This is a genomic window from Rhodococcus yunnanensis NBRC 103083, from assembly GCF_001895005.1.
Taxonomy (GTDB): Bacteria; Actinomycetota; Actinomycetes; order Mycobacteriales; family Mycobacteriaceae; genus Rhodococcoides; species Rhodococcoides yunnanense.
This window is the reverse complement of record NZ_BCXH01000001.1, coordinates 805,445-920,787: the sequence shown is the minus strand read 5'-3', so window position 1 is coordinate 920,787 and position 115,343 is coordinate 805,445. Positions and strand designations below refer to the sequence as shown.

At 64.3% G+C, this 115,343-nt stretch carries 111 protein-coding genes and 1 riboswitch (2 of these 112 running past the window's edge); of the genes, 85 read left to right on the top strand and 26 right to left on the bottom strand.

Going from position 1 to position 115,343, the window contains the following annotated elements:
- The 24 genes from recG to trmD form a co-directional block, all read left to right on the top strand.
- Positions 1–1,597 carry the 3' portion of an ATP-dependent DNA helicase RecG gene (recG, locus tag RY1_RS04175; protein ID WP_072802172.1) on the top strand. Its footprint begins 674 nt before the window's first position, so 1,597 of the gene's 2,271 nt are visible here — the last part of the coding sequence; its start codon lies off the left edge, out of view; its stop codon occupies positions 1,595–1,597.
- A gap of 112 nt (positions 1,598–1,709) precedes the next feature.
- Positions 1,710–5,126 carry a pyruvate carboxylase gene (locus tag RY1_RS04170; RefSeq protein ID WP_072802171.1) on the top strand — a complete coding sequence of 1,139 codons (3,417 nt, stop codon included), beginning with the start codon at positions 1,710–1,712 and terminating at the stop codon, positions 5,124–5,126.
- A 14-nt stretch (positions 5,127–5,140) separates the two neighbouring features.
- On the top strand, positions 5,141–5,725 hold the full coding sequence (gene rsmD, locus RY1_RS04165) for a 16S rRNA (guanine(966)-N(2))-methyltransferase RsmD (protein WP_072802170.1): 585 nt from the start codon (positions 5,141–5,143) through the stop codon (positions 5,723–5,725).
- Positions 5,726–5,738: 13 nt separating this feature from the next.
- Entirely contained in the window at positions 5,739–6,227 is a 489-nt protein-coding gene (gene coaD / locus RY1_RS04160) for a pantetheine-phosphate adenylyltransferase (protein ID WP_072802169.1), read from the top strand.
- A gap of 196 nt (positions 6,228–6,423) precedes the next feature.
- Positions 6,424–7,194 (top strand): DivIVA domain-containing protein, encoded by a 771-nt coding sequence (locus RY1_RS04155; protein WP_072802168.1) that lies wholly within the window; start codon positions 6,424–6,426, stop codon positions 7,192–7,194.
- Positions 7,195–7,452: 258 nt separating this feature from the next.
- On the top strand, positions 7,453–7,974 hold the full coding sequence (locus RY1_RS04150) for a YceD family protein (protein WP_072802321.1): 522 nt from the start codon (positions 7,453–7,455) through the stop codon (positions 7,972–7,974).
- Positions 7,975–7,976: 2 nt separating this feature from the next.
- A complete protein-coding gene (gene rpmF, locus RY1_RS04145) occupies positions 7,977–8,159 on the top strand; it encodes a 50S ribosomal protein L32 (protein ID WP_032397784.1) in 183 nt (60 codons plus the stop codon).
- 18 nt (positions 8,160–8,177) lie between these two features.
- Complete coding sequence (rnc, locus tag RY1_RS04140) at positions 8,178–8,972, top strand: ribonuclease III (RefSeq protein WP_072802167.1); 795 nt, start codon at positions 8,178–8,180, stop codon at positions 8,970–8,972.
- The gene (gene mutM / locus RY1_RS04135) at positions 8,965–9,828 is read left to right on the top strand and encodes a bifunctional DNA-formamidopyrimidine glycosylase/DNA-(apurinic or apyrimidinic site) lyase (RefSeq protein ID WP_072802166.1); all 864 of its coding nucleotides are present in this window, start codon (positions 8,965–8,967) and stop codon (positions 9,826–9,828) included. The genes rnc and mutM overlap by 8 nt, the downstream gene beginning before the upstream one ends.
- Before the next feature lie 56 nt (positions 9,829–9,884).
- On the top strand, positions 9,885–10,313 hold the full coding sequence (locus RY1_RS04130; RefSeq protein ID WP_072802320.1) for an OsmC family protein: 429 nt from the start codon (positions 9,885–9,887) through the stop codon (positions 10,311–10,313).
- Between the two features lies 1 nt (position 10,314).
- Positions 10,315–11,247, top strand: a complete 933-nt coding sequence (locus RY1_RS04125) for an SMP-30/gluconolactonase/LRE family protein (protein WP_072802165.1) — start codon at positions 10,315–10,317, stop codon at positions 11,245–11,247.
- The gene (locus RY1_RS04120; RefSeq protein WP_072802164.1) at positions 11,247–11,531 is read left to right on the top strand and encodes an acylphosphatase; all 285 of its coding nucleotides are present in this window, start codon (positions 11,247–11,249) and stop codon (positions 11,529–11,531) included. The genes RY1_RS04125 and RY1_RS04120 overlap by 1 nt, the downstream gene beginning before the upstream one ends.
- 73 nt (positions 11,532–11,604) lie before the next feature.
- The gene (smc, locus tag RY1_RS04115; protein WP_084727149.1) at positions 11,605–15,366 is read left to right on the top strand and encodes a chromosome segregation protein SMC; all 3,762 of its coding nucleotides are present in this window, start codon (positions 11,605–11,607) and stop codon (positions 15,364–15,366) included.
- Positions 15,367–15,391: 25 nt separating this feature from the next.
- Positions 15,392–16,750 (top strand): signal recognition particle-docking protein FtsY, encoded by a 1,359-nt coding sequence (gene ftsY, locus RY1_RS04110; RefSeq protein WP_072802319.1) that lies wholly within the window; start codon positions 15,392–15,394, stop codon positions 16,748–16,750.
- Positions 16,751–17,037: 287 nt separating this feature from the next.
- On the top strand, positions 17,038–18,297 hold the full coding sequence (locus tag RY1_RS04105; protein WP_174565327.1) for an ammonium transporter: 1,260 nt from the start codon (positions 17,038–17,040) through the stop codon (positions 18,295–18,297).
- 78 nt (positions 18,298–18,375) lie between these two features.
- Positions 18,376–18,714, top strand: a complete 339-nt coding sequence (locus tag RY1_RS04100) for a P-II family nitrogen regulator (protein ID WP_019664269.1) — start codon at positions 18,376–18,378, stop codon at positions 18,712–18,714.
- Between the two features lie 169 nt (positions 18,715–18,883).
- Positions 18,884–21,337 carry a [protein-PII] uridylyltransferase gene (locus tag RY1_RS04095; RefSeq protein WP_245819472.1) on the top strand — a complete coding sequence of 818 codons (2,454 nt, stop codon included), beginning with the start codon at positions 18,884–18,886 and terminating at the stop codon, positions 21,335–21,337.
- Positions 21,338–21,513: 176 nt separating this feature from the next.
- Entirely contained in the window at positions 21,514–22,353 is an 840-nt protein-coding gene (locus RY1_RS04090) for a M23 family metallopeptidase (RefSeq protein ID WP_072802161.1), read from the top strand.
- 146 nt (positions 22,354–22,499) lie between these two features.
- Positions 22,500–24,056 carry a signal recognition particle protein gene (gene ffh, locus RY1_RS04085; RefSeq protein WP_072802318.1) on the top strand — a complete coding sequence of 519 codons (1,557 nt, stop codon included), beginning with the start codon at positions 22,500–22,502 and terminating at the stop codon, positions 24,054–24,056.
- A 9-nt stretch (positions 24,057–24,065) separates the two neighbouring features.
- Positions 24,066–25,151, top strand: coding sequence for an amidohydrolase family protein (locus RY1_RS04080; RefSeq protein WP_072802160.1), 1,086 nt, complete (start codon positions 24,066–24,068; stop codon positions 25,149–25,151).
- Between the two features lie 182 nt (positions 25,152–25,333).
- Complete coding sequence (gene rpsP / locus RY1_RS04075) at positions 25,334–25,807, top strand: 30S ribosomal protein S16 (RefSeq protein WP_072802159.1); 474 nt, start codon at positions 25,334–25,336, stop codon at positions 25,805–25,807.
- On the top strand, positions 25,804–26,046 hold the full coding sequence (locus RY1_RS04070) for an RNA-binding protein (protein WP_072802158.1): 243 nt from the start codon (positions 25,804–25,806) through the stop codon (positions 26,044–26,046). Before rpsP ends, RY1_RS04070 begins: the two co-directional genes overlap by 4 nt.
- Positions 26,047–26,057: 11 nt before the next feature.
- A complete protein-coding gene (gene rimM, locus RY1_RS04065; protein WP_072802157.1) occupies positions 26,058–26,588 on the top strand; it encodes a ribosome maturation factor RimM in 531 nt (176 codons plus the stop codon).
- 3 nt (positions 26,589–26,591) lie between these two features.
- Entirely contained in the window at positions 26,592–27,272 is a 681-nt protein-coding gene (gene trmD, locus RY1_RS04060; RefSeq protein ID WP_072802156.1) for a tRNA (guanosine(37)-N1)-methyltransferase TrmD, read from the top strand.
- Between the two features lie 44 nt (positions 27,273–27,316).
- Here trmD and RY1_RS04055 read toward each other — a convergent pair whose 3' ends face one another.
- Entirely contained in the window at positions 27,317–28,273 is a 957-nt protein-coding gene (locus RY1_RS04055; RefSeq protein ID WP_072802317.1) for a serine hydrolase, read from the bottom strand.
- 63 nt (positions 28,274–28,336) lie between these two features.
- Between RY1_RS04055 and RY1_RS04050 the strand changes: the two genes are divergently transcribed.
- From RY1_RS04050 to RY1_RS03990, 14 genes are all read left to right on the top strand, one after another.
- Positions 28,337–30,667: a Tex family protein gene (locus tag RY1_RS04050; protein WP_072802155.1), complete on the top strand. Its 2,331-nt coding sequence runs from the start codon at positions 28,337–28,339 to the stop codon at positions 30,665–30,667.
- Between the two features lie 99 nt (positions 30,668–30,766).
- Complete coding sequence (locus tag RY1_RS04045) at positions 30,767–31,618, top strand: hypothetical protein (RefSeq protein WP_072802154.1); 852 nt, start codon at positions 30,767–30,769, stop codon at positions 31,616–31,618.
- A gap of 162 nt (positions 31,619–31,780) precedes the next feature.
- Entirely contained in the window at positions 31,781–32,122 is a 342-nt protein-coding gene (gene rplS, locus RY1_RS04040) for a 50S ribosomal protein L19 (protein WP_072802153.1), read from the top strand.
- A gap of 142 nt (positions 32,123–32,264) precedes the next feature.
- Entirely contained in the window at positions 32,265–33,047 is a 783-nt protein-coding gene (lepB, locus tag RY1_RS04035; RefSeq protein ID WP_072802152.1) for a signal peptidase I, read from the top strand.
- A gap of 149 nt (positions 33,048–33,196) precedes the next feature.
- The gene (locus RY1_RS04030) at positions 33,197–33,856 is read left to right on the top strand and encodes a ribonuclease HII (protein ID WP_245819471.1); all 660 of its coding nucleotides are present in this window, start codon (positions 33,197–33,199) and stop codon (positions 33,854–33,856) included.
- A gap of 40 nt (positions 33,857–33,896) precedes the next feature.
- A complete protein-coding gene (locus RY1_RS04025) occupies positions 33,897–34,202 on the top strand; it encodes a DUF2469 domain-containing protein (protein WP_068428573.1) in 306 nt (101 codons plus the stop codon).
- A gap of 6 nt (positions 34,203–34,208) precedes the next feature.
- Positions 34,209–34,367 carry a hypothetical protein gene (locus RY1_RS30050; RefSeq protein ID WP_169914555.1) on the top strand — a complete coding sequence of 53 codons (159 nt, stop codon included), beginning with the start codon at positions 34,209–34,211 and terminating at the stop codon, positions 34,365–34,367.
- Between the two features lie 200 nt (positions 34,368–34,567).
- Positions 34,568–34,906, top strand: coding sequence for a histone-like nucleoid-structuring protein Lsr2 (locus RY1_RS04020; RefSeq protein ID WP_072802150.1), 339 nt, complete (start codon positions 34,568–34,570; stop codon positions 34,904–34,906).
- Between the two features lie 362 nt (positions 34,907–35,268).
- Positions 35,269–35,622, top strand: coding sequence for a YraN family protein (locus RY1_RS04015; RefSeq protein ID WP_072802316.1), 354 nt, complete (start codon positions 35,269–35,271; stop codon positions 35,620–35,622).
- Entirely contained in the window at positions 35,622–37,130 is a 1,509-nt protein-coding gene (locus RY1_RS04010; RefSeq protein WP_072802149.1) for a YifB family Mg chelatase-like AAA ATPase, read from the top strand. Before RY1_RS04015 ends, RY1_RS04010 begins: the two co-directional genes overlap by 1 nt.
- On the top strand, positions 37,127–38,251 hold the full coding sequence (dprA, locus tag RY1_RS04005; protein WP_072802148.1) for a DNA-processing protein DprA: 1,125 nt from the start codon (positions 37,127–37,129) through the stop codon (positions 38,249–38,251). Before RY1_RS04010 ends, dprA begins: the two co-directional genes overlap by 4 nt.
- 98 nt (positions 38,252–38,349) lie before the next feature.
- A complete protein-coding gene (locus RY1_RS04000; protein ID WP_072802147.1) occupies positions 38,350–39,132 on the top strand; it encodes a siderophore-interacting protein in 783 nt (260 codons plus the stop codon).
- Between the two features lie 66 nt (positions 39,133–39,198).
- Complete coding sequence (locus RY1_RS03995) at positions 39,199–40,125, top strand: tyrosine recombinase XerC (protein WP_072802146.1); 927 nt, start codon at positions 39,199–39,201, stop codon at positions 40,123–40,125.
- Positions 40,126–40,665: 540 nt separating this feature from the next.
- A complete protein-coding gene (locus RY1_RS03990) occupies positions 40,666–41,583 on the top strand; it encodes a MinD/ParA family ATP-binding protein (protein ID WP_139279725.1) in 918 nt (305 codons plus the stop codon).
- Positions 41,584–41,592: 9 nt separating this feature from the next.
- Here the strand turns inward: RY1_RS03990 and RY1_RS03985 are convergent, their stop codons facing one another.
- On the bottom strand, positions 41,593–42,084 hold the full coding sequence (locus tag RY1_RS03985) for a M23 family metallopeptidase (protein WP_371829438.1): 492 nt from the start codon (positions 42,082–42,084) through the stop codon (positions 41,593–41,595).
- 331 nt (positions 42,085–42,415) lie between these two features.
- On the opposite strand from RY1_RS03985, the gene rpsB reads away from it, so the two are divergent.
- The 6 genes from rpsB to RY1_RS03955 all read left to right on the top strand — a co-directional run bounded on the left by rpsB (position 42,416) and on the right by RY1_RS03955 (position 47,549).
- A complete protein-coding gene (gene rpsB, locus RY1_RS03980) occupies positions 42,416–43,327 on the top strand; it encodes a 30S ribosomal protein S2 (protein ID WP_072802144.1) in 912 nt (303 codons plus the stop codon).
- Between the two features lie 111 nt (positions 43,328–43,438).
- A complete protein-coding gene (tsf, locus tag RY1_RS03975) occupies positions 43,439–44,263 on the top strand; it encodes a translation elongation factor Ts (protein ID WP_072802143.1) in 825 nt (274 codons plus the stop codon).
- Between the two features lie 232 nt (positions 44,264–44,495).
- Positions 44,496–45,224, top strand: a complete 729-nt coding sequence (gene pyrH, locus RY1_RS03970) for a UMP kinase (protein ID WP_072802142.1) — start codon at positions 44,496–44,498, stop codon at positions 45,222–45,224.
- A 61-nt stretch (positions 45,225–45,285) separates the two neighbouring features.
- Positions 45,286–45,843 carry a ribosome recycling factor gene (frr, locus tag RY1_RS03965; protein ID WP_072802141.1) on the top strand — a complete coding sequence of 186 codons (558 nt, stop codon included), beginning with the start codon at positions 45,286–45,288 and terminating at the stop codon, positions 45,841–45,843.
- Positions 45,844–45,867: 24 nt separating this feature from the next.
- The gene (locus RY1_RS03960; RefSeq protein WP_084727147.1) at positions 45,868–46,839 is read left to right on the top strand and encodes a phosphatidate cytidylyltransferase; all 972 of its coding nucleotides are present in this window, start codon (positions 45,868–45,870) and stop codon (positions 46,837–46,839) included.
- Positions 46,836–47,549 (top strand): class I SAM-dependent methyltransferase, encoded by a 714-nt coding sequence (locus tag RY1_RS03955; protein ID WP_072802140.1) that lies wholly within the window; start codon positions 46,836–46,838, stop codon positions 47,547–47,549. Before RY1_RS03960 ends, RY1_RS03955 begins: the two co-directional genes overlap by 4 nt.
- Here the strand turns inward: RY1_RS03955 and RY1_RS03950 are convergent.
- Positions 47,546–48,385, bottom strand: coding sequence for an HpcH/HpaI aldolase/citrate lyase family protein (locus tag RY1_RS03950; RefSeq protein ID WP_072802139.1), 840 nt, complete (start codon positions 48,383–48,385; stop codon positions 47,546–47,548). The genes RY1_RS03955 and RY1_RS03950 overlap by 4 nt on opposite strands.
- 106 nt (positions 48,386–48,491) lie before the next feature.
- A complete protein-coding gene (locus RY1_RS03945) occupies positions 48,492–48,914 on the bottom strand; it encodes a LapA family protein (RefSeq protein WP_072802313.1) in 423 nt (140 codons plus the stop codon).
- A 283-nt stretch (positions 48,915–49,197) separates the two neighbouring features.
- Here RY1_RS03945 and rlmN point away from each other — a divergent pair, with 283 nt between their 5' ends.
- A complete protein-coding gene (gene rlmN, locus RY1_RS03940; protein ID WP_218019773.1) occupies positions 49,198–50,262 on the top strand; it encodes a dual-specificity RNA methyltransferase RlmN in 1,065 nt (354 codons plus the stop codon).
- A 73-nt stretch (positions 50,263–50,335) separates the two neighbouring features.
- On the opposite strand, the gene RY1_RS03935 is transcribed toward rlmN, so the two are convergent.
- Positions 50,336–50,605 (bottom strand): DUF2631 domain-containing protein, encoded by a 270-nt coding sequence (locus RY1_RS03935; protein ID WP_072802137.1) that lies wholly within the window; start codon positions 50,603–50,605, stop codon positions 50,336–50,338.
- A gap of 153 nt (positions 50,606–50,758) precedes the next feature.
- Between RY1_RS03935 and puuE the strand changes: the two genes are divergently transcribed.
- The gene (gene puuE / locus RY1_RS03930) at positions 50,759–51,709 is read left to right on the top strand and encodes an allantoinase PuuE (protein WP_245819469.1); all 951 of its coding nucleotides are present in this window, start codon (positions 50,759–50,761) and stop codon (positions 51,707–51,709) included.
- A 1-nt stretch (position 51,710) separates the two neighbouring features.
- Here puuE and RY1_RS03925 read toward each other — a convergent pair whose 3' ends face one another.
- Positions 51,711–52,241: a DUF1990 domain-containing protein gene (locus RY1_RS03925; protein ID WP_072802136.1), complete on the bottom strand. Its 531-nt coding sequence runs from the start codon at positions 52,239–52,241 to the stop codon at positions 51,711–51,713.
- A gap of 102 nt (positions 52,242–52,343) precedes the next feature.
- Between RY1_RS03925 and dxr the strand changes: the two genes are divergently transcribed.
- From dxr to RY1_RS03900, 5 genes are all read left to right on the top strand, one after another.
- Positions 52,344–53,480, top strand: coding sequence for a 1-deoxy-D-xylulose-5-phosphate reductoisomerase (gene dxr, locus RY1_RS03920; RefSeq protein ID WP_072802135.1), 1,137 nt, complete (start codon positions 52,344–52,346; stop codon positions 53,478–53,480).
- 8 nt (positions 53,481–53,488) lie between these two features.
- Positions 53,489–54,703 (top strand): M50 family metallopeptidase, encoded by a 1,215-nt coding sequence (locus RY1_RS03915; RefSeq protein ID WP_072802134.1) that lies wholly within the window; start codon positions 53,489–53,491, stop codon positions 54,701–54,703.
- Between the two features lie 62 nt (positions 54,704–54,765).
- Positions 54,766–55,905, top strand: a complete 1,140-nt coding sequence (gene ispG / locus RY1_RS03910; RefSeq protein WP_072802133.1) for a flavodoxin-dependent (E)-4-hydroxy-3-methylbut-2-enyl-diphosphate synthase — start codon at positions 54,766–54,768, stop codon at positions 55,903–55,905.
- Positions 55,906–55,980: 75 nt separating this feature from the next.
- A complete protein-coding gene (locus RY1_RS03905; protein WP_072802132.1) occupies positions 55,981–56,817 on the top strand; it encodes a GNAT family N-acetyltransferase in 837 nt (278 codons plus the stop codon).
- A 50-nt stretch (positions 56,818–56,867) separates the two neighbouring features.
- Positions 56,868–58,679 (top strand): penicillin-binding transpeptidase domain-containing protein, encoded by a 1,812-nt coding sequence (locus RY1_RS03900; RefSeq protein ID WP_072802311.1) that lies wholly within the window; start codon positions 56,868–56,870, stop codon positions 58,677–58,679.
- Between the two features lie 13 nt (positions 58,680–58,692).
- On the opposite strand, the gene RY1_RS03895 is transcribed toward RY1_RS03900, so the two are convergent.
- Positions 58,693–59,562 carry a helix-turn-helix transcriptional regulator gene (locus RY1_RS03895; protein WP_072802131.1) on the bottom strand — a complete coding sequence of 290 codons (870 nt, stop codon included), beginning with the start codon at positions 59,560–59,562 and terminating at the stop codon, positions 58,693–58,695.
- 93 nt (positions 59,563–59,655) lie between these two features.
- Here RY1_RS03895 and map point away from each other — a divergent pair, with 93 nt between their 5' ends.
- The 3 genes from map to RY1_RS03880 all read left to right on the top strand — a co-directional run bounded on the left by map (position 59,656) and on the right by RY1_RS03880 (position 62,987).
- Positions 59,656–60,531, top strand: coding sequence for a type I methionyl aminopeptidase (map, locus tag RY1_RS03890; protein WP_072802130.1), 876 nt, complete (start codon positions 59,656–59,658; stop codon positions 60,529–60,531).
- A gap of 72 nt (positions 60,532–60,603) precedes the next feature.
- A complete protein-coding gene (locus tag RY1_RS03885) occupies positions 60,604–62,283 on the top strand; it encodes a cobyric acid synthase (protein WP_245819468.1) in 1,680 nt (559 codons plus the stop codon).
- Positions 62,284–62,420: 137 nt separating this feature from the next.
- Entirely contained in the window at positions 62,421–62,987 is a 567-nt protein-coding gene (locus tag RY1_RS03880; protein WP_072802129.1) for an alpha/beta fold hydrolase, read from the top strand.
- Between the two features lie 71 nt (positions 62,988–63,058).
- On the opposite strand, the gene mtr is transcribed toward RY1_RS03880, so the two are convergent.
- Both mtr and RY1_RS03870 read right to left on the bottom strand, forming a co-directional pair.
- Positions 63,059–64,447 carry a mycothione reductase gene (gene mtr, locus RY1_RS03875; RefSeq protein WP_072802128.1) on the bottom strand — a complete coding sequence of 463 codons (1,389 nt, stop codon included), beginning with the start codon at positions 64,445–64,447 and terminating at the stop codon, positions 63,059–63,061.
- Complete coding sequence (locus RY1_RS03870) at positions 64,444–65,484, bottom strand: alpha/beta hydrolase (protein WP_169914553.1); 1,041 nt, start codon at positions 65,482–65,484, stop codon at positions 64,444–64,446. Before RY1_RS03870 ends, mtr begins: the two co-directional genes overlap by 4 nt.
- A 162-nt stretch (positions 65,485–65,646) precedes the next feature.
- Here RY1_RS03870 and mqo point away from each other — a divergent pair, with 162 nt between their 5' ends.
- From mqo to RY1_RS03815, 11 genes are all read left to right on the top strand, one after another.
- Positions 65,647–67,182 (top strand): malate dehydrogenase (quinone), encoded by a 1,536-nt coding sequence (mqo, locus tag RY1_RS03865; protein WP_072802126.1) that lies wholly within the window; start codon positions 65,647–65,649, stop codon positions 67,180–67,182.
- Positions 67,183–67,194: 12 nt separating this feature from the next.
- Positions 67,195–67,671, top strand: a complete 477-nt coding sequence (locus RY1_RS03860) for a GNAT family N-acetyltransferase (protein WP_156376377.1) — start codon at positions 67,195–67,197, stop codon at positions 67,669–67,671.
- Positions 67,672–67,690: 19 nt separating this feature from the next.
- A riboswitch (adenosylcobalamin-variant (AdoCbl-variant) riboswitch) is annotated at positions 67,691–67,793 on the top strand.
- Between the two features lie 77 nt (positions 67,794–67,870).
- A complete protein-coding gene (locus RY1_RS03855; protein ID WP_072802125.1) occupies positions 67,871–69,814 on the top strand; it encodes a magnesium chelatase subunit D family protein in 1,944 nt (647 codons plus the stop codon).
- A gap of 13 nt (positions 69,815–69,827) precedes the next feature.
- A complete protein-coding gene (gene cobO, locus RY1_RS03850; protein WP_072802124.1) occupies positions 69,828–70,448 on the top strand; it encodes a cob(I)yrinic acid a,c-diamide adenosyltransferase in 621 nt (206 codons plus the stop codon).
- A complete protein-coding gene (locus RY1_RS03845) occupies positions 70,442–71,848 on the top strand; it encodes a cobyrinic acid a,c-diamide synthase CobB (RefSeq protein ID WP_072802123.1) in 1,407 nt (468 codons plus the stop codon). Before cobO ends, RY1_RS03845 begins: the two co-directional genes overlap by 7 nt.
- The gene (locus tag RY1_RS03840) at positions 71,841–72,200 is read left to right on the top strand and encodes a cobalamin biosynthesis protein (RefSeq protein ID WP_072802122.1); all 360 of its coding nucleotides are present in this window, start codon (positions 71,841–71,843) and stop codon (positions 72,198–72,200) included. The genes RY1_RS03845 and RY1_RS03840 overlap by 8 nt, the downstream gene beginning before the upstream one ends.
- An 18-nt stretch (positions 72,201–72,218) precedes the next feature.
- Positions 72,219–73,070, top strand: a complete 852-nt coding sequence (locus RY1_RS03835) for an LLM class F420-dependent oxidoreductase (RefSeq protein WP_072802121.1) — start codon at positions 72,219–72,221, stop codon at positions 73,068–73,070.
- A 46-nt stretch (positions 73,071–73,116) separates the two neighbouring features.
- A complete protein-coding gene (locus RY1_RS03830; RefSeq protein ID WP_072802120.1) occupies positions 73,117–74,790 on the top strand; it encodes a DUF7800 domain-containing protein in 1,674 nt (557 codons plus the stop codon).
- A 10-nt stretch (positions 74,791–74,800) separates the two neighbouring features.
- Positions 74,801–76,549: an ATP-binding cassette domain-containing protein gene (locus tag RY1_RS03825; protein ID WP_072802119.1), complete on the top strand. Its 1,749-nt coding sequence runs from the start codon at positions 74,801–74,803 to the stop codon at positions 76,547–76,549.
- Positions 76,550–76,596: 47 nt separating this feature from the next.
- Positions 76,597–77,829, top strand: coding sequence for a uroporphyrinogen-III C-methyltransferase (gene cobA, locus RY1_RS03820; protein ID WP_371829437.1), 1,233 nt, complete (start codon positions 76,597–76,599; stop codon positions 77,827–77,829).
- Between the two features lie 11 nt (positions 77,830–77,840).
- Positions 77,841–79,343, top strand: coding sequence for an MFS transporter (locus tag RY1_RS03815; RefSeq protein ID WP_072802118.1), 1,503 nt, complete (start codon positions 77,841–77,843; stop codon positions 79,341–79,343).
- Positions 79,344–79,354: 11 nt separating this feature from the next.
- Here the strand turns inward: RY1_RS03815 and RY1_RS03810 are convergent, their stop codons facing one another.
- Together RY1_RS03810 and yaaA are read right to left on the bottom strand one after the other, a co-directional pair.
- Positions 79,355–80,578: a DUF2786 domain-containing protein gene (locus tag RY1_RS03810; protein WP_072802117.1), complete on the bottom strand. Its 1,224-nt coding sequence runs from the start codon at positions 80,576–80,578 to the stop codon at positions 79,355–79,357.
- A complete protein-coding gene (gene yaaA, locus RY1_RS03805) occupies positions 80,575–81,318 on the bottom strand; it encodes a peroxide stress protein YaaA (protein WP_072802116.1) in 744 nt (247 codons plus the stop codon). Before yaaA ends, RY1_RS03810 begins: the two co-directional genes overlap by 4 nt.
- 48 nt (positions 81,319–81,366) lie before the next feature.
- Between yaaA and RY1_RS03800 the strand changes: the two genes are divergently transcribed.
- Both RY1_RS03800 and RY1_RS03795 read left to right on the top strand, forming a co-directional pair.
- Positions 81,367–83,118: a proline--tRNA ligase gene (locus RY1_RS03800; RefSeq protein WP_072802115.1), complete on the top strand. Its 1,752-nt coding sequence runs from the start codon at positions 81,367–81,369 to the stop codon at positions 83,116–83,118.
- Between the two features lie 66 nt (positions 83,119–83,184).
- The gene (locus RY1_RS03795; protein ID WP_072802114.1) at positions 83,185–84,936 is read left to right on the top strand and encodes an acyl-CoA dehydrogenase family protein; all 1,752 of its coding nucleotides are present in this window, start codon (positions 83,185–83,187) and stop codon (positions 84,934–84,936) included.
- Here RY1_RS03795 and RY1_RS03790 read toward each other — a convergent pair.
- Positions 84,933–85,532, bottom strand: coding sequence for a TetR/AcrR family transcriptional regulator (locus RY1_RS03790; protein ID WP_072802113.1), 600 nt, complete (start codon positions 85,530–85,532; stop codon positions 84,933–84,935). The two genes, RY1_RS03795 and RY1_RS03790, sit on opposite strands and share 4 nt — an antisense overlap.
- Positions 85,533–85,551: 19 nt before the next feature.
- On the opposite strand from RY1_RS03790, the gene RY1_RS03785 reads away from it, so the two are divergent.
- Positions 85,552–87,156, top strand: a complete 1,605-nt coding sequence (locus RY1_RS03785; RefSeq protein WP_371829445.1) for a DHA2 family efflux MFS transporter permease subunit — start codon at positions 85,552–85,554, stop codon at positions 87,154–87,156.
- On the opposite strand, the gene RY1_RS03780 is transcribed toward RY1_RS03785, so the two are convergent.
- Positions 87,086–87,526: a ferritin-like domain-containing protein gene (locus RY1_RS03780; protein WP_072802111.1), complete on the bottom strand. Its 441-nt coding sequence runs from the start codon at positions 87,524–87,526 to the stop codon at positions 87,086–87,088. The genes RY1_RS03785 and RY1_RS03780 overlap by 71 nt on opposite strands.
- Positions 87,523–88,041 carry a hypothetical protein gene (locus RY1_RS03775; RefSeq protein ID WP_245819489.1) on the bottom strand — a complete coding sequence of 173 codons (519 nt, stop codon included), beginning with the start codon at positions 88,039–88,041 and terminating at the stop codon, positions 87,523–87,525. Before RY1_RS03775 ends, RY1_RS03780 begins: the two co-directional genes overlap by 4 nt.
- A gap of 124 nt (positions 88,042–88,165) precedes the next feature.
- Between RY1_RS03775 and rimP the strand changes: the two genes are divergently transcribed.
- The 8 genes from rimP (at position 88,166) to RY1_RS03735 (ending at position 96,489) form a co-directional block, all read left to right on the top strand.
- Complete coding sequence (gene rimP / locus RY1_RS03770; protein ID WP_072802110.1) at positions 88,166–88,741, top strand: ribosome maturation factor RimP; 576 nt, start codon at positions 88,166–88,168, stop codon at positions 88,739–88,741.
- Positions 88,738–89,748, top strand: a complete 1,011-nt coding sequence (nusA, locus tag RY1_RS03765; RefSeq protein ID WP_072802109.1) for a transcription termination factor NusA — start codon at positions 88,738–88,740, stop codon at positions 89,746–89,748. Before rimP ends, nusA begins: the two co-directional genes overlap by 4 nt.
- A 44-nt stretch (positions 89,749–89,792) precedes the next feature.
- Positions 89,793–90,173 carry a YlxR family protein gene (locus RY1_RS03760; protein ID WP_169914551.1) on the top strand — a complete coding sequence of 127 codons (381 nt, stop codon included), beginning with the start codon at positions 89,793–89,795 and terminating at the stop codon, positions 90,171–90,173.
- Positions 90,174–90,271: 98 nt separating this feature from the next.
- Positions 90,272–93,202 (top strand): translation initiation factor IF-2, encoded by a 2,931-nt coding sequence (gene infB, locus RY1_RS03755; protein ID WP_072802107.1) that lies wholly within the window; start codon positions 90,272–90,274, stop codon positions 93,200–93,202.
- A 123-nt stretch (positions 93,203–93,325) separates the two neighbouring features.
- Positions 93,326–93,616: a DUF503 domain-containing protein gene (locus RY1_RS03750; RefSeq protein ID WP_072802106.1), complete on the top strand. Its 291-nt coding sequence runs from the start codon at positions 93,326–93,328 to the stop codon at positions 93,614–93,616.
- A gap of 68 nt (positions 93,617–93,684) precedes the next feature.
- Complete coding sequence (gene rbfA, locus RY1_RS03745) at positions 93,685–94,152, top strand: 30S ribosome-binding factor RbfA (RefSeq protein WP_072802105.1); 468 nt, start codon at positions 93,685–93,687, stop codon at positions 94,150–94,152.
- Between the two features lie 5 nt (positions 94,153–94,157).
- The gene (locus RY1_RS03740) at positions 94,158–95,153 is read left to right on the top strand and encodes a DHH family phosphoesterase (RefSeq protein WP_072802104.1); all 996 of its coding nucleotides are present in this window, start codon (positions 94,158–94,160) and stop codon (positions 95,151–95,153) included.
- Complete coding sequence (locus RY1_RS03735; protein WP_072802103.1) at positions 95,140–96,489, top strand: MATE family efflux transporter; 1,350 nt, start codon at positions 95,140–95,142, stop codon at positions 96,487–96,489. The genes RY1_RS03740 and RY1_RS03735 overlap by 14 nt, the downstream gene beginning before the upstream one ends.
- Before the next feature lies 1 nt (position 96,490).
- On the opposite strand, the gene RY1_RS03730 is transcribed toward RY1_RS03735, so the two are convergent.
- Positions 96,491–97,156 (bottom strand): FadR/GntR family transcriptional regulator, encoded by a 666-nt coding sequence (locus RY1_RS03730; protein WP_072802102.1) that lies wholly within the window; start codon positions 97,154–97,156, stop codon positions 96,491–96,493.
- Between the two features lie 182 nt (positions 97,157–97,338).
- Here RY1_RS03730 and leuA point away from each other — a divergent pair, with 182 nt between their 5' ends.
- Entirely contained in the window at positions 97,339–99,069 is a 1,731-nt protein-coding gene (gene leuA, locus RY1_RS03725; RefSeq protein WP_072802101.1) for a 2-isopropylmalate synthase, read from the top strand.
- Here the strand turns inward: leuA and RY1_RS03720 are convergent.
- Genes RY1_RS03720 through RY1_RS03700 form a run of 5 tightly spaced genes read right to left on the bottom strand, consistent with a single transcriptional unit; the run spans position 99,051 to position 102,384 of the window.
- Complete coding sequence (locus RY1_RS03720) at positions 99,051–100,124, bottom strand: sulfate/molybdate ABC transporter ATP-binding protein (protein ID WP_072802100.1); 1,074 nt, start codon at positions 100,122–100,124, stop codon at positions 99,051–99,053. The genes leuA and RY1_RS03720 overlap by 19 nt on opposite strands.
- Positions 100,121–100,930: an ABC transporter permease gene (locus tag RY1_RS03715; RefSeq protein WP_072802099.1), complete on the bottom strand. Its 810-nt coding sequence runs from the start codon at positions 100,928–100,930 to the stop codon at positions 100,121–100,123. The genes RY1_RS03720 and RY1_RS03715 overlap by 4 nt, the downstream gene beginning before the upstream one ends.
- Positions 100,927–101,727 (bottom strand): molybdate ABC transporter substrate-binding protein, encoded by an 801-nt coding sequence (gene modA, locus RY1_RS03710; RefSeq protein ID WP_072802098.1) that lies wholly within the window; start codon positions 101,725–101,727, stop codon positions 100,927–100,929. The genes RY1_RS03715 and modA overlap by 4 nt, the downstream gene beginning before the upstream one ends.
- A gap of 20 nt (positions 101,728–101,747) precedes the next feature.
- Positions 101,748–102,146: a TOBE domain-containing protein gene (locus tag RY1_RS03705; RefSeq protein ID WP_072802097.1), complete on the bottom strand. Its 399-nt coding sequence runs from the start codon at positions 102,144–102,146 to the stop codon at positions 101,748–101,750.
- A 43-nt stretch (positions 102,147–102,189) separates the two neighbouring features.
- On the bottom strand, positions 102,190–102,384 hold the full coding sequence (locus RY1_RS03700) for a hypothetical protein (protein ID WP_072802096.1): 195 nt from the start codon (positions 102,382–102,384) through the stop codon (positions 102,190–102,192).
- Positions 102,385–102,503: 119 nt separating this feature from the next.
- Between RY1_RS03700 and RY1_RS03695 the strand changes: the two genes are divergently transcribed.
- From RY1_RS03695 to truB, 3 genes are read left to right on the top strand one after another with little or no spacing between them, the layout of a single operon-like run.
- Positions 102,504–103,427, top strand: a complete 924-nt coding sequence (locus RY1_RS03695) for a metallophosphoesterase family protein (protein WP_072802095.1) — start codon at positions 102,504–102,506, stop codon at positions 103,425–103,427.
- Positions 103,424–104,089, top strand: a complete 666-nt coding sequence (gene npt / locus RY1_RS03690; RefSeq protein WP_072802094.1) for a 4'-phosphopantetheinyl transferase Npt — start codon at positions 103,424–103,426, stop codon at positions 104,087–104,089. The genes RY1_RS03695 and npt overlap by 4 nt, the downstream gene beginning before the upstream one ends.
- Positions 104,090–104,115: 26 nt before the next feature.
- Entirely contained in the window at positions 104,116–105,042 is a 927-nt protein-coding gene (gene truB, locus RY1_RS03685) for a tRNA pseudouridine(55) synthase TruB (RefSeq protein WP_072802093.1), read from the top strand.
- Here truB and RY1_RS03680 read toward each other — a convergent pair.
- From RY1_RS03680 to RY1_RS03665, 4 genes are read right to left on the bottom strand one after another with little or no spacing between them, the layout of a single operon-like run.
- Entirely contained in the window at positions 105,028–105,744 is a 717-nt protein-coding gene (locus tag RY1_RS03680; protein WP_072802092.1) for a metal-dependent transcriptional regulator, read from the bottom strand. The two genes, truB and RY1_RS03680, sit on opposite strands and share 15 nt — an antisense overlap.
- Positions 105,745–105,795: 51 nt before the next feature.
- Positions 105,796–106,659, bottom strand: coding sequence for a metal ABC transporter permease (locus tag RY1_RS03675; RefSeq protein ID WP_072802091.1), 864 nt, complete (start codon positions 106,657–106,659; stop codon positions 105,796–105,798).
- A gap of 3 nt (positions 106,660–106,662) precedes the next feature.
- Complete coding sequence (locus RY1_RS03670) at positions 106,663–107,433, bottom strand: metal ABC transporter ATP-binding protein (RefSeq protein WP_072802090.1); 771 nt, start codon at positions 107,431–107,433, stop codon at positions 106,663–106,665.
- Positions 107,430–108,362, bottom strand: coding sequence for a metal ABC transporter substrate-binding protein (locus RY1_RS03665; RefSeq protein ID WP_072802089.1), 933 nt, complete (start codon positions 108,360–108,362; stop codon positions 107,430–107,432). The genes RY1_RS03670 and RY1_RS03665 overlap by 4 nt, the downstream gene beginning before the upstream one ends.
- A 103-nt stretch (positions 108,363–108,465) precedes the next feature.
- On the opposite strand from RY1_RS03665, the gene RY1_RS03660 reads away from it, so the two are divergent.
- The 4 genes from RY1_RS03660 (at position 108,466) to RY1_RS03640 (ending at position 113,780) form a co-directional block, all read left to right on the top strand.
- Positions 108,466–109,434: a bifunctional riboflavin kinase/FAD synthetase gene (locus RY1_RS03660; protein ID WP_174565311.1), complete on the top strand. Its 969-nt coding sequence runs from the start codon at positions 108,466–108,468 to the stop codon at positions 109,432–109,434.
- 87 nt (positions 109,435–109,521) lie between these two features.
- Positions 109,522–109,791 carry a 30S ribosomal protein S15 gene (rpsO, locus tag RY1_RS03655; protein ID WP_072802087.1) on the top strand — a complete coding sequence of 90 codons (270 nt, stop codon included), beginning with the start codon at positions 109,522–109,524 and terminating at the stop codon, positions 109,789–109,791.
- A gap of 376 nt (positions 109,792–110,167) precedes the next feature.
- Positions 110,168–112,432: a polyribonucleotide nucleotidyltransferase gene (locus tag RY1_RS03645; protein ID WP_072802085.1), complete on the top strand. Its 2,265-nt coding sequence runs from the start codon at positions 110,168–110,170 to the stop codon at positions 112,430–112,432.
- Between the two features lie 88 nt (positions 112,433–112,520).
- Positions 112,521–113,780: a M16 family metallopeptidase gene (locus RY1_RS03640; RefSeq protein WP_139279723.1), complete on the top strand. Its 1,260-nt coding sequence runs from the start codon at positions 112,521–112,523 to the stop codon at positions 113,778–113,780.
- On the opposite strand, the gene RY1_RS03635 is transcribed toward RY1_RS03640, so the two are convergent.
- The gene (locus tag RY1_RS03635) at positions 113,744–114,337 is read right to left on the bottom strand and encodes a TetR/AcrR family transcriptional regulator (protein WP_072802084.1); all 594 of its coding nucleotides are present in this window, start codon (positions 114,335–114,337) and stop codon (positions 113,744–113,746) included. The genes RY1_RS03640 and RY1_RS03635 overlap by 37 nt on opposite strands.
- A gap of 60 nt (positions 114,338–114,397) precedes the next feature.
- On the opposite strand from RY1_RS03635, the gene RY1_RS03630 reads away from it, so the two are divergent.
- Positions 114,398–115,069, top strand: a complete 672-nt coding sequence (locus RY1_RS03630) for a lysophospholipid acyltransferase family protein (protein WP_072802083.1) — start codon at positions 114,398–114,400, stop codon at positions 115,067–115,069.
- Positions 115,070–115,144: 75 nt separating this feature from the next.
- Here the strand turns inward: RY1_RS03630 and RY1_RS03625 are convergent, their stop codons facing one another.
- Positions 115,145–115,343, bottom strand: partial view of a polyprenol monophosphomannose synthase gene (locus RY1_RS03625; protein ID WP_072802082.1) — the 3' end only. The gene runs 542 nt beyond the window's last position; only the last 199 of its 741 coding nucleotides appear in the window; its start codon lies off the right edge, out of view; it ends in the stop codon at positions 115,145–115,147.

Sequence of the window (115,343 nt, the reverse complement as noted above, 5' to 3'; positions counted from 1 at the left end):
CACGGCACTGCGGTGGATCCATTTCCCGGACACGGCGGAGCAGAAGGAGCAGGCGCGCGATCGGCTGAAGTTCGACGAAGCTCTGGCGGTGCAGCTCGTCCTCGCAGGACGGCGGCAGGATGCGTCGCAGCGCAGCGCGCCGCCGTGCCCGCCGCGAGAGGACGGACTTGCCGCCGAATTCGAGCGCAGACTGCCGTTCACGCTGACGGCGGGACAGGTGAAGGTCGCCGGTGAGATCTCGGCAGATCTGTCGCTCGGCCATCCGATGTCGCGACTGTTGCAGGGAGAAGTCGGATCGGGAAAGACGGTGGTGGCATTGCGAGCGATGCTTCAGGTCATCGACGCAGGCCACCAGTGCGCGCTGTTGGCGCCGACCGAGGTGCTCGCAGCGCAGCACGCGCGATCGATGAAATCCATGCTCGGGTCGTTGGCAGCGGCAGGTGAGCTCGGCTCACACGAACTCGCGACCAAGGTCGCGCTGTTGACGGGTTCGATGTCGACGGCAGCGAAACGGTCGGCGCTCCTGGATGCGGTCACCGGAGATGCCGGAATCGTCATCGGTACGCACGCACTCATCCAGGATCGCGTCGAATTCATGGATCTCGGCTTGGTGGTCATCGACGAGCAGCACCGTTTCGGTGTCGAACAACGAGATGCGCTTCGATCGAAGGCGCGCGAGGGCAACAGTCCCCATCTGCTGGTGATGACGGCGACGCCAATTCCGCGCACCATCGCGATGGCATCACTCGGCGACCTCGAGACGTCGACGCTCGACGAACTGCCGCGCGGCCGCGCACCTATCCTCAGCAGCGTCGTCTCCGCCAAGGACAAACCGGCGTGGGTGAATCGCGCGTGGGCGCGCATCCGAGAAGAGGTGTCCCAGGGCAGGCAGGCTTATGTCGTGTGCTCCCGAATCGGGGGAGACGAGGACGAGAAGAAGCCGGCCCGCACCAGATCCTCGACGGACGACGGCAAGAACCTTCCCGAGACGAAGGCCGCGCTGGACATGTTCGAGCTCCTCGGCGGCGGTCCGCTCCAGGATCTACGCGTGGGATTGCTGCACGGGCGGATGAACCCCGATGACAAGGACGCGGCCATGCAGGACTTCAACGCCGGTGAAATCGACGTTCTGGTCTGCACGACGGTGGTCGAAGTCGGTGTCGATGTCCCCAATGCGACCGTCATGGTCATCGTCGACGCGGACAGGTTCGGCATCAGTCAGCTCCACCAATTGCGTGGTCGTATCGGCCGAGGTGGTCACCAAGGTCTGTGCATCATGATCAGCCAGCTCTCGTCGGGCGGCATGTCGTTCGCGCGTCTGGAAGCGGTCGCATCCACCAACGACGGATTCGAATTGGCGAAACTCGACCTGACGACCCGGCGTGAGGGCGACGTCCTCGGCGCAGCACAGTCGGGCACGATCAGCAGTCTTCGGTTGCTGTCGCTGATCGACGACGAGGACGTCATCGCCGACGCCCACGCGTGCGCCCGCACATTGTTCGACGTCGATCCCGAGCTGACACGACACCCGGGCGTCGCGTCGATGATGAAGTCGGCCTGGAGATCCGACCGTGCCGAATACCTGGAAAAGTCCTGACCTGACAGGTCTGTCGGGTCTGCACCGTTTCAGAAGCACGTTTCGGTCTTTTCGTCCCACATCTCGAGACGGAGATCGCTCCGGGGGCGGTCGACAGCGGTAGGTTTAGCGAATGTTCTCCAAAGTGTTGGTTGCCAATCGCGGTGAGATCGCCATCCGTGCCTTCCGCGCGTCGTACGAGTTGGGTGCCGCTACCGTGGCGGTCTTCCCGTTCGAGGACCGTAACTCGGTTCACCGGACGAAGGCCGACGAGGCCTACGAGATAGGTGAGAAGGGCCACCCGGTCCGGGCATACTTGTCCGTGAAGGAGATAGTGGCCGCCGCGAGGCGATCCGGTGCCGATGCCGTCTACCCGGGCTACGGCTTCCTGTCCGAGAACCCCGACTTGGCGTCGGCGTGCGCCGAAGCCGGAATCACGTTCGTCGGACCGTCGGCCGAAGTCCTGGAGCTGACCGGAAACAAGGCTCGGGCGATCGCCGCGGCCAAACGTGCTGGACTACCCGTCCTGGCTTCGTCTGCACCGTCGAGCGATGTCGACGAGCTCGTCGCGGCGTCGGAGTCGATGACGTTCCCGTTGTTCGTCAAGGCTGTTGCCGGCGGCGGGGGACGGGGAATGCGACGCGTCGCCGAGCCGGAACAACTACGTGAGTCGATCGAGGCTGCGGCGCGTGAAGCAGAGTCGGCATTCGGCGATGCGACCGTGTTCCTCGAGCAGGCCGTCATCGACCCCCGTCACATCGAGGTTCAGATCCTCGCCGACGGCGAGGGCAACGTGGTGCACCTGTTCGAGCGAGACTGCAGTCTGCAGCGTCGCCACCAGAAGGTCATCGAGATGGCGCCCGCGCCGAACCTCCCGCAGGAGATTCGCGAGAAGATGTGTGCCGACGCCGTGGCGTTCGCCAGGGAGATCGGCTACTCGTGCGCAGGTACGGTCGAGTTCTTGCTCGACGCCAGGGGCAAGCACGTGTTCATCGAGATGAACCCCCGTATTCAGGTCGAGCACACGGTCACCGAAGAGGTCACCGACGTCGACCTGGTGCAAGCCCAGCTGCGAATCGCATCGGGGGAGACCCTCGCCGATCTAGGGCTGAGCCAGGACAACATCGTGCTGCGCGGCGCGGCACTGCAGTGCCGCATCACCACCGAGGACCCGGCGAACGGATTCCGGCCGGACACCGGCCGTATCACGGCGTACCGCACTCCCGGTGGGGCCGGTGTCCGTCTGGACGGCGGCACCACTCTGGGAGCCGAGGTCGGTGCGTACTTCGATTCGATGCTGGTCAAATTGACCTGTCGTGGCCGTGACTTCGACACTGCGGTGGCGCGAGCCCGGCGTGCCGTCGCCGAATTCCGTATTCGCGGTGTGGCCACGAACATTCCGTTCCTGCAAGCGGTTCTGGTCGATCCGGATTTCACTCAGGGACGGGTGACGACGTCGTTCATCGAAGAGCGGCCGGAGCTGCTGACCTCGCGGAGCTCGGGTGACCGAGGTACGAAAATTCTGACCTATCTCGCCGACGTCACGGTGAACAAGCCGCACGGAGATCGACCGTCGCCTGTCTACCCGCAGGACAAGCTGCCTGAAGTGGACTTCTCGAAGCCGATCGTGGACGGCTCGCGTCAGCGACTGCTCGCGCTCGGACCGGAGGGGTTCGCACGCGACTTGCGCAACCAGAAGGCACTCGGCGTCACCGACACCACGTTCCGTGACGCACATCAGTCACTGCTCGCCACGCGAGTCCGTACCTCGGGTCTGCTGATGGTGGCTCCGTACGTTGCGCGCACGACACCGGAACTGCTGTCGATCGAGGCGTGGGGCGGCGCGACATACGATGTGGCGCTGCGGTTCCTGCACGAGGATCCGTGGGAGCGTCTGGCCGCACTGCGCGAAGCGGTGCCGAACATCGCCTTGCAGATGTTGCTCCGTGGCCGCAACACCGTCGGGTACACCCCGTATCCGGAGAAGGTGACGCGCAGCTTCGTCGCGGAGGCCACCGACACCGGTATCGACATCTTCCGAATCTTCGATGCACTCAACAACGTCGACCAGATGCGTCCGGCGATCGACGCGGTCCGCGAGACCGGGACCGCGATCGCCGAAGTGGCGCTGAGCTACACCGGTGATCTGTCGAACCCGAACGAGAAGCTCTACACGCTCGACTACTACTTGAAGCTCGCCGAGCAGATCGTCGACGCGGGTGCTCACGTGTTGGCGATCAAGGACATGGCGGGTCTGTTGCGTGCTCCCGCCGCGAAGACCTTGGTGACGGCTCTCCGATCGAACTTCGATCTGCCCGTGCACGTGCACACGCACGACACCCCGGGTGGGCAGCTCGCTACCTATCTCGCGGCGTGGGAAGCCGGCGCCGACGCAGTCGACGGCGCATCTGCGGCAATGGCGGGTACGACGAGTCAGCCCGCGCTGTCGGCGATCGTTGCCGCGGCAGCGCATACCGACCGTGATACCGGTCTCGATCTGCAGGCCGTGTGCGATCTGGAGCCGTACTGGGAGGCGCTGCGAAAGGTGTACGCGCCGTTCGAGTCCGGTCTGCCCGCGCCGACGGGGCGCGTATACACCCACGAGATCCCAGGTGGGCAGCTGTCCAATCTGCGTCAGCAGGCGATTGCACTCGGACTCGGCGATCGATTCGAGACCGTGGAAGCGAATTATGCTGCTGCAGACCGGATGTTGGGTCGGTTGGTGAAGGTGACCCCGTCGTCGAAAGTGGTCGGTGACCTTGCGCTTGCACTGGTCGGCGCGGGCGCATCGGCCGAGGAGTTCGCAGACAATCCGAGCAAGTTCGACATACCCGATTCGGTGATCGGTTTCCTGCGTGGCGAACTCGGCACTCCTGCCGGTGGCTGGCCGGAACCGCTTCGTACCAAGGCGTTGGAAGGGCGGTCCGAGGCCAAGCAGGAGACGCCCGTGTCGGCCGAAGACGAGAAGTCGCTCGACGGCACCTCGCTGCAACGCCGAGACACGTTGAACCGCTTGCTGTTCCCCGGTCCGACAGCTGAACTGGCCACGCACCGCGAGAAGTACGGCGACACGTCCAGATTGTCGGCGAACCAGTTCTTCTACGGGCTGCGTCAGGGCGAAGAGCATCGAGTTCGGCTCGAGAAGGGCGTCGAACTGCTGATCGGTCTCGAAGCGATCTCCGACGCCGACGAGCGAGGCATGCGGACCGTGATGTGCATCCTCAACGGACAACTGCGGCCTGTGTCGGTCCGAGACCGCTCGATCGCGAGCGAGGCGCCGACGGTCGAGAAGGCCGATCGATCGAACTCCGGGCATGTTCCCGCACCGTTCGCAGGCGTCGTCACGCTCGCAGTCGCCGAGGGCGACAAGATTGCTGCCGGTGATGTGGTCGCGACCATCGAAGCGATGAAGATGGAAGCTGCGATCACTGCACCGAAGAGTGGCACCGTCACTCGACTTGCCATCGGTAGCGTGCAGCAGGTGGAGGGCGGAGATCTCCTCGTCGTCCTCGGATCGGGATCGACGGGCGAGGACGCGAGCGCCGAATGAGTATCCTCCTGTAGATGACTCGGATCGTCGCAGGCATTGCTGGGGGAAGACGGCTGAAGGTCCCGCCTCGCGGCACGCGGCCCACATCGGAACGCGTCCGCGAGGCGCTCTTCAGTTCATTGGAATCACGGCTCGATCTCGACGGGGCCGTTGTCCTCGACCTGTTCGCGGGATCGGGAGCTCTTGGGCTCGAAGCGCTTTCACGCGGAGCATCGTCGGTCCTGCTCGTCGAATCCGATGCTCGTGCGGCATCGATCGTCCGTGAGAACGCGCAGGCGGTCGGGCTCTCCGGTGCGACGGTGCGATGCGCGCCGGTATCGGCTGTGTTGTCCACTGCAGCGGATCGGCCATACGACCTCGTGCTCGCCGACCCTCCGTACGCGGTCACCGAAGTCGCCGTGGAGAAAATGCTGCACGAGCTGCTCGCGGGAGGATGGCTCACGCCGGAAGCCGTTGTGGTGCTGGAGCGTTCGTCGAGGTCGCCGGCCACGGTATGGCCCGCAGGCCTGGTCCCGGAGAAGGTGAAGAAGTACGGCGAAACGCGCATCGAGATCGCCGGGGCGTTGCCGTCGCCACATCACGTGACCAGCGACCGGTGATAGCGTCTGCTCCATGACTGGAGCGGTGTGCCCTGGATCCTTCGACCCGGTGACCGAGGGTCACCTCGATGTCATCACCCGCGCTGCTGCGCAGTTCGACGAGATAATCGTCACGGTGATGATCAACAAGAGCAAGCGTGGCCTGTTCACCGTCGACGAGCGAATCGAACTGCTCACCGAGGCGACCGAACATCTCGGGAACGTCCGTGTGTCGTCGTGGCACGGGCTCCTGGTGGACTACGCGAAACAACAAGGCTTCACGGCCATCGTCAAAGGCCTGCGCGGCGCGAACGACTTCGACTACGAGCTTCAGATGGCTCAGATGAATCAGAAGCTGTCCGGCGTGGACACACTGTTCATTCCGGCCAATCCGACCTACAGCTTCCTTTCCAGTTCCTTGGTGAAGGAAGTGGCGACATTCGGCGGAGATGTCGAGGACATGGTCCCCGCCAATGTGCACAGCCGGCTCCTCGCGCGCATCGCCGAGCGGCACGCCGAGTAGCGCAGGCAGAGCCATGCGAGCGACACACCGAGGGCGAGTCACGCACTGACCGCGATCACCAGGCAAACTGGAAAGCGCTCGAACTCTCTTCTCACAACGCTCGGACGATGATTTCTTTCTCGCAACGCTCGGACAATGATTTTTTCTCGCAACGCTCGGACAATGATTTTCACGGATTCGACGATTGGAGTTACCGGTGTACCGCGTATTCGAGGCACTCGACGAACTCGTCGCCATTGTCGAGGAGGCGCGCGGTGTCCCGATGACAGCCGGATGCGTCGTTCCTCGTGGTGACGTACTGGAACTTCTCGACGATGTTCGCGACTCCATCCCCGGTGAACTGGACGACGCGCAGGATGTGCTCGATCACCGAGACAAGCTCGTCGGCGATGCCCGCGCCACGGCCGAGAAGACGGTCACCACGGCCAACGACGAGGCACAGGACACCGTCGAGAACGCTCGGGACTCGGCCGATCGCATCTTGTCCGACGCGAAATCGCAGGCCGATCGCATGGTTGCCGAAGCCAAGGCGCACGCCGAACAGTTGGTCGACGACGCCACCGACAACGCCGAGCGCACCATCGAGGACGGTCGTCGCGAGTACGAGGCGTTGACCACCCGATCGCGTACCGAAGCGGATCGGATGATCGAGTCGGGTCAGGCCGCCTACGACAGGAGTGTCGCCGAGGGAACCGAGGAGCAGGCTCGTCTGGTTGCGCAGACCGAGGTCGTTCAGGCGGCCCACGCGGAGTCGGCGCGAGTCATCGATGCCGCACATGCGGAATCGGACAGGATGCGCAGCGAATGCGACGTCTACGTGGATACGAAACTTGCCGAGTTCGAAGAGTTTCTCACCGGCACCATTCGCTCCGTGGGTCGCGGACGTCAGCAGTTACGGACCGGGTCCGGCGTGCCGGACTATGCGAGCGATGCACCGGGCGAGGAGTTCCGACGCACCAGGAGGTAGTCCTCGTGGACGGTCCTGCGTCGATCGAGCGAGCGCAGTTTGCTCCGATATGCGTGGATGCGTATCGTTGTGTGGTTGCCTGACGCAGGCACTCGGCCGATGGTCGATGCACTGTGTTCAGGGCGTGTAGTCCGTCAGTGTGAAGTTCGTTATCGAGTAGGAAGATTTGCTGTGCCACGCCGTCGTAGTGCCCCTCGTCCCGACGCGGATGCGGGTTTCGTACTGGATATCGACAACCTCGGTCGCCGACCGGGGTCGATGAAGCAGATCCAGCGGACGGTGGAAGCGCCTTCGCGGATCGGCCTCGACTCGATCGGAATCGAAGTGGGTGCACCCGTCGAGCTGGATCTCCGGCTCGAAGCTGTATCCGAAGGTGTTCTGGTCACAGGTACCGTTCGCGCCGACACGACCGGGGAGTGCTCGCGCTGCCTCGAGCCCGTGACCGGAGCCGTGGACGTGTACCTCACCGAGCTGTTCGCGTATCCGAACAGCGTGACCGAAGATACGACCGACGAGGACGAGATTCATCGCGTCGTCGACGATCAGATCGACCTCGATCCAGTCATAGTCGATTCGGTGGGATTGGAGCTTCCGCTCCACCCGCTGTGCCGCGAAGACTGCGAGGGATTGTGCCCCGAATGCGGCGTTCGCCTGGCGATTGCTGAATCCGGGCACAGTCATGACATACTTGATCCTCGCTGGGCTGGTCTTGCAGCCAAATTTGGCGTGGAATCAGAACCGAGCACAGAACTTGTGAACAACGAAGCCGAGGAGAAGTAGAAGTGGCTGTCCCGAAGCGCAAAATGTCGCGGTCCAACACGAGGTCGCGTCGTGCACAGTGGAAGACCACTGCGCCCACCCTCGTCACGTGCCCCAACCGTGGATGCGGCGAGAAGACCTTGCCCCACATCGCGTGCCCGTCATGCGGTACCTACAAGGGCCGCCAGGTAGTAGCAGCCGTCTGATCTCGGATCGGACACCTGGTGACAAGCAAGGGCAGTTCTGCCTACAAGAACAGCTCCGCACCCGACAGCGGCGGGGACGACCGAGAGTCGCTCCTCGCCGCTCTCGGCGTTGTACTGGACCGATCGTTGCTCACGCTGGCATTGACGCACCGCTCGTATGCGTACGAGCAGGGCGGTCTTCCGACGAACGAGCGCCTCGAATTCCTGGGCGACTCGGTGCTCGGTCTGACGATCACGGAGCGGTTGTACGCAGTGCACCCGGACAAGTCCGAAGGTGATCTCGCGAAGATTCGGGCAAGCGTCGTCAACATGCATGCACTCGCCGAAGTAGCGCGTGGCTTGGGCGAGGGTGGGCTCGGCAGGCACTTGCTGCTGGGCAAGGGCGAGGAGCAGACCGGTGGTCGCGACAAGCCGAGCATCCTCGCGGATGGCATGGAGTCCTTGCTCGGCGCGATCCACCTTCAGCACGGCATCGAGGTCGCGCGTGAGGTGGTCTCCCGCCTGTTCGCCGATCTCCTCGACCGTGCGCCCCGTCTGGGTGCAGGCCTCGACTGGAAGACGAGCCTGCAGGAATTGACCGCACTCCAGTCCCTCGGTGTACCCGCCTACGAGATCACCTCGACTGGCCCCGACCACGACAAAGAATTCACGGCCACCGTTCTGGTGGGGGGCCGTGCACTCGGTGTCGGCGTCGGGAAGAACAAGAAGGAAGCCGAACAGAAGGCCGCCAGCACGGCGTGGAATGCCTTGTCCGGCACCGAGAACGACGGCGAAGCCAGCTCCGACGGACCGTCGGACAGCGTGGATGCCTGAACTGCCGGAAGTCGAGGTAGTTCGCCTCGGGTTGGAGTCGCACGTCGTCGGTTCGGGCATCGAATCGGTCGAGGTGCTGCATCCCCGTGCAGTGCGTCGGCATTTCGCAGGTGCACACGATCTCACGGCACAACTACGTGGTCGCCGCATCTCATCGGCCGAGCGCCGGGGCAAGTACCTGTGGCTACCGCTCGAACCCCGCGACATAGCGATAGTGGTGCATCTCGGAATGAGTGGTCAGATGCTGGTGCAGCCGCCCACAGTCCCCGACGAGAAGCATCTGCGTATTCGGGCGAGACTGGACAACGGCGCCGATCTACGGTTCGTGGACCAACGAACGTTCGGCGGCTGGGCACTCGCGGCCCTGGAAGAGGTCGACGGTTCGATCGTCCCCGAGCCGGTATCCCATATCGCACGCGATCCCATCGACCCATTGTTCGACGCCGAATCCGTCGTGACCGTGTTGCGCGGCAAGCACACCGAAATCAAACGGGCGCTCCTGGATCAGACGGTTCTCTCGGGGGTAGGCAACATCTACGCGGACGAAGCGTTGTGGAGAGCCAAGATTCACGGCAACCGGATCGCCGAGACGCTCACTCGGCCCGCGCTGCGGAGGCTTCTGACCGCCGTACATGCCGTGATGGGCGAGGCCCTCGCACAAGGCGGCACATCCTTCGACGCGCTGTACGTCAACGTCAACGGTGAATCCGGGTACTTCGATCGATCGCTCGACGCCTACGGCCAGGAAGGTATGCCGTGCTCGCGGTGCGGCAGCCCGATCAGGCGCGAGAAATTCATGAACAGATCCTCCTACAGCTGTCCGAAATGCCAGCCGAGGCCGCGACATCCACGGTGATTGCAGTGGCGCATCACTGTTGTCTCTGGAATTCACTGTCTCTAGAATTCCTTCTCATGGCCGATGAGAATGCACCGACTGACCTGTGGGTGGAACGAACAGGGACCCGCCGCTACACCGGCAAGAGCTCACGGGGAGCCGAGGTGCTCATCGGCTCGGAATCGGTCGAGGGCGTCTTCACTCCTGGAGAACTACTCAAGATCGCGTTGGCAGCGTGCAGTGGAATGAGCTCGGACACCCCGTTGTCTCGCAGGCTCGGTGACAACTACGACGCGACCGTCAGAGTGTCGGGCACGGCTGATCGGGACAACGAGACGTACCCCGATCTGCACGAGGTTCTCGAACTCGATCTCAGCGAGCTCGATGCCGACGCTCAGCAACGACTGCTGACAGTCGTCGAACGGGCGATCGACAAGGTCTGCACGGTGGGCCGAACACTGAAGGCAGGCACGAAGGTCTCGCTCGATATCGTCACGGACGCGTGAGATGAAGGCCAGAGCCACGACTGTGGCGATCATCGTGGCATCTGCGGTGATGACATCTGCCGTGATGACATCTGCGGTGGCAATGGGGGCTCCCAGCGCGTCCGCGGACTCGGTGTGCTCGCCGTGGACCCTCGGCACCGTCGCATCCGGATTCGGCACGCTGGAAAATCTCGCGTTCGACGACCGAGGTTCCCTGCTGTTGTCCGAGACGTCACTGCTCGGCACCGGCAGTATTCGTAGTCTGCAGCCGGACGGTACGTCAGGGGTGGTGGTACCGGACGTCACGTCACCCGGCGGACTCGTCACCGATGGCGATCTCCTGTATTTCACCACTGGAAACGGCACCGCCGCAGGACTTTTCGACCTACATGACGGTACGGTCGACACCGTCGATGTTCTCGCGGGGGAGCGCTCGACGGTCGCGCGCGGATTGGTGATGCCGAACGGCCTCGTCGCTCTGGGCAACGGTGATCTCGTCGTCACCAGAAATCTCGGCGCCACCACCGGCATCACGAGAATCCATGCGGGCGAGCCCGACTCCGCCGAGACCGTACGTACCGACCTCGGGACGGCCAACGGCATCGCATCCGACGGAGACGCCGTCTACGTGGCGAACACCTTCGAGCCCGCACTGTCCATCGCCGTCCTCGATGCCCGCAACCTCGCAGGCGACGCGCGACGCATCCCGGTCGACGGATTCGGTCCGTTCACCGCATCCGACGACATGACCGTGGGGCCCGACGGGCAGATCTACCTGGCGCAGAATCTCGCAGGCCGCGTGTTGAGAATCGATCCGGAATCAGGATCGTCCTGCGTGATCGGTACTGGAATGCCTTTGACGACCTCCGTGGAGTTCGGCGGCCCCGGTTGGGACCGCAACTCGCTCTACGCCACGAGTTTCGACGGAACAGTCCGGCAGTTGACGCCACCGTGATGTCCGGCGTGACGGACGAGCGCCTCACCGCGTGGGTCCACGGGCAGGTGCAAGGTGTCGGCTTCAGGTGGTGGACCCGCTCCCGGGCGCTCGAACTCGGACTCGTCGGATCGGCTACCAACCACGCGGACGGGCGTGTGCTGGTGGTCGCAGAAGGTTCACGGGACCGTCTTCGACAACTGCTGAGTCTGCTTCGCGGGGGTACGACACCGGGCGTGGTCAGCCTCGTCGTCGAGAGCTGGGATCCGGCTCGCGGCGGACTGACCGGGTTCGTCGAACGCTAGCCATCCGTCGGCGTGCAACACGCGGTGTGTCCGCACACACGCTGGTGGAGGCCACCCGGTACTCTGAAACGCCATGCATCTCAAGAGTCTGACGCTGAAGGGCTTCAAGTCCTTTGCTTCGGCGACGACTCTTCGTTTCGAGCCGGGAATCACGTGTGTCGTCGGTCCCAACGGTTCGGGGAAGTCCAACGTCGTCGACGCGCTCACCTGGGTCATGGGGGAGCAGGGTGCAAAGGCGCTGCGCGGCGGCAAGATGGAAGATGTCATCTTCGCCGGCACCTCCGGCCGGGCGCCACTGGGACGCGCCGAGGTCACGCTGACCATCGACAATTCCGATGGTGCGTTGCCGATCGACTATTCCGAGGTCTCCATCACGCGGCGAATGTTCCGTGACGGTGCAGGCGAATACGAGATCAACGGAAGTTCCTGCAGGCTCATGGATGTCCAGGAGTTGCTCAGCGACTCCGGTATCGGACGCGAGATGCACGTCATCGTCGGGCAGGGCCGACTCGCCGCCATTCTGGAATCACGCCCGGAGGACCGTCGAGCGTTCATCGAGGAAGCAGCAGGTGTTCTCAAGCACCGCAAACGCAAAGAGAAGGCCGTACGCAAGCTCGATGCGATGCAGGCGAATCTGGCTCGCCTGACCGACCTCACTGCCGAACTTCGACGTCAGCTCAAGCCGCTCGGTCGGCAGGCCGAGGTTGCACGACGCGCCCAGACGGTGCAGGCCGACCTGCGCGATGCACGTCTGCGTCTCGCCGCCGACGACCTGGTCGCGCGCCGGGAGGAATTCGCCAACCAGACCCAGGACGAGGCAGCGGCGCGGGAGCAGTACGCCGCTGTCTCGGACACCCTCGAGGCAGGTAACGCCGCTCTCGGTGAGCTCGAACAATCGGTAGCACGTCTGACCCCGAGCGCCGAAGCTGCTGGCCAGACCTGGTTTCAACTCTCGGCGCTCGCCGAACGTGTCAACGCGACGATCAGGATCGCCAAGGAACGCGCACGTCATCTCGACTCTGCTCCTTCCGCCGGTCGTGGACAGGATCCCGACGAGCTGGAACAGCAGGCCGAACGCGTCGCCGAGGAAGAACTGGAACTCGTCGAGGCAGTGGAGATGGCCCGCGAAACGCTCGAGTCGGCCCGCGAACAGCTGATCGAACGTGAGGCCGCAGCGGCAGACGCGGAGCGCGCGCACATGGCCGCGGTCCGCGCTGTCGCGGATCGCCGTGAAGGGTTCGCCCGTTTGTCCGGCCAGGTCGACACGTATCGGACCAAAGCGGATTCGATCGACGCCGAGGTCGCACGACTGTCGGTGGCCATCGACGAGGCTCGCGAGCGAGGAGACGTTGCACAGTCCGAGTTCGAGAGCGTGCAGGACCAGATATCGGGCCTGGACGCCAGCGAGCTGAGCCTGGACACCCACTACGAACGTGCCGTGACGGCTCTGAGGAGCGCGGATGCTCGCGTGACGGAGTTGCAGAACGAGGACCGCGTTGCGGGCAAGAAGGTGGCCTCGTTCCAGGCTCGGATCGAAGCTCTCACGATGGGTCTCGAGCGTAAGGACGGCGCTGGATGGCTCATCGAGAACGGCCAGCGAGGTCTGTCGGGTCTGCTTGCCGAACGCATCACGGTGGAACCCGGTTTCGACGTCGCGGTAGCGGTTGCCATGGGCCCGGTCGCCGACGCGGCACATGCCGAATCGTTCGCCCGTGCACGCGATGCAGTGCTCGCTCTTCGTGATGCCGACGGCGGGCGAGCAGCAATCGTGTTCGACGACGGAAAAGCCGTTGCACAACGCCGCGTCGTCGATCTTCCGCCCAAAGCGCGGTGGGCGCTCGACGTCGTCACCTTTCCCGATTCTCTTGCCGGGCCGATGACGGCTTTGCTCGGTGACGTCGTGATCGTCGACTCGATCGATGACGGAGCAGCCCTGGTCGATTCCTCGGCCGGCATTCGTGCCGTCACGACCGCCGGGGACCTCGTCGAATCGGGTTCGGTCACGGGCGGCTCCGATCGGCGCCCGAGCACTCTCGAAGTGCAGTCGGCCATCGACCTCTCGACCATCGAATTGGCAGCCGCCGAGCGTCGGTCCGCCGAGCTCGAAGCTGCACTGTCCGGGGCTCTCGCCGAGCAGTCGGATCGGCGTGAATCCGCCGAGCAGGCGCTGGCGGCGCTCAACGAGTCGGACGCGGCGATGGCTGCGGTGTACGAACAACTCGGCAGGCTCGGACAGCTGGCCCGTTCGGCAATCGCGGAATCATCGCGGCTGTCCGACCAGCGATCGGCAGCCGAGGTCGGCAGGGAGGAGGCGCTCGCGGCGCTGGCCGACCTCGAAGAACGTTTGCGTCTGGCCGAGGACGAACAGTCCGGAACGGATGGGCATACCGAATCCGGTGAGTCGACGCTCGCTCGCGAGACCGCGGCAGCAGCGTTGACCGAGGTCCGGTCCATCGAGGTCGAGGCACGACTGAACGTGCGCTCAGCGGAGGAACGCGCTCAGTCCCTTCGCGGCCGAGCCGACTCGTTGCGCCGGGCAGCGCGTGCCGAACGCGAAGCCAGGGCCAGAGCAGAACGTGAAATCGCCTCTCGAAGACATGCTGCCGCAGTAGCGGAGGCCGTCGCGTCGGCGGGTGATCGGGTAGCCGAGCGGCTGGCCGAGGTCGTCGCCACGGCCGCAGCGCGCAGAGACGAGCTGGCGCAACAACGCTCGAACACTTCCAGCGAGCTGGACCGAGTGAAAGAACAAGTTCGCGCGTTGCAAGGCCAGCTCGCATCCATCACCGACGCCGTGCACCGAGACGAGGTGGCGAGGGCACAAGCCGCGTTGCGGATCGAGCAGCTGGAAGCAAACATCCTGGAGCAGCACGGCATCGGGCTCGAAGATCTCATCGCCGAGTACGGACCCGACATTCCGCTTCCGCCCACCGAACTGGAGATGTCGGAGTACGAGGCCGCCAAGGAGCGAGGCGAGCAGGTGGTCGCGCCTGCACCGATGCCCTTCGACCGGTCGACCCAGGAGAAGCGAGCCAAGCGCGCAGAGCGAGATCTCGCCACACTCGGCAAGGTCAATCCGCTGGCGCTCGAAGAATTCGCTGCCTTGGAAGAGCGGTACAACTTCCTCTCGACCCAGCTCGAGGATGTGAAGTCGGCTCGGAAGGACCTGCTCGACGTGGTCGCCGACGTCGACGAGAGAATCCTTCAGGTATTCACCGACGCGTGGCTCGATGTCGAGCGGGAATTCACCCAGGTGTTCGCCAAGCTGTTCCCCGGCGGTGAGGGAAAACTGATCTTGACCGACCCCGGCGACATGTTGACCACGGGCATCGAGGTCGAGGCGCGCCCACCAGGAAAGAAGGTCAAGAGACTGTCGCTGTTGTCCGGCGGTGAGAAGTCACTGACCGCGGTGGCGATGCTGGTCGCCATCTTCCGTGCGCGGCCGTCTCCGTTCTACGTCATGGACGAAGTCGAAGCAGCTCTGGACGACACGAATCTGAGGCGACTGATCGGGCTGTTCGAGCAGCTACGAGAGAAATCGCAGCTGATCGTCATCACACACCAGAAGCCGACGATGGAGGTCGCCGACGCACTGTACGGCGTCTCGATGCGCGGCGACGGCATCACCACCGTCATCTCCCAGAGGTTGAACCGGAATCGCGTCGAAACGATCGGCAGCGTGACGGCTCCGGACGATGTCCCAGACGGCGATGTCCCAGACGGCGATGTTCCAGACGGCGATGTTCCAGTCGACGCGGTTTCAGCTGATGATGTTCCGGCTGATGATGTTCCAGCGGCGGATGCTCCCGCCGAGGGCAGTTCGGCTTCCGTGCCCTGACACCTAGCGTGACAGGATGGTGCCCGTGAGTACCCAAGCGTGGATCATCATTGCGGCCGTTCTGGCCCTCCTCATCGTCGGACTCGTCACCGGGCTCGTCGTGTCTCGCCGTCGTCGAGTGTCTCTCAAGCCCTCCGAGGCCCGCGCGACCGAGGAAATCGAGAAGGACCGATCAGGCGGCTACAAGGCCGGCGGCGGATTCTCGTTCAGCCAAGGCAGTGCGACGATCGAGCCGGAGCTCGCCCCGAAGCCGACTCCCGAGCCCGCGCCGACTCCTGAGCCTGCGCCGACTCCTGAGCCGGCGGCAACGCCTGAGCCTGCGCCGACTGCTGAGCCCGCGGTAACCCCTGAGCCCGCGGTAACGCCTGAGCCTGCGGGAACCCCTGAGCCCGAGCCGACTCCCGAACCCGAGCCCGCGCCGACTCCTGAGCCGCAGCCCGCAGTACCGGCTCTGGACGACATCGCGCCCACCGACGGGCGTCTCGACCGCCTTCGCGGTCGGCTGTCACGCTCTCAGTCCGCAGTCGGCAAGAGTCTTCTCGGGTTGCTCGGCGGTGGAGACCTCGACGAGGACTCATGGGAAGAGGTCGAGGACACGCTGCTGATCGCCGATATCGGATCGTCGACGACGGCAGAGATCATGACGACTCTGCGCCAACAGATGGCGACGCGAAGCATCAGGACCGAGGCCGACGCGCGCGCACTGCTGCGCGAAGTACTCGTCGCACAGTTGCATCCCGAACTGGACCGATCGATCAGGGCGCTGCCGCACGACGGCACGCCTGCGGTTCTGCTCGTCGTCGGTGTCAACGGCACCGGAAAGACCACGACGACCGGCAAACTCGCTCGTGTGTTGGTAGCCGACGGGCGACGCGTACTGCTCGGCGCCGCTGATACTTTCCGCGCCGCCGCCGCCGACCAACTGCAGACGTGGGCCGAGCGCGTCGGCGCAGACGTTGTTCGGGGCAAGGAAGGAGCGGATCCGGCCGCCGTGGCGTTCGATGCGGTGACGAAGGGAATCGAGCAGGGCGTCGATGTGGTCGTCGTGGACACGGCTGGGCGCCTGCACACCAAATCGGGATTGATGGACGAACTCGGGAAGGTCAAGCGCGTCATCGAGAAGCGGGCACGCGTCGACGACGTTCTGCTCGTCCTCGATGCAACCGTCGGCCAGAACGGCTTGATACAGGCACGAGTGTTCGCCGAAGTCGTCGATATCTCGGGTGTCGTGCTGACCAAGTTGGACGGCACGGCCAAGGGCGGAATCGTGTTCCAGGTTCAACGCGAGCTCGGTGTGCCGGTCAAACTTGTCGGGCTCGGGGAGGGTGCCGACGATCTCGCGCCGTTCGAACCGGGCGCATTCGTCGACGCTCTGCTCGGCTGAGAAGGAGAATTCGGTCACACCGGGCGCCTCGAACCAGGCCCATTTCGGGTGTGTTTTTCCTGTCTTGTTGCCCGGTTCGACCGACGGTTGAAATGTAAAACGCCTGGACGAAATCTTTTTGCAACAGATTCGGTCCATGCGTTCACATGAGCGCAACACCCGAGTGTCATGGATGAAACTTTTCGAACCCACTCTTTGTCCAGACCGCGCACCATCCGGTGCGCAGGAGAAGGAGGGTGTACGTGAGTCCCGAGGATTTGTTGGCCAACTCCGGCAATGCCGCCTGGATGCTGACTGCAGCATCACTGGTGCTGCTGATGACGCCAGGTCTGGCGTTCTTCTACGGCGGTATGTCGCAGCAGAAGTCCGTACTGAACATGATGATGATGTCGTTCGGGGCGATGTTCGTCGTCGCACTCATCTACGTCCTGTGGGGATGGTCGATGTCGTACGGAACCGAGAACATCGGCGGGGTCTTCGCGAACCCGTTCGAGTTCTTCGGTCTGAAGGATTCGATCACCGATGCCGACGGAAACTTCCTGGCGGGTGCGTGGGGATACCCCAACGTGATCGACATCGCCTTCCAGGTGACGTTCGCCATCATCACGGTCGCACTCATCAGCGGCTCGATCGCAGGACGCGTCAAGTACGGAACGTGGCTCGCCTTCGCAGGCATCTGGGTCACCCTCGCTTACTTCCCGCTCGCGCACATGGTGTGGGGCGGTGGCCTTCTCTCGGGCTCCGAGGACGGATTCGCGGCGAAGATCTTCGGTACGACCGACGACGGTGACGGCGGACTCGTGGCTTCGGTCCCGCCGATCGACTTCGCCGGTGGCACCGTGGTTCACATCAACGCCGGTATCGCAGGCCTGGTGCTCGCACTCGTCATCGGAAAGCGCGCCGGGTTCGGACGCGTCGCATTCCGTCCGCACAACCTGCCGTTCGTCATGCTCGGTGCAGCTCTGCTGTGGTTCGGCTGGTTCGGCTTCAACGCAGGTTCCGCATTCGCAGCCGACGGTTTCGCCGGTCTCGCCTGGGTCAACACCACGACTGCCACTGCGGCCGCCATCGCGGGATGGCTCGTCGTCGAGCGTATCCGTGACGGACACGCCACCAGCCTCGGTGCCGCATCGGGCATCGTCGCGGGCCTCGTTGCGATCACGCCCGCTGCAGGCGCTCTGACCCCCATCGGATCGATATTCCTCGGCGTCGTCGCCGGCGCCTTGTCGGCTCTCGCAGTCGGCCTGAAGTTCAAGTTCGGATACGACGATTCGCTCGATGTCGTCGGTGTCCACCTCGTCGCAGGACTGTGGGGAACCATCGGAATCGGATTCTTCGCGTCCGAGACTGGGCTGTTCTACGGCGGCGACTACAAGCAGTTGGTCATCCAGATCGTCATTGCACTGTCGGCACTGATCTTCACCGGAGTGATCACCACGATCATCGCTTTCGCGCTCAAGCCGCTGGGTTGGCGCGTGTCGGATGAGGACGAAGCCTCGGGTATCGACGAAGCTGAGCACGCTGAGACTGCGTACGACTTCGCCTGACAGGGTAGAGATAGGAGCGAGAGTTGCTCGCTCTGCATGCAACCGGGCACTGAAAAGCTTGTGAAGGGAAGCAGAAAAATGAAGCTGATCACGGCAATCGTCAAACCGTTCACATTGGAGGACGTCAAGACGGGGCTCGAGCAGGCCGGCGTGCTGGGCATGACGGTGAGCGAAGTCCAGGGGTACGGCCGTCAGAAGGGCCACACCGAGGTCTACCGCGGCGCCGAGTACTCCGTCGACTTCGTACCCAAGGTGCGCGTCGAGGTCGTCGTCGACGACGCAGCAGTCGAGAAGGTCGTCGAGGTCATCGTCGAGGCTGCGCGCACCGGCAAGATCGGTGACGGCAAGGTATGGGTCTCACCGGTCGACTCGGTCATCCGAGTGCGTACCGGAGAACGTGGCGCCGATGCGCTCTGACCCCAACGGGTCGCGGGCAGGCGGCCCCGGTTCCGCAGCGAAAGCTGCGGGATCGGGGCCGTCGGTCTCCACAGGCTCAGTGTCCAAGGGCTCAGTGCCCAAAGGTGCAGCGTCCAAAGGTGCAGCGTCCAAAGGTGCAGCGTCCAAAGGTGCAGCGTCCAAAGGTGCAATGCCCAGGGGTGCTGTGTCCAAGGGCACCAGCGATGCAGCAGCAGATCTGGCGCGCGCCAGGAAGCAATTGCTCGATGGCGGAGCACGCAACCGCCGTCTCGACGCGCCCTCGCTCCGGCAGGCTCTCGTGGATCTGCACGAGTTCTGGCTCACCACCAAGGGCGCCGAGTTGGGTATCAAATCCGATTCGGGATTCGCGATCGTTGCAGTCGGCGGGTTGGCTCGCCGTGAGCTGCTTCCGTACTCCGATCTCGATCTCATTCTCCTTCACGACGACATGGAACCCGAGCTGGTGTCCGACGTCGCCGACAAACTCTGGTACCCGCTGTGGGATGCGCACATCAAGCTCGATCACAGTGTTCGGACCGTTCCTCAAGCGCTCCAGGTGGCAGCCTCGGACATGACCGCGGCACTGGGCATGCTCGAGGCACGCCATATCGCCGGGGACGTAGAGCTGAGCAATCTGCTGATCGGCGGTGTCCGCCGCGAATGGCGCACCGGTATCCGGTCCAGGTTCGACGACTTGATCACCCAGACGCAGTCGCGCTGGTCGCGCAGCGGGGAGATCGCGCACCGCGCAGAACCCGATCTGAAGAGCGGTCGAGGGGGTCTACGCGATGTGCAACTTCTCGACGCACTCTCGATCGCACAATTGACCGATGGCATGCCAGGGCTCGGGCCGGAATCTCCCGGTGGCGGACTCGCGTTCGCGCACGGCCGGCTGCTCGACGTCAGGACCGAGTTGCATCGGGTTGCCGGTCGAGCGCGAGACCAGCTCCGGGCGCAGGACGCCGACGAAATCGGCGCCGCCCTCCGTATCGGTGACAGGTTCGATCTGGCCCGCGTTCTGAGCGACTCGGCGCGCACGATCAGCTACTCCGTCGACGTCGGACTCAGGACTGCAGGTAATTCGCTGCCGAGGAGAGGTCTTTCTCGGTTGCGTCGTGTTCCGGTCCGGCGTCCCCTCGACGAAGGTGTCGTCGAGCACGCGGGCGAGGTGGTGCTCGCGCGCGACGCTCGGCCCAACAAGGACCCGGGCTTGATCATGCGGGTGGCGGCCGCGTCGGCGCAGATGGCGATGCCGATGTCGGCATCGACCCTCAACCGACTCTCGGACAGTGCGCCCGAACTCAGGGAGCCGTGGCCGAAGGAGGCATTGAACGATCTGCTGGTGCTGCTCGGGTCCGGTCGTCGCGCCATCGCGGCGATCGAGGCACTCGATCGAACGGGACTCTGGGGTCGGTTGATACCGGAATGGGGCGCCGTTCGCGACCTGCCGCCGCGGGACGCCGTGCACACGTGGACCGTCGACCGGCACCTGGTGGAGACGACGGCGTATGCGAGTGCGCTGACCACCCGGGTCGCACGGCCGGACCTTCTCGTCCTGGGAGCTCTGATCCACGACATCGGAAAAGGGCGAGGCGGCGATCACAGTGTCGTCGGCGCCGAGCTCGCCACCCAGATCGGTAAGCGGCTGGGACTGTGGCCGTCCGATGTTGCGCTGCTGACCGCGATGGTTCGGCACCACCTGCTGCTACCGGACACCGCGACGCGGCGAGATCTGGACGATCCTGTCACCGTCGAGACCGTCGTCGAAACTCTCGGCGCGGACACGGTCCTGCTGGAGTTGTTGCATGCGCTCGCCGAAGCCGATTCGTTGGCCACCGGACCCGGGGTGTGGGGCGACTGGAAGGCATCGCTCATTCGCGAGTTGGTTCGTCGGTGCCGTTTGGTCATGGCAGGGGAGTCGCTGCCGACGCCCGACCCGCTCGACCCGTCGCACGTGGCGCTCGCCGAGAAGGGTGGGGTCCACGTCGACCTGCAGCCGACCGAGGGCTCGCACACCTTCGTCGTCACCGTCGTCGCCCCCGATACACCTGGCTTGCTGTCCGATGCGGCAGGCGTTCTGGCCCTGCATTCGCTTCGGGTGCTGTCGGCGTCGCTCGGAAGTCACGACGGTTCGGCCGTCAACTCGTTCGCGGTGGCGCCGTTGTTCGGCTCGCCTCCTCAGGCGGGATTGCTGCGCCAGGAGATCATCCGTGCGCAGGCAGGGGAGCTCGATCTCGTGGCGATGCTCGACGCGAAGGAGCGCGAGTCGCGTCCCACTGCGCTGGAGGACGGGGACGATTCCGCGGTGCCCGTTCTGTACGCGCAGGCTCCTCCGCGCGTGCTGTGGTTCGACGGCACCGAGCCCGGACAGGTTGTTCTCGAGCTACGCGCCGAGGATCGACTCGGGCTGCTGTGCCGGCTCGCGAGCGCGCTCGAGTTGCTCGGCGCGGATGTCAGGTGGGCACGGGTCGCCACGCTCGGTACGTCCGTCGTCGATGCGTTCTGCATCGATCTGTCGGGCTCCGACAGCAAGGCGACACGCGAGGAGATCGAAGAGGCGCTTCTCGGTGTCGTTCCGGCTCCTGAACCGCCCAAGCCACCGGAAAAGCCGGAGGGAACCTGATGTCACGACGGGGGTTCGGTCCGAATTCCCAGCGGTCGTAGTGAGATTTCATAAAGATTCGGTTACGGTGTTTGCGAGCGAGATCGTTTTGTTACGTTTCTCGCCAGCAGACGAAAAGCGGGTCCGAGTGCCGAGCCACTCGGGGGCGCACGCCGACGACTGATGAGGTACACACTGTGGGATCCCACCGGCGATCGAACATCTACGTTCCGATCGAGACGAACAGCGACACACCACGTGGGCGCCACAGGGCGAAGGACGACTCCAAGGACACAGGGCTGAAAGCAGCCACGATCGTGGTCGCCACGGGCGCTATCGTCGCCGGTGCAGCCCAGCTGGGAACCGGCACGGCCACTGCGGCGCCAGCGGCCGCGCCGGGGGCACCTGTTGCAGCAGCCCCGTTCGAGATCCCGCAGAACCTTCTCCCTGCAGGGTTCACGCTGCCCCCAGGGGTCGGGCTGCCTGCCGGGGTGAGTCTTCCGCAGAACTTCCAGCTGCCTCCCGGTGTCGACATCCCCGACACGTCTGAACTGCCCGCGTTGGGATTGCCCGACGTCGGTGCGGCAGCCAGGGATCTGCTGAAGAACCTGCAGCCGCTGAAAGAGCGTGCTGTACAACCGGTTTCCGGGGTTCTCACGTCGAGCTTCGGTTCGCGGTGGGGCGCCCATCACGGCGGGCTCGACATCGCCGCCCCTATCGGCACGCCGATTCTCGCGGCCGCCGACGGCGTGGTGACCGCGGCAGGTCCGGCGTCGGGCTTCGGACTGTGGGTCAAGGTGCTCCACGAGGACGGAACCGAGACTATCTACGGGCACGTCAACGACTATTCGGTAGCGCCGGGGCAGCACGTCACGGCCGGCCAGCAGATCGCGACGGTCGGCAACCGCGGCGAATCGACAGGTCCGCACCTGCACTTCGAGGTTCACGATCCCAGCGGCATCAAGGTCGATCCGGCCCAGTGGCTCACCACCCGCGGTGTATCCGTCACGTGGACCGACGCATCGCGCGACGCGTAGATCGGGCATCGCGCGACGCGTAGATCGGGCAGCGCGCAACGAGTTGCGGCCCTCGCCGACGACGCCGACCCTTACCGGGCGCTAGTCTGGAGCCTGCTCTACTCGACTTACAGGCCCCATTCGCTATCGGCTCAGGAGTGCAATCGGTGTTCGAATCCCTTTCCGACAGGTTGACCGGGACCCTCAAGGACCTGCGTGGCAAGGGTCGACTCTCGGGTGCCGATATCGACGCCACGGCCCGCGAGATTCGTCTCGCGTTGCTCGATGCCGACGTCGCGCTGCCCGTCGTTCGTGAGTTCATCAACCGGATCAAGGTCCGTGCGAAGGGTGCCGAGGTATCGGGCGCACTGAACCCGGCGCAGCAGGTCGTCAAGATCGTCAACGAGGAACTCGTCGGCATTCTGGGCGGCGAGACGAGGCGGTTGACGTTCGCGAAGACCCCACCGACCGTCATCATGCTGGCCGGTCTTCAAGGCTCCGGTAAGACGACCCTTGCGGGCAAGCTTGCCAAGTGGCTGAAGGATCAGGGCCACACTCCGCTACTCGTCGCCTGTGACCTGCAGCGTCCCGGCGCCGTCAGTCAGCTTCAGATCGTCGGTGAGCGGGCCGGAGCCCACGTTTTCGCGCCGCATCCGGGCACGTCGATCGGCGGCGGTGACAACGCACTCGGAGTGTCGGCCGCCGATCCCGTCGAGGTGGCCCGCGCCGGTGTTGCGGAAGCGCGCAACAAGCAGTACGACATCGTCATCGTCGATACCGCGGGTCGGCTCGGCATCGACACCGAACTGATGAGCCAGGCCGCGGGCATTCGTGATGCCGTCGAACCGGACGAGACGCTGTTCGTCCTCGATGCCATGGTCGGTCAGGACGCGGTCAGCACTGCGCAGGCCTTCCGTGACGGCGTCGGCTTCACCGGTGTGGTTCTGACCAAGCTCGACGGTGACGCACGCGGCGGTGCGGCACTGAGCGTTCGCGAGGTCACGGGCGAGCCGATCATGTTCGCGTCGACCGGCGAGAAGCTCGAGGACTTCGACGTCTTCCACCCCGACCGGATGGCAAGCCGCATCCTCGGCATGGGCGACGTGCTCAGCCTCATCGAACAGGCCGAGCAGCATTTCGACGCCGAGCAGGCCGAGGCCACCGCCAACAAGATCGGTTCCGGTCAGCTCACACTCGACGACTTCCTCGAGCAGATGATGGCCGTCCGCAAGATGGGGCCGATCGGCAATCTTCTCGGCATGCTGCCAGGCGCAGGTCAGATGAAGGAACTGGCCAACGTCGACGAGAAGCAGCTCGACCGGGTTCAGGCGATCATTCGCGGCATGACTCCGCAGGAGCGCACCGACCCCAAGATCATCAACGCCTCGCGACGGTTGCGCATCGCCAATGGATCGGGTGTGAAGGTCTCCGACGTCAACCAACTCGTCGATCGCTTCTTCGAGGCGCGAAAGATGATGTCTGCGATGGCAGGCCGGATGGGCATGCCGGGTGCGCGTAAGCAGGTTCGAAACAAGAAGGGCAAGAAGGGCAAGAAGGGTGCACGTGGCCCGACACAGCCCAAGATCCGCGGCGGATTTCCCGGAATGCCCGGAGGATTGCCTGCGGGTATGCCGGATCTCTCCGGAATGCCCAAGGGACTCGACCAGATCCCACCGGGCCTCGAAGGTATCGACCTGTCGCAGTTCAAGCTTCCCAAGAAGTAGCAGGTAGCGGTGACCGCCTACCGGGTGTGCGGTCGGACTCTTCCCGACGAGGGTCCGATCGAACTGTGGATCGTCGACGGAAAGATCTCGGTCGAGCCCGTTCGGAATGCGCAGACCCTGTGCGAGAACGGGTGGATCCTGCCCGGCCTCGTGGACGCGCACTGCCATGTCGGCATCAGATACGGCGGAGGGCCCGAGGATCTCGCCGGTGCGATCGAGCAGGCGAAGACCGAACGAGACGTCGGCGCCTTGTTGCTGCGCGACGCCGGATCGCCGATCGACACACGTGAGCTCGACGACTACGACGACCTGCCGCGCATCATCAGGGCAGGGCGGCACATCGCCACGCCGAAGCGTTACATACGGGGTCTCGCCGTCGATATCGAGGACGACTCGCAACTTCCCGAAGCCGTTGTGCAGCAAGCTCGATTCGGTGACGGCTGGGTCAAGTTGATCGGCGACTGGATAGACCGAAGTGTCGGCGATCTCCGTCCGCTGTGGGACGAGAAGATCCTGAAGACAGCGATCGACGCGGCGCACGCGGAAGGGGCGCGGGTCACGGCGCATGTTTTCGGCGAGGACGCCCTACCCGGCCTGATCTCTGCGGGCATCGACTGCATCGAACACGGCACCGGACTCACCGACGAGACGATCGAGATGATGGTCGAGCACAAGACCGCGCTGGTCCCGACGCTCGTGAACATCGCAACGTTCCCCGATATCGCGGCATCCGCGTCGAACTATCCGGTGTACGCGCGGCACATGCGTGATCTGCACGCGCGGGTCGCGACAACAGTCGGGCGTGCACACGACGCCGGTGTGAAGATCTACGCCGGAACCGATGCGGGAGGGTCGATACGCCACGGACGCATCGCCGACGAGGTCCAGGCCTTGACCGACGTGGGATTGACCCCCACCGAGGCATTGGGAGCGGCCAGTTGGACGGCCAGGTCCTGGCTGGGGTGGCCGGGGTTCGAACACGGCGCGCCCGCCGATCTTCTGGTGTACTCGGTCGATCCGAGAACCGGCCCGGACGTGTTGTCGGCCCCCGACCTCGTCGTGCTGCGCGGTGTTCCGAGACCGACGGGCAGCTGAACCGCGAGACGAACGGCCGATTAACCGGCAATGGACGTTGTCTGGCACAATAGGCTGCTGTTCGCCCGTCCACCGGTTACGTACCGAACGGCGGTCACAACACCCTTCAACGCAAAACCGGGTGCGCAGTCCATGCGCACCGCAGAATTGCGCCGTGACCAACTCGAAAGGCTTCATTTTTCATGGCTGTCAAGATCAAGCTCATGCGCATCGGTAAGATCCGTACCCCGCATTACCGCGTCGTCATCGCGGACTCTCGCACCCGCCGCAACGGCCGTGCGATCGAGACCATCGGCAAGTACGAGCCCAAGCAGGACCCCAGCATCATCGACATCGATTCCGAGCGCGCACAGTACTGGCTCGGAGTCGGCGCTGTGCCGACCGAGCCCGTCGAGGCACTGCTGAAGATCACCGGCGACTGGCAGAAGTTCAAGGGCCTGCCCGGCGCCGAGGGAACGTTGCGTCTCGCAGAGCCGAAGCCGTCCAAGCTGGACCTGTTCAACGCTGCTCTGGCGCAGGCTGACGCCGAGCCGCTCGGTGACGCCACCACCGCCAAGAAGAAGAAGGCTCCGAAGGCCGACGAGGCTGCCAAGGCAGACGACGCCGCAGCAACCGACACGGCAGAGGCGCCGGCCGCCGAGGCTGCTGAGAAGTGAGTGCCGTTGTCGCCGACGCCGTCGAACACCTCGTTCGCGGTATCGTCGCCAATCCTGACGACGTTCGCGTCGAGCTGATCACCGGTCGTCGCGGGCGCACGGTGGAAGTTCACGTGCATCCCGAAGACCTCGGTAAGGTCATCGGGCGCGGCGGTCGCACGGCAACAGCTCTGCGCACGTTGGTCTCCGGAATCGGTGGCCGCGGCATCCGTGTCGACGTCGTCGACACGGATCAGTAGCGCACTGCGTCATGGAGCTCGTAATCGGTCGCATTGCCAAGTCACACGGCATCAAAGGTGAAGTCGTCGTCGACGTTCGTACCGACGAACCAGACGACCGCTTCGCCGTCGGAACGGTGATCCACGGGCGCAAGCCACGGGTCACCACCGATACTGCTCCGTACACGGTGGAAGCCGCCCGGGAACATTCCGGGCGGCTTCTGCTGCGCTTGGAGGGAATCGGCACGCGGGAAGCTGCCGATGCGCTGCGCGGAACACTGTTCGTCATCGAGTCGGACGATCTCGAGCCCTCCGATGATCCGGACGAGTTCTACGATCACGAACTCGAGGGCCTGACAGTGCGGTTGGTCGACGGTGACACCGTCGGCACGGTCCGCGAAGTCCTGCATTCGGCGGCGGGGGAGTTGTTGTCGATCCGTCCCGCCGACGGCAGTCGCACCGAGCTGCTCGTGCCCTTCGTCGCTGCGATCGTCACGTCGGTGTCGCTGGCCGACAAGACCGTGACCATCGATCCGCCCGAGGGTCTGCTGGACCCGGAGTAGTTCGTGAAACTCGACGTCGTCACCATCTTTCCCGAATACCTCGATCCCCTTCGCACCGCATTGCTGGGCAAGGCGATCGACAAGGGACTCGTCTCGGTAGGTGTCCACGATCTTCGATCGTGGACACACGACGTGCACAAGGCCGTCGACGATTCCCCGTACGGCGGCGGCCCCGGCATGGTCATGAAACCCACCGTGTGGGGCGATGCGCTCGACGACGTCCTCACCGAGGATTCGCTTCTGGTGGTGCCGACGCCCGCAGGCGTTCCCTTCACCCAGCGCACGGCCGAACGCTGGTCGCAGGAGCGTCACATCGTCTTCGCGTGCGGGCGCTACGAGGGCATCGACCAACGCGTGTTCGACGACGCAGCCACACGTGTCCGCGTCGAAGAGGTCAGCATCGGTGACTACGTGCTGATCGGCGGTGAGGCGGCAGTTCTGGTGATGAGCGAGGCCGTCGTCCGTCTGCTGCCCGGTGTGCTCGGCAATCAGCAGTCCCACCAAGAGGATTCGTTCTCCGACGGACTTCTCGAAGGCCCCAGCTACACCAGACCGGTGAGCTGGCGTGGACACGACGTGCCCGCCGTGTTGTTGTCCGGCGATCACGCGAAGATCGCGGCTTGGCGCAAGGACCAATCGATGCTCCGTACCCAGGATCGCCGCCCGGATCTTCTGCAGGACTGACCTATTGCAGGACCGGCTCACTACAGGGCTGGCTCACTACAGGACTAGTCGACTCGTCCGTCCGGGAACAGCATCGCCACTACTCCGGTGAGTGTGTCACGCGCGTGCTGAGCGCTGCTGTCGTCGGTGACGTCGACGACCGCGGTGTCCGGGTAGTGATCCATGTCGTCCTCGTAGTGGATGTCCTCGCGCGAGATCAATGCGATGACGAAGCGGTTGTCCACGCCGACAGTTCCCGTCGACAGATGGACCCATCGGTCGGCGATGCAGCACATCCAGCCTTGTTTCACCGCGTACACGGGTTCGGACGGCAATCCGTCGACGATGCCGAAGTGTTGGTGATACCCGTCTGTCGCAACAGGCGTCGACTCACGGAGCAGACCGATGATGGTCGATGCCGACGCCGGGGACAGTCCACCGGCACCATCGATCATGCGCGTGTAGTACGCGACGATGTCTCCCGCAGTCGTTTCCGTGTTCCACCACAGCCCGTCCCACGGCGGCGATGTGGCGGTCAAACCGTAGCGTTGGGTCACCCGGTCGATGATGTCGTTCCCGCCGTACTTGTCCCACAGATTGTTCGCGGCCTGGTCGTCGGAAGATTTCAACATCGTCTTCAGAGACTCCATGTCGTCGTCGGCGACGGGAACCTGCGCGATATCGGCGCCGTGGAGCACGTCGTCTGCGATGAAGAGCTTCGAGACGGACGCCGTCTCGACCTGATCGGTGTCGCCGCTGGCGAAATAAGCACCTGTGCGTCGATCGAGGAGCGCGAAGTCGACCTCGGCGCCGCGGCCGCTCGCCGCGGCGATGGCAGCAGGTATGCGCGAATCCAGGGCCAGGTCATCGACTGTGTCGGTGTCGGGAAACGGTGACTCGGTGGTGGCGCCGGTGTCCGTGGGCTCGGAGTCCTCGGGAACACTGCACCCTGCGAACAGAAGCGCAACGGCGGCGAGAAGAGCTGCGCACGAAACGGCCAGGACTTGCATCGGCCTGGACATGTTCTGTTCTCCTGCGCTGGTCACTGATGAACGTGTCCCACAGTAGCTGTAGGGTCGGGCGCCGTGACGATTGCTCTCAAAACTGTGAACATACGCATAGCCGAAGAACTCGACGTTCGGGAGGAACAGGTCCGCGCTGCGGTGGATCTCTTGGACGGCGGTTCGACGGTTCCGTTCATCGCCCGGTATCGCAAAGAGGTCACCGGAATGCTGGACGACGCTCAGTTGCGGCAGCTGGAGGAACGGCTGCGGTATCTGCGTGAGCTCGACGAACGACGCAATACAGTCCTCGAGTCGATCCGCTCGCAGGGCAAACTCGACGAGGCGCTGGAGCAGTCGCTCATGCTCGCCGAGACCAAGTCGCGCGTCGAGGACATCTACCTCCCGTTCAAGCCCAAGCGTCGCACCAAGGCGCAGATCGCGCGCGAGGCGGGTCACGAGCCCGTAGCGGATGCGCTCATCACGGATCCGAATACCGATCCCGCGAAATACGACTCCGACCAGCTCGATGGCGCACGGGCCATCCTGGTCGAGCGATTTGCCGAGGATCCCGATCTCGTCGGAGAACTCCGCGAGCTCATGTGGACGCGTGGGCAGCTGACCTCGACGGTACGTAAGGGCAAAGAAGAGGAAGGCGCTAAGTTCGCCGACTACTTCGAGTTCTCGGAGCCGTACACGCGACTTCCGTCGCATCGAATTCTCGCTGCGTTCAGGGGCGAGAAGGAAGAGGTCTTGTCTCTCGGTCTCGAACCAGAGCAGGAAGAAACTCCTCCGGGAGTGCCCACCGTCTACGAGGGCCGCATCGCCTACAAATTCGACATCGCCGATCGGGGTCGCGCCGCCGACCGTTGGCTGCTCGACACGGTCAGATGGGCGTGGCGAACCAAGCTTCTGGTGACGCTCGGGATCGATGTTCGTATGCGGCTGCGGCAGTCGGCCGAGAAGGATGCGGTCGACGTCTTCGCATCGAACCTCAAGGACCTTCTGCTCGCTGCGCCCGCAGGCAACCGCGCCACGATGGGTCTCGACCCTGGATTCCGAACAGGAACAAAAGTAGCGATCGTCGATTCGACCGGCAAGGTCGTCGACTACGACACGATCTATCCGCACAAGCCGCAGGGCAAATGGGATCAAGCAGTGGCGACGCTCGCCGCCCTGGCCGCGAAGCATTCGGTACAGCTGATCGCCATCGGCAACGGAACGGCGTCACGCGAGACGGATGCGCTGGCCGCCGACCTGATCGCGAAGTTCCCCGCTGCAGGCCTGACCAAGATCGTCGTGTCCGAAGCGGGGGCGTCGGTGTACTCCGCCTCGGCATACGCATCGAGTGAACTGCCCGACCTCGACGTGTCGATCCGCGGCGCGGTGTCGATCGCTCGACGGCTCCAGGATCCTCTGGCCGAGCTGGTCAAGATCGATCCGAAGTCGATCGGAGTGGGTCAGTATCAGCACGACATCTCCGAGTCTCTGCTCGCTCGATCGCTGGGCGCTGTCGTCGAAGACGCGGTGAACGCCGTCGGGGTCGATGTGAACACCGCTTCGGTGCCCCTACTGTCCAGGGTCTCCGGAATCGCAGGATCGCTCGCCGAGAGCATCGTGGCGCATCGCGATCAGCATGGGCCGTTCGCCAGCCGTTCCAAGCTGAAAGATGTTGCACGTTTGGGCCCCAAAGCGTTCGAGCAGTGTGCAGGATTCCTCCGGATCGCGGACGGCGATGATCCACTCGACCGGTCGAGCGTGCACCCGGAGTCCTACCCGGTCGTGCGGAGAATCGTCGACAGCGCAGGCGTCGGGGTGCGTGAGGTCATCGGGAACTCGTCACTCCTCCGCGGTCTGCGTCCACAGCAGTTCGCCGACGAACGTTTCGGTATCCCTACCGTCACGGACATCATCGCCGAACTCGAGAAGCCAGGCCGCGATCCACGTCCGGAGTTCAAGACCGCGACGTTCGCTGCGGGTATCGAGAAGGTCGCCGACCTGGAGCCGGGCATGACCCTCGAAGGCGTCGTCACCAATGTGGCGGCATTCGGCGCATTCGTGGACATCGGCGTTCACCAGGACGGATTGGTCCACGTATCGGCGATGTCGCACAATTTCGTCAAGGATCCGCGTGAGGTCGTCAAGTCGGGCGACGTGGTCAAGGTGAAGGTGATGGAGGTCGACATTCCTCGTCAGCGGATCGGGCTGAGCCTGCGTCTCGACGACGAGCCGGGTGCCGCGGCGAAGGAGAAGCCCCGCGGCGGATCGGGTGGTGCACCGCGCGGAGGTGGGCAGCAGGACCGCCGTCCGCAGGGGCAACGTCGTGACAATCGAAGCGGTGGTGGGCGTCAGGAGAGCACGCCCGCCGGCGGGTCGATGGCCGACGCGCTACGGAAGGCAGGGTTCGGCAAGTAGCATTTCGACTTCGGCAGGATCGGCGACGGCGTCGATCCTGCGGGAGCGCACTGTGCAGGGAATTCGACCTGCGGAGAATCGGAAGGAGTCGCGGCGGTCGTGAGATGGTTGCATCACGAGATCATCGACCACGGTCGTCTCCCACTGCTGTGTTTCCTCCTGGGGTTCGTCGTTGGTTTCCTTTTGATCCGGTTGAGCGTCAGGATGATTCGGGCTCAGGTGAAGTGGTGGCCGGGCAACATCACTCCGGGCGGGCAGCATATCCACCACGTGGTGTTCGGGATCGTGCTGATGCTCGTGTCCGGAATCACGCTCATCGCGGTCTTCGAGGACGGCACTCAGGAGTCGGGTGCGGCACTCGCCGCGCTGTTCGGGGTAGGTGCAGCGTTGGTTCTCGACGAGTTCGCGCTGATCTTCTACCTCAAGGACGTCTATTGGTCGGAGCAGGGGCGCACGTCGATCGATGCGGTCTTCGTGGCGGTTGCCGGAACAGGTCTGCTACTGCTCGGTTTCCATCCGCTCGAGCTCTTGAACGTGACCGACATTCGGCGCAGCCCGGACGCGTGGGTGCGCGTCGGATATGTGGCTCTGGCTTTCGTGCAGCTCGGGCTGTGCGCTGTCGTCGTTCTCAAAGGGAAGATCTGGACGGGTTTGGTCGGATTGTTCTTCGTGCCGATCCTGATCGTCGGGGCGTTGAGGTTGAGTCGACCCGGTGCTCCGTGGGCGCGCTGGCGTTACACCGTGAGGCCGAAGAAGATGGAACGTTCCCTGGGTAGGGAACGGAAGATACGACGCCCGGCGATTCGGGTGAAGATCTACCTGCAGGATCTTATTGCGGGTAAACCCAGCATCGACCACGCCGTCGCTGCGACCGAGGACGTGCTGGACAGGACCGTACAACCGGCGGCAGCCCCGTCCTCGACCCCGCAACGCAGCGATACTTCGGCCTAGATCGGGGCGATTTCGCGACCGGTGGTTCGGTCTGGCACAATAGTTGGGTTGCCTGTACCAGGCACAGACCTAATCGGAGTACGAACCAGCCGAGTTCCGTGTCAGTTCGCGGCGCCGCTCGGTTCCTCTGCTCGTGCGAAGAACGCAAGGATGGCCCCACCGATGAACACTCTGGACTTCTTGGACAACAAGTCGCTGCGCAGCGACGTTCCCGACTTCCGCCCCGGCGACACGCTCAACGTGCACGTCAAGGTTATCGAAGGATCGAAGGAGCGCGTGCAGATCTTCAAGGGCGTCGTGATCCGCCGCCAGGGTGGTGGCGTCCGTGAGACGTTCACCGTTCGAAAGGTCTCCTTCGGCGTCGGTGTCGAGCGCACCTTCCCGGTTCACAGCCCGAACATCTCGCTGATCGACGTCCTCACCCGCGGTGACGTGCGTCGCGCGAAGCTGTACTACCTCCGTGATCTGCGGGGCAAGGCTGCCAAGATCAAGGAAAAGCGCTGATCGCTGTTTCCAGCGTCCACCGCGCCGCATCGCCCCGTTCGGGGTGGTGCGGCGTTTGTGTTTCGCCCGATTCGTCCCTGTCGTGATGGGCCGATTCGACGCACCGTCCTTCGCGGTAGGAGAGTGCGGCTAATCTGGTGCGGTGGCAGATTCCCCGCAGGATCCGAATGTCGTTTCGGACTCGAACGCTGACGAACCCGAACCTACGAAACGTGCGAAGAAGCCTCGTTCGTTCTGGCGTGAGTTGCCGATTCTGATCCTGGTGGCACTCGTGCTGAGCTTTCTGCTTCAGACATTCGTCGCCCGGGTGTATCTGATTCCGTCCGAATCGATGGAACCGACGCTGCACGGGTGCGCGGGATGCACCGGTGACCGCATCGTCGTGGAGAAGATCAGCTATCGATTCGGTGACCCGAAGCCCGGCGATGTCGTCGTCTTCCGGGGACCGGATTCGTGGAACAGCGAATTCACCTCCACCCGTTCGTCGAACGCGATCATCCGCGGCGCGGAGGAAGTCGGATCGTTGATCGGTGTCGTCGCTCCCGACGAGAACGACCTCGTCAAGCGAGTCATCGCAACCGGCGGCCAGACGGTGGAATGCTGCGACGACCAAGGACGCGTTCTCGTCGACGGTAAGCCGCTCGACGAGCCTTACATCCAGATGGACTTTCCGTTCACTCCGGGAGTCATGACATGCGACACCGAGATCAAGTCGGGTCGCTGCTTCTCGGCTGTCACGGTTCCCGAAGGAAATCTGTGGGTGATGGGTGACAACCGCAGCAATTCAGCGGACTCCAGATTCCATGTGTCGGACGAGCTGATGGGAACAGTGCCGGTGGACAACGTCATCGGCCGGGCATTCGTCATCGCTCTTCCGCCGTCGCGATGGGGCACACTCGATTCGCCCGACATCCAGGGGCAGTGAAGTTCGAGGGCAGTGAAGTTCGAGGACAGTGAATTTCGAGGACAGTGAGCCGAGCGGGGAACGTGGGTAGAACGAGCACCAGCCGTACGAGGGGTCGGAACCCGTGGCCACCGCGGCCCGTCATTCGGCGCTCTTCGGGGCTTCGAACCATGGAGGCGGCTTTGGACCGCAACGGTCTCGGGCCTGTCGCAGGGGTGGACGAGGCCGGCCGCGGAGCCTGCGCGGGACCGCTGACCGTCGCGGCGTGCGTCCTCGGCCCGAAACCGTACGCATCATTGGCCGATCTCGACGACTCGAAGAAACTGACCGAGAAGCGGCGCGAGGAACTGTTTCCCAAGATCCAGCGTCTCGCCCTCGCGTGGAGCGTCGTGTTCATCGATGCCGAGGAAATCGATCGGATCGGGCTGCATGTCGCCAACATCGAAGGCATGCGCCGAGCGGTGGCAGGCCTCGGTATGACCCCTGGTTACGTACTGACCGACGGCTTCCGGGTGCCAGGACTGCCTGCACCGTCGTTGCCCGTGATCGGCGGTGATGCGACAGCTGCGTGCATCGCGGCAGCGAGCGTGTTGGCGAAGGTATCGCGCGACCGAGTGATGGTCGAGATGGACGCGGCGATTCCCGGATACGGCTTCGCCGTTCACAAGGGGTACAGCACCAAGGCCCACTCGTCGGCGATGATTCGGCTCGGACCCTGCGAGCAGCACCGCATGTCCTATGCGAACGTGTCGGCTGCGGCAGCGGGACGGGCCGCCTCGGTGGCGCCCGCGTCGGGCCGAATGGACCACGGCAACAGTAGTGCGCGATGATTGACGTTCACGCAATTCGACAAAGGATGAGAAGAAACCGATGAGTGCCGAAGATCTCGAAAAGTACGAAACCGAGATGGAGCTCTCGCTGTACCGGGAGTATCGGGACATCGTCGGCCAGTTCAACTACGTAGTCGAGACGGAGCGACGCTTTTATCTTGCCAACTCCGTCGAACTGATTCCGCACAACGCCGATGGTGAGATCTATTTCGAACTGCGAATGTCCGATGCGTGGGTCTGGGACATGTATCGCCCTGCCCGTTTCGTCAAGCATGTTCGCGTGATCACCTTCAAGGACGTCAACATCGAGGAACTCGACAAGCCCGATCTCAGACTGCCGGAGTAGGCGCCGATGTCGGTGACGCCGTGGCTGTTGGTTCTGGCCGCAGCGATCTACTTACTGGGGCGTCGGAAGTCGCGGAAGAATCTGGTGATGTGCGCGCAATTGATCGGCGTGGTCGCGGTGTGCCTCGTCGTCGGGCAGGTTCTATGGCAGATTCTGAAGCAATGAATCGATTTCGAGTTCGAATACCGTTGCATTGCAGTGGATTTGCTGGAACAAATTGTTTCGGCTGCGAGACGGTGCGCGCAAATCCTTCCGGTATTCGAGTTCGATGAATTCTGTGAATTTCTCGGATGTTTGTACTGGCAGCGGATAGAGTGGTACAAATGTATTCATAATACAATCCCTTGACTGTTAGAGGTTCGGACATGGCGCGCAAGACACTCGTTCAAATGATCGATGATGTCGATGGGTCGGTTATCAAGGATGGACAAGGCGAGACCATAGAATTCGGGATCGGCGGCAATCAGTACCGCATCGATCTGAACCTGAAGCATGCGAACGAATTGCACGAGCAGTTGGCCTTCTGGATCGAGCACGCGGAGAAGGTATCCGGGCGTCGAGTGAAGAAAGCCGGCGCCGCACCTGCGCGGGGCAAGGTGGACCTGCAGGACATTCGTGCCTGGGCTCGCGACAACGGTTACGACGTCAGTGCGAGAGGGCGAATCAGCCAGGACGTGCAGTCGGCGTACGAGGCAGCACACTGAATCTGTTGTTCGCATGATTTCGGCACTCGATGCCCCCGACCGTAAGACGGTCGGGGGCATCGTCGTATCCATTCGGTGACGCAATTCGGATCGGTGATGTGGCTCGCGCGGATACGTTGTTTCTCGGTGACCGAAACGGGCGGAACAATGTGGTGGTTATACGACGCCCTCGCGCCCTTTAGCAGATCGGTCCGACATCCGCTGTCGGCGCAGCCCTCTGGCAGCGTCGTTCGTCCACAGGTGTCGGCGTTGTCCACAGGGTAATTCTCGACCTGGGTTTTCCCAGAATTCGGCCCTGCCGCGCAGCGGATCGTCAGGTGATCGGTTCGGCAAAGCGAGCCGACGATCACTTGGGGGAGACGATGTCGAAGGCGGAACTGGGGGCTCGCGGCGAGGCACTGGCGGCGCTGCATCTGGTCGACGGCGGTATGGAGCTCGTCGATCGTAATTGGCGGTGCAGGCACGGTGAGCTGGACATAGTGGCTCGCGACGGTGCCGTCATGGTCTTCGTGGAGGTGAAGACCCGTTCAGGGACGGGGTACGGGACGCCTGCCGAGTCGGTGACCTTCGCCAAGCAGCAACGAATTCGCACGTTGGCGCTGGCGTGGCTGCAGGAACGTGGAAGTCCCTGGGTCGAACTGCGATTCGACGTGGTGGCGATCGTGATCTCGTACGACGGCGACCCGGTGATCTCGCACCGACGCGGGGCGTTCTGATGGCGTTGGGGCGAGCGTTCTCGGTGGCGGTCAGTGGCGTCGACGGTCAGGTCGTCGAAATCGAAGCGGACATCGGGCGAGGGCTGCCAGGGGTTCATCTGGTCGGATTGCCGGACACCGCGTTGAACGAGTCGCGTGATCGGGTGAAAGCCGCCGTCACGAATTCCGGTGGGAAGTGGCCGGATTCGCGAGTAATACTGGCGTTGTCGCCGGCCACGCTACCCAAGGTCGGATCGGTCTACGATTTGGCGCTCGCGTTGGCCGTACTGGATGCGGACAAGCAAATCCCTCGTGGATCTCTTCGCCGAACGGTATTCCTCGGTGAGTTGGCGCTCGATGGTCGCCTGCGGCACGTGCGCGGAGTCCTACCGGCTGTGCTCGCGGTGAAGAAGGCCGGTTGGTCGTCCGTGGTCGTCCCGATGGCGGGGCTGGCCGAGGCAGGTCTGGTGGACGGCATCGACGTGCTCGGTTCGCGTTCGTTGAAGGAAACCGTCGCCTGGCTTCGTGGAGACGGAGCACTGTGCCAGCCGATGCCGGTGGCGTGGGGGGAACCGGATACGTATCCCGACATGAGCGAAGTGGTCGGACAACCGGAGGCCCGCTGGGCACTGGAGGTTGCAGCGGCTGGTGCGCACCACGTCATGTTGACGGGTCCGCCGGGAATCGGCAAAACGATGTTGGCGCAGCGGCTTCCAGGGATCCTCCCACCGTTGACCGAAACGGAATCTCTCGAGGTGACTGCGATTCACTCGGTTGCGGGAACGCTGACCGGCGATCACCCGTTGATCAGTTCGCCGCCGTTCATCGCCCCGCATCACTCGACGACAGTGAGTGCCATGGTGGGCGGCGGCACAGGAATGGCAAAGCCAGGGGCGGTCAGCCGGGCGCACCGCGGAGTTCTGTTTCTCGACGAGTGCGCGGAAATGGGACCGAAAGTGCTCGAAGCATTGCGAACGCCGTTGGAGGACGGAGAGATTCGGATTGCCCGACGCGATGGTGTCGCCCGATACCCGGCGCGGTTCCAGCTGGTGCTCGCGGCGAATCCGTGTCCATGCGCACCGGCCAGAAACTCCGATTGTGTATGCGCGCCGACGGTCAGGCGGAAATACCTCGGGAAGTTGTCGGGTCCGTTGCTCGATCGGGTCGACCTTCGGATCACGATGATGGCTGTTGCCTCGGGTGCGCTGACCGACGAGATCGGCGAGTCGACCGAGCATGTGCGAGCCCGAGTCACCGGTGCACGAGATGCGGCAGCAGAACGCTGGCGCGAGTACGGCTGGCGTACCAACGCCGAGGTGCCCGGTCCAGCTCTGCGTCAGAAGTTCACGCTGTCCCGAGATGCAGTGCGGCCGATCGAGCGGGCGTTGAGAAACGGTTCGCTCACCGCGCGCGGCGCGGATCGAGCACTTCGGGTCTCGTGGACTCTGTCGGACCTGGCCGGAACGAGTATGCCGGGGATCGACGAGGTCGGCGCAGCTCTGGACTTTCGAGACAGGGGGACGATGTGACCGATCACGATCGAAGGAAGCTCGCGTGGGCATACCTCTCACGTGTCGCTCAGGGGCCGCACCGCGAACTCGCAGACTTCGCGGTGCACGCAGGACCCGAGGCAGCTCGGATCGAACTCGAGCGCGGACGTTTCGGCGAGCGGCTTCAGGTCCGCGCACACATCGATACGGCCGCGGCCGATCTCGACCTGATCTCGGCGCTGGGAGGGCGCCTGATCACGCCGGACGACGACGAGTGGCCCGCGTGGCAGCTTCTCTCGTTCGACGGCGCAGGAATGCCCACTGCGTCGGATCAGAGTGCACCCTTCGCGCTGTGGGTCCTCGGGGGCATATCGCTCGACGAACTGTGCGAGCGCTCCGTGGCTGTGGTCGGGACGCGTGCCGCGACCGCGTACGGCGAACACGTGACCGCCGAGATGTCGGGTGATCTGGCGGTGGACGGATGGACGATCGTCTCCGGTGCTGCATTCGGAATCGACGCCGCCGCGCATCGTGCGGCACTCGGCGTCGGTGGTGCAACCGTTGCGGTGTTGGCGTGCGGCATCGACCGCGCATATCCGTCGGGACACGCGCGTCTACTCGGACGCATCAAGGAATCGGGTGCTGTGATCAGCGAGTACGCACCGGGCACTACGCCGGCCAAGCACCGCTTTCTCGCCAGAAACCGACTCGTCGCAGGACTCGGGTCCGCCGTGGTCGTCGTCGAAGCAGGATGGCGAAGCGGTGCCAGAAACACAGCTGCATGGGCACACAAGCTGGGACGGCCCGTCCTCGCCGTGCCAGGGCCGGTCACATCGGCGTCGTCGAAAGGCTGCCACCGGATGATCCGTGAGGGGGAGGCGCGTTTGGTGGCGAATGCACACGACATCGTGGCCGAGATCGGAACGATCGGTGATGTGGGGGACGGGCGGCCGTCGATGTTTCGCGACATCGACGCGTTGTCGGAATCGGCTCTGCTCGTGTACGAGGCACTGCCGGCCTCGGGATCGGTGTCGCCCGTGGAGCTGTCGGAACGCTCGGCGCTGCCCCTGGTCAAGGTCAGATCGGTTCTCCCGCTGCTCGAATTGGAGGGTTTCGCCGCCAGCGACGAGACAGGTTGGTTCCGTCTGGCCAGAGCGTGACGGCGCACCGCGTGCGAACATGCCGGTAGCCTATTTAGGTAACGCTTACTCACCGGAACATTCACGGAACGCTCGACAGCTCGGAAAGGCTGAAACAGGTGGCACGACGCAAGACGACATTGACCGTCCTTCGCACAGAGGCACTGACACCCCACATGCAGCGTGTGTATCTCGGCGATCCAGGTTTCGAGGACTTCGAACCGGTCGACTACACCGACTCCTACGTCAAACTCGCCTTCGGACCCGAGGACGACGAGATCAAGCGGACGTACACGATTCGATCCGTCGATCAGGATGCCCGCGAGGTCGCCATCGACTTCGTCGTGCACGGCGACGAAGGCGTCGCAGGCCCGTGGGCAGCGAACGCCAAGCCCGGAGACACCATCGGACTGTACGGGCCGAACGGGGCGTACAAACCGCGCGCGGATGCGGACTGGCACCTGTTCGCAGGAGACGAGTCGGCGATTCCTGCGATCTCGGCTGCCGTGGAGGCGCTGCCGGAAGATGCGATCGCGAAGGTCTTCGTCGAGGTCGCGGACCGCAAGGACGAGATCTACATGGAAACTCTCGCCCTCGTCGATGTGACGTGGATTCATCGCGGTGCCGGATCGAACGAGGTCTCGGAGGACAAGGCCGGAGACAATGCGCCGCTCATCGATGCTGTCCGACGTACCGAGTGGCTGCCGGGGCAGGTCCAGGTGTTCATTCACGGCGAGGCGCAGGCAGTGATGCACAACCTTCGCAGCTACGTTCGCAAGGAGCGGGGCGTGCCCGCCGAGTGGGCCTCGATTTCCGGATACTGGCGACGGGGCCGTACCGAGGAGAACTTCCGGGTATGGAAGCGTGAACTGGCGGAAGCCGAAGCAGGTTCGAACGCCTAGCGTGCCGCTCCAGGGGTACCGGCGCGCCGTGTTGCCACGACGGGGTCGACAGGTCACTGTTGGTTCATGGCCGACGCACTCCCGCCTCCGTTGAGTGCTCATCTCGAGGAGTACGCCGAACACCTCGAGCTCGCCAAGGGACGGTCCCTCCACACGATTCGTGCGTACGTTTCGGACGCGGAGTCCTTGCTGCACTACCTCGTCGTCGAGCGCTCCTCGGTGAATGTGGGCGACATCGATCTCCGGCTGTTGCGATCGTGGCTGGCAGGGCAGGCTCGCGCAGGGTCGGCGCGATCGTCGATGTCGCGTCGAACATCCTCGGCTCGGGTCTTCACTGCGTGGTTGACGCGAACGGGCCGTGTCGACGCGGATCCGGCCCTTCGGCTGGCTTCTCCGTCGGCGAAGCGAGCGCTGCCGACGGTGCTCAAGCAGAATCAGGCCTCGGCGGCGTTGGCCTCGGCGGAATCGGGTGCAGCAGAACTGGATCCGATCGCGCTCAGAGACCGACTGATCGTCGAGATGTTGTACGCGACCGGCATCCGGGTGGGTGAACTGTGTGGACTCGATGTGGACGACGTGGACACCGGGCGACGGCTGGTTCGCGTGATCGGCAAGGGCGACAAGGAGCGGTCCGCGCCGTACGGGCTCCCTGCGTCCCGCGCTCTCGATGCGTGGATCACCTACGGACGCCCGCGTCTGGCCACCGACCGATCGGCGAGTGCGCTGCTCCTCGGGCGGCGAGGTGGCCGAATCGATCCGAGACAGGCGCGCACCGCTGTGCACGAGGTGCTCGCATCGGTACCGGGAGTCCCGGAGATGGGACCACACGGCCTCCGCCACTCCGCCGCCACGCATCTGCTGGAGGGGGGTGCAGATCTGCGCGTGGTGCAGGAGCTGCTCGGGCATGCATCGCTCTCGACGACGCAGATCTACACGCATGTGTCGGTGGACCGGCTTCGTGCGGTCCACGACCGTGCACATCCGCGCGCATGACCCGTCCAGGGTGGGCGGGCTTCGGCGATTTGGTAGCGTCGTGGCGAAACAAACCGCATGCAAAGTATTGTCGGCTGTACGGACGGCCGCGTCCGAAAACGAACACGAAAATCCGGATACGGGGGGACCGTGGACCGCGAAAAACCACAAGGCACGTCAGCCGCGTGGTCGATTCATGATCACACGGGTCAAGGTCGGCAATTTCGGTCCACCGCAGTACCCATCGATCAGGTCAGGTCGGCATCCGACGTCGACCGCGTGCCCCCGATCGGGACGAACCCGGTGAACTCCGATCGTCGGCCCCCGCCCTGGCAGTCGCCTCGATCGGATCGTCAGCCGCCGCCCAAGTACACCTCACCTGCAGGCGAGGCCGTCGACACCACCGGCTCGCAGCGCGGGGAGAACTGGACTCCGCCGTGGTCGGCGCCCGGCGGCCCGCAGCTCGAACAGTCGGCGGCAGGCGAGCGGGCGCAGACCGGCCCCGTCCCCACCGGTCAGTTCTATCCGCCGACAAGCCAGGACCTCGCGCCCGATGCGCTCCTGAAGCGCCCGCGCAGGGCATCGACGTCGGGCTGGCGGCGCGGCGTACACCGGCTGACCGGCGGCGTCATCAATCCTGGCGAATCCACTGCCGAGGAGCGCTACCGAAACCAGGTCGACCGGATCAGACAACCCGTGCTCGGTGACTATCGGATCGCGTTCCTCTCGCTCAAGGGCGGCGTCGGAAAGACCACCACGACGCTCGGGCTCGGGTCGACCTTCGCCTCATTGCGCGGAGACTGTGTGATCGCAGTGGATGCGAATCCGGACTTCGGCACACTCGGTGAGCGTGTCCCGCGCCAGACATCGTCGACGGTCCGTGATCTGCTCGCGGACGCACCCAACATCCGGCGTTACTCCGATATTCGTGCGCATACGTCGCAGGCGCCCAGTCGTCTCGAAGTGCTTGCCGGTGAACGTGATCCAGCGGCGTCCGAAATGTTCGGCGAGCAGGACTACCGGTCGGTGATCGAGATGCTGCAGGTGTACTACAACCTCATCCTTACCGACTGTGGAACCGGCATCATGCATTCGGCGATGAACGGCGTCCTCCAGTTGGCAAATGCGCTCGTTCTCGTGTCCTCGCCGGCCGTCGACGGAGCTCGCAGCGCCGCCGCCACACTCGATTGGCTTCAGTTGCACGGTTACGGCCATCTGGTCGAGCGCACCGTCGTGGTGATCAGTTCGGTGCGACCGGGTTCGTCGACGGTGGACATGAACCTGTTGACGCAGCATTTCCTCGAACGATGCCGCGCGGTGCTCGTGGTGCCGTTCGACGAGCACCTGGCCGAAGGCGCCGTTGTCGACCTGAACCTGCTTCGTCCTCAGACGCGCTCCGCGTTCGTCGAGCTCGCCGCGATGGTTGCCGACGATTTTCCAGTGGCGTCCGGTCGTCACTCCGGCGCCAATTGGCGTTGACCACCGCAATCACGACGGCTGAAACGGTTTCAGCCTGATCGGTGTCGGACGCACCAACCTCAGTGGGTCCAGATACTCTCGCCCGCGGCGGACTCCCCAGTGCAGGCAGGCCGGGGAGCACGCCCCGTGGCCTGCGGTGAGCGTGCCGACGACGTCGCCGCGTGCGACCCGATCACCCGCCGCGACCGACGCGACCACGGGTTCGTACGTGGTGCGCAGTCCATTGGAATGGTCGATGGAGACCACGGGCTTCCCGGCTACGAGACCTGCATGAACGACGACGCCGTCACCCGCCGCCAGAACCGATTGCCCCTCGGTTCCGCTCAGGTCCACCCCGCGATGTCCGGGCAACCAGTCGAACTCGGGCGGATCGAACGTGGCGGCGATGTCGGGGCGAGGTGACAACGGCCACGAGAAGTCGGCGGAGGCATCAGCCGCGGCATCGGGTGCACCAGCGGCGCAGAACACCACCACGGCGAGTATCGAGAACAGGCGTTTCACGCTCTCAGCGTCGTCGACTGCGATCCGGCGCAAGATATCGAAACGATAACTGTGGATAGCGCGAGAATTCATCCACATTCTCGAATGCGGGCTTGACGAGGAGGTCCGGTTATGTTGCGGGACGTCGAGGTCGTACACTTGCCGAGCGACCTGTGCCCGCATGGGTCGACTTCGCGCGTCCGCGTCGCATGAACACTACTTCGGTGGTGTTCGCGCAGCACGGCTACCGGCGGTCCCTCTTTCGTACGTGGGTCCGGTAGCCAGCGGTCGCCAGGGCAGAGGTCAAACGACACTCTGCGTCAACCGGCAATCGAAAGAGAGTTATTCAGCCATGGCTGTAGTAACCATGAAGCAGCTGCTCGACAGCGGCACACACTTCGGACACCAGACCCGTCGCTGGAACCCGAAGATGAAGCGATTCATCTTCACCGACCGCAACGGCATCTACATCATCGACTTGCAGCAGACTCTGACCTTCATCGACAAGGCCTACGAGTTCGTCAAGGAGACCGTCGCCCACGGTGGAACGGTTCTTTTCGTCGGCACGAAGAAGCAGGCACAGGAGTCCATCGCCGCTGAAGCAACTCGCGTGGGTATGCCCTACGTGAACCAGCGCTGGCTCGGTGGCATGCTCACCAACTTCCAGACTGTCCACAAGCGTCTTCTCCGCCTCAAGGAGCTCGAGGCCATGGAGCAGACCGGTGGCTTCGAGGGTCGCACCAAGAAGGAAATCCTCATGCTCACGCGTGAGATGACCAAGCTCGATCGCACCCTCGGTGGTATCCGTGACATGGCCAAGGTTCCTTCGGCCATCTGGATCGTCGACACCAACAAGGAGCACATCGCCGTCGGCGAGGCTCGCAAGCTGAAGATCCCGGTCATCGCGATCCTGGACACCAACTGCGACCCCGACGTCGTCGACTACCCGATCCCGGGTAATGACGATGCGATTCGTTCTGCTGCGTTGCTGACCAAGGTCGTCGCATCCGCAGTCGCCGAGGGCGTGCAGGCACGGGCCGGACAGAACACGAGCACCGACGCCAAGCCCGAGGTCGGTGCAGGCGAGCCGCTCGCAGAGTGGGAGCTGGAGCAGCTGGCACAGGCATCGCCCGCAGCCGAGGCAACTCAGGAAGCTGCAGCCGAGGCGCCCGTCGCCGCTGACGCACCTGCCGCTGACGCACCTGCCGCTGACGCACCTGCCGCTGACGCACCTGCCGCAGAAGCACCCGCAACGCAGGCTTGATCGAACAGGTCCCGATCGGCGTCGTACCAGGCCGATCGGGGCCTTTTCTGCAAGCCGAGAAGTTATCGACAAGCTTTGCCCACCCACAGCATTCGAGGAGGCTCGCCCAACATGGCGAACTACACCGCCGCTGACGTCAAGCGGCTCCGCGAGCTCACCGGCTCCGGAATGATGGACTGCAAGAACGCTCTCGCCGAGACCGACGGAGATTTCGACAAGGCAGTCGAGCAGCTCCGCATCAAGGGCGCGAAGGACGTCGGCAAGCGCGCCGAGCGCAACACCGCCGAAGGCCTCGTCGTCGCCAAGGGCGGCGTTCTCGTCGAGATCAATTCCGAGACCGACTTCGTCGCCAAGAACGAAGAATTCCAGAACTTCGCCGATTCGGTGGCAGCAGCTGCAGCCGAAGGCAAGCCTGCCGATGTCGAGGCCCTCAAGGCTCTCGATCTCGGTGGCAAGACCGTCGATGCCGCACTGGGCGAGCTCTCGGCCAAGATCGGCGAGAAGCTGGAACTGCGTCGCGTCGTGTCCTTCGACGGACCGGTTGCAACGTACCTGCACAAGCGCAGCGCCGACCTGCCGCCCGCCGTCGGCGTGCTCGTCGAGTACACCGGTGAGGGCGAGGCTGCTGCCGACGCCGCTCGCGGCGCAGCGATGCAGGTCGCAGCACTCAAGGCCAAGTACGTCACTCGCGACGAGGTCCCCGAGGAGATCGTCGCTTCCGAGCGTCGTATCGCCGAGGAGACGGCACGCGAGGAGGGCAAGCCCGAGCAGGCACTGCCGAAGATCGTCGAAGGTCGCGTCAACGGCTTCTACAAGGACGTCGTTCTGACCGAGCAGTCCTCCGTTCAGGATTCGAAGAAGACCGTCAAGGCAATTCTCGACGAGGCAGGCGTGAAGATCACTCGATTCGCACGCTTCGAGGTCGGCGCGAGCTGATCGCGAGTCACCAGCATTTCACCGACGATGCCGTTCGTTCGACTCCGGTCGAGCGAACGGCATCGTCGTGTGGGGCCGCAGTGTCCTCGGTGGGCCGGCTGTGTCGGTCCTACGCGACATCAGTCGATGCGGTTGCGTCAGGAGCGGCCCCGATAGGGCAGGATAAGACAGAGGGTGCCTGAAAGCGCCCGATTTACCGTGCGCATTCGACAGGCGAGAACCGAGGAGAGCAATGACCGATCCCGCCACCGACCGCCCCGGATTCAAACGTGTGATGCTCAAACTGGGTGGTGAGATGTTCGGTGGAGGTCAAGTCGGCCTCGATCCGGATGTCGTGAACAACGTCGCCGAGCAGATCGCCGAGGTTGTCTCCACCGGAGTTCAAGTTGCCGTCGTCATCGGCGGCGGAAACTTCTTCCGCGGAGCCGAACTGCAACAACGAGGCATGGACAGATCTCGTTCCGACTACATGGGTATGCTCGGAACGGTCATGAATTGCCTTGCACTGCAAGACTTTCTGGAGAAGCAGGGGGTTGCGACCCGCGTGCAGACCGCCATCACCATGGGACAGGTCGCCGAGCCGTACCTTCCGCTGAGGGCCCGCAGGCATCTCGAGAAGGGGCGCGTCGTCATCTTCGGTGCGGGCATGGGAATGCCGTACTTCTCCACCGATACCACTGCAGCTCAGCGTGCCCTCGAGATCGGTGCCGAGGTACTGCTGATGGCCAAGGCCGTCGACGGGGTGTACTCGGCGGATCCGCGGCTCGACCCGAACGCCACGATGTACGACTCGATCAGCCACCGCCAGGTCATCGAGAAGGGGCTGAAGGTCGCGGACGCCACCGCATTCAGCCTGTGTATGGACAACCAGATGCCGATCATGGTCTTCAACCTCCTGACGCAGGGCAACATCGCTCGCGCCGTCGCGGGTGAGAGGATCGGAACGCTGGTCACGTCGTGACCAGTACCGAGAACATGCTTGGACACGCTCGAACACGAACGAGGACGATGGAGGACAGGCCGTGATAGACGAAGCTCTCTTCGACGCCGAGGAAAAGATGGAGAAGGCGGTCACCGTCGCACGTGACGACCTGTCCGGGATCCGAACCGGGCGAGCCAACCCCGGCATGTTCAATCGAATCGTGGTGGAGTACTACGGGGCACTGACCCCCATCACCCAGCTGGCGAGCATCAACGTTCCCGAAGCGCGCCTGGTGGTCATCAAGCCCTACGAGGCAGCGCAGCTGGGCCCGATCGAGACCGCCATCCGCAATTCGGATCTCGGTGTCAATCCGACGAACGACGGCAACCTCATCCGAATCGGCGTTCCTCAGCTGACAGAAGAACGACGACGCGAGTTCGTGAAACAGGCCAAGGGTAAAGGCGAGGACGCCAAGGTCTCCATCCGTAACGTGCGTCGAAAGACGATGGAGGAGCTCAAGCGCATTCAGAAGGACGGCGAGGCGGGCGAGGACGACGTCGTCCGCGCCGAGAACGAGCTGGACAAGACCACGTCCAAGTACACCGCGTCGATCGATGAATTGGTCAAGCGTAAAGAAGCCGACTTGATGGAGGTCTGACCTCGTTCGACGGAACTGTAGACGATGAAGCAAGGAGATGGCGTCGTGGTGGGATCGGAACGACCACGAGGGTCAGCCGCACCCGATCCCGACGACCGGGTCACCCCGCAGGCTGCACCTTCGGGGGCAGGGAGCCAGGGCGTGCCGAACACCCCGACAGCCACTGATTCGAAGTCCCCGGGACGGGCCGGGCGCAACCTTCCCGCCGCGATCGGCGTCGGTGGGGGGTTGGGAATAGCTCTCATCCTCATCATGGTCTTCGTGCCCCTGGTGTGGATCGGCGTGGTTGCAGTGGCGCTCGCCGTCGCGACCTACGAGGTGTCCAAGCGGCTGCGTGAGGCAGGGGTTCTCGTCCCCCGGATTCCGCTGATCCTCGGAGGCCAGGCGATCATCTGGCTCGGGTGGCCCTGGGGCACCACCGGAGTGCTGAGTGCGACCGCGGGCACGGTTCTGGTCTGCATGGTCTGGCTGCTGCTGCAACAGGGGCTGAATTCGGCACCGAAGAACTACCTTCGAGAGTTGGCCATTACCGTCCTGGTCGCGTGTTGGTTGCCGTTGCTGGCGTCGTTCGCTGTGCTCATGGTGCTGGCCGACGACGGAGCAGGCCGCGTTCTGGTGTTCCTCATCGCGGTGGTCTGCTCCGATGTGGGCGGCTACGTCGCCGGAGTCCTCTTCGGCAAACATCCCATGGCGCCGGCCATCAGTCCCAAGAAGTCGTGGGAAGGACTCATCGGCTCCCTGCTGTTCTGCATCATCGGATGTCTGCTGACCGTCACGCTCATTCTCGATGCGAACTCGATGATCGGGATATTGCTGGGTGTAGTTCTCGTGGTCACGGGCACGCTGGGTGACCTCATCGAATCTCAGGTGAAGCGGGACTTGCGAATCAAGGACATGGGCACGTTGTTGCCCGGCCACGGCGGCATCATGGACCGCCTCGATTCACTTCTACCCTCGGCGTTCGTCGCCTGGTTGGTATTCACGGTTCTTCTGTGACTCGGCCACACACGATTCCCAGCCCGAACATCTGGAACTGGCCGGGGTTGTACGAGGCGGAGAATCGCGCACAGGACGTCGACGGCCGGATTCCCGATGCCGTGCGTCGTATTGCGCCGTGGGCCGGGTCGACGATCGTCGACGTCGGCTGCGGAACCGGATTCCACCTGCCGGAGTTCGCAGCGCTCGCAGATCGTGTCGTCGGGGTCGAGCCGCACGAGCCCCTGTTGGAGGAGGCTCGACGCCGCGTCTCTTCGTACTCGAACGTCGAGATCGTCGCAGGCCACGCCGAGTCGCTACCCCTGGACTCGGATTCGGCCGACATCGTCCACGCCAGAACTGCGTACTTCTTCGGCGCCGGAAGCGGCCCCGGCATCGTCGAAGCGATGCGCGTGCTGAAGCCGGGCGGAACGCTCGTGGTGGTGGATCTGGATGTGTCGGCTTCGCCGTACGGGGACTGGATGAAGGCAGATCTACCGAAGTACGACTGCGTTGCCGTCGAGTCGTTCTTCCATGCGCAGGGCTTCGAACTCGAACGCGTCGATACCCGGTGGCAGTTCGACGATCGCGAGACGTTGCGCGCTGTGCTGGGAATCGAGTTCACCGGACGCACAGCGGCCAGGGCTGCGAAGAGCATCCCTGGCCTCGGCTTCGACGTGCGGTATCGACTACATTGGCGGCGTAAGCCGACCGGACTCGAACGCGTCTAGCCTGCTTCGATTCCGAACACCTCGGCAGCGTCGCGGATCTTCAACGCTTTGGCGAGGCGCGGGAGATCGCTGCCGTCCTTGACTCCGGATCCGTCGATCCCGAGCGCGTCGATGACCTCGTCGGCCCAGGTGACATCACTCGGTGCGGGCGCGAGTTCGCGGTTGACGATCGGAGCCTGCTCGGCGTGCATACAGAGCTTGCCGGTCATACCCATCGACAAGGTCAGTGCGGAGTCTCGCGCCAGGATGCTCTCGTTCGCGGCAAGCGTCGGACCGTCGATCGGGCCGGGCAGACGCGCAGCTCGGCTGGACACCACCAGACGCGAACGTGGGTAGGCCATTGCCAGGGGCTCATCGCTCATTCCGGTGTCACGTCGAAAGTCTCCGCTTCCGAATGCGAGGCGAAACGTGGAATCGGCGCGTGCGATTTCGGGTGTTGCCTCCAGCCCGACGGCGGACTCGACGAGTGCGAGAATCCGGGTGCCCTCCGCGAGTCGGGCCGCGGATGCGTCGACCTGGTTACCGCTCTCGGTCTTGGCCAGCATGACTCCGGCAAGACCCTTCAGACCCGACAGGGCTGCCAGGTCGTCGGCCCAGAACGACGTCGTCGCGTCGTTGATGCGGACCCACGCAGAATTTCCCGCCTCGAGCCATGCGACCACTGCCTCACGTGCTGCGGGCTTGGCGCTGGGGGACACCGCGTCTTCGATGTCGAGGATCACCGCATCGACATCCGATGCGATCGCAGCGGAAAAAGTCTCGGGTTTGGTTGCGGGAACCAGGAGCCACGAGCGTGCACGCTCGGTCGCTACGCCAGAGGTCACTGGGGTCTCCATGAAAGTGGTCACGTCAGGCTCCTTGCGGTGAGTTCGGGCACGCTCAGCCTGATCGATTCAGTTCGACAAGGCCAGCTTCTGTGCATAGTGTTCACCGGCTGGTCGGTTACTTGCGTTTGGCTGCGCGTCTGATTTGCAGGATGCGGACTCCACCCGCCAGGGCCATCACCAAGGCTCCCGCGATGGCAGCGAGCAGCATGCTCACACCGAGCGGAAGCTCGAAGGTCCAGACGAAGATGTTCACCGGAACCGCATCCAGATTTTGCAGGATGAAGATCAACAGAATAACCAGAACGACGGCGCCGACCACTAATCCAGTCCATGTAGCTGCGGCTCTGGTGTGCGCGATGCCTTCCGGTGAGGTGCCCGCGGGGCGGCGGACGTCGGTGACATCCTCCGGGTCGGGCGCGCTGTGGTCCTCGGAGTCAGGTGTCGTGATGGGAGCCGGGCCCCGATCGTCGTACGTCGAGGGGACCGTAGACGGCTCGGGGAACTTTCCGTCGTTTCCGTCGCCTGCTGCAGTGGACATGTGTCGAATCCTTTCGCACGCGGGTGCCGAATGCACGTTCATTCGCTGTCGATTCGGTTACCCTTCGGCGACGGAGCGGAAACCGCCGCGAATAGGCGAGATCCCGCAGGGGTGGGACACTGGAGTCACTATGAGTGATTCCGCGACCGCAGCCGACAGAACCGCAGCTGAGGGCTCCGCGCCCGCCGACTCTTCCACGCGTGCCGACTCTTCTACGCGTGCCGACGCTCCGAAGCAGGCGAGGCCTTCGCTTCCGTTGGTGTTCACCGACAAGCGCCGAGGAATGCCGCCGCGCCATCTGGCGGATCTGGACCGAGAGGGCCTGCGGGCCGCGGTCGAGAAACTGGGTCTGCCTGCGTTTCGAGCGGATCAGCTCGCGCGCCACTACTACGGCAGGCTCGAAGCCGACACGACGAAGATGACCGATCTTCCTGCCGCGGTGCGGGAGAAGGTCGGAGCCGATCTGTTCCCGACGTTGCTGACGGCCGTCAAGCATCTCGCCTGCGACGACGGTGACACCCGTAAGACCCTGTGGAAAGCCAACGACGGCACGTTGCTCGAGAGCGTTCTGATGCGGTACCCGGATCGGGCGACGTTGTGCATCTCGAGCCAGGCGGGCTGCGGCATGGCATGCCCGTTCTGTGCGACCGGGCAGGGCGGACTCGACCGCAACCTCACCACGGCCGAGATCGTCGACCAGGTTCGTTCTGCGGCAGCAGATCTGCGTGACGGTGTCGTGCACGGGGGAGAGGGCCGTTTGTCCAACGTGGTGTTCATGGGCATGGGTGAGCCACTCGCCAACTACAAGCGCGTTGTCGCCGCGGTCCGCAAGATCGTCTCGCCTGCACCGGATGGCCTCGGTTTGTCGCAGCGTTCGGTGACGGTGTCGACGGTCGGGTTGGCGCCCGCGATCCGCAAGCTGGCCGACGAAGGGCTGTCGGTGACGCTTGCGGTGTCGCTGCACACCCCCGACGACGAGTTGCGCGACACTCTGGTTCCGGTCAACAACCGGTGGTCCGTCGCCGAGGTGCTGTCCGCGGCACGGTATTACGCGGACCAGACGGGCCGTCGAGTCTCGATCGAGTACGCGATGATCAAGGAGATCAACGATCAACCGTGGCGCGCGGACATGCTCGGCAAGAAGCTGCACAAGGCTCTCGGGTCGCGGGTTCACGTCAACCTGATTCCGTTGAATCCCACTCCGGGCAGCGAATGGGATGCCAGTCCGAAGGATGTCGAACGGGAATTCGTCCGGCGCGTAATTGCGCAGGGCGTCTCGTGCACCGTCCGCGATACGAGAGGTCAGGAGATCGCCGCGGCCTGCGGCCAGCTCGCAGCCGAGAACTGAGCAGTACACGACTTTCGCGCGAAAGAGCCCGGCACGTGAATCGCGTGCCGGGCTCTTTCCCGTCGAATGTCTGTCAGCGTGGTTTGCGACGCACGATCACGTCTCGGACGACCAGCCCCACGAGAGCAACCGCGAATCCGATCAACCACAGATCCTCGACTTTGCCGGTGTGGTTGCCGTGCATCATGAACAGCAGGAAAGCTGCGATGACCAGGGCAGCGATTCGCATCGCCTTGCCCGACTCGCCGCTCCATCCCCAGTCTGCCGACGGAACCTCGGCGATGTCCTCGTGGGTGTACTCGACCGGGTCGTACGAAGCGGGGTCCAGCTCGGTTTGTGCCACCGGTCGATCCTCTCGGGTCAAATCACGCCGTACGGTCGGCGTGCTCGTGTGCGACCAATATTTGCATACGACCGTCCGTCGTAGCCAGTAGGGGCGCGCTGGCGCTCGTCGAGTACTCGGCGGTGGCCGCTGTTTGCTGGGAGACTGCTCGTCGTGACTTCGGACAGACGCATCGATCGGCTCGTCCCGTATCCCCGCGACTTGATCGGTTACGGGCGGACGCCGCCGGATCCGCAGTGGCCCGGGGAAGCGAACATCGCCGTTCAGTTCGTGCTGAACTACGAGGAGGGTTCGGAGAACAATGTCCTCGACGGCGATACGAAATCCGAGACGTTTCTGTCCGAGATGATCGGTGCGCAGGCGTTTCCCAACCGTCACATGAGCATGGAGTCGTTGTACGAGTACGGATCCCGTGCCGGTGTGTGGCGTGTTCTGCGTGCGTTCGAGCGGCGAGAGCTCCCCTTGACGGTGTTCGCGGTAGCCCGGGCGATGCAACGCAACCCGGAGGTGGTCGCCGCCGTCGTCGAGCAGGGGCACGAGGTCGCCTGTCACGGCCTCCGATGGCTGAGTTATCAACTGATCGACGAGCACGTCGAGCGTGACCACATGGCGGAAGCCGTCGAGATACTCACGGACCTGACGGGCAGTGCTCCGCTGGGTTGGTACACGGGCCGAGACTCACCCAACACCCGGTCGCTCGTCGTCGAGCACGGCGGTTTTCTCTACGATTCCGATTCGTACGCCGACGATCTGCCCTACTGGGAACGCGTCGGACGGGGATCGGACACCGTCGACCACCTGGTGGTGCCGTACACGCTCGATACCAACGACATGAGGTTCTCCTCGCCCGGCGGATTCTCGACGGGCGACGAGTTCTTCGCTCACCTCCGCGATGCGTTCGACGTTCTGTACGCAGAGGGAGAGGCCGGGGCGCCGAAGATGTTGTCGGTCGGACTTCACTGCAGGTTGGTGGGCCGCCCGGCTCGCATCGCAGCGCTCGAACGCTTTCTCGATCACATCCAGTCCCGCGACAAGGTGTGGATCGCACGACGGGTGGACATCGCGCGGCACTGGACGAGCACTCACCCGCCGGTTGGGTTGTGAGTCAGAACGCAGCGCGCCGGAGCGCGGCGAAGTATCGATCGGTGGCCAGGCGTTGAACCACACGACCGAGAGGGCCACCGAGTCGGGTGAACCACCGGCCCGGCCGTGAAAATGCCGCGATGTGGGCCGTGACCGCACGGCTGTCGGGGTCGAATTCCACGACGAACAACTCTTCGCCCTGCTCGGGATGGCCGGGGAGTGTGCCGTAGGCGAACCCACGGCGATTCGGCTCGTCGATCACGGCGACGACTCGGCACGGAATCCGTACCGGACCGATCCTCATCAACACCGTCGAGCCCACCTCTGCCGCTCCGGACGTGGCGTCGACGGACAGTCCGGCACCTCGGTGCATGCCCCACGACACGAGCGCGTCGGCGGCCGCGCGGAACCCGTCACGGCCGTGTCCGATGGGTTCGCGCCGATCCACGTGGTGATAGCCGGTGGGCAACGGTCCGGCGGTGCGGCCGACCTCGCTGTAGGTGAGCTGCAGAGAGTCGTACCGGGAGAGGTCCACAAGGGTCGAGACTGCCATGGCCGGTGGACGCATAGCTGATTCTCAGGCTCGATCAGCAACAATGGACGAGTGCCAGAGCCCCGAACGTCTCCCGACGCCGCATCCGACCGCCCGAGACGAGTGCTGCTGCTGGGCAGCACCGGTTCGATCGGAACGCAGGCGCTCGCGGTCATCGCAGCGAATCCTCACCTGTTCGAGGTCGTCGGGCTGGCCGCTGGGGGCGGCAATATCGAGCTTCTGCGAACCCAGATCCGAGATACCGGAGTCGAGGCGGTAGCTGTTGCGAATCCGAATGCCGGGGCGGAATTGGGGCATCGGGACGTTCTGACCGGCGAACGCGCGGTGACCGAGCTCGTCGAATCCGTCGACGCGGACGTCGTCCTCAACGCATTGGTCGGGTCACGTGGCCTCGAGCCGACGCTTGCTGCTCTGAAATCGGGGGCGACGCTCGCGCTTGCCAACAAGGAGTCGCTGGTGGCCGGCGGTGAGTTGGTGCTTGCTGCCGCTGCGCCGGGTCAGATCGTCCCGGTCGACTCGGAGCATTCGGCGTTGGCTCAGTGTCTGCGCGGGGGCAGGGGAGCCGAGGTCGATCGGCTGGTGCTGACAGCGTCGGGCGGCCCGTTCCGCGGCTGGTCCGACGTCGAGTTGAAGTCGGTCACTCCTGAGCAAGCAGCGGCGCATCCCACCTGGTCGATGGGGCCGATGAACACGCTCAACTCGGCAACTCTGGTGAACAAGGGACTCGAGCTGATCGAGACCCATCTGCTGTTCGGTGTGCCGTACGACCGTATCGACGTCACGGTCCACCGTCAGTCGATCGTGCACTCGATGGTGACGTTCTTCGACGGCTCCACCATCGCTCAAGCCAGCCCTCCCGACATGAAACTGCCGATCGCACTTGCCCTCGGTTGGCCGAACCGGGTTCGGGACGCGGGCCGCTCACTCGACTTCACGACGGCGTTCTCCTGGGACTTCGAACCTCTCGACGACCGCGTGTTTCCCGCTGTGCAGTTGGCACGCGAAGCAGGGATCATGGGAGGGGCCATGACTGCGGTCTACAACGCCTCCAACGAGGTGGCTGCGGAGGCTTTCCTCGCAGGTCGCATCGATTTTCCGCAGATCGTGCAGACTGTCGGCGACGTCCTCGCCGCGGGAGGCACGGAGTGGTCGTCGACGCCGACTACCGTGGACGATGTGCTTGCTGCCGATTCCTGGGCTCGCGGGCAGGCCCGAACCCTCTTGAACCAGAAGGACTAGGGACAACGATGGTGTTCGTATTCGGCGTCATTCTCTTCGCGTTGGGCATCACGGTGTCCATCGCGCTGCACGAAGCCGGGCACATGTGGACCGCGCGCGCGACCGGCATGAAGGTTCGTAGGTTCTTCGTCGGATTCGGCCCGAAGGTCTTCTCGTTTCGTCGGGGCGAGACCGAGTACGGACTCAAGGCGATCCCCGCGGGAGGCTTCTGCGACATCGCGGGCATGACGGCGATCGACGAGCTAGCGCCCGACGAGGTCGAGCGGGCGATGTACCGACAGAAGACGTGGAAACGGCTTGTCGTGATGCTCGGCGGAATCGGGATGAATTTCGTTCTCGGATTTGTGCTCATCTTCACACTCGCTGTCGGATGGGGTCTGCCGAACCTGAATCCGCCGACCGAAGCCATGGTCGGAAATATGCCGTGCGTGACGCCGACCCAGAACGAGAATCTGAGCTTCCCGGAATGCTCCGGACCGAGTCCCGCCTACCTGGCAGGCATTCGGCAGGGAGATGTGATCGTCTCGGTCGGCGGCACCGAAACCCCGACGTTCGCGGACGTCGTCGCCGCGACTCAGCCTCTGTCGGGCACAGTGCCTTTCGTCGTCGAGCGTGACGGCGGCGAGCTGACATTCGGAGTCCAGGTTCAGCAGGTGCAGCGTTACGTCACCGATGGCACCGACACCGGTCGAAAGTCCGCGATGGTCGGGGCGGTCGGAGTCCAGATGGAGACCTTCGGGGCCACCACGTACAACCCGCTGGCGGCAATACCTGCGTCGTTCGCATTCACCGGTGACATGTTCGTCGAGACAGCGCACCGCCTGGTGCAGATGCCGAGCAAGGTCGCCGATCTGTGGACCTCGGTCACCGGAGGCGAACGCGACCCCGAGACGCCGATCAGCGTCGTCGGAGCCAGCGTCATCGGTGGGCAACTCGTCGAGCGGTCACTGTGGCCCGTATTCGTGATGTTGCTCGCGAGCCTGAACTTCTTCCTCGGCATCTTCAATCTGCTGCCATTGCTGCCCCTCGACGGCGGGCACATGGCGGTCACGATCTACGAGCGAATCCGCAACTTCTTCCGTAACCGCCGCGGGCTGCCGAACGGTGGCCCGGTCGACTACATGAAGCTCATGCCCGTCACCTACGTGGTGATCGTGATCGGCGGCGCGTACATGCTGCTCACTCTCACAGCGGACATCGTGAACCCCATCCAATTGTTCTAGCTAGACTCGTGCTGGTAGCTAGGAAAGAAGGCAACGAAGTGACTGTCTCAGTCGGATTGGGAATGCCGGCACCGCCGGTTCCCGTACTCGCCCCCCGCCGCAAGACCCGTCAACTGCAGGTCGGATCGGTCGGTGTGGGAAGTGATCACCCCATTTCCGTTCAGTCGATGTGCACCACCAAGACTCATGACATCAACGCCACGCTCCAGCAGATCGCGGAGCTGACTGCGTCCGGTTGCGACATGGTGCGTGTGGCGTGCCCCACACAGGACGACGCCGACGCGCTGTCGATCATCGCGAAGAAAAGTCAGATCCCGGTCATCGCCGACATCCACTTCCAGCCGAAGTACATCTTCGCGGCCATCGACGCCGGTTGCGCTGCGGTACGCGTCAACCCGGGCAACATCAAGGAGTTCGACGGTCGCGTCAAGGAAGTTGCCAAGGCCGCAGGCGATGCCAACATTCCCATTCGCATCGGCGTCAACGCCGGGTCACTCGACAAGCGAATGATGGAGAAGTACGGCAAGGCCACTCCGGAGGCGTTGGTGGAGTCGGCGTTGTGGGAGGCCGGTCTGTTCGAGGAGCACGGCTTCGGAGACATCAAGATCTCGGTCAAGCACAACGACCCGGTGATCATGGTCGCTGCATACGAGCAGTTGGCGGCGCAGTCCGATTACCCGCTGCATCTCGGCGTCACCGAGGCGGGGCCCTCGTTCCAGGGGACCATCAAGTCCGCTGTCGCGTTCGGGGCACTCCTCTCGCGAGGCATCGGCGACACCATTCGGGTGTCGCTGTCGGCGCCGCCCGCCGAGGAGATCAAGGTCGGAACACAGATTCTGCAGTCGCTCAACCTTCGGCCGCGAAGGCTCGAGATCGTGTCGTGCCCCTCGTGCGGCCGGGCTCAGGTCGATGTCTACAAGCTTGCCGACGAGGTCACCGCAGGTCTGGATGGCATGGAGATCCCGCTACGGGTGGCCGTCATGGGATGTGTCGTCAACGGTCCTGGCGAAGCCCGTGACGCGGACATCGGAGTCGCGTCCGGTAACGGCAAGGGGCAGATCTTCGTCAAGGGCAAGGTCATCAAGACCGTTCCGGAGGCACAGATCGTGGAAACCTTGATCGAGGAAGCGATGCGCATCGCCGAAGAGTTCGAGGACGGCGAGAGTGCAGAGTCGGGCGCTCCGGTCGTGACAGTCGGCTGAAGTACACATATCGCGGCCTCGATCTGGCAATCTGTCTTCTATGACGGTGGATGCGTTGGTCAGGAGGTGACCTAGGTGCTCAAACTCCTCGGCGCGAAGCCCTTGAGTGGCAAGGACACTGCCAACGTATTGCGGGTTCTCGACGCCGACCCCATCGCGTCGTGCATGATCGCCGCGCGTGTTCAGGAGTCCGGGCTGGATCCACGCTCGTTTCACGGAGAGATGTGGAGCCGTGGCGGCCCGGATGAATCCTTGTGCTTCTACGGCGCCAATCTGGTGCCGCTCCTCGGTTCGGCGGACGACCTGCGGTCCTTCGCCGACCGAGCGTGTCGGGGACCGCGGATGTGTTCCTCGCTCGTCGGTCGAGCGGAACTGACACTTCCGCTGTGGGAAATGCTGGAGGCGGACTGGGGAGCAGCGCGCGAACTGCGCAGCGAGCAGCCGTTGCTGGCGACCTCTCAGTACTCGGTGTATCCGGCCGATCCACTCGTTCGACTCGTGCGTGCGGACGAACTCGACGTCTACCTCAGTGCCGCCGTCGCGATGTTCATCGAAGAAGTCGGTGTCGATCCTCGTGCCAACGACGGCGGACGTGGATACCGACGACGAATCGCAAGTCTGATCGCCGCGGGCCGCGCGTGGGCGCGGTTCGAGGACGGCCAGGTCGTGTACAAAGCCGAGATCGGGTCGCAGTCCGCCTCGGTGGGTCAAATCCAAGGTGTGTGGGTTCATCCCCTTTGTCGTGGCAAAGGCCTCGGCTCCGCGGGCACCGCTGCCGTCGTCGATTCGGTCGTCCGTAGTGGACGAGTCGCGAGCCTGTACGTGAACAGCTTCAATTTCGCTGCCCGTCGGGCCTACGAACGTATCGGCCTCACCCAGGTTGCGACGTTCACCACAGTTCTGCTCGACTGACCGCGATTCGTTGACGTCGGCGCCGCAGTCGCCGAACTACGATGAGCGCGATGAGATTCTCCCCTGTCCGGCGCGGTCGCCGGTGTGTCACCACCTCGGTGGTCGCCGTGCTGTTCGCCGGATCGGTGGTCGCGTGTACCCCGCGGCCGGACGGGCCCGAACCCGCCGCGCAGTCCTTCCTCGATGCATTCTCCGCACGCGATATAGGCGCCGCATCCACCGACACCGATCGCCCGGAGGCGGCAGCCACTGCTCTCGGCGACGCGTGGGAGAATCTTCAAGCCGAGTCTCTCGACGCTCGAACCACCTCCGTCCGTGTCGACGGCGACACCGCGACGGTGGGCTACACCTACGACTGGCATCTTCCCAAGGACCGAGTCTGGACCTACGACGGTGAACTGCAGATGGGGCGAACCGACGGCCGATGGGGTGTTCGGTGGACCTCGACCGACATCCACCCCGATCTCGGCGACACACAGTCGATGGCATTGCGTTCCACCGCTGCGCCGCGTGCACGCGTCAACGAACGGTCCGGGTCGGATGTGCTCGTGCCGGGAGTGGTCCACCGCATCAAGGTGAACGCTGCCGAGTCCGACAACATCGTCTCGGCCGCTACCGGATTGGCACGGGTGCTCGCGCCGTTCGACTCGTCCATTTCCGCGCAGAGCATCGTCGAATCGGCGACCTCGACGAAAGGGGACTACCCGGTCGCACTTCTGCGCGACGAGGACTACCAGTCCGTCGCGGCGACTCTGGCTGCTCTGCCCGGTGTGTCGGCCTCCGACGAATCCGATCTGATCTCCACCGATCGCACGTTCGCACCCGACCTCGTCTCGCAGGTCAAGAAAACCGTCATCGACGAGGTGGACGGCAAGGCAGGCTGGAGCGTCGTCACGGTCAACCGCAACGGCGTCGACATCGACGTGCTCACCGATACTCCGCCCGAGCCCGCGCCGTCCTTCTCGATCAGCCTCGATCGCAACATTCAGGTGGCTGCGCAGAATGCGGTGAACGCACGCGTCGAGCAGGCGATGATGGTGGTCATCCAACCATCGAACGGTGCGATCCTCGCCGTGGCACAGAACAAGGAAGCCGACCGGGACGGACCGGTGGCGTCCGCTGGTCTGTACCCACCGGGTTCGACCTTCAAGATCATCACCGCAGGCGCTGCTATTTCATCAGGGCTTGCCACTCCCGACACGACAGTGCCCTGCCCGGGGCGTATCGAGATCGGTGAGCGAAGCATCCCGAACTACAACGAGTTCTCTCTCGGCAACGTGTCGATGGGAACGGCATTCACGCGTTCGTGCAACACCTCGTTCGCCAAGTTGGCCAGCGAGATGCAGCCCGACGCGTTGACCGTTGCGGCGTCGCAGTTCGGTGTTGGCCCGGACTACGACGTCGTGGGGCTGCCCACCGATTCCGGGTCGGTGCCGCCGGCTGAGGAGCTGGTGCAGCGCACCGAGGACGGCTTCGGTCAGGGAAAGGTGGTCGTCTCCACGTTCGGAATGGCATTGGCTGCAGCGACCGTCGCGCACGGGTCGACGCCGGTCCCAGGCCTGCTCGTCGGGAGGGAAACCACTGTCGACGGGGATCACCCACCGATCTCGCCGCAGATGGTCGACGGGCTGCGCGGAATGATGCGTTCGGTCGTCACCAGCGGCACCGCGGAGCGCATCGCCGACCAAGGTGAGGTGTACGGAAAGACCGGTGAAGCGGAGGTCGAGGGTGGCTCGCACGCGTGGTTCGTCGGTTACCGAGGAGATCTGGCGTTCGCCACTCTTGTCGTGCGCGGGGGCAGTTCGGACAATGCCGTTGCGGTCACTCGCGAAATGTTCGAACAGTTGCCCGACGGCTATTGAGCCGGCAGGCGAATCAGGGCAGTAGTCCGGCGCGGCGTGCTGCGACCACGGCTTCGTGACGGGTGCGTGTGCCGGTCTTGCTCATCGCGGTTCTGAGATAGGACTTGACCGTCTCGGCTTTCAACGACAAGCGCTCCGCTGCTTGTGCATTGGTGCATCCGAGTGCGATCTGTGCCAGCACGTCCTTTTCGCGAGCGGACAGCGTCAGTCCCGACTGGTGGGCGCCCGGGTGCAGCGCGTACGCGATTTTCTCGGACAGAGTTGTCAATGCGGGGCGGAGATCGGTCTCGGCCGATGACGAGGTGAGGGTGCGCAGTTCGGCATGAACATCACGGAGTAGTTCGGTGACGGAGGAGGACTCCGGACCGCCGGTTCGTGTGTCGAGCATGCGAAGCCGCCGGTCCACCTCGTCGCGGATCGCTATTTCTTGCGACAGTCGCTTCGATGCCTGTACCAGCGTGTCCGCGACTCGGCCGCCGATCGGCCCTCGCTCCCGCACCGCCGCGTACATCACGGCCCTGGCCGCTCCTGCGACGACGACCGGGACTGCAACGATGGATCGCAGGCCCTCGCCGAGCACCGGGCGGTCGTAGTCGTGGGTGATGTACTGCGAGCTGCCGTAGTCGCTCACGGCTGCGGGAGCTCGCTGATCCATGACGCGTCCACCGAGCCCGGATCTGGTCGGGATCAGCAGGCCGTCGAGGCCGCGAGTGCGTGTGCCGTGGAATTCGCTCAGGTGCAGCGTGTGGGCCGATATTTCGCCGCCGAACACGACCGGAACGCCGGAGGACTGCGCAATTCGGCGCAGCTCTGCGCGCAGAGCATCCCCGTCGCGCGGTCGTAGCAGGTCGGTGGGTGACACGAGCGGCTCCTTCGGATCCATGTGGCCTGAATCATAGATGCAGCCGTGGGTGCGGGTGCAGCTTGCTACCACGCGAACACCGGTGGCGCAGCCGCAACGACTACCCTGTTATTCATGTCTGTGACCGCCGAGAGCAAGCCCCGTCAGCCGCTCGTGCCGGGTGTTGTATCGCCCATCCTTCCGGTGCCGAAGTCGATCGAGCGACCTGAATACGCCTGGAAGCCCACTGCCAAGGAAGGCCGCGAACCGTGGGTGCAGACTCCCGAGGTCATCGAGAAGATGCGTGTCGCGTCGAAGATCGCAGCGCGTGCCCTCCAAGAAGCAGGTAAGGCCGTCGCCCCCGGTGTGACGACAGACCAACTGGATCGTATTGCTCACGAGTACATGATCGATCACGGCGCGTACCCGTCGACGTTGGGCTACAAGGGATTTCCCAAGTCGTGCTGCACGTCGCTGAACGAGGTCATCTGCCACGGAATTCCGGACTCGACGGTCATCGAGGACGGTGACATCGTCAATATCGACGTCACTGCATACATCGACGGTGTGCACGGTGACACGAATGCGACGTTCCTCGCCGGCGATGTCTCGGAGGAGGCGCGGTTGCTCGTCGAGCGGACGCACGAGGCCACGATGCGTGCCATCAAGGCCGTCAAGCCCGGTCGCGCGCTCAATGTCGTCGGCCGGGTGATCCAGTCGTATGCACATCGATTCGGATACGGCGTCGTCGAGGACTTCACGGGCCATGGCATCGGAACCACGTTCCACAACGGTCTGGTGGTGCTCCATTACGATCAGCCCAGCGTCGAGACGATCATCGAGCCGGGTATGACCTTCACGATCGAGCCGATGATCAACCTGGGTGGCATCAACGCGGAGATGTGGGACGACGGTTGGACGGTGGTCACGCACGATCGCAAGTGGACGGCGCAGTTCGAGCACACGCTCGTGGTCACCGAGACCGGTAGCGAGATCCTCACCCTGCCGTGAGTGGAGCCTGCGGAACGAACAGTGGGTGCACGGTGTGAGTGGAGCCTGCGGAACGAACAGTGGGTGCACGGCGTGAGCGGCGCCTTGCTGGTTGCGGGTACGACGTCGGATGCGGGTAAGAGTGTTCTGGTGGCGGGCATTTGCCGGTTGCTTGCGCGTCGGGGCCTGTCGGTTGCGCCGTTCAAGGCGCAGAACATGTCGAACAATTCGGTGGTGACGCTCGATGGGGGAGAGATCGGCCGGGCGCAGGCGCTGCAGGCGAGGGCGTGTGGGCTCGAGCCGAGTGTGCGGTTCAACCCTGTTCTGTTGAAGCCCGGTAGTGACCGGACGTCGCAGTTGGTGGTGCGTGGTCGTGCGGTGGCTCAGGTTTCGGCGTCGAACTATATCGAGCACAGGCAGGCTCTTCGTGTCGTGGTGGCGGCCGAGCTCGACTCGCTGCGAGAGCAGTACGATTTCGTGATCTGTGAGGGGGCTGGTTCGCCGGCCGAAATCAATCTTCGCGCTACGGATCTCGCGAACATGGGGTTGGCGACGGCCGCCTCGCTGCCGGTGATCGTGGTAGGCGATATCGACAGGGGTGGAGTACTGGCGCACCTCTATGGAACAGTCGCTGTGCTCGATCCGGAGGACCAAGCGCACATCTGCGGTTTCGTGATCAACAAATTTCGCGGAGACCCGAGTCTGCTTGCGCCTGGTCTCGAGCAGCTGGAGGAGCTCACGGGCAGGCCGACGTACGGCGTGATCCCGTTCTCCGATGAATTGTGGATGGATGCCGAGGATTCGCTGGGAACGGTGGCGGACGCTCCGGTGGGGCGGCCTCGTCCGCCGGAGGGTAGCCAGTGGCTGCGGGTGGCGGCAATCCGGTTGCCACGCATCTCCAACACGACCGACGTCGAGGCTCTCGCGTGCGAGCCCGGCGTGTCGGTGCACTGGGTCACCGAGCCGTCGAGACTGACCGATGTGGACATGATCGTGGTTCCGGGCAGCAAATCGACTGTGGCAGACCTGGACTGGCTGCGTCGAACCGGATTGGCCGACGCGGTTGTCGCTCATGCGTCGGCCGGACGGCCGGTGCTGGGAATCTGCGGTGGTTACCAGATGCTCGGTCGTTCCATCGTGGACGGCGTCGAGTCGTCGACGGTCCGCACGGACGGTTTGGGTTTGTTGGATCTCGATATCGAGTTCGATCGGGACAAGGTCTTGGACAGTGTGACGGGGTCGTCGCCGTTCTTCGAAGCAGATACCGTCTCGGGATACGAAATTCATCACGGACGAGTTGTGCAGTCCGGGGACGAGGCACTGTTGATCTACTCCGATGGCAGGGTGGAGGGGAGCGCGCGCGGTTCGGTGCTCGGCACACATTGGCACGGACTTCTCGAGTCCGATGGGTTTCGACGCTCGCTGCTGCAATGGGCGGCAGCCCGTTCCGGGCGAGACGGATTCGTCGTTGCGGCAGACACCTCCGTCACGGAGATGCGGGAGCAGCAACTCGATCTGCTCGCCGATCTGGTCGAGCAGCACGTCGATGTCGACGCTCTGCTCGAGATCATGGCACGTGGTGTGGGGGACAGCCCGCGTCGGGTTGTCTCACGCAGTGGCCCTGCGAGGTCCGGCCCATCCGCCGCTGGCGAACACCGCAGCCAAGGCGAGGGGAATCGCGGCCAGCAGCAGCGTTCGAGGTGTGTCGACGAGGAAGTTACCCACCTCGCGCCACCAGCGCTGCCAGGTGATGAATACCGCGCCGAGCCCTAGCGATCCGTTCATTCGATACCGGCGAACAAGCTCGGCATGACCGTCGGCGAGTGGAAGATCATGCTCGCCCACGAAGGCGACACAAGTGTTCAGCGGTTGCAGTCGACGCCGACCGGCCGTGCAGTAGCGTCGTAGCCATGGATTACAAGCAAGTGGCGGCCCGTGGTGGGAGCTGTTCCGTGCGCATAGCGGGGCCGGAATCGAGGCATGCGGTGTTGCTGCTTCCCGGTGTGGGCGACAGCCCGGACCTGTACGACGGTGTCGCCGAGCGATTGCACAACTCGGATCTCAGAACCGTTGCGGTGGAGGACATCACCGGACTGGATCACGACGGTGTTCTGGCCGTGCTCGACGAGCTGTCGCTCCCGTGGGTACACCTCGTCGGTAGCAGGGAAGGGGCCGAACTCGCGTGGGGACTTGCGGCGCGCACCTTCGGCCGATTCGCCAGCCTTGTCGTGTGCGATCGTGGGCATCCAGCCGTCGCCGACGACCGAGGGGTCGTGTTGTCGGCCGATTGCCCGCCGGTGGAATTGCCGACAACCCTGATGATCGGTTCCTCACTGCGGCGGGCGAGCGCCGATGGGAGCGGGCGAGTGGTGTACTCGGAGTTCCGAGTCGTTCAACTCGACGGAATCGCCAACATTCCCGCTGATGCAACGGCGGAACTCGCCACCGAGATCGTGCTCCGCACCAGCCCGTGGTGATGCGGCTACGCCCCCGTGCACGCAGAGTTACGTACGGTCGTAACTGCTGGCGCACGGGAGCGTAGCGGTACTCAGATATCCAGGCCGAGCAACGCGTTCTCGACCACCTCGGGTAGTCCGGGGTGAATCCAGTACTGGCCTCGCGCCATCTCCTGAGCGGTCGTTCCGAAGCTCATCGCCTGGATCAACGGTTGAATGACGGTCGGCGCCTGCGCGCCGATCACATGCGCCCCCAGCAGCCGGCCGGTCTTCTTCTCCGCGATGATCTTGCAGAAGCCTTCGGTGTCCTCCATCGCCCAGCCGTACGCGACATCGCCGTAGTTCTGGATCTTGACGGTGATGTCGAGGCCCTGCTCTCGTGCCTGCGCCTCGGTCAGCCCGACCTCGGCGATCTGCGGGTGCGTGAACACCGCAGCGGGGACGAACCGGTGATCGACCGTCCACAGATCGTTGGTGTCGGTCCAGGCGTCGTGCAGAAGGTTGTGTTGTACGACGCGTGCCTCGTGGTTGGCAACGTGCTTGAGTTGGTACGGCGACGAGACGTCGCCGAGTGCGAAAACACCCTCGGCCGTGGTGCGGCCGTACTCGTCCACGACGATGCGTCCTTCGTCGTCCAGTTTCAGACCCCCGGCCTCGGCCCCGAGACGATCACTGTTGGGTTCGCGACCTACCGCTATCAGCAACGTGTCGCCGAGCACGCGTGTGCCGTCGGCGAGTTCGAGACCGACGCGTGTGCCGTCGGCGACCGCGAGCGCTTCGCCCGAGTTCAGATGCACGTCCCATCTCGTGCTCGCCAGCTCGGTGAAACGTTGCGATACGTCGTCGTCGAGACCGCGTAGCAAGAATTCCTTGCGTGCCACTATCGACACCGTGGAGCCGAGTGCGCCGAAGACGTGCGCGAATTCGGCTGCGATGTACCCGGATCCCAGGATGACGAGGTGCTCCGGCAGGTCCGTCAGCCGCATCACGTCGTCGTTGGTGTGAAAGCGCACTCCGCTGTCGAGTACTTGCCGAGGAATCACCGGCCGCGATCCAGCGGCGACCACGATCTGATCGGCGGTGATCACCTCGCCGGTGCCGGTGTCGAGCGTTCGTGGTCCGACGAACGTTGCGTGCCCGGAGAACAGGGTGACATTGGGGCTTCCGCTTTCGCGATACTTCTTGCCGCCCTCCGAGATCGGATCGATGCGGCCGAACACGCGATCGACGATGTCTGGCCAGCGGACCTTCTCGAGCGAGGAATCGATGCCGTATCGCGACGAATCACGGATGGTCTGTGCCACCTCGGCGGCGTAGACGAACATCTTCGTCGGAATGCAGCCCACGTTGAGGCACGTTCCACCGAACGGTGAATGTTCCTCGAACAGGGCAACTTTCAGGTTGTCGAACCGGGAGTCCGCAATCGAGTTTCCGGAGCCGGACCCGATGATCGCAACGTCGAAATGCCGTGGAGTGCTCATGAAATCGTTCCGATCTCGCTGTGGTCCTTGCCGGAGTTGCGGTCGATCCTGGAGCTTCGGTGCAGCCAGTCGAGCCATTCGTCGACCTCGTCGAAAGCTCGGGCACGTGGAGTCTCCTGCGACAGGAACACATCGTGTCGTGCACCTTCGATGGGAACGACGGTCGTTCGATCGCCCAGGCATCCGGCCCAGCGGGCTATCTGCCGTACGTCGAGCACGGCGTCGGCGATGTCGGTCTTGGAGCTGTACTTGCGGGAGAAATGTGTCACCTTGGATCGCAGGATCAACGACGGTATCCCGATGTCGAGCCCTCGGTGCAGCGCTGCGTGACCGTGGCGGATCGCGCGAATCCAACCGAACGTGACCGGAAATCCGGACAACGGCTTCCATTCGAGGTTGTAATCCCACTCGCCGCGCTCGGAACTGGCGAGCGAGAGTCCGTAGGTGTCCAGGCCCTGACCCGGAACCGGTGTCTTCGCCTTGATTCTGCCGATCACGTCGATCGCCGTGGTCCCCACCGTGCGGATGGCCGCGGGGCCCTGTAGGTCGAACCACGGGCTGTTGAGGATCACCCCGTCGATCCCGAGGGCTGCGGTGCCGCCGTCCCGACGATTGAGGCGGTCAAGCCACAGCGGCAGGATCAACCCGCCCGTCGAATGCGCGAGGAGCACGACCGATCCACCACTGGGCTCCGCTCGCACGAGCGACAGCGCCACGTCGAGTTCGGCGTCGTACACGCCCAGATCGGTCACGAAGTGCGGCGTCTGGCCCTCACGCAGTGACCGACCGCACTTGCGGAGATCCAGCGCATAGAACGCGTAACCCTTGGCGGCGAAGTGCTCGGCCAGGTGCTGTTGGAAGAAGTAGTCGGTGAACCCGTGCACGTAGATCACGGCACGTTCGAACGCAGGCGAATCTGCAGGTTGATATCGGACGAGTGTGGCTTCGACCTGCCCTTCCCCGTCCGGGTCGTTGCCGAGTGGAATGGTCGTCTGCTCGTAGCCGTCGCCGAGGACATCGGGCACCCAGGTAGTCACAGATCACAACTGTAGTGCGCACTGCGGAGTCGTCACGAGGAGCACAATCGAGGGAGAGCTTGAAAGGGTGTCGGGACGGGTAGATACGGGCGGGTAACGTAACCGCCACCTGAAGCAGAACTCGCCGAGCGAGAACTCACGGACAAGGAAGTCGATTCTCCAGTGTCAAACGAACAGCGGTCGAACGAAGAGCAGGTCAAGCGGGTGAAGACCGACGTGGTCCTCGTCGGCGCCGGCATCATGAGCGCCACCCTCGGTGCGCTGCTACGGCAGCTGGAACCGGAGTGGTCGATCGATGTGTACGAGCGACTCGATGCCGCCGCTGCCGAGAGCAGTGACGCATGGAACAACGCAGGTACCGGCCACTCCGCGCTGTGTGAGCTCAATTACACCCCGCAGAACAAGGACGGCTCGGTCGACATCGCGAAAGCGCTCAATGTCAACGAGCAGTTCCAGGTCTCGCGTCAGTTCTGGGCCCACAGCCTCGAAACCGGGGTGTTGAGCGATCCGAAGAACTTCATCAACCCCATCCCGCACGTGAGCTTCGTGCACGGCGCCGACAACGTGAAGTACCTCCGTGCACGATACGAGGCACTCGCGGCGAACCCACTGTTCGAGGGCATGGAATACATCGACAATCCGGAAGAGTTCACCCGTCGACTCCCGCTCATGGGTGCCGGCCGTGACTTCTCCGATCCCGTCGCACTCAACTGGAGCGACGAGGGCACCGATGTGGACTTCGGTGCTCTGACCCGTCAGCTCCTCAACTATGTGTCGGCGTCCGGCGGAACCGTCCACTTCGGTAGCGACGTGAAGAACATCTCGAAGCAGTCCGACGGCACCTGGGACGTCAAGGTCGCGAACCTGCGCACCGGAGTCAAGAAGACCGTCAACGCCAAGTTCGTCTTCGTCGGCGCAGGTGGCGGAGCGCTTCACCTGCTGCAGAAGTCGGGCATCAAGGAGATCAAGGGCTTCGGCGGGTTCCCGGTCAGCGGCGAGTGGCTGCGCTGCACCAACCCCGAACTCATCGCACAGCACTCGGCGAAGGTGTACGGCAAGGCGTCGGTCGGTGCCCCGCCGATGTCGGTGCCGCACCTCGATACGCGCGTCATCGGCGGAAAGCCGGGTCTGCTGTTCGGGCCTTACGCAGGATGGTCGCCGAAGTTCCTCAAACAGGGCAAACTCACCGACCTCCCGTCGTCGGTGAAGCCGGGCAACCTGATGTCGATGCTCGGAGTGGGTGTCACCGAACTCGGTTTGGTGAAGTACCTCGTGAGCGAACTCGCTCAGTCCGAAGCCGACCGGGTGGAGACACTCCGCGAGTTCGCGCCGAAGGTCATCGGCAAGGACTGGGAGCTCGTCACCGCAGGTCAGCGTGTGCAGGTCATTCGCAAGAAGGGCCGCGGGGGAGTACTCGAATTCGGAACCGCGGTCATCAACGCCGAAGACGGCACCATTGCGGGTCTGCTCGGTGCGTCGCCCGGCGCGTCGACGGCCGTTCCGGCGATGCTCGACGTGTTGAAGCGGTGCTTCGGCGACCGCTACACGGGCTGGCAGCCGAAGCTGAAGGACATGGTGCCCTCGCTCGGCAAGAAGCTCGCCGAGGAGCCCGCGTTGTTCCGTGAGGTCTTCGATTGGACATCGAAGTCGCTGCAGCTCGACGACACATCCCGAGTCGCACAGCCCACCGGTGTGTGATAGCAACAGCCTATGACTACGCAAGCTGCTGCCCTCAAGCGATCCTGGGCTTTGGACCTGTCCAACAACACCCTGTACGACCTGTTGAAGCTGCGTGTCGAGGTCTTCGTCGTCGAGCAGGCGTGCGCGTACCCCGAACTCGACGGCCGGGATCTCCTTGCCGAGACTCGGCACTTCTGGCTCGAGCGTGACGGGGAGGTCGTCTGCACACTTCGGCTGCTCGAAGAGCACGACAACGGAGAGAAGTCCTTCCGGATCGGTCGTCTGTGCACGCAGCGATCTGCCCGCGGGCAGGGGCACACCACCCGCATTCTCCGGGCTGCGCTCGCCGAGGTCGGATCGTCTCCGTGCCGCATCAACGCGCAGAGCTACCTGGTCGACATGTATGCCAAGCACGGTTTTCTTCCCGACGGTGAGGAAGTCCTCGAAGACGGAATTCCGCACACCCCGATGCGTCGCGGTGGCGGCACGCCGTGGAGCGAGGCCTAGCAGTAGTCTTCGATTCAGCAAGCTGATGCGGGGAAGACCTGTGTGATTCAGGCGCGGTCCCGCCACTGTGAACGAGGGCGCCCGGAAGCGGACGCCCTCGAAGCCAGATCACCGCACAGCTTCGTCTAGAGATCGCTCACCTGATCCGGTGAGCATCCGAGTCCTCGGCGTGGAGTCCGAGGAATGAAGGAGAAAAGCTGTGCAGCCCGGTTATCCGTTCAGTGCCGTCGTCGGCCAGGATCAGCTGCGGCTGTCCCTGATTCTCTGTGCCGTGCACCCCGGTATCGGCGGGGTTCTGGTGCGTGGAGAGAAGGGCACCGCGAAGTCGACGGTCGTTCGCGCACTGGCCGCGCTGCTACCACCGGTCGAGGACGAGGCAGGTTCGCACCCGGCCCGTCTCGTCGAGCTCCCTGTCGGAGCCACCGAGGATCGAGTTGTCGGTTCGCTCGACCTGGAGAAAGTCCTGCGCGACGGCGAACGGGCGTTTCAGCCGGGCCTGTTGGCCGCCGCGCACCGCGGCGTCCTGTACGTCGACGAAGTCAACCTCCTGCACGATCACCTCGTCGACATTCTGCTCGACGCAGCTGCCATGGGACGCGTCCACATCGAGCGGGACGGGGTGTCGCACTCGCACCCGGCGCAGTTCGTTCTCGTCGGCACGATGAATCCCGAGGAAGGCGAACTCAGGCCACAGTTGCTCGATCGTTTCGGTCTTGCCGTGGACGTGACCGCGTCACGGGACGTCGATGTGCGCATGAACGTCGTACGCCGCCGACTGAACTACGAACGCGACCCGTACGTCTTCGCGGCCGAGTACGCGGACTCCGATGCCGAGATCGCCGAGCGTATCGCCGGGGCGCGTGCAGTACTGGACGACGTCGTACTCGACGACATCGAACTGCGACGCATCGCAGCACTGTGCGCGTCCTTCGACGTCGACGGAATGCGCGCAGACCTGGTGGTCGCGCGTACGGCAACGGCACACGCGGCGTGGCGCGGGTCCGCAGCAGTGCAGGAATCCGACGTGCGCATCGCCGCGGAACTCGCGCTGCCGCACCGTCGGCGGCGAGATCCGTTCGACGAACCGGGAATCGACGAACAAGCTCTCGACGACGCCATGCGCGACGCGGCCGAACAGGCAGACGCCGAGCGCCCCGATCCGGAGCCCGATCCAACCGACCCCGGCCCTGACGACGGTGGCCCCGACGACGGTGGCCCTGAAGACGGGGGCCCTGAAGACGGGGGAGGTGCGCCCGCTCCGGACGAGGCGGATTATGCCGAGCCGCAGAGCCGACAGAGCTCACAGCCGTCCGCGGGCAACGACTCTCGTGAGAAGCAGGCGTCGGCTCCCGGCGCGCAGTTTCGCGCGCGGCTGATGCAGATTCCCGGGGTCGGCGAGGGCGCGCCGGGTCGGCGTTCGCGATCACGGTCGGCGCAAGGGCGTGTGGTTCGGTCGACCACCGAGCGCGGCAAGGGACTTCACCTCGTCTCCACACTCTTCGCTGCCGCCGAGGAACAGGTCGCTCGTGGTCGTACATCGGGACGGTTCCGGCTGGAGCCCGCCGACCTGCGCGGCGCGGTGCGGGAGGGACGTGAGGGCAACCTGATCGTGTTCCTCGTCGACGCATCGGGCTCGATGGCGGCACGCGATCGCCTGTCCGCGGTGACCGGCGCTGTGCTGTCGCTGCTTCGCGATGCGTACCAGCGGCGTGACAAGGTTGCGGTGATCACGGTTCGCGGACGCGACGCGGAACTGGTGCTTCCCCCGACGTCGAGTGTCGATGTGGCGGTCACTCGTCTACGTCGGATGAAAACCGGTGGTAAATCCCCACTGGCGCAAGGTTTTCTGAAGGCCCGCGAGGTCGTGCTGCGGGAAAAGGTGCGCGACCCGTTGCGGCGCGCTCTCGTCGTGGCGATGACCGATGGCCGCGCAACCGGTGGTGTGGATCCGGTGGGCCGTGCCCGAATCGCCGCGTCACGCATGGCAGGCGACGGCATCGCTTCGGTCGTCGTCGACTGCGAATCGGGGATGGTTCGTCTCGGACTGGCCGTCGAGTTCGCCCAGCACCTCGGCGGTGGATACGTGAAGTTGACGGATCTGTCCGCAGCGCAGGTTGCGGCCGTCGTCCGCGCCGCGGCCTGAGGGGAGTGCAGACATGCCACAGGGAGTGCCGGAACCAGGATCGGTGCCCGACGACGGATTGACGACCCGCCAGCGCCGAAATCAGCACGTGCTCGCAGTCCACACCGGGCCGGGAAAGGGCAAATCGACCGCAGCCTTCGGGATGGCGTTGCGCGCGTGGAACCAAGGATTCGACGTCGGTGTCTTCCAGTTCGTCAAGAGCGCAAAATGGAAGGTCGGCGAGGAGGCCGCGTTTCGGGCGCTCGGCGATCTGCACGAGCAGTCGGGAGTCGGCGGTGCGGTGGAGTGGCACAAGATGGGCGAGGGTTGGTCCTGGACCAGGAAGAAGGGGTCCGAGGTCGACCATGCTGCAGCGGCTGCGGAAGGGTGGGCCGAAATAGCGCGCCGATTGAGCGAGCAGACTCACCGGTTCTACGTACTGGACGAGTTCACCTACCCCCTCAAGTGGGGCTGGGTCGACGTCGACGAGGTGGTGGAGGTGCTGACCCATCGCCCGGGCACTCAGCACGTCGTCGTGACCGGTCGTGACGCCCCGCAGGCATTGATCGATGCGGCCGACCTCGTCACCGAGATGACCAAGGTCAAACACCCGATGGATGCGGGCCGCAAGGGACAACGGGGAATCGAGTGGTGAACTCCGTTCCAGCGATCGTGATCGCGGCCCCGGCATCCGGGAGCGGCAAGACGACGGTGGCCACCGGACTCATGGGTGCGCTCCGGGCGGCCGGCCAGCGCGTCGCGCCGTTCAAGGTAGGGCCCGACTACATCGACCCCGGTTATCACGCGCTCGCGGCGGGACTGCCAGGACGCAATCTCGACGCGGTCATGGTCGGGCGGGAGCGGATCGGTCCGCTGTTCCGGCACGGCAGCGCAGGTTGCGACATCGCCGTCGTCGAAGGCGTCATGGGTCTGTTCGACGGCAAGATCGACATGAACGGTGCCGGAGCCGCATCCGCGGAAGGGTCGACGGCGTCGGTGGCGTCCATGCTCGGCGCACCCGTCGTTCTGGTCGTCGACGCGCGCGGCCACAGCCAGAGCCTCGCCGCTGTACTGCACGGGTTCTCGACGTTCGATTCCTCGGTGCGCATCGGTGGGGTGATCCTGAATCGGGTCGGTAGTCCCCGGCACGAGGAAGTGTTGCGGCAGGCATGTGACCGCGTCGGGATCCCGGTGCTCGGTTCGCTTCCACGTATGTCCGAATTGGCGGTTCCCTCACGGCATCTCGGGCTGATCACCGCACTGGAGCACGGTAGCCGTGCGTCCGAGGCGGTCGACGCCATGGCGACGCTCGTCGCCGAGCACATCGACCTCGCTGCCGTTCGTTCGTTGGCCGCATCGACCGTGTCGTCCGAACCGTGGGACGCAGCCGAGGAGGTCGGCGAAACGGCGGGTAGGGCGCCCGTCGTCGCCATCGCGGGTGGTCCGGCGTTTACCTTCGGATATGCCGAGCACGTGGAACTGTTGCGCGCCTCCGGCGCCGACGTCGCCGTCTTCGACCCTCTGACGGACGGGTTGCCTCCTGGAACGTCCGGGGTGATTCTGCCGGGCGGATTCCCCGAGGAGCACGCCGAGCAGTTGGCGTCGAACAGCGTGTTGCTCGCGGACATCCGGCGCGCCGCGTCCATCGGGGTACCCATTCACGCCGAATGCGCCGGGCTGCTGTATCTCACACGCTCGCTCGACGGCCATGCGATGGCGGGAGTCGTCGACGCCGACGCTCGGTTCGGCTCTGCGCTCACCCTCGGCTATCGCGACGCCGTCGCATTGCACGATTCGGTCCTGTTCGAGGCAGGCGCACGCGTCACCGGTCACGAGTTTCACCGCACGGTGTTGCTCGAGAGCGCTGGCGGTCAACGGGATTCGGCCTGGGGCTGGCAGAACCCGAGCAGAACTGCGGACAAGCGTGTCGTGCGGGAGGGATTCGTGCAGGGCGGAGTTCACGCCTCGTATCTGCACACGCATCCGGCCGGCAACCCGAAGTCGGTCGGAAGATTCGTCGACGCGTGCGCCCGCACCGAACTGGCCGATGCCTGATCGGGTAGTTCTCGGAATCGGCGCATCCGGATCCGCGACCGTGCAGCAGTGTGTCGACGCTTGCCGGTCCGTGACGTCACCCGAGTTCGTTGTGGTGTCGATCGCGACGCTCGACACCAAGGCCGAACTGGTGGGCGCGGTCGCGCGGGAATTTGGCGTACCGCTGACACTGTGGACTGCTGCGCAACTGAACGATGTCGAGGTACCGAACCCATCCACCCGTGTCCTCGACGAGGTCGGGTCGCCCAGCGTCGCGGAAGCTGCAGCCGTGCGTGCAGGGGGTGGTCGGCTCCTGGTCGGCAAGACGATCGTGGGGTCGGTGACCGTCGCACTTGCTTGCGCGATCGATTAGAACACGTTCTAATATTGCATGCGCTTCGGCCTCGTTCTCTTCACCTCCGACCGCGGGATAACCCCGGCCGCCGCCGCCGTGGAAGGTGAGCGGCTCGGTTTCGACTCGTTCTACGTCCCCGAGCACACCCACATTCCGGTCAAGCGGGAAGCGGCGCATCCACTCACCGGCGACTCCTCGCTTCCCGACGACCGCTATGCCCGCACGCTCGATCCCTGGGTGTCGCTGGCGACGGCCGCTGCGGTCACGTCCACGATCACACTCGGTACCGCGGTGGCCATCCCGGTCGAACACGACCCGATCACGCTTGCCAAAACCGTTGCCTCGCTCGACCATCTGAGCGGTGGGCGGGTCGTGCTCGGAGTCGGGTTCGGCTGGAACACCGACGAGTTGAGCGATCACGGCGTCCCGGCGGGCCGGCGGCGAACGATGTTGCGCGAGTATCTTGCCGCCATGCGGTCGCTGTGGTCGGACGAGCAATCGGAGTTCGCGGGTGAGTTCGTGAATTTCGGCCCCAGCTGGGCCTGGCCGAAACCTGTGCAGGGAAGTTCGATCCCGACTCTCGTGGGAGCGGCCGGAACAGACAAGAACTTTGCGTGGATCGCTCGATCCGCGGATGGATGGATCACCACCCCGGGGGAGCAGGATATCGATGCGCGTGTCGCGCGGCTGCAGCACATGTGGCGCGAGAGCGGCCGTGACGGCGACCCGGAGGTGGTCGTCCTCGATTTCAAACCGGACGCCGACAGGCTCGCGCGATGGCGGGACATCGGTGTCACCGAGGTCGTGTACGGGATGCCGGACAAGGCCGAGACGGACGTCGTGGTGTACCTCGAACGGCTCGCGGACACGCTCACGGTACTGACCTGACCGGCTGCACTGGCGAGGAAGTCACCGGAGGTGCACTGTGTGAGTCGTGACATCTTCTTCCTTGATACTCGGTCCACTCGTTCGCTACGTCGGTGTCGACGACGCGACCTTCTGGTTCGAGTTCGATGTTCCGGGCACCGTCGTGGTGCGAACTTCGGTCGGCGAAGTCGGCGAAGCGCGAACGTGGGGAGTGCACGGGCACCACTACGCACTCGTGGCGTTGACGGGCCTTCCCGCGAATTCGACCATCACGTACGAGGTGCTGTTCGACGGTGACATCGTGTGGCCGGTGGTCGACGCACCTGCCGCGATCCACACCGGAGACCCGAACGGGCCGGTCACGTTCGCATTCGGATCGTGCAGGCGCGGAGACAACTACAGCGACGAGTCGTTGCAGAGGATCGGCGCCGACGCATTGGCGGGCCTCGGCACACGGATGGCAGGCCAGGACCCGGGCGAATGGCCGCAGGCGCTGCTCCTGCTGGGAGATCAGGTGTACGCGGACGACCCGTCACCGGAGATCATCGATCGCCTGCACGCCCGCCGCAGCGCAGGAGAGGGTCCCGCAGGCGCACGGGGGACCGACGCCGAGAACGAGATCTGCGACTTCGAGGAATACTCCTGGCTCTATCACGAGTCGTGGGGCGTCGAACCGGTACGAACACTTCTCGCCAGCGTGCCGTCGTGCATGATTCTCGACGATCACGACCTGCGCGACGACTGGAACTCGTCTGCGTCCTGGCGCCTCGACATCGAGACGAGGCCGTGGTGGGACGACCGCGTCGTCGGAGCATTCTCGTCGTACTGGGTCTATCAGCACCTGGGTAACCTCTCGCCGGACGAATTGGCCCACGACGATCTCTACGACACAGTGCGCAACGCGAGCTCGGATGCCGAACGTGAGAAGTTGTTGGCCGATTTCTCACGTCGGGTGGACGGCCGACCCGATACCGGTCGGTGGAGCTTCTACCGCGATTTCGGGGACACCAGATTGATCATGATCGACTCGCGCTGTTCCCGGAATCTGGACCCGCAGGACCGCAGAATGGTCGACGCCACCGAGTGGGCCTGGGTTCGCGAGCGCGCACTGGAGGGCGCCCCGCGCCACCTGTTGTTGGGTTCCTCGCTGCCGTTTCTCATGCTCCCCGGGCTGCATCACCTCGAGCAGTGGAACGAGGCTGTGGCGCAGGGGAGTTGGGGCAAGATGATGGCTCGACTCGGCGAGAAACTCAGAATCGCGCTCGATCTCGAGCATTGGGCCGCCTTCGGAAATTCCTTCGGCGACATGGCGACCCTGACCCGTGAGCTGTCCAGGGCCGAGAACGCGCCGGCCAGCATTCTGTGGTTGTCGGGCGACGTGCATTGCTCGTACGTGGCGCGCGCCGATTTTGGTGTCGGAGGCGCGAACGTACCCGCGACGTACCAGTTGACGATGTCGCCGTTCCGGAATCCGTTGAACCTGCCGATCCGTGCGGTCAATCGGCTGGCCATCAGGAAATCGGCGGCTCGAATGCTCGCCCGTCTTGCACGCTCGGCGAAGGTCCCGGCCGTCGATGTGTCCTGGGATGCCGAGGCAGGCCCCTGGTTCGACAACGGTGTCATGTTGCTCACCACCGAGGGTGGATCCGCATCGGTACGGGTGCAACATGCGCACGTCGACGACTCCGGCGAACAGACGCTGACCACGACTGCGGAACTGACGTTGGCTTCCCTGGCATAGATTTGTCCGCGTGGCCCACCTCGAACTGACCGACATCGACTACTTCCTCCCGGATGGGCGGCAGTTGCTCGGTGGTGTCGGCTTCCGAGTCGCCGACGGGTCCAAGACTGCGCTGATCGGCCCGAACGGAACGGGCAAGACGACACTCACTCGCATCGTGGCAGGCGATATCGCGCCGGACGATGGCACGGTCACGCGTTCGGGTTCGCTCGGTGTCATGCGGCAGTTCATCGGGAGTGGAGCCCGCGGAACGACCCGGGTCATCGGGAGTGGAGCCCGCGGAACGACTCGGGCTGAAGCCCAGTTGCGTGACGATGCGACGGTGCTCGATCTGCTGTTGTCGGTGGCCTCGCCTTCGGTTCGAGATGCCGCGAAGGCACTCGACGACGCCGAGAACGCCATGATCGAGGCCGACGACGAGAAGACGCAACTGAACTATGCTTCGGCGCTGTCCGATTGGGGCGACGTCGGTGGCTACGATCTGGAACCGTTCTGGGACAAGGTGACGATGTCCGCACTCGGAATGCCGTTCGATCGTGCGAAATGGCGAGCTGCGTCCACGCTGAGCGGCGGTGAGCAGAAACGTCTGGTGCTCGAGGCACTGTTCGGCGGAGCGGACCAGTTGCTGCTTCTCGACGAGCCCGACAACTATCTCGACGTGCCGGGCAAACGATGGCTGGAGAAGACGATCCGCGACTCGGACAAGTCGGTGCTGTTCATCAGCCACGACCGAGAACTGATCGCCAACGCCGCGACTCGTATCGTCACCCTGGAACCGGGGGTGAACGGTGCGTCGTCGTGGGTGCACGGCGCTGGATTCGAGACCTACTACGCCGCCCGTGAGGACCGCAACGCGCGGCTGGACGAATTGCGCAGACGATGGGACGAGGAGCGCGTGAAGCTACGCGCACTGGTGCTTCGACTCCGGGAGAAGGCCAAGTTCAACGACGGCATCGCTGCCCGGTACCACGCAGCGCAGACCAGGCTTGCCCGGTTCGAGGACGCAGGTCCCCCCGAAGCCGTGCCGTTGAAACAGAAGGTGACCGTCCGTCTGCACGGCGGTCGCACGGCCAAGCGCGCGTTGGTGTGCACCGAACTCGAGATGACCGGCTTGATGCAGCCGTTCGACACCGAGATCTGGTTCGGGGATCGAGTGGCCGTGCTCGGATCGAACGGATCCGGCAAATCGCACTTCCTCCGGTTGCTGGCCGCAGGCGGTACCGACCCCGAGCGCGAGCACCGGCCGGTTCAGGAACTCGCGCTTGATCCGGTGCCGCACACGGGCACGGCCGTCCTCGGGGCTCGGGTGCGGCCAGGGCTGTTCGCACAGACTCACACGAGGCCGGATCTGAACGGCAAGATACTTCTCGACATTCTGCACATGGGTAACGAGCACCGCGACGGGATGGGACGCGAGGCAGCGAGTCGCGCACTCGACCGATACGGGCTGGCACGCGCCGCCGAACAGAATTACGACAACCTCTCGGGTGGTCAACAGGCCAGGGTGCAGATTCTCCTGCTCGAGCTGTCCGGGGCGAGCATGCTGCTTCTCGACGAGCCGACCGACAACCTCGATCTGCTGTCGGCGGACTCCCTGCAGGACGCGATCGCGGCCTTCGAAGGAACGGTCGTCGCCGTCACCCACGATCGTTGGTTCGCGCGCAGCTTCGATCGGTTCCTCGTATTCGGATCCGGCGGTCGTGTCTACGAATCGAACGAGCCGGTGTGGGATGAAACACGCGTCGAGCGAGCGCGGTAGCGGAGCCTGCGGAGTGAGCATCGACGGGGGCCGGTAGCGTTTCGTACGTGATTGAGAATGAAGCCGACGCGACCGACTCTCCCTATCTCGTCGGTCTGAATCTGGCGGGGCGACGCGTTGTGGTCGTCGGCGGTGGAACCGTGGCGCAGCGGCGGCTACCGCTGTTGATCTCCTCGGGTGCGCAGGTTCACGTGATCACGCGTGTGGCGACGCCCGCGGTCGAGGCGATGGCGTCGTTCGGCCAACTCACACTGGAATTGCGTGATTACCGGGACGGAGACATCGGCGGCGCCTGGTACGCCATCGCGTGCACCGACGAGGCAGCGACCAACGAGGCGATCGTCGCAGAGGCCGAACGATCGAGAATCTTCTGTGTCCGCGCCGACATCGCGCGTGACGGTACCGCCGTCACGCCTGCGTCCGCGGACTACGACGGGCTGACGCTCGGTGTTCTCGCCGGGGGAGAGCACCGACGCTCGGCTGCCGTACGCAATGCCGTCGTCGAAGCACTGCAGTCGGGCGTCATCACCGACACCGCGCACGCGCCGCACACCGGCGTTGCCCTCGTCGGGGGTGGCCCGGGGGACCCCGACCTCATCACTGTTCGAGGACGCAGGCTTCTGGCGTACGCGGACATCGTCGTGACGGACAGGCTGGCACCGCCGGAACTGATCGCCGAACTCGGACCGCACGTCGAGGTCATCGACGCGTCGAAGATTCCGTACGGCCGCGCGATGGCGCAGGAGGCGATCAACCAGGCGTTGATCGACGGCGCGAAGGCAGGCAAGTTCGTCGTGCGCCTCAAGGGCGGCGATCCGTACGTTTTCGGCCGTGGATACGAGGAACTGGAGGCTCTCACCGAAGCGGGCATCCCCGTGACCGTCGTGCCGGGCATCACGAGCGCGATCTCGGTACCGTCCGCCGCGGGGGTTCCGGTGACTCACCGTGGGGTGACACACGAGTTCGTCGTCGTCAGCGGTCATGTCGCGCCCGATCATCCGGACTCGCTCGTCGACTGGGACGCGTTGGCGAAATTGAAGGGCACGATCGTCCTTCTCATGGCCGTCGAGAGAATCGAGAAGTTCGCGAAAGTTCTGATCGACGGCGGGCGCGCGGCGTCGACACCTGTGCTCGTCGTACAGGAGGGAACTCTGCGGACTCAACGCGAGGTCCGAGCCGACCTCGAGACGGTCGCGCAGAAAGTCAAGGACGAGGGAATTCGCCCGCCCGCGATCATCGTCGTGGGAACCGTTGCTGGTTTTTCTGTGAACTCTCGGTAACGTGAACTCTCGTGCCTGACCACTCGCAGCCCGCAGCCCGTGCAACGGAGATCGTGTACCCCGTAACGACCAGGGCGTTCGGCCTGGCGATCATCGTCCTCAGCGGGCTTCAGCTGATGGTCGTGCTCGACGGAACCGTCGCGAATCTGGCGTTGGCGCCGCTGCAGGAGGATCTGGGACTGAGTGACGCAGGCCGCAACTGGGTCCTCACGTCGTATGCGTTGGCATTCGGCGGGCTGATGTTGTTGGGCGGCAGACTCGGCGACGCCTTCGGCCGCAAGAAGATGTTCCTGGCCGGTGTCGTGTTGTTCACCGTCGCCTCGTTGCTGTGCGGCCTTGCATTCAACGAGGCGACGCTGGTGGCCGCGCGTGCGTTGCAGGGCGTCGGCGCCGCGGTCGCATCACCGACGGCATTTGCCTTGGTGGCGACCACCTTTGCGCCTGGACCCGTGCGTAACCAGGCCATCGCGATCTATGCAGCGATGACCGGTGTCGGATCGATCGCCGGCCTGATCATCGGTGGCGCGCTCACGCAGGTGTCGTGGCGCTGGATCTTTCTCATCAACGTCCCGATCGGTGTCGTGATCGCCATCTTGGCGATCGTGTCGCTGAAGGAGACTGCCGCTGTTCGTCTCGCGCTCGACTTCCCGGGCGCGATACTGGGCACGCTCGGCTGCACCGGAGTGGTGCTCGCACTCAGCGAAGGCACCGAACTCGGCTGGACGAGTCCCCTTGTCGTAGCATCCCTCGTCGCCGGACTCGTGCTCCTCGGATTGTTCCTCGCCGTCGAGCGTCGTGCGAAGAATCCGCTTCTGCCGTTCTCCCTCTTCGCCAACAGCAATCGTGTCGCGACGTTCATCGCGATCTTCTTCGCCGGCGGGGTCATGTTCTGTCTGGCAGCGTTCGTCGCTTTGTTCGTTCAGGACATCCTGGGCTACAGCCCCCTCAATGCCGGCCTGGCATTCGTTCCGTTCGCCTTCGGGCTCGGTGCTGCCGCGTTCCTCGCCTCGCAGCTGGCAATACGGATCCAACCCCGATGGCTCATCATGAGCGGCGCTGTCATCATGGTCGGGTGGCTGCTGTTCGCCGTTGCCACGATGGATGCGAACTCGTCGTATTTCCCCGACATCTTCCTTCCGGTCATCGGAATCGGGTTCGGTGTCGGCCTCGCTCTCGTCCCGCTACCGCTGTGCGCAGTGGCGGGCGTCGGCCCCTCGGAAATCGGTCCGTTGACCGCCATAGCCCTGGTCGCCCAGACGCTCGGTGGACCTCTCGCACTGGCGGTCATCGGCGCTCTGGTGACCTCGCGCACATTGTCTCTCGGCGGAACCACCGGACCGGCGAACCTGATGAGCGACAGTCAACTCGATGCGCTGAGCTCGGGCTACATGTTCGCGCTGTTCTGCTGCGCACTCTGCGCCGTGGTCGCCGGAATCGTCGCCTTCTTCATTCGGTTCACTCCGGAACAGGTCGCTCAGGGTCAGGCCGCTCAAGAGGACGCACAGAAGGTGTGACGCCTCGGCCACTACCGCAGATCGGCCCGATCTGCCGCCGCCTGGCCCGATTCCCATCCTTCGGCGTCGAGCCGCGGACCCCGCATCGTCCTGACGCGAGGAAAGAGTCGTTCGAACTCCTCTTCGACCGCGACGGTCTGCGCGGCAAGCATCGGCAGTAGGTCGGCCGAACTCTCGGTCGCTTCCTCCAGCGCATGGGCATCGACCGCGGTGAGTCGGTCGCCGATTCTGACCGCGTAGGCGTAGAGAAACGCCTTTCCGAACGCCGCCGACGAGGAACCCTTGCGCCGCTTGGCCTTCGGTGAATGCGACAGAGCTCTGGTCGCCTGGATCAACAGCGAAGTGAACAACAATTCCGTCTGCTCCAGATCCACGGGTGTCCCGACGACCGTCGCCACGGCGTAGTCCTGATCCCAGATGACCTTCACCCTGTTGACTGTTCCGACGACGTGGAGCAGCTGCGCCTTGGGCGGCGCATGTGGATTCTCGATGTGCAGGCGGCGGCTGACGACGTCGACATTGCCCTCGGTCAGTAGCAGCGAGTCGATCGAGTAGCGCGTCATCAACTCCTGCGCCTTGGCCGTCAGTGTCTCGGCTTCCTCCTCGAAGTCGGTGGCGTCGGCCTTGGCGAGAAGTCCGCGAATTCGGCCGAGCGCCTTGGCATTCGGGGAACCGCCTGCCGTGCCGGGGCCCCCGACGTGTGTGAGCCGTCGGCGAGGCCACTGCAAGGGCCTCGGCCCGAGCTGCGGCCACCTCGGGAGGGTCTGCCACTGGCCGAGCAGAGCGAGTACCGAGATCCACTGGTCGCTGGTGGCGATGTAATCGGAACGGCCGCTCGCCGACAGCAACGCAGCCAGGAAACTCGGCGACGTCTCGATACGTGACGCGGCTTTCGGGTACGCCGCACAGATCTCCGAGAGTTGATCTACCCAGTGCTCGGGCGCACGTTCGTGTGCATCGGTCAGGTCGGACTGGTGCAGCAGCACCGCAGCCGCCAACGACGCCACCGCGACGGTCTGCTGACGCCGGACGACGTGCAGAAGGTCCAGCGGTTGCCAGCCGTTCTCGTAGACCGTCTCGATCATGGTCGTCAGTGCGGCCGAGGCGACTGCATGCGGATCGAACTGCTCCGATGCGATCAGCCGATCGACCACCTCGTCCACGGCCCGAAGATCGCGGGTCTTGCCGTAGGACGCATCCGCTCCCTGCCGCAGCAGGTCACGTACCTGGTTCATTCGGTCAGCACGATCAACTCGGTGGGCGACGCCACTTCGACTCGGAGCCCGGCCTTGGTGGCCACCTTGGCCAGCCCCTTCACATCCCGTGGTTCAGCGGTGGTGAGCGTCAACGCGCGCGCCAGCAGGCCCTTGTGGTGTTTGTTGAAATGGCTCACGACGGATCTGCTGCCGTCGGGCTTCTCCGTCAGAACCGTCGCCGTGATCGCTCCAGGCACCGGACCGAGCTGCTGGTACGTCCCCGAACGCAGATCGACGACCACTCCTTCCGACATGGACTCGATGGCGTCGGACAGCTCCGGTTTCCAGTGCGAGCGAAGAGTTCCGAAACCGGGGATCTTCGACCCACCCGACAGTCGATAGGTCGGGATCGCGTCGTACGCGCGCACGGCCCCGAACAACGCCGATCCGATCCACAGCCTCGAGGCGGCGCGTGCGCGGCCCGCTTTGGTGAACGATTTCGCGTCGAGCGCGTCGTAGAGGACGCCGGTGTATCGGCTCAGCGCAGGTGTCGTCGACGACGTCCACACTGCGGCGTTGCGTTCGATCTCGTCCGCCTGCGTCGGACCGAGACCGAGGGCGATGCTCGACGCCTCCGCGTCGGCGGACAGATCGACGAGGGCGTCGGCGAGCTTCTGGCGGAGCGGGGTCAGTGCAGGCAGCGACAGAGCGTCGAGATCGAGGGGAGAGCCGTCGCCGCCGTCGGACTTCGTTTCGGACGGGGGCAGCAGAATGAGCACGGGGAGCAACGTTACCCACCTGCGGGGCACCGACTACTCTCGTACCCCGTGATCACCCGTCTCTCGCAGCTGTTCCTCCGTACCCTCCGCGACGACCCGGCCGACGCCGAAGTCGACAGCCACAAACTGTTGGTTCGCGCCGGCTACGTCCGTCGAATCGCGCCGGGGGTCTACTCGTGGCTGCCACTCGGCCTGAAGATACTCAGAAAGATCGAAGACGTCGTCCGCGAGGAGATGAACGCGATCGGAGCGCAGGAGATCTCGCTGCCTGCTCTGTTGCCGCGCGAACCCTACGAGACGACGAACCGCTGGACCGAATACGGCGATGCGCTCTTCCGCCTGCAGGACCGCAAGGGCAACGACATGCTGCTCGGTCCCACCCACGAGGAACTCTTCGCGCTGACCGTCAAGGGTGAGTACAACTCGTACAAGGACCTACCGGTCACGCTGTACCAGATTCAGACCAAGTACCGCGACGAGGAGCGGCCTCGCGCAGGCATCCTGCGTGGACGCGAGTTCGTCATGAAGGACTCGTACTCGTTCGACCTCGACGAGGATGGTCTGAAAGCGTCGTACAACGCGCATCGGGAGGCCTACCAGCGCATCTTCGAGCGGCTCGGCGTCAAGTACGTCATCGTCGCCGCGACATCGGGAGCCATGGGCGGAAGTGCGTCGGAGGAGTTCCTGGCCGAGAGCGATATCGGCGAGGACACCTACGTCCGCTGCCTCGAGTCCGGCTACGCGGCCAACGTCGAAGCTGTCACCACCGCGCGACCGGATTCGCTGCCCATCGAGGGTCAGCCCGCAGCGGTCGATCACGAGACCGGTGAGACCCCGACCATCGCGACACTCGTCGACTGGGCCAACTCGGCGGATCTCGGCCGTACGGTCACCGGCGCCGACACTCTGAAGAACATCCTGCTCAAGGTCCGTAACCCCGAAGGGGAGTGGGAGCTGCTCGCCGTCGGCGTTCCCGGGGATCGCGAAGTCGACGAGAAGCGACTCGAAGCGGCGCTGGAACCGGCCGAATACGAACTGCTCACCGATGCGGACTTCGAGGCGAATCCGTTCCTCGTCAGGGGATACATCGGACCCCGCGGACTCGCGGCCAACGGTGTGCGGTACCTCGTCGACCCTCGGATCGTCGACGGCACGTCGTGGATCACCGGCGCCGATGTCAAGGGCAAGCACGTGGTGAACCTGGTCGCCGGACGTGATTTCACACCGGACGGGACCATCGAGGCAGCAGAGGTTCGCGACGGCGACCTTTCCCCGGACGGACGCGGCACCCTGGTGACCGCTCGCGGTATCGAGATCGGCCACATCTTCCAGCTCGGCAACAAGTACACCGACGCGTTCTCCGTCGACGTGCTGGGCGAGAACGGTAAGCCCGTCCGTCTCGTGCAGGGCTCGTACGGCGTCGGGGTCTCGCGGCTCGTCGCCGTCGTCGCCGAACAGATGCACGACGAGAAAGGCCTGCGCTGGCCTGCCGAGATCACCCCGTACGACGTGCACCTGGTCATTGCGAACAAGGACGAAGCAGCGCGCGAGGGTGCCGAGTCGATCGCGTCGGCGCTCGACGTTCAGGGCCTCGAAGTACTGTTCGACGACCGTAAGGCCTCGCCAGGAGTGAAGTTCAAGGACTCGGAACTGCTGGGAATGCCTCTGGTGGTGGTTGTCGGACGTGGATGGGCCGACGGCAAGGTCGAACTCCGTGACCGGTTCACCGGTGAGAGCCGTGAACTCGACACGGACACGGCCGTCGAGGAGATAGTGAAGGCGGTTCGCGGAACGGCGTGATTTTCCTGTCCAGGTCGGTTACTCGCTGGTAGCTTCGTGGGTAACCGACCAGGAGAGGTGACAGAAGTGACTCGCTTCGCGTTGTTCGATCCCACACAGTTCGATCCCACGCAGTCCGATTCGGCACAGTTCGATTCAGCGGAGTTCGATGTCGAGACGTCGCGCCAACTGAGTGCACTGATCGACTGGTTCGAGGACCGAGGCAAAGCGCGTCTGCTCGCGGACGATCTCGATGCCGTCTGGACGGCGGACTTCCTCGAATTCGTCGCGAAGGAGAAGCTCTTCGCTACGTTCTGCACTCCTGCTGCGTACGCCGACGGCGACCCGAACAAGCGGTGGGACGCCGCGCGGAACGCGAAGTTGAGCGAGATCCTGGGCTTCTACGGGCTGTCCTACTGGTACGCCTGGCAGGTCACCGTACTCGGGCTCGGTCCCATTTGGATGAGCGACAACGAGGTTGCGAAACGCCGTGCGGCACAGCAACTCGACGACGGTGCAGTCATGGCGTTCGGCCTGTCCGAGCGCGCCCACGGCGCCGACGTCTACTCCACCGACATGCTCCTGACGCCGACCGATGATCCCGATGTCGAGTTCACGGCGTCGGGGGAGAAGTATTACATCGGCAACGGCAATGTGGCGGGCATGGTCTCGGTCTTCGGTCGTCGTACGGATCTGGAAGGACCCGAGGCGTACATCTTCTTCGCCGTCGATTCGTCGCATCCCAATTATGTGTTGCGCGACAACGTGGTTCACGGCCAGATGTTCGTCAGTACCTTTGCGCTCGACGACTATCCGGTGCGGCCCGCGGACATCCTGCACTCAGGTGCCGACGCGTTCTCGGCAGCGCTCAACACCGTGAACGTCGGTAAGTTCAATCTGTGTACGGGTTCGATCGGTATCACCGAGCATGCGTTCTTCGAAGCGATCACCCACGCGCACAACCGCATTCTCTACGGCAACAGGGTTACCGAGTTCCCGCACGTGCGAGCGAGTTTCGTGGACTCGTATGCGCGGCTGGCGGCCATGAAGCTGTTCAGTGGGCGTGCACTGGATTACTTCCGAACGGCGAGCCTCGAGGACCGCCGCTACCTGTTGTTCAATCCGATGACCAAAGCGAAGGTGACGTCCGAGGGCGAGACCGTCGTTCGTTTGCTGCACGACGTCATCGCGGCCAAGGGTTACGAGAAGGACACCTACTTCCGCGAAGCGGCACAGCTGATCGGCACGCTGCCCAAATTGGAAGGCACAGTGCACGTCAACGTCGCGCTGATGCTCAAGTTCATGCCGTCCTACATGTTCGCGCCGACCGAGTATCCGGCCGTCGCAACGCGGGACGACGCCACCGACGACGCCTTCTTCTTCGCCCAGGGTCCCGCGCGCGGTGCGAGCAAGGTGCGGTTCCACGACTGGGCGCCGGTGTACGAGCAGTACTCCGACGTTCCGAACGTCGCGCGCTTCCATGAACAGGTACTCGCGTTCAAGACGTTTCTGACCGACTCCGCTCCCGACGAGGCTCAGCAGAAGGATCTGGACTTCCTGTTGAACGTCGGGCATCTGTTCTCGCTGGTCGTCTACGGGCATCTTATTCTCGAATCCGCCGAGACGATCTCGCGGGAACTGCTCGACCAGATCTTCGACTTCCAGATTCGCGACTTCTCGGGTTACGCCGTTGCGCTGCACGGGAAGCCGTCGTCGACCGAGGCGCAGCAACAGTGGGCTCTCGGCGCCATCCGTAAGCCCGTCGTCGATCGTGCTCGCTTCGACGCGGTGTGGTCCGAGGTCGTGAAGTACGACGGCGCCTACGAGATGAAGGCCTAGGAGGGCGTAGTTCCGAGCGTGCCGAGGCTCGGCCCGAATGCGCAGTGCGCGAGTTCACCGAGCGCGGATCCCTCGTCGGCATGTTCGGGTGCCTGCATCGCGAGCAGGCAGTTGAGCAGCATCCCGTGTGCGATGAACTGCCGAGCCTCCTCGGGCGTGCAGTCGGTGCCCGCTCGAATCTGCGTGTAGATCGCTGCCATGCCTGCGCGGCCCTGTGCGCCGATCTCGGGTGTGCTTCCTGCCGTGAAGCCGTGCATCATCACCAGCAGTAAGTCCCGGTCGGCGACGAGAGCCGTGTACGCAGCGCCGAGGGCCGCCCACACGTCGTCGTCGGGATGTGGCGTAGTGCTGTCCAAGACTGCCGCGAACGCCGCCATGATGCCGTCGATCGACCGTTGGAACACCAGGCGAAACAATTCGCTCTTGGTACCGAACATCCGAACCACGTAGGGCTGCGAGACGCTGGCCTCCTTGGCGACGGCGTCGGTGCTGGTGCCCGCGTATCCGCCGCGGGCGAAGGCCTTGGTGGCCGCTGCCAGTACCAACTCTCTGCGGTCGGATGCGTCCATACGTGTCGTTCTGGTGGGTGCGGACATGTTGACAGGTTATCAGTCGATAACTACGGTTTCCCATATAAGTAATCATTCGATGCTTACTAAGCCGAGCGCATCAGCGAAAGGAATCTCGATGACCGTCGCCGACGAAGTGCAACCCTCGCCATCACGCGCCATCCCGATCTGGGTCGGGATCGTTGCGGCGTCACTGCCGATGTTCATGGCCACCCTCGACAACCTGGTGATGACCAGCGCTCTTCCGGTCATCCAGCAGGACCTCGCTGCCTCGGTGGGTGAGTTGCAATGGTTCATGAATGCGTACACCCTCAGCTTCGCGACGCTCATGCTCGCTGCGGCCACCCTCGGCGACCGCTGGGGTAGGCGCAGGATGTTCATCGGTGGAATCGCGGTGTTCACACTCGCATCCGTCGCCTCGGCCCTGGCCACCACTCCGGCCATGTTGATCGCCGCGCGAGCAGTGCAGGGTGCGGGCGCAGCGGCGGTCATGCCGCTGTCGCTGACCTTGCTTGCGAGCGCCGTGCCCGCAAGCAAACGCGCCCTCGCCATCGGTGTCTGGGGCGGAGTGTCCGGACTCGGTATCGCGTTGGGGCCGGTCGTCGGCGGTGCTGTCGTCGACGGCATCTCGTGGCAGGCGATCTTCTGGATCAACGTACCGGTCGCGGTCGTCGCGATCCCGCTTGTTCTGTTCGCCCTCGCCGAGTCGTTCGGGAGGAAACAGCGCCTGGACTACCTCGGCGTTCTGCTCGCGGGCGGAGGCGTGTTTCTCCTCGTGTGGGCGGTGGTGCACGGAAACGGCGACGGGTGGGCGTCCGTGGCGGTCCTGGTCTCGTTCATCGGTGCGGCTGTCGCGATGTCCGCCTTCGTTCTACGTCAGAGCCGAGTTCGATTCCCTGTTGTTCCGTTGCGGCTGTTCCGGTCTCGAAATTTCACACTTGCCAACGTGATCGGTGTGACGTTCACGCTCGGAATGTTCGGATCGGTATTTCTACTGTCGCAGTATCTGCAGATCGTCATGGGCTATTCGCCGTTCCAGGCCGGATTGCGCACACTGCCGTGGACAGCCGCGCCGATGGTCTTCGCTCCTCTCGCCGGTCTGCTCGCTCCGCGGCTCGGGCTGCGCACCCTGATGGTCGCGGGGTTGTCGCTGCAGGCAGGCTCACTTGTCTGGATGGCCGTGATACTCGCACCCGATACGTCCTACGCCAGCATGGTTCCCGCGTTCGTGATGGCAGGGGTCGGTATGGGACTGACATTCGCTCCGTCGGCAACCGCAGTTCTGTCGGATATGGCAGAGGTCGACCACGCGACCGCGAGTAGCACCAACTCCACCCTGCGTGAGATCGGCGTGGCGCTCGGCGTCGCGGTGCTGACCGCGGTATTCCTCGGAGCGGGCGGTGCGCTGACTCCCACCGGCTATACCGACGCCCTTGCCCCTGCGCTGTTGGTCGGAGCAGGCGCAGTCGCAATCGCCATCGTCGCCGCAGCGTTCATGCCTGGCCGTACTGTCGCAGGCAACACGGCGGGCAGCGTCGAAACAGGCAGCGTCGAAACAGGCAGCGTCGAAACAGGCAGCGTCACGGCTGGCCGGGAAACGGCACCGATGGCGGAGCCACATTCAGGATCTGTCGCCAATTCGCCAGTCTGAGCGCAGCTTCGGTCAAGGCAGTGATTCCGGTCTCCCGAGTGGGGCCGGAAGCGCTGCGTTCGACCACCGAGCGCCACGCGATGGACGTGTCCACTTCTGCCTGGGCTGCCAGCTGCGCCGCTCCGACCGGATCGACCACCGGAAATGGGATCGAGTACGCCGGGCTGGGTAGGGGCGGCGTGACGGACGCAGCCTCCAGTGCATCGATCGTTGCATCGCGTCGTGCCCGGTGCGCGGCGGCGTAGGCCGCGACGAGGTCGGCACGCGTCGGATTCGAGAACGCGCCGACCACCCCGTATGCGAAGACCGCTGCGTATTCGGCATTCAGTGCATCGACGAGTGCCTGTTGTTCCGCGCCGAGATCGTTCATGCCAGTACCACCGAGACCTGTACTGCACATGCTGCGCTGATGGAGCCGAGCAGACCGGCTCGGTATCCGGACTCCTCGCGAGCCGAATTCGCTGCCCCACGCTGTGATTCACCGAGCAAGGACCGAAGCTCCTCCAGTGTCGGCGGAGGTGCGGGTTCCGCAGTCGCTACCGAGGTGGCAGTGGTGGTTTCACCGGGGATGACGCCTGCGACACGATCGATCTCGGCACCCAGTGCGACGGCATGCTGATCGCGTTCCGACTGCACGATTCCGAGAGGGCCTGCCATCTCGGGGGCCAGCGCGATCAGCGCTCCTGCAGCAGCCGCGTCGCGCTGCGCCGAACGCAGGTGGACGGTGAGTGTGTCGACGATCGCAGAGGTATCGGAATCGTCACCGGTGGAGCAGCCGGTGCCGGTTGCCAGTGCGACAGTGGTGAGTACGACGCCGCCGGTCAACCGAAACGCGGTACGGCGGCTGAGGGTGTGGGCAATCGTGGACGTCGGCACGCCCGCCATCGTGCCAGGTCCGATCCGGATCCGACGAACCCGCAGCTGGTCACGAACGCCCACGAATAGCGCTAGGCTGTACGTTCGATCCCTTGAGCGAACCGACCACAATTGAACGAGGAGCTTTGTCACGATGCCTGTTCCGTCGAAGGAGAGGGTCATCGCACTCCTGTCCGATCTGGTCCACGACCGAGGCTTCGATCTCGAGGACGTGAGCGTGGTGTCCGCGGGTAAGCACAGCGCTGTTCGCATCATGGTCGATCGGGAAGAGGGAATCGACCTCGACACCCTTCCCGCGCTCAGTCGTGACATTTCCGAGGCATTCGACGCGGTATCGGATTTCGGTGAGGTGCCCTACACCCTGGAAATCTCCACGCCCGGCATCGATCGTCCGCTCACCGAAGAGCGGCACTGGCGACGCGCCCGTGGCCGAAAGATTCGAGTCGAATTGGCCGACGAGAAGTTCGATGCTCGTGTCGGAGTCCTCGACGAGGGATCGGTGACGCTTGTGTTTCACTCCAAGGGTGTACTCGCGAGTCGGGTGATCGACATTGCCGACGTTGTCAAAGCTGTTGTGCAAGTAGAGTTCTCGCGCCCCAAGGCAGAAGAGATGGAGTTGGCCGGTGGAGTTGTGGGCGGTCGCCCCGCACCGGCCGACACCGACGAGATCGTGAACGTGGAATCACCGGAAGAAGGGTCCGACAAGTGAATATCGACATTGCTGCGCTGCGCGCGATCGAGGCCGAGAAGGGCGTCTCGATCGAGACCGTCATCTCGACGATCCAAACTGCATTGCTCACCGCATACCGCCACACCGAGGGCCATCAGCCCCACGCCTGGATCGACGTCAATCGCAAGACCGGTTCGGTCAGGGTGATGGCGAAGGAGATCGACGCCGACGGCAACACGATCTCCGAGTGGGACGACACCCCGGAGGGTTTCGGACGCATCGCGGCCACCACGGCGCGTCAGGTCATCCTGCAGCGGTTGCGTGATGCCGAGCACGAGCGGTCGTTCGGGGAGTACGCCACGCACGAGGGTGAGATCGTCGGCGGCGTGATTCAGCGTGACACCCGCGCCAATGCCAAGGGCACCGTCATCGTGCGGATCGGAAGCGACGCCAACGGCGCGGACGGACTGCTGCCTCCGGCAGAGCAGGTGCCGGGGGAGGACTACGAGCACGGCGAGCGGATCAAGTGCTACGTGGTCGGGGTGACACGTGGTCAACGCGGGCCGCAGATCACCCTCTCGCGTACACACCCGAATCTCGTTCGCAAACTCTTCGCGCTCGAGGTTCCCGAGATCGCCGACGGGTCGGTGGAGATCATCGCCGTTGCCCGAGAGTCGGGGCATCGATCGAAGATCGCCGTTCATTCCACGGTGAACGGCCTCAACGCCAAGGGCGCGTGCATCGGTCCGATGGGGCAGCGTGTGCGGAACGTCATGAGCGAACTTGCGGGCGAGAAGATCGACATCATCGATTTCGACGCGGATCCGGCCAAGTTCGTCGGAAATGCACTGTCTCCGTCCAAGGTCGTCTCGGTGACCGTCGTCGACGCAGCGGCCCGTGCTGCCCGCGTCGTGGTTCCCGATTATCAGCTCTCCCTCGCCATCGGCAAGGAAGGGCAGAACGCACGACTGGCGGCTCGTCTGACGGGATGGCGTATCGATATTCGCAGTGACGCGGCCGCGGCACCCGAGTCGACCAGCGCGTAAGGGTGGAATGCGGAGATCGGGCCGATACAGCGCTAGACTGGTCGATGGTTCGGAATGAACTCTCGGTACTGAGTCATGAGAGCACCGGTTCGACGACTGAAAGTCGGCCGGTGCGCACTTGTGTCGGGTGCAAGGAGCGAGTTCCAGCTTCCGATCTGTTGAGGGTCGTGGTTCGAGACCGAGCTTCCGCGGAATCGAAGATCGTTCCCGACGTCGGACACAGGCTGCCAGGACGTGGTGCGTGGCTGCACCCCGTGCCGAACTGCCTGCAGAGTGCAGAGCGGCGCCGAGCTTTCGGCCGAGCACTACGTGTGTCGGGAACAGTCGACACGTCCGAGGTTGTTGCCTTCGTAGAGGGCAGGAGTTCGGACATGGATCAGGGCGACAGAGCTACACCCGTCGAGAAGAACAGGCAACAGCACTGATGAGCACACCGTGAAGCACCAACGATGAACGTCCATCGGAGTTAACCCGAGGTCGTGCGGGCACAAATGCCTCGCTCGGCCTCTCAGTGAGGAGAGCAGTGGCAGGCAAGGCCCGCGTGCACGAGTTGGCAAAAGAACTCGGTGTCACCAGTAAGGAACTACTCGCACGGCTCAAAGAGCAAGGCGAGTTCGTCAAATCCGCATCGTCCACCGTCGAGGCGCCCGTGGCGCGTCGTCTGCGTGAGTCGTTCCCGTCCGAGCAGTCGGATTCCCCGTCGAGCAACGGTCGTCCGGCAAGCAGTGCACCCAAGCCGAGCACGGGTGCCAAGCCGGGTGGACCGCGTCCCGGCCCCAAGCCGACGCCGCGTCCGACTCCGGCAGCGCCCGCAGCCGAGGTTCCGGCTGCTGCACCGGTAGCACCCGTATCGCCGGCGGCACCCGTAGCGCCGGCGGCATCGGTCGACAATGCTGCCCCGGCAGCGGCCAGGCCGGCTCCGGCAGCGCCCGCTCCGGCAGCACCGACGCCTGCAGCTCCTGCTGCACAGGCGCCTACCGCGTCCGCCGAAGCTCCCGAGGTCAGCCGTCCGGCCGCGCCTGCGGGCCCGAAGCCGGGTGGACCGGGCCCCAAGCCTGGTCCCAAGGCTCCTCGGGTCGGCAACAATCCGTACTCCTCCGCTCCGGCGGAACGTCCGGCTCCTCGTCCGGCACCCGGACAGGGCGGACCTCGCCCCAGCGGCACCGGTCGTCCGGCTCCCGGCCAGGGCGGCCCCCGTCCGGCAGCGCCTCAGGGTGGAAACCGTCCGGCTCCGGGTCAGGGCGGACCTCGTCCGGCTCCCGGCCAGGGCGGACCTCGCCCGAGCCCCGGCTCGATGCCTCCTCGCCCGAATCCGGGTGCGATGCCCACTCGCTCGGCTCGTCCGGCTCCCGCAGCAGGTCGTCCGGGTCGCCCAGGCGGCGCACCGGGCGGACGTCCGGGTGGCGGCGCAGGCGGCGGTGGTTACCGCGGCGGCGGCGCACCCGGTGCTCCAGGTGGAGCTCCCGCAGGTGGCGCTCCCGCAGGTGGTTTCCGCGGGCGTCCAGGCGGCGGTGGCCGACCAGGCCAGCGCGGCGCAGCTGCAGGTGCATTCGGTCGTCCCGGCGGCGCGCCGAGGCGTGGACGTAAGTCGAAGAGGGCGAAACGCGCCGAGTACGAGAGCATGCAGGCTCCCGCTGTCGGCGGCGTCAGGCTGCCCCGCGGCAACGGCGAGACCATCCGTCTCGCTCGTGGGGCGTCGCTGTCCGACTTCGCCGACAAGATCGACGCGAATCCGGCAGCATTGGTGCAGGCACTGTTCAATCTCGGCGAGATGGTGACGGCAACTCAGTCGGTCAACGACGAGACGCTCGAACTGCTCGGCGGCGAGATGAACTACGTCGTCCAGGTCGTCAGCCCCGAGGACGAGGATCGCGAGCTGCTCGACAGCTTCGACCTCACCTACGGCGAGGACGCGGGCGGCGAGGACGATCTCGAGCAGCGTCCTCCGGTCGTCACGGTCATGGGCCACGTCGACCACGGAAAGACGCGGTTGCTCGACTCGATCCGAAACACTGCGGTTCGCGAAGGCGAGGCCGGTGGTATCACGCAGCACATCGGTGCCTACCAGGTGCTGACCGAGCTCGAGGGCAACGAGCGTCTCGTGACGTTCATCGATACACCCGGTCACGAGGCCTTCACGGCCATGCGTGCTCGTGGTGCGAAGGCCACCGACCTCGCGATCCTGGTCGTCGCAGCCGACGACGGCGTCATGCCGCAGACAGTGGAGGCGATCAACCACGCACAGGCAGCAGATGTGCCCATCGTGGTTGCGGTCAACAAGATCGACAAGGAAGGCGCGAACCCGGACAAGATCCGGCAGCAGCTCACCGAGTACGGTCTCGTGGCCGAGGAGTACGGCGGCGACACGATGTTCGTCGACATCTCCGCGAAGCAGGGCACCAACATCGATGCTCTCCTCGAAGCGGTGCTGTTGACGGCAGATGCCTCACTGGATCTACGTGCCAACCCGGACATGGAGGCACAGGGTGTCGCCATCGAGGCGCACCTCGACCGTGGCCGCGGCCCGGTGGCAACCGTGCTCATCGCTCGCGGAACGCTCCGTGTCGGTGACTCGATCGTCGCTGGTGACGCATACGGACGCGTTCGTCGCATGGTCGACGAGCACGGCGAGGACGTCGTCGAGGCACTGCCGTCGCGCCCCGTCCAGGTCATCGGCTTCACGTCGGTGCCAGGCGCAGGCGACAACCTGCTGGTTGTCGACGAGGACAGAATCGCTCGCCAGATCGCCGATCGTCGCAACGCTCGCAAGCGCAACGCGCTGGCAGCGAAGAGTCGCAAGCGCATCAGCCTCGACGATCTCGATGCAGCTCTGAAGGAGACTTCGCAGCTCAACTTGATCCTCAAGGGTGACAACTCGGGAACCGTCGAGGCTCTCGAGGAGGCTCTGCTCGGTATCCAGATCGACGACGAGGTCGAGTTGCGCGTCATCGACCGTGGTGTCGGTGGCGTCACCGAGACCAACGTCAACCTGGCGTCGGCCTCCAACGCGATCATCATCGGCTTCAACGTTCGTGCGGAGGGCAAAGCTACCGAGCTGGCCAACCGTGAAGGCGTCGACATCCGGTACTACTCGGTGATCTACCAGGCGATCGACGAGATCGAGAAGGCCCTCAAGGGCATGCTCAAGCCCGTCTACGAAGAGGTTGCCCTCGGCCAGGCCGAGATCCGTGCCCTGTTCCGTTCTTCCAAGGTCGGAAACATCGCTGGTTGCCTCGTCACCTCCGGTACGATCCGTCGCAACGCCAAGGCACGACTGTTGCGTGACAACACAGTTGTCGCCGAGACCGTCACGATCTCCTCGCTTCGCCGCGAGAAGGACGATGCGGTCGAGGTGCGGGAGGGCTACGAATGTGGTCTCACGGTTACGTACTCCGACATCAAGGTCGGCGATGTCATCGAGGCGTACGAACTCCGTGAGAAGCCGCGCGACTAGTTCACGCGCCAGTGCGGTAGTGGAACAAGGGGAGTAACACTGCACTCGATCGGGCAACCGGCGGCGGTACTTTCGAGTACCGCCGCCGGGTGTTCTCGGTCGATTCGATCGAAGGATGGCCGCGTGTATCTGGGTGCTCTCGAACTGGACGTGCTGTTGGGCGATGTGCGTTCACTCGACGAAAAGCGAACGAAGGTCGAGCCGGTGCTGTCGGCACTGCAGCGGTTCGGGGTATCGGCCGCGGAGACCGGGGACCAGGAGCGTATCCGTCGGTCGCTGTTCGGGATCGCTGCTGCAGGCGCGGACGTCGATGGACTGCACGACAAGCTCGACGAGTGCGAGCGACACGTGGCCGAGCGGCAGGATCTGGAATTGTTGGCGGTCAGAAGAAGAATTTTCGGTCCCGAGGACTGATTCGGGGTCAGGCCGGATGTCGACGTCGGTGTCATCCGGCCACAAGTTTCGAGGAGCGTGAAAAGTTCATGGTGGATCAAGCGAGAGCCCGCAAGCTCGCCAAGCGCATCGCCGCCATCGTCGCCACGGCGATCGATCATGAGATCAAGGACCCACGTCTGGCATTCGTGACGATCACCGATTGCAAGGTGACAGCGGACCTCCACGACGCGACGGTCTACTACACGGTCATGGGCGAGGATTTGGACACCGCTCCTGACGTGCAAGCAGCGGCCGCGGGTCTGGAGAAGGCCACGGGCGTTCTACGGTCGAAGGTCGGCGCAGGTACAGGGGTTCGCTTCACCCCGACCCTCGTGTTCGTCACCGACACGGTTCCGGACACTGCGCGGCACATGGAGGAATTGCTCGAACGAGCACGGCAGTCCGACAGCGAGGTGGCACGCGTTGCCGCATCGGCCACGCCGGCAGGTGACGTCGACCCTTACAAGGCTCCGCGGGAGTCGGCCGAGGGTGTCGAATCCACCGACGTGGACTGACCGAGGTGACGACGACGCCCGGTACGGCTTCGGCCACATCGGTCGAGGACGAGTTTCCTCGAGCGATCACGCTTCTGGACACTGCCCGCACGGTCAGCGTTCTGTGTCACGTGCAGCCGGATGCCGACACGATCGGCAGCGGACTCGCGTTGGCGATCGTGTTGCAGCGGCGGGGCGTCGCCGTCGAGGTGTCGTTCGGTAGCCCGGACGATCTTCCGGAGTCGATGAACGAGTTGCCCGGGCGCGATTTGTTGGTGCCTGCTGCGGACGTGCGTGTCGGAGTGGACTTGGTGGTGTCCGTCGACGCTGGTAGCCGCGGACGCCTGGGTGCGCTCGCCGATCGGATGGATGCCGCGGACGCGTCGCTGGTCATCGACCATCACCGTTCGAACACCAGATTCGGCACGTTGAACGTGGTGGACGACGCTGCGGAGTCCACGACCGCCGTGATCGCGCGACTTTTCGACGCGTGGGGCGTCGAGATCGACGCGTCCATTGCACACTGTCTCTTCGCCGGGTTGGTGACCGATACCGGTTCGTTCCGGTGGGTTCGTCCCGGGTCACATCGGCTGGCCGAACGACTGCTGGAGACAGGTATCGACGGCGCCGCCATCGCCCGCAAGTTGTTGGACACCCACCCGTTCGGCTGGCTACCGATGCTGGGGTCCGTCCTCGGCTCGGCGAGACTCGTGGGCGACGCCGTCGGCGGCCTCGGTCTCGTGTACGCAGCGATCCTTCGCTCCGATTCGGAAGGCTTGCGATCGGAGGAAATCGAGAGCGTCATCGACATCGTGCGTACGACGTCGGAAGCAGAGGTCGCAGCCGTCCTGAAGCAGCAGCCGGGCGACGAGTGGACGGTGTCGCTGCGATCGAAGACGGTCGTCGATGTTTCCGTCGTTGCCACAACGCTCGGCGGCGGGGGCCATCGCAACGCGGCAGGCTTCACCGCACATGGATCGAAGGACGATGTCGTCGCGGCGTTGATCGATGCCCTCGGCTGATTCTTCCTCCGTTCACGACGCGAGCGCCAGACGAATTCTCGGGTTGGCCCTGCCTGCCCTCGGCGTCCTGGCGGCGGAACCGCTGTACCTGCTCTTCGACGCGGCGGTGGTGGGTCGATTGGGCGCTCTGCCGCTGGCAGGGCTGGCTGTAGGCGGACTCGTTCTTGCTCAGGTCTCGACCCAACTGACCTTTCTGTCGTACGGCACCACCGCCCGTGCCGCGCGTCTGCACGGCGCCGGACGGCAGCGAGATGCCGTGGGTGAGGGCGTTCAGGCGACGTGGCTCGCGCTGTCTCTCGGCGTGGTGATCATCGGTGTGATGCAGCTTGTCTGCGGCCCTGTTCTGTCGGTGGTCGGAGGCGGCGGCGCTATCGCGGCGGAGGCCACCGAGTGGTTCAGAGTTGCCGTTCTCGGTGTGCCGTTCATCCTGGTCTCACTCGCGGGCAACGGATGGATGCGCGGGGTACAGGACACCGTGCGCCCCCTGCGCTATGTGCTGACAGGTCTTGGGCTCTCCGCGGTCCTGTGTCCTCTGCTGGTGCACGGAATGTGGGGATTCCCGCGTCTCGGCCTCGTCGGGTCGGCGGTGGCCAACGTGGTCGGTCAGATCGTGGCGGGTGGGTTCTTCCTGGTGGCGGTGCTGCGTTCCGGGGCACCGCTACGCCCGGTGTGGTCCGTGATGCGGGCTCAGCTGGTATTGGGACGCGATCTCGTGCTCCGGAGCCTGGCGTTCCAGGCGTGTTTCCTGTCCGCGGCGGCTGTGGCGTCCAGATTCGGAGCTGCGGCAGTGGCTGCGAATCAGGTTGTGCTGCACATGTGGAATCTGGTGTCTCTGACGCTCGATTCACTTGCCATCGCCGCACAGACGATGGTCGGCGCGGCGCTCGGCCGAGGCGACGTCGGTGGAGCGACGCGTCTCGGCTGGCGGCTCACGGTGTGGTCGACGGTTTTCGCGATCATCCTGGCCGTGATCTTCGCATCGGGTCTACCGGTGATTCCGAGCGTGTTCACCACCGATGCGAGTGTCATCGAGCAAATGCAGTCGATCTGGTGGCTGTTCGTGCTCATCATCCCGATCGCGGGCGTCGTGTTTGCGCTCGACGGCGTGTTGCTCGGCGCGGGCGATGCGGCGTTCCTTCGGTCGGCGACTCTCGTCTGTGCGTTGGCCGGCTTCTTGCCGTCCATCTGGATGGCGCTCGCGTTCGACTGGGGCCTGAGAGGAATCTGGATCGGGCTGGGAATCTTCGTCACATTGCGAATGATCGCTGTGGTGGCTCGCATGGTCTCGGGTCGATGGGCGCTCGCAGGAGCCGACATTCAGCGAGAGAACGCCTGAGTCACTCCTGTGCTCCGAGATGGCGACGCACCACATGTCCTGCTTCGGCAGCGTTGCGCGCGGTGATCGCGATCAACAGGGCTCGATGCACATCGACGTCCGGCTCGGCTCCCGGCTCGCGTGCAAGGATCTCGCGCGTGTAGGTCGTCAGACTCTCCCGAAGTCGCGGCACGAACGTCGCGAAGAGGTCGGACAGCACCGGGTTGTGAGCAGCGTCGATCACCGACTCGTGAAATGCGATGTCGGCGTCGACGAATTCGACGTCCGACCGCTGCGACGAGTGGTGTCGCTCCTCCAACGCGGCGGACATCCGCACGAGATCCTGTTCGGTTCGCCGCTGTGCGGCCAGGACCGCTGCCTCGACTTCGACGATGCGACGGACTTCGGAGACGTCCGCGAAACGAGCACGCCTGACGGTATCGGCCACGTCGGCGGGGATCGTACGTGCCAGGACGAAGACGCCTGCGCCTTGCCGTGTTCGGAGCAGCCCGCGCGTCGCCAGTTCCCGGATGGCCTCTCGGACGGTGGATCTGCCGACTCCGAGGTCTGCTGCGAGCGTTGTCTCGCCGGGGATCTTCGACCCCACCGGCCATTCGCCGTCGGCGATTCTCTGCCCGAGTGCAAAGACAGCTCGATCTATCGGTCGCAGATGGCTGCCTGTTGTCATGGCCCCAGTATTGCGCGTACCCACTTGTCTGAGTAGTCGCATTTGTATTACAGTTCTCAGACATGTGGCGAAAGATGCAACTTCTTCGATGCCGCGGCGAGGCCTGTTCCTGACCGGCACCTCGTCGCGGGGTTGTACCCATGTCGGTCCACGCTTCGAAACGTCAGCGAAGGATTGTGGAAATGACCGAAACTGCCTCACCGACCTGGAATCGTCAACGACCCTCTGGCATGGCGTGGGGTCGATATCGGCCCGTCGAAGACCGCGTCGCGATTCCGCTGGAGAATCGCACGTGGCCGAGTGCGCATACTCGCTCCGCGCCGCTCTGGGTTCCGGTGGATCTGCGCGACGGTAACCAGGCACTTGCCGAGCCGATGGATCCGAGCCGAAAGCGCCGGATGTTCGACCTCATGGTTCGACTGGGCTACAAGGAGATCGAGGTCGGCTATCCGTCCGCGAGCCAGACCGACTTCGATTTCGTCAGGTCGTTGGTCGGGACCGTCCCGAACGATGTCACCATCGTCGTTTTCACCGCAGCCCGCGACGACCTGATAGCCAGAACCTTCCTCTCCATCGAAGGGCTGTCCGACGTCGTCGTCCACATGTACACCGCTACCGCGCCGACCTGGCGGCAAGTCGTATTGGCGAAGGAACGAGACGAGTTGCGGGAGCTGATCTTCGCAGCAGGCGAGACGATCGCTCGGTCCGCCGGCACCCGGGAGGGCATCCGGTTCGAGTTCTCTCCCGAGGTCTTCAACCTCACCGAACCCGACTATGTTCTGGAGATCTGCAACGGGATGTCCTCGCTGTGGGATGCGTCGCCGGATCGACCGGTGATTCACAATCTGCCGGCCACAGTGGAAGTGGCCACTCCCAACATCTACGCAGATCAGATCGAATACATGCATCGTCATCTGGACAGACGCGGGTCGGTGATTCTGTCGGTACACCCGCACAACGATCGTGGAACCGGAGTGGCATGCGCGGAGCTTGCGGTGATGGCAGGCGCGCAGCGTGTCGAAGGATGCTTGTTCGGCAACGGTGAGCGCACCGGGAACGTCGATCTGGTCACGCTGGCGCTGAATCTGTACGCGCAGGGCGTGGACCCGATGATCGACTTCTCCGATATCGACGAGGTTCGCCGGACCGTGGAGTACTGCAATCGAATTGCCGTACACGAACGACACCCATACGCAGGTGATCTCGTCTACACCGCCTTTTCGGGAACCCATCAGGACGCGATCAAGAAGGGGCTGACACACCACCGCGCCGAGGCGGACAGAACCGGAGTCGCGGCATCGCGATCGCCCTGGGCTGTGCCGTATCTGCCGATCGACCCCGCCGACGTCGGGCGAGACTACGACGCCGTCATCCGAGTCAACAGTCAGTCCGGCAAAGGCGGCAGCGCGTACCTGCTCGAAGCCGATCACGGTCTCGTGCTGCCCCGCAGGCTCCAGATCGACTTCGCACGAACGGTTCAACGCGCAGCCGAGAACGACGGTGTCGAGGTGACGTCGGAACAGTTGTGGGATCTGTTCTGCACGGCCTACACGACGCAGGCAGATCTACGGCTCGTCTCCTGGGACATCTCGACGGAAGAACACGGAAAGACGCTGCTGCGCGCGATCATTCGAGAGGGGGGTGCAGACCGGTCGCACACCGGCATCGGGTCCGGCCCGGTCGACGCGTTGGCGAACCTGCTCGGTGATTCGGGGCGCGAGATCACGGTGCTCGGCTTGACTCAGCATTCCATTGCCTCCGGTAATTCGGCCACCGCGGTCACGTACGTGGAGGCATCGGTGTCGGGTGCGACCGTGTGGGGCGTCGCTCTGAGCGAATCGGTGGTCGAGTCTTCGCTGCACGCTGTCATGGCGGCTGTGCACCGGGCGGGTGTTCACCTCGACGCCGAGTGAATGCCGATCTCCTGGCTCTTGACGACGAAGTAGACCTGCTTGCCGGGTTCGAGGTCGAGCTCGGCAACGGCAGCAGGTGTGACGTCGGCGGCGATTCCCGGAGTTCCGTCGGGGTTGTCGGCGCCGCGCAGTCGAACGGTGGCGCCGTGCACGTCCATCTCGGTGAGCACGATCGGAATCACGTTGCGCGGGCTGGCATGCGGGGGCTCGAGGTGGACGGCGACGGCAGCGGGCGAGAACACAGCGACCGCCGGACCGTCGGCGACGTCCCCGTGGCCGAAGACGGAATGTCCCCACGGCGTCCGCAGCGAATCGGTGCCGGTCGCGGTGCCGGATAGCAAGTTCACGCCCGCGATCCTGGCGGCGAACGAGCTGCGTGGTGCCGAAAGAACATCGGTCGTGGTGCCACGTTCGACGATTCGGCCGGACTCGACCACGACGACCGTGTCGGCGAGGGCAAGAGCGTCGAGCAGGTCGTGAGTGACGATGACGGCGGTGCGTCGCTGCTCTCGTAGCACTGTGCGGAGCAGGCGACGCACCGCAGGTGCCATGCCGACGTCGAGGGCGGACATCGGCTCGTCGAGCAGCAGGACGCGGGGCTCGGCCGCGAGGGCGCGGGCGATCGCGACGCGCTGTGCCTGACCACCGGACAGCTGCGATGGTCGTCGATCGGCGAGCTCCGTCGCGCCGACGGCGGCCAACCAGGTACGCGCGATGGTGCGTGATTCGCGGCGCCCGACGCCTCTGCTGCGCGGCGCGAAGGCGACGTTGGCCTCGACCGTCAGGTGGGGGAAGAGCAAAGCGCTCTGGTTCAGAGTGGCGACTCCGCGGGCGTGCGCGGGCACGAATATGCCGGTCCGTGTGTCGGTCACGATGTCGGAGCCGAGCAGGATTCGGCCGGACTCGGGCCGGAGCAGGCCCGCCACGAGCGAGAGCAACGTGGATTTGCCTGCGCCGTTGGGCCCGAGCACCGCGACCACCTCGCCGTCGGCGACGCTCAGTTCGAAACTCACGTCGCGGCGCGGCAGGTGTGCAGTGAGGTCGATGCTGCTCACAGTGCCCCTGCCACACGAGACCCCCGGGCCGCGACCACGATGATGGCGGCGACGACGATCAGCAGGAGAGACAGAGCCACGGCTGCATCGGCGTCGGTCTCGCGTTGCAGGTAGATCTCCAGGGGCAGTGTCCTCGTGACGCCTTGCAGCGAGCCCGCGAACGTGAGAGTTGCCCCGAACTCACCGAGTGCGCGAGCGAATGCCAGCACAGCACCGGACACCAACCCCGGCAGTACCAGTGGAATAGTCACCCTGCGTAGCACCGTCGTCGGTCGTGCACCGAGCGTTGCGGCGACAACCTCGAAGTCGCGTCCCGAACTGCGCAGTGCGCCTTCGAGGCTGACCACGAGGAAAGGAAGCGAGACGAATGTCTGGGCGAGAACCACGGCAGTCGTCGAGAACGCGATACTGATGCCCCAGGCTTCGAGATGCTCGCCGAGAAGTCCGAGGCGACCGAAGGTGTAGAGCAGTGCGATGCCTCCGACGACCGGTGGCAGAACGAGGGGGAGTAGCACGAGGGCACGAAGGACCGACAGACCGCGAAAGTCGGTTCGGGCGAGCACGAGTGCCATCGGAACACCGAAGACGACGCACAGGAACGTACTCATCGCCGCGGTCTTCAGACTGAGCAGCAACGCTGTTCGCGACGCCTCGGACGTGACGAGCGGCACGAAGTTGGGCCAGTCGATCTTCAGGAGTATTGCGATCAGTGGGGTGACGACGAAAAGCGCGCCCATCGCGGCGGGAACGAATACCCATATCGGAAGTCCGACACGAACATCGTCCCCGCGGCGATCGGACGTCACGGCGCGGCGAACCCTGCCGCCGCCAGCACCTCTCGGCCGGTCGCCCCGGTGACAAGAGCGTCGAAGGCAGCCGCGGTCGCGGCATTGTCACTGCTCTTCAGCACCGCGATCGGGTAGGTGTTCACAGCCCCGGCCGATTCGGGAAACGACACTGCGGTGACCTTGTCGCCCACTCCGGCTGCATCGGTGACGTAGACGAGGCCCGCATCGGCCTGGCCGGACGTGACCTTGCCGAGTACATCGGTCACCGCCGACTCCTCGCTGACGGCGGGGATGGTGGTGCCGGTGGCGTCCTCGACCTTCTTGGTGGCACTGCCGCAGGGAACCTGCGGGGCACAGATGACGGTCAACACGTCGGGGTTGGCCAGGTCGGCGAACGAGGTGATGTTCTTGGGGTTGCCGGGCGCGGTCACGATGGTCAGTGTGTTCGTGGCGAAGTTCGTCGGATCGTCTGCAACCAGATCACCGTCGACTGCCTTCGTCATGTTGTTGGTGTCGGCGGAGGCGAACACATCGGCTGGTGCGCCCTGAGTCAGCTGGGTGACCAGATCGGACGAGCCTGCGAAGTTGAACTCCACTTGGGTACCCGGGTTCTCGGACTCGAACGTCTCACCCAACTCGGTGAACGTCGCTTTCAGAGATGCGGCGGCGAACACGGTGATGTCCCCGGTGATCTCGCTACCTGCGGTGGTCGTCGAAGAGTCCGACGGCGTGTCCGACGAATCGGAACTGGAACAGCCGGCGAGCAGGGCCGCCGAAGCCACGAGTGTGACGGCGGCGGTGAGTGCGAATTTCACTGTTGTCTCCTGGAAGGGTGTCAGGGGGCTTCGACGATGACGGTGGTCGCCTTGACGACGGCGACTGCGAGCTTTCCCGGTTCGAGTTCGAGGGTGCGCACCGATTCGGTACTCATCAGCGAGACGACGGTGAACGGTCCGCATTGCATCTCGACTTCGCTCATCACCGTGTCGGAGGTGACTTTGGTGACGAGTCCGACGAGCCGATTGCGTGCCGAGCTTCCGGTACCTGTCGGATCGGGCGGAGGCGACGCGTGCTCGCGAGCGAACCGCGCGAGATCCGGCCCGTCGACGACCTTTCGGCCCGAGTCGTCCTTGTGGGAGACCAACGCGTCGCTGTCGATCCACCTGCGCACGGTGTCGTCACTGACGCCGAGAAGTGCGGCTGCATCCTTGACGCGAATCCGTGAATGCGGCATGGATCGAACTCTAGACCAGCAGATGCGGATCTGCCGGATCGAGTCAGCGTCTCCTTCTCGATACGACCGCTCGCGCGAGGAAAGCCGCAGCCGTCAACGCGACACTGCACACCACCGCCGTGATCAGAAATCCCGACACGAAGCTGTCCGATGCGATGCCGGCGAGGAATGCGGCCATCACGGTGAGGACCATTCCGGCTCGGAGGCCGCTCTTCTCGGACGCGGAAAGGTATCCCATGGCTCGATTGTGTCATCGGTGGTGGGACCCCGACATCAGGGCTCCGGGAATTCCAGGGGAGGATGGGACGTTGGACACTCTTCGAATCGAGTACCGCTCCGTCGGAAGGACCGTGGCCTGTGACAGCCAAGCTCTGGGCAGTCAGTGACATTCATATCGGGCATCGAGGGAACCGCCCGGTGACCGAGGGAATCGTGCCGCAATCGCCGGAGGACTGGTTGATAGTTGCCGGCGACGTCTCCGAGAAGACCGACGACATCAAGTGGGCGCTCGAGCTGCTGCGGAGCCGGTTCGCGAAGGTGATCTGGGTACCCGGAAACCATGAATTGTGGACCACCGCGAAAGATCCCGTTCAGATCCACGGTGTCGCTCGATACGAATATCTGGTGAATCTGTGCCGGGAGATCGACGTGATCACTCCCGAGGATCCGTACCCCGTGTGGGACGGCGAAGGTGGACCGGCGACGCTGGTACCGATGTTCCTTCTCTACGACTACTCGTTCCTTCCCAGCGGTGCGGTGGACAAGGAGCACGGGCTGACGATCGCGCGGGACAAGAACGTCGTCGCAACCGACGAGTTCCTGCTCTCTCCTGCTCCTTATGCGAGTCGAGACGCATGGAGCCGCGCCCGAATCGCGTCGACCCGCGCGCGGCTCGACGCGCTCGATCTGTCGATTCCGACAGTGTTGATCAATCATTTTCCCCTCGTTCGGCAGCCGACCGAGGTGCTGTTCTATCCGGAGTTCGCGCTGTGGTGCGGATCCACGCTGACAGCTGATTGGCACACCCGGTACAACGCAGTGTGCGCGGTGTACGGGCATCTCCACATTCCCCGAACCACGTACTACGACGGCGTCCGATTCGAGGAGGTCTCGGTCGGCTACCCGCGGGAATGGCAGCGGCGCGGTTTGCCCGAGAACGTGCTCCGGCAGATCCTTCCGGTACCCGAATATCCCGCTGGGGCGCTGAACAAATGGGGCGGTCACTTCACGGTCACTCCGGAGATGGAAGCAGAAGTCGAGAAGATGAGGTCGCAGCGTTGATCGAGTCCATCCTGCCGAACGGCGTCGTGGCCGCAGAGCTGTTCGCGGACCCTCCCGGCCTGGTGCCGCATCCCCTCGAGGCGCCGCTGGTCGCGAAAGCCGTCGACAAGCGCAAACGTGAGTTCACCTCCGCGCGTCACTGCGCACGACTGGCCATGGGCAAACTGGGTATCGAACCAGCCGCGATCATGAGGGGAAAGTCGGGCGCGCCGCAATGGCCGAAAGGCGTCGTCGGCAGCCTCACCCACTGCGACGGGTACCGAGGCGCAGTTCTGGCGCATGCCTTGCAGGTGCGGTCGGTAGGTATCGACGCAGAGCCGCACGGCCCGTTGCCCGACGGCGTGCTGGACGCAGTGAGTCTTCCTGCCGAGCGCGATTGGCTGAGCGGGCTCGTCGACGACGGTACGCACTGGGATCGCCTGCTGTTCTGCGCCAAGGAAGCCACGTACAAGGCCTGGGAGCCGCTGACCGGGCGTTGGCTCGGGTTCGAGGACGCGCACATCACTTTCGTGCGCACCGGGAGTGGTGACGACGTCTCCGGCACCTTCCATTCGAGGTTGCTCGTCTCGGGGCAGACCGTGTCCGGGCCGCCGCTGACGTCCTTCGACGGGCGGTGGCTCGTCTCCGACGGCCTGATAGTGACCGCGATTGCGGTGACGTAGGCCCACTGCTGGCACAATGATCACTCGTGTCTGCACGTGGAAAGTTGTCCTCCGGCCTCGTCGGTGCCGGGTTGTTGGTCGTCGACAAGGGCCAGGGAGTCACGAGTCACGACGTCGTCGCGTCGTGCCGAAAATTGCTGAAGACTCGGAAAGTGGGTCATGCCGGCACGCTGGATCCGATGGCCACCGGTGTACTGGTGCTCGGAATCGAGCGTGCGACGAAGATGTTGGGACTGCTGGCGTTGACCACGAAGGCGTACACGGCGACGATTCGCCTCGGACGCTCCACCACCACCGACGACGCCGAAGGTGAGACGGTCGCGGATCACTCGGCGCTCGCTGTGCTCGACGGCGATATCGCAGCACGGATCGGTGATCTCACCGGCGACATCGAACAGGTGCCTGCGAGCGTCAGTGCCATCAAGGTCGACGGGACGCGCGCGCACAAACTGATTCGGGCGGGGGAGGAGTTCACCCTGCCCGCACGGAAGGTCAGTGTCACGCGGTTCGATCTCGTCGCTCGTCGTGACGTCCCAGGCACCGAGTTCGTCGATCTGGACGTCGAGGTCGACTGCTCGTCCGGTACGTACATTCGTGCGCTCGCACGTGACCTCGGCGCCGCGCTCGGCGTCGGAGGCCATCTGACTGCGCTGCGGCGAACGCGCGTCGGACCGTTCACCCTCGAACACGCTCGAACACTCGAAGAACTCGCCGACGATCCGACCGTGAGCTTGGACATCGATCAAGCAGCGCGAACAGCATTCCCACACAGGCAGATCGACGACGTCGAGGCCGAGGCGATCAGTCAGGGCAGGTGGTTGGATCCGATCGGTCTGGACGGTGTCTATGCGGCCATCGACCCGACCGGGCACACGATCGCGCTGCTGCAGGAGAAGGGCAAGCGAGCGAGCTCGGTGTTGGTGGTGCGCCCGGCGACACTACGAGGTCTGTGAGGGCACCATCCAGATGGCCTCGGCGGCGCGCTGTCCGAGGTCGATCGCATTCGTGTTCTGGTGGCCGAGTTCTATCGCCACCGTGCCCGCGTAGTCGCGTCGTTCCAGGACAGTGATGGACAGATCGAGAGTGATGCCGACCGAATCGAAATATCGGAGCATCGCCGGGTCGGAATCGGAGATTCTGGCGACTCGTCCGCATTGACCGTCGCTGTAGTCGCTCAGCCGCGTCGCCTCGGGTGAACTGATGGCGCCATCGACCGAGGGAATTGGATCGCCGTGCGGATCACGTTGCGGGAAACCGAGTTTCGCGTCGATCCGAGCCATCATCAAATCCGAGACGGCATGTTCGAGAATCTCGGCCTCGTCGTGCACCTCGTCCCATCCGTACCCGAGTTCGCGTACGAGGAAGGTCTCGATGAGGCGGTGGCGTCGTACCATTGCGATAGCTGCGGTGCGCCCACGCTCGGTCAACGAGATCGCGCCGTACCGGGCGTGGTCGACCATTCCTTGGTCGGCAAGCTTGCGAATGGCCTCCGACACGGTCGACGCGGAGACTCCGATGCGCTCGGAGAGCATCTTGGTACTGACCGAGTCCTCGCTCCACTCGCTGGCAGTCCAGATCACCTTCAGGTAATCCTGCGCGACCGCCGACAGTTGCACGTCATCGGCTGTGCTCGGCTCGTCCGTTCGTTCCACCACGCAATCGAGCTTAGGCAATCCAACCGAAAATGACACGTTGCCTCACGACGCTCATGCGGCGACCGCGCCTTCGCGACGCCGCAGTCTGCGGGTGACGATTCCCTGAGTGGGGCTGAACAGATACGCCAGCGTGAAGACGATTCCCTGGGCGAGAACCACGGTTCCCCCGGACGACACATCGAGGTAGAAGCTGACGTAGATGCCGATCACCGCACATCCCACTCCGATGCTGGGCGCCAGGATCAGCATCCTCCCGAAGCGATGGGTCAACAGGTATGCGGTCGCACCGGGAGTGATGAGCATCGCCACGACGAGGATGACGCCGACGGCCTGCAACGCGACGACGGTGGTCAACGCGAGCAACGTCAGCATCAGACCGGAGATGACCGTCGGTGAAATGCCCACGGCCCGTGCTTGGGTGCGGTCGAAGGCGAACAGTGTGAAATCTCGGCGTTTGACGACCATGACGACGAAGGCCAGCCCGCCCAGGACGAACACCTGCCACATGTCGCCTTGCGACACCCCGAGGAGGTTGCCGAACAAGATGTGGTTGAGGTCGATCTGGCTGGGGAATTTGGAAATGAGGACAACGCCGAGCGCGAACAATGTGGTGAACACCACGCCGATCGCCGCGTCTTCCTTCACGAGTGTCGTATTGCGGACCAGTCCGATCGCGCCGACAGCGACGAGGGCGAACAGCAGTGCTCCGATCGCGAACGGTGCACCGAGGAGATACGACAGCGCGACGCCGGGAAGGACGGCGTGGGAGACCGCGTCGCCCATGAGCGACCATCCGATGAGTACGAGCCAGCAGCTGAGAACGGCGCACACTATCGACGCGACGACAGTGACCAGCAATGCACGTTGAATGAACGTGTACTGCAACGGTTCTACGATGAAATCGACGAGGTACACGGGTCAGCTCGATTCGGTGACGGGGGATCCCGCAGTTCGGGAGGTGAGAGGGTCCATGCCGAAGGCGAGGGCGAGATTCTCGGGGCGCAGGACCTCACCGGGTGTTCCGTGCATCAGGACGCGCTGTTGCAGGAGCACGGCCTCGTCGCACAGCTCGGGCAGTGCATGGAGATCGTGCGTGGACACCAGAACCGACGCCCCCGCCGAGGTGAGTTCGCGGAGCAGCCGTGTGATGGTCGCTTCGGTTCGCTTGTCGACGCCCGCGAACGGCTCGTCGAGCAGCAGGAGGGACGCCTCCTGCGCGATCGCCCGGGCGACGAACGCACGCTTGCGCTGCCCGCCCGACAGTTGGCCGATCTGGCGATCCGCCAATTCGGTCAGTTCGACCCGAGACAGGGCTTCGGTGACCGCTGCCCGGTCGCGAGCCCGAGGGGTCCGCATCCAGTTCTGTTTGCCGTATCGGCCCATCATGACGACGTCGCGGACGCTGATCGGGAACGACCAATCGACCGATTCGCTCTGCGGTACATAACTGACGGTCCCGGACTTGCGGGCGTCCACAGGTGCGCCGCCGAAAATTCTGATCGATCCCGAATCCGGCCGCACGACACCCATCACAGCCTTGAACAGGGTGGATTTGCCGGAACCGTTCATGCCGACGAGGCCGCAGACCCGGCCGGGCTGGAGCGTCAGAGATGCATCGATCAACGCGGTGACATCTCGGTATCGAACACCGACGCCTGCAATCTCCAAGGCTGGATACGGATGTTTCATGATCGGTTCCCCACTAGTGCGTCGGTGATGGTTCGGGCGTCGTAGGTCAGCAGGTCGAGATAGGTGGGGACAGGGCCGCCTTCCTCGCTCAGCGAGTCCACGAAGAGCTTTCCGCCGAATCGCGCCCCCGTGTCCTCGGCGACCTGAAGTTGCGCTTTGTCCGAGACGGTGGATTCGCAGAAGACCGCGGGCACGTCGTTCTCCTTCACGAAATCGATGGCAGCGACCACCTGTTTCGGCGTGCCCTCCTGTTCGGCATTGACCGGCCACAGGTACGCCTCCTGCAGGTCGAAGTCCCGGGCGAGGTAGCTGAACGCGCCTTCGCACGACACCAGCGCTCGCTGATTGGCAGGCAGCCTGTTCAGATTCGCCCGTAGTTCCGCACCGACCGCCCGGAGCTGCACCTTGTAACTCTCGGCGTTGTCGCGGTAGTCGTCGGCGTGCGCCGGATCGAGATCGACGAAGGCGGCGGCGATGTTGTCGACGTACGTTTCGGCCACCACCGGCGACATCCAGGCGTGTGGGTTCGCCTTACCGGCATAGGCGTCGGCGCGAATGAAGACGGGATCCACACCCTCGCTGACCACGGCATGGGGTGCCGGAACTCGTTCGACGAACTTCTCGAACCAGGATTCGAGGCCAAGTCCGTTGTCGAGAATCAGCTCGGCCTTCTCGGCGTTGCGCAGGTCGCCCGGGGTGGGCTCGTACCCGTGTATCTCCGCGCCTGCTTTGGTGATCGATTCCACCGACAGGTGGTCACCCGCGACGTTGCGTGCCATGTCTGCGAGGACCGTGAATGTGGTGAGCACGAGCGGACGAGAGTCGTCCACGAGACCGGACTCGTTCTGGCCGACCGACCTCGCGCAGCCACCGAGCAGGCCCACACAGACCGCCGCGGCTACGAGAATGCGAAGAAATAAGTTCGGCACACCGAAATCTTGGCAGAGCGCATCGAGGTTTGTCCAGACGTGTTCGGCACGACACACCGGTCCGGAAGTGACCTCTCGCGACACGGGCCGTAGGCTTCCACTCGTGCAGAGATGGCGAGGTCTCGACGATGTGCCTGCCGACTGGGGTCGTTGTGTTCTCACGATCGGCGTATTCGATGGCGTGCACCGCGGTCACGCCCAACTGATCACCCGGGCGGTGAGGTCGGCCAGGGAACGTGGAATGCCCAGTGTTCTCATGACTTTCGATCCGCATCCCATGGAAGTGATCCGTGCCGGAACCCATCCGGCGCAACTGACCACGTTGACCCGAAGAGCCGAACTCGCCGAGGAGCTCGGCATCGACGTGTTCTGCGTGATGCCGTTCACGCCCGAGCTCATGAAGCTGACCCCGGAGCGGTACGTCCACGAAATTCTGGTCGAGCGACTCCATGTCGCCGAAGTGGTCGTGGGCGAGAATTTCACGTTCGGCAAGAAGGCGCTCGGCACCGTCGACCTGTTGAGAAAAGTCGGCGACCGCTTCGGGTTCGCGGTGGATGGCGTGAACCTGCTCGCCGAGCATGCGGTGACGTTTTCGTCCACCTACATTCGCTCATGCGTCGACGCAGGCGACGTCGCAGCGGCGGCTGCCGCCCTCGGACGACCGCACCGCGTCGAGGGAGTCGTGGTGCACGGCGACGGTCGCGGCCGTCAGCTCGGATATCCCACGGCGAACGTCGCGCCGCCGATGTACTCGGCCATTCCCGCCGACGGTGTCTACGCGGCATGGTTCACCGTTCTCGGCCCCGGACCGATCATGGGCACGGTCACTCCAGGAGAGCGACATCGAGCCGCGGTGTCGGTGGGCACCAATCCCACGTTCTCCGGGCGAACTCGCACCGTGGAGGCATTCGTGTTGGACAGTGACGGCGATCTGTACGGCCAGCATGTGGCCGTCGACTTCGTCGAACGTCTGCGAGGTATGGAGAAGTTCGATTCCATTGACGATCTCATCGAAGAGATGGGCCGCGACTCGCAGCGAGCACGCACGGTGCTCTCCGAACAACCGTCCTGATAGGATCGTCCCTCGGTGCATGCTGCGGTCCGTGGTGGCTGCGCCGTTTTCCTTTCCCGCGGACGTCAGTGATATGGAGTAGTACCAGTGGCATTGACCACAGAAGAGAAGAAGGCCGTACTCGGCGAGTACGGCTTGCACCCGACCGACACCGGTTCGCCCGAGGCGCAGGTCGCGATGCTCACCAAGCGCATCGTCGATCTCACCGAGCACCTGAAGAAGCACAAGCACGACCACCACTCCCGCCGCGGCCTGCTGCTGCTGGTCGGTCGTCGTCGCCGCCTTCTGAAGTACATCGCCAAGGTCGACGTCACCCGCTACCGTTCGCTGATCGAGCGTTTGGGTCTGCGTCGCTAGTTCCGGCACCGACGCGCCCGCACGGCGGGCGGTCTTCGAAATAATGCAGTAGCCAACGAGGCAGTGCTTAGACTGTTCCTCGTTGGCTATCTGTGTTGGCAAGCCAGCAAGAACCGCGAACACATGGGTGTTCGCACACAGCCGTGTATGCCTGAGACGAATTGGTGTCGGTCTTCGGTAGTGGCCTCTCGGACGAGCACAACAGTCCGGCGGGCTTCGATCGATGGCCGCCTCCGCTCGCGCCGCGTTCGCACACCGGTGCGGAACACGAGGTTCCGCCCGAGTCGAACGAAGGCAAGGTATGCCGCCGCAGCCACGATGGTGTGCGGCGCGTCCATGCGGGCACGGCAAAGACGAGAGGACGAGAAGAAAAAACATGACAGAAACCACCACAGTGGACGCCGAAGAAGGCATCTACGAAGCAACCGCCGTCATCGACAACGGCACGTTCGGCAAGCGAAGCATTCGCTTCGAGACCGGACGCCTCGCACAGCAGGCCGCAGGCGCAGTCGCCGCGTACCTCGACGAAGACACCATGCTCCTGTCGGCAACCACCGCAGGCAAACACCCTCGCGAAGGTTTCGACTTCTTCCCACTGACGGTCGACGTCGAAGAGCGTATGTACGCCGCGGGCCGCATCCCCGGATCGTTCTTTCGCCGTGAGGGACGCCCGTCCACCGACGCGATCCTCACCTGCCGTCTGATCGACCGGCCATTGCGTCCGACGTTCGTCGACGGACTGCGCAACGAGATCCAGGTCGTCATCACGGTTCTGAGCCTCAACCCGGCAGACCTCTACGACGTCGTCGCCATCAATGCTGCCTCGGCGTCCACGCAGATCGCAGGCCTGCCCTTCGCCGGACCGATCGGTGGCGTTCGCGTCGCTCTGATCGACAAGCAGTGGGTCGCGTTCCCGACCAACGAGCAGCTCGGCAAGGCCGTGTTCAACATGGTCGTCGCCGGCCGCATCGTCTCGGGCACCGGTGCAGATGCCGACGTCGCGATCATGATGGTCGAAGCCGAAGCGACCGAGAACGTCATCGAGCTCATCGAAGGTGGCGCCACCGCCCCCAGCGAAACCGTCGTCGCCGAAGGCATCGAGGCATCGAAGCCGTTCATCGCAGCTCTGTGTACCGCACAGCAGGAGCTTGCGGCCAAGGCCGCCAAGCCCACCGGTGACTACCCGGTCTTCCCGGCGTACCAGACCGACGTCTTCGAAGCCGTCGAGAACGCCGCGAAGATCCCGCTGAACGAGGCTCTGACCATCGCGGGCAAGGCCGAGCGCGAGACCAAGCTCGACGAGGTCAAGGCTCAGGTCCTCGAGCAGGTCGCAGACCAGTTCGCCGGTCGTGAGAAGGAAATCGGTGCGGCGTTCCGTGCACTGACCAAGAAGTCGGTGCGCCAGCGCATCCTGACCGATCACTTCCGTATCGACGGCCGCGGAGTCACCGACATCCGTTCGCTGTCGGCCGAGGTCGCGATCATCCCGCGTACCCACGGAAGCGCACTGTTCGAGCGCGGCGAGACGCAGATCCTCGGCGTCACCACCCTCGACATGGTGAAGATGGCGCAGCAGGTCGACTCGCTCGGACCCGAGACGTCGAAGCGTTACATGCACCATTACAACTTCCCGCCGTACTCCACCGGTGAGACCGGCCGCGTCGGTTCGCCGAAGCGTCGCGAGATCGGGCACGGCGCACTGGCCGAGCGCGCACTCCTGCCGGTGCTTCCGAGCCAGGCAGAGTTCCCGTACGCCATCCGCCAGGTCTCGGAAGCTCTGAGCTCCAACGGTTCGACGTCGATGGGCTCGGTCTGCGCTTCGACGCTGTCGCTGCTCAATGCCGGTGTGCCGCTGCGTGCTCCGGTTGCCGGTATCGCGATGGGACTCGTCTCCGACGAGGTCGACGGTGAAACCCGTTACGTTGCACTGACCGACATCCTCGGTGCCGAGGATGCGTTCGGCGACATGGACTTCAAGGTTGCGGGAACCAAGGACTTCGTCACCGCTCTCCAGCTCGACACGAAGCTCGACGGTATTCCCTCCAAGGTGCTCGCTGGAGCATTGGCTCAGGCCAAGGACGCTCGGACCACGATCCTCGAGGTCATGGCCGAGGCCATCGACACTCCGGACGAGATGAGCCCCTACGCTCCTCGCGTCACCGCGATCAAGGTTCCGGTCGACAAGATCGGCGAGGTCATCGGACCCAAGGGCAAGATGATCAACTCCATCACCGAGCAGACCGGTGCCAACATCTCGATCGAAGATGACGGCACTGTCTACGTCGGTGCAGCGGACGGCCCGTCCGCACAGGCCGCGATCGATCTGATCAACGCCATCGCCAACCCGCAGCTGCCGAAGGTCGGCGAGCGATTCCTCGGAACTGTTGTCAAGACAACGGCTTTCGGTGCATTCGTCTCGCTTCTCCCCGGTCGTGACGGACTGGTGCACATCTCCAAGCTCGGTAACGGCAAGCGCATCAACAAGGTCGAGGACGTCGTGAGCGTCGGATCCAAGTTGCGCGTCGAGATCGCCGATATCGACAACCGCGGCAAGATCAGCCTTGTCCCGGTCGAGGACGAGAGCGCAGCGCCTGCTGCTGACGCTCCAGCCGACGCACCTGCCGAGGCAACCGCTGAGTAAGAACCAACAGGCCAGAACGGTACGTTCCTTTCGGACGTACCGTTCTGCCGTTTCGGATCCCACCGAGCAGGGCGTCCAGCGGACGACTCTGCCCGGTGGTCTTCGCGTCGTCACCGAGTTCGTGCCGGGAGTGCGCTCGGCTTCCGTCGGCGTCTGGGTCGGCGTCGGTTCTCGTGACGAACAGCCGAGCGTTGCCGGTGCTGCTCACTTTCTCGAACATCTTCTGTTCAAATCGACTCCGACGCGGAGTGCTCTCGAGATCGCACAGGTCATGGACGGCGTCGGCGGTGAGCTCAATGCGTTCACCTCGAAGGAGAGCACCTGCTTCTACGCGCACGTTCTGGACGACGATCTGGGATTGGCGATCGATCTCGTCAGCGACGTCGTCCTTCGAGGGCGTTGCCGCACAGCCGATGTCGATGTCGAGCGTCAGGTGGTACTCGAAGAGATCTCCATGCGCGACGACGATCCGGAGGATCTACTGGGTGATCTGTTCATCGAGGCGATGTTCGGTGACCACCCTGTGGGCAGACCGATCATCGGCACGGTGGAGTCGATCGAGGAGATGACGCGCGCGCAGCTGCGATCGTTCCATTCCAGGCGCTACACCCCGGACCGCATGGTCGTGGCCGTGGCGGGCAACGTCGATCACCGCCAGACCGTCGCGCTCGTCAAACGGGCGTTCGCGGGACACCTCACCAAGGGTGTCAAGCCGGTCCCACGACGCGAGGGTGCGGTGCGGCTACGCAGTGCCCCCGGTCTCGAGTTCGTCCGCCGTGACAGCGAGCAAGCCCACCTGTCCCTGGGAGTGCGAGCATTCGGTCGGCACGAGGGGCATCGCTGGGCGCTGTCGATCCTGAACGCTGCGGTCGGCGGAGGATTGTCCTCGCGACTGTTCCAGGAGATCAGAGAAGAACGGGGTTTGGCGTACTCGGTGTATTCCTCGGTCGACACCTTTGCCGACACCGGAGCGTTCTCGGTGTATGCAGGCTGTCAGCCCGAGAACCTCGCCGAGGTGACCACCGTCGTACGCGAAGTCCTGGCCAAAGTCGCCGCCGAGGGGATCACCGAGGAGGAGTGCGCCCGTGCGAAAGGCTCGTTGCGCGGCGGTCTCGTTCTCGGACTGGAGGATTCGGGATCGAGGATGAACCGCATCGGACGTAGCGAACTCAACTACGGCAACCATCGCGATATCTCGGACACGCTCGCTCGGATCGACCGCGTCACCGTCGACGAGGTGCGCGAGGTGGCCAGGGTGCTGTTGACCAGGCCCTTCGGTGCCGCTGTGGTCGGGCCGTACAAGAGCGTTCGTCAGCTTCCGGCGTCGGTGAAGTCCATCGTGGGCTGATCGGTCCCGACGATCGATGCGATGGCGGCGTCGACGAGCTGCGCCGCGTCGACGTCGGTCACCACGCCGAGTGCCGCAGTCGAGTTCAGTGCAGCGATTCCGTGCACAGCAGTCCACAGTTGCACCGCTCGGACATGAACGTCCTCGCCGGCCACCGGTTCCACGAGCGCGGTGACGAATCCGAACAGCGGGAGCGACGTTCCACGCAGTTGCGCCCCCGAGTCGGCGAGGATGTCGTGTCGAAATATCAACGCGAACATGTGTTGGCGTTCGGCGGCGAATCGGACGTACTCGACTGCGGCGGCTCGTAGGCGCGCCCTCGGCTGCGACGCGCTGCCCACCGCCCGTTCGATCCGAGTCCTCAGGTCCTCCAGCCCGCGCCGTGCCACTGCGGCATGAATGCCGAGCAGGGTGGGGAAGTATCGACGCGGCGCGCCGTGGGACATTCCGGCTGCTCGCGCCACCGATCGTACGGTGACGGCCGACAGGCCCTCCGATTCGAGCAGGTTCTCCGCAGCGTCGAGCAGTCGCGTCGCGGGCGAGGGTTGCACCGTCATGGTAGACAGTGTCTACTATTGGGTAGACACTGTCTACGACCTGAGGGGACGGTTCGCGTCATGTGGTACTGGATCTTCAAGTACGTGCTGATCGGCCCGATTCTACGACTGCTGGGACGGCCTCGTATCGAAGGTGCCCATCATCTGCCGCGGAGCGGGCCTGTCATTCTCGCGGGAAATCATCTGACCGTGGTGGATTCGTTCTTCTTGGTCTTGGTGGTGCGACGGAGAATAAGGTTCGTCGCGAAAAGCGAGTACTTCACTGGCGGGGGGATCAAGGGTAGATTCATACGCTGGTTCTACACCAGCGCCGGGCAGGTTCCTGTCGACCGATCCGGTTCCGGCGCAGGCGAACCCGCGTTGATCGCGGCGCGAGGCATCCTCGACGACAACGGGATCTGGGCGATCTATCCGGAGGGAACCAGGTCGCCCGACGGCCGGCTGTACAAGGGCAAGACCGGGATGGCGCGCGTCGCCCTGGAGTCGGGAGTTCCGGTGGTCCCCGTCGTCATGTTCGGGACCGAAAAATTCAATCCAGTGGGAACCAAGATGTGGCGGCCGGCCAAGATCGTCGTCAAATTCGGTGAGCCGCTCGATTTTTCGCGCTACCGAGATAATTCGTCATCGCGCGCGGTCGTGCGTTCGGCAACCGACGAAGTGATGTACACGCTGATGGAACTTTCGGGTCAGGAGTACGTCGACGCGTATGCCGCATCGATCAAGGCCGCATGACGAGAGGTGACGTGTCCAATGCGAACGGGCTGTGCCCAGTGCCTGCAGGCAGTGCTCAGTGCCTGCAGGCTGCGCTCAGCGGTTGCGGCCGACGAGCAGTTTCCACGGCACGAGTGCCGACTCCAGCTGAACCGACAGGCTCATCTTGGATTCGCCGTCGTTGCGCTCCTCGAAACGGATCGGCACCTCGGCGATCTTCAGGCCGCGACGCACGGTCCTGTAGTTCATCTCGACCTGGAATGCGTATCCATTGCTCTCGACCGAGGCGACGTCG

Excerpts from the sequence above, each read along its gene's own strand:
- RY1_RS03645 (WP_072802085.1), top strand. The coding sequence starts at position 110,168 with ATGACAGAAACCACCACAGTGGACGCCGAAGAAGGCATCTACGAAGCA.
- RY1_RS04020 (WP_072802150.1), top strand. The coding sequence starts at position 34,568 with ATGGCGCGCAAGACACTCGTTCAAATGATCGATGATGTCGATGGGTCG.
- RY1_RS04030 (WP_245819471.1), top strand. The coding sequence starts at position 33,197 with ATGGAGGCGGCTTTGGACCGCAACGGTCTCGGGCCTGTCGCAGGGGTG.
- RY1_RS04130 (WP_072802320.1), top strand. The coding sequence starts at position 9,885 with ATGGCCGATGAGAATGCACCGACTGACCTGTGGGTGGAACGAACAGGG.
- RY1_RS03670 (WP_072802090.1), bottom strand. The coding sequence starts at position 107,433 with ATGAAACATCCGTATCCAGCCTTGGAGATTGCAGGCGTCGGTGTTCGA.
- cobO (WP_072802124.1), top strand. The coding sequence starts at position 69,828 with ATGCCACAGGGAGTGCCGGAACCAGGATCGGTGCCCGACGACGGATTG.
- RY1_RS03735 (WP_072802103.1), top strand. The coding sequence starts at position 95,140 with ATGCCCTCGGCTGATTCTTCCTCCGTTCACGACGCGAGCGCCAGACGA.
- RY1_RS04015 (WP_072802316.1), top strand. The coding sequence starts at position 35,269 with ATGTCGAAGGCGGAACTGGGGGCTCGCGGCGAGGCACTGGCGGCGCTG.
- leuA (WP_072802101.1), top strand. The coding sequence starts at position 97,339 with ATGACCGAAACTGCCTCACCGACCTGGAATCGTCAACGACCCTCTGGC.
- RY1_RS03835 (WP_072802121.1), top strand. The coding sequence starts at position 72,219 with ATGCGCTTCGGCCTCGTTCTCTTCACCTCCGACCGCGGGATAACCCCG.
- mutM (WP_072802166.1), top strand. The coding sequence starts at position 8,965 with ATGCCTGAACTGCCGGAAGTCGAGGTAGTTCGCCTCGGGTTGGAGTCG.
- RY1_RS03895 (WP_072802131.1), bottom strand. The coding sequence starts at position 59,562 with ATGGATCCGAAGGAGCCGCTCGTGTCACCCACCGACCTGCTACGACCG.
- rsmD (WP_072802170.1), top strand. The coding sequence starts at position 5,141 with ATGACTCGGATCGTCGCAGGCATTGCTGGGGGAAGACGGCTGAAGGTC.
- RY1_RS03700 (WP_072802096.1), bottom strand. The coding sequence starts at position 102,384 with ATGGGATACCTTTCCGCGTCCGAGAAGAGCGGCCTCCGAGCCGGAATG.
- RY1_RS04100 (WP_019664269.1), top strand. The coding sequence starts at position 18,376 with ATGAAGCTGATCACGGCAATCGTCAAACCGTTCACATTGGAGGACGTC.
- RY1_RS03900 (WP_072802311.1), top strand. The coding sequence starts at position 56,868 with ATGAGATTCTCCCCTGTCCGGCGCGGTCGCCGGTGTGTCACCACCTCG.
- rplS (WP_072802153.1), top strand. The coding sequence starts at position 31,781 with ATGAACACTCTGGACTTCTTGGACAACAAGTCGCTGCGCAGCGACGTT.
- rpsB (WP_072802144.1), top strand. The coding sequence starts at position 42,416 with ATGGCTGTAGTAACCATGAAGCAGCTGCTCGACAGCGGCACACACTTC.
- rbfA (WP_072802105.1), top strand. The coding sequence starts at position 93,685 with ATGGTGGATCAAGCGAGAGCCCGCAAGCTCGCCAAGCGCATCGCCGCC.
- RY1_RS03925 (WP_072802136.1), bottom strand. The coding sequence starts at position 52,241 with ATGGCAGTCTCGACCCTTGTGGACCTCTCCCGGTACGACTCTCTGCAG.
- RY1_RS03915 (WP_072802134.1), top strand. The coding sequence starts at position 53,489 with ATGGTGTTCGTATTCGGCGTCATTCTCTTCGCGTTGGGCATCACGGTG.
- RY1_RS03860 (WP_156376377.1), top strand. The coding sequence starts at position 67,195 with ATGACTACGCAAGCTGCTGCCCTCAAGCGATCCTGGGCTTTGGACCTG.
- RY1_RS03635 (WP_072802084.1), bottom strand. The coding sequence starts at position 114,337 with ATGACGGTGCAACCCTCGCCCGCGACGCGACTGCTCGACGCTGCGGAG.
- RY1_RS03880 (WP_072802129.1), top strand. The coding sequence starts at position 62,421 with ATGGATTACAAGCAAGTGGCGGCCCGTGGTGGGAGCTGTTCCGTGCGC.
- RY1_RS04010 (WP_072802149.1), top strand. The coding sequence starts at position 35,622 with ATGGCGTTGGGGCGAGCGTTCTCGGTGGCGGTCAGTGGCGTCGACGGT.
- rpsP (WP_072802159.1), top strand. The coding sequence starts at position 25,334 with ATGGCTGTCAAGATCAAGCTCATGCGCATCGGTAAGATCCGTACCCCG.
- ispG (WP_072802133.1), top strand. The coding sequence starts at position 54,766 with ATGCCGGCACCGCCGGTTCCCGTACTCGCCCCCCGCCGCAAGACCCGT.
- rimM (WP_072802157.1), top strand. The coding sequence starts at position 26,058 with ATGGAGCTCGTAATCGGTCGCATTGCCAAGTCACACGGCATCAAAGGT.
- RY1_RS03760 (WP_169914551.1), top strand. The coding sequence starts at position 89,793 with ATGGTTCGGAATGAACTCTCGGTACTGAGTCATGAGAGCACCGGTTCG.
- mtr (WP_072802128.1), bottom strand. The coding sequence starts at position 64,447 with ATGAGCACTCCACGGCATTTCGACGTTGCGATCATCGGGTCCGGCTCC.
- tsf (WP_072802143.1), top strand. The coding sequence starts at position 43,439 with ATGGCGAACTACACCGCCGCTGACGTCAAGCGGCTCCGCGAGCTCACC.
- RY1_RS03810 (WP_072802117.1), bottom strand. The coding sequence starts at position 80,578 with ATGAACCAGGTACGTGACCTGCTGCGGCAGGGAGCGGATGCGTCCTAC.
- map (WP_072802130.1), top strand. The coding sequence starts at position 59,656 with ATGTCTGTGACCGCCGAGAGCAAGCCCCGTCAGCCGCTCGTGCCGGGT.
- RY1_RS03775 (WP_245819489.1), bottom strand. The coding sequence starts at position 88,041 with ATGGCGGGCGTGCCGACGTCCACGATTGCCCACACCCTCAGCCGCCGT.
- pyrH (WP_072802142.1), top strand. The coding sequence starts at position 44,496 with ATGACCGATCCCGCCACCGACCGCCCCGGATTCAAACGTGTGATGCTC.
- RY1_RS04120 (WP_072802164.1), top strand. The coding sequence starts at position 11,247 with ATGTCCGGCGTGACGGACGAGCGCCTCACCGCGTGGGTCCACGGGCAG.
- RY1_RS03960 (WP_084727147.1), top strand. The coding sequence starts at position 45,868 with ATGAAGCAAGGAGATGGCGTCGTGGTGGGATCGGAACGACCACGAGGG.
- RY1_RS04125 (WP_072802165.1), top strand. The coding sequence starts at position 10,315 with ATGAAGGCCAGAGCCACGACTGTGGCGATCATCGTGGCATCTGCGGTG.
- RY1_RS04150 (WP_072802321.1), top strand. The coding sequence starts at position 7,453 with ATGAAGCAGATCCAGCGGACGGTGGAAGCGCCTTCGCGGATCGGCCTC.
- RY1_RS03945 (WP_072802313.1), bottom strand. The coding sequence starts at position 48,914 with ATGTCCACTGCAGCAGGCGACGGAAACGACGGAAAGTTCCCCGAGCCG.
- RY1_RS03780 (WP_072802111.1), bottom strand. The coding sequence starts at position 87,526 with ATGAACGATCTCGGCGCGGAACAACAGGCACTCGTCGATGCACTGAAT.
- RY1_RS03840 (WP_072802122.1), top strand. The coding sequence starts at position 71,841 with ATGCCTGATCGGGTAGTTCTCGGAATCGGCGCATCCGGATCCGCGACC.
- RY1_RS03790 (WP_072802113.1), bottom strand. The coding sequence starts at position 85,532 with ATGTCCGCACCCACCAGAACGACACGTATGGACGCATCCGACCGCAGA.
- RY1_RS04105 (WP_174565327.1), top strand. The coding sequence starts at position 17,038 with ATGCTGACTGCAGCATCACTGGTGCTGCTGATGACGCCAGGTCTGGCG.
- smc (WP_084727149.1), top strand. The coding sequence starts at position 11,605 with ATGCATCTCAAGAGTCTGACGCTGAAGGGCTTCAAGTCCTTTGCTTCG.
- RY1_RS03630 (WP_072802083.1), top strand. The coding sequence starts at position 114,398 with ATGTGGTACTGGATCTTCAAGTACGTGCTGATCGGCCCGATTCTACGA.
- RY1_RS03705 (WP_072802097.1), bottom strand. The coding sequence starts at position 102,146 with ATGCCGCATTCACGGATTCGCGTCAAGGATGCAGCCGCACTTCTCGGC.
- rlmN (WP_218019773.1), top strand. The coding sequence starts at position 49,198 with ATGCCGCCGCGCCATCTGGCGGATCTGGACCGAGAGGGCCTGCGGGCC.
- RY1_RS30050 (WP_169914555.1), top strand. The coding sequence starts at position 34,209 with ATGTCGGTGACGCCGTGGCTGTTGGTTCTGGCCGCAGCGATCTACTTA.
- RY1_RS03950 (WP_072802139.1), bottom strand. The coding sequence starts at position 48,385 with ATGGAGACCCCAGTGACCTCTGGCGTAGCGACCGAGCGTGCACGCTCG.
- RY1_RS04170 (WP_072802171.1), top strand. The coding sequence starts at position 1,710 with ATGTTCTCCAAAGTGTTGGTTGCCAATCGCGGTGAGATCGCCATCCGT.
- RY1_RS04095 (WP_245819472.1), top strand. The coding sequence starts at position 18,884 with ATGCCCAGGGGTGCTGTGTCCAAGGGCACCAGCGATGCAGCAGCAGAT.
- coaD (WP_072802169.1), top strand. The coding sequence starts at position 5,739 with ATGACTGGAGCGGTGTGCCCTGGATCCTTCGACCCGGTGACCGAGGGT.
- rimP (WP_072802110.1), top strand. The coding sequence starts at position 88,166 with ATGCCTGTTCCGTCGAAGGAGAGGGTCATCGCACTCCTGTCCGATCTG.
- RY1_RS04025 (WP_068428573.1), top strand. The coding sequence starts at position 33,897 with ATGAGTGCCGAAGATCTCGAAAAGTACGAAACCGAGATGGAGCTCTCG.
- RY1_RS04055 (WP_072802317.1), bottom strand. The coding sequence starts at position 28,273 with ATGTCCAGGCCGATGCAAGTCCTGGCCGTTTCGTGCGCAGCTCTTCTC.
- RY1_RS03995 (WP_072802146.1), top strand. The coding sequence starts at position 39,199 with ATGGCCGACGCACTCCCGCCTCCGTTGAGTGCTCATCTCGAGGAGTAC.
- RY1_RS03730 (WP_072802102.1), bottom strand. The coding sequence starts at position 97,156 with ATGACAACAGGCAGCCATCTGCGACCGATAGATCGAGCTGTCTTTGCA.